General features: G+C 71.4%; 105 protein-coding genes and 1 tRNA gene (2 of these 106 running past the window's edge). 80 read left to right on the top strand and 26 right to left on the bottom strand.

Going from position 1 to position 113,777, the window contains the following annotated elements:
• Window positions 1–6 carry the start of an oxygenase MpaB family protein gene (locus FY030_RS09920; RefSeq protein ID WP_238348224.1) on the bottom strand. 906 nt of this gene lie to the left of the window's left edge, so only the first 6 of its 912 coding nucleotides appear in the window; its start codon is at window positions 4–6; the stop codon falls past the left edge of the window.
• A 22-nt stretch (window positions 7–28) separates the two neighbouring features.
• Between FY030_RS09920 and ffh the strand changes: the two genes are divergently transcribed.
• The 3 genes from ffh to FY030_RS09905 all read left to right on the top strand — a co-directional run bounded on the left by ffh (window position 29) and on the right by FY030_RS09905 (window position 3,940).
• Complete coding sequence (gene ffh, locus FY030_RS09915; protein WP_158061364.1) at window positions 29–1,678, top strand: signal recognition particle protein; 1,650 nt, start codon at window positions 29–31, stop codon at window positions 1,676–1,678.
• 428 nt (window positions 1,679–2,106) lie between these two features.
• Complete coding sequence (locus FY030_RS09910) at window positions 2,107–3,303, top strand: M4 family metallopeptidase (protein WP_158061363.1); 1,197 nt, start codon at window positions 2,107–2,109, stop codon at window positions 3,301–3,303.
• A gap of 49 nt (window positions 3,304–3,352) precedes the next feature.
• The gene (locus FY030_RS09905) at window positions 3,353–3,940 is read left to right on the top strand and encodes a mismatch-specific DNA-glycosylase (RefSeq protein WP_238348223.1); all 588 of its coding nucleotides are present in this window, start codon (window positions 3,353–3,355) and stop codon (window positions 3,938–3,940) included.
• A 12-nt stretch (window positions 3,941–3,952) separates the two neighbouring features.
• Here the strand turns inward: FY030_RS09905 and FY030_RS09900 are convergent, their stop codons facing one another.
• The gene (locus tag FY030_RS09900; RefSeq protein WP_158061361.1) at window positions 3,953–4,657 is read right to left on the bottom strand and encodes an N-acetyltransferase; all 705 of its coding nucleotides are present in this window, start codon (window positions 4,655–4,657) and stop codon (window positions 3,953–3,955) included.
• A gap of 60 nt (window positions 4,658–4,717) precedes the next feature.
• Here FY030_RS09900 and FY030_RS09895 point away from each other — a divergent pair, with 60 nt between their 5' ends.
• On the top strand, window positions 4,718–5,800 hold the full coding sequence (locus FY030_RS09895; RefSeq protein WP_158061360.1) for an amidohydrolase family protein: 1,083 nt from the start codon (window positions 4,718–4,720) through the stop codon (window positions 5,798–5,800).
• A 54-nt stretch (window positions 5,801–5,854) separates the two neighbouring features.
• Here FY030_RS09895 and FY030_RS09890 read toward each other — a convergent pair whose 3' ends face one another.
• A complete protein-coding gene (locus tag FY030_RS09890; RefSeq protein ID WP_158061359.1) occupies window positions 5,855–7,519 on the bottom strand; it encodes an aldolase/citrate lyase family protein in 1,665 nt (554 codons plus the stop codon).
• Window positions 7,520–7,604: 85 nt separating this feature from the next.
• Window positions 7,605–8,909 (bottom strand): isocitrate lyase, encoded by a 1,305-nt coding sequence (gene aceA, locus FY030_RS09885; RefSeq protein ID WP_158061358.1) that lies wholly within the window; start codon window positions 8,907–8,909, stop codon window positions 7,605–7,607.
• A 118-nt stretch (window positions 8,910–9,027) separates the two neighbouring features.
• Between aceA and FY030_RS09880 the strand changes: the two genes are divergently transcribed.
• The 14 genes from FY030_RS09880 to FY030_RS09815 all read left to right on the top strand — a co-directional run bounded on the left by FY030_RS09880 (window position 9,028) and on the right by FY030_RS09815 (window position 20,600).
• Window positions 9,028–10,554: an XRE family transcriptional regulator gene (locus FY030_RS09880; protein WP_158061357.1), complete on the top strand. Its 1,527-nt coding sequence runs from the start codon at window positions 9,028–9,030 to the stop codon at window positions 10,552–10,554.
• A 130-nt stretch (window positions 10,555–10,684) separates the two neighbouring features.
• A complete protein-coding gene (rpsP, locus tag FY030_RS09875; RefSeq protein WP_158061356.1) occupies window positions 10,685–11,245 on the top strand; it encodes a 30S ribosomal protein S16 in 561 nt (186 codons plus the stop codon).
• Between the two features lie 2 nt (window positions 11,246–11,247).
• Window positions 11,248–11,490: an RNA-binding protein gene (locus FY030_RS09870; RefSeq protein WP_158061355.1), complete on the top strand. Its 243-nt coding sequence runs from the start codon at window positions 11,248–11,250 to the stop codon at window positions 11,488–11,490.
• Between the two features lie 107 nt (window positions 11,491–11,597).
• Window positions 11,598–12,122, top strand: coding sequence for a ribosome maturation factor RimM (gene rimM, locus FY030_RS09865; RefSeq protein ID WP_158061354.1), 525 nt, complete (start codon window positions 11,598–11,600; stop codon window positions 12,120–12,122).
• Entirely contained in the window at window positions 12,119–12,862 is a 744-nt protein-coding gene (gene trmD / locus FY030_RS09860) for a tRNA (guanosine(37)-N1)-methyltransferase TrmD (protein ID WP_238348222.1), read from the top strand. The genes rimM and trmD overlap by 4 nt, the downstream gene beginning before the upstream one ends.
• 54 nt (window positions 12,863–12,916) lie before the next feature.
• Entirely contained in the window at window positions 12,917–13,798 is an 882-nt protein-coding gene (serB, locus tag FY030_RS09855; RefSeq protein ID WP_158061353.1) for a phosphoserine phosphatase SerB, read from the top strand.
• A 246-nt stretch (window positions 13,799–14,044) separates the two neighbouring features.
• Window positions 14,045–14,470, top strand: a complete 426-nt coding sequence (gene rplS, locus FY030_RS09850) for a 50S ribosomal protein L19 (protein ID WP_158061352.1) — start codon at window positions 14,045–14,047, stop codon at window positions 14,468–14,470.
• 192 nt (window positions 14,471–14,662) lie between these two features.
• A complete protein-coding gene (lepB, locus tag FY030_RS09845; protein WP_238348221.1) occupies window positions 14,663–15,448 on the top strand; it encodes a signal peptidase I in 786 nt (261 codons plus the stop codon).
• Complete coding sequence (locus FY030_RS09840; RefSeq protein ID WP_192498559.1) at window positions 15,445–16,233, top strand: ribonuclease HII; 789 nt, start codon at window positions 15,445–15,447, stop codon at window positions 16,231–16,233. The genes lepB and FY030_RS09840 overlap by 4 nt, the downstream gene beginning before the upstream one ends.
• A complete protein-coding gene (locus tag FY030_RS09835; RefSeq protein WP_158061351.1) occupies window positions 16,230–16,556 on the top strand; it encodes a DUF2469 domain-containing protein in 327 nt (108 codons plus the stop codon). Before FY030_RS09840 ends, FY030_RS09835 begins: the two co-directional genes overlap by 4 nt.
• A 354-nt stretch (window positions 16,557–16,910) precedes the next feature.
• Complete coding sequence (locus FY030_RS09830) at window positions 16,911–17,288, top strand: YraN family protein (RefSeq protein ID WP_238348220.1); 378 nt, start codon at window positions 16,911–16,913, stop codon at window positions 17,286–17,288.
• Complete coding sequence (locus FY030_RS09825; RefSeq protein ID WP_158061349.1) at window positions 17,288–18,817, top strand: YifB family Mg chelatase-like AAA ATPase; 1,530 nt, start codon at window positions 17,288–17,290, stop codon at window positions 18,815–18,817. The genes FY030_RS09830 and FY030_RS09825 overlap by 1 nt, the downstream gene beginning before the upstream one ends.
• Window positions 18,814–19,947 (top strand): DNA-processing protein DprA, encoded by a 1,134-nt coding sequence (gene dprA, locus FY030_RS09820; RefSeq protein ID WP_158061348.1) that lies wholly within the window; start codon window positions 18,814–18,816, stop codon window positions 19,945–19,947. Before FY030_RS09825 ends, dprA begins: the two co-directional genes overlap by 4 nt.
• Entirely contained in the window at window positions 19,944–20,600 is a 657-nt protein-coding gene (locus FY030_RS09815; RefSeq protein WP_158061347.1) for a M23 family metallopeptidase, read from the top strand. Before dprA ends, FY030_RS09815 begins: the two co-directional genes overlap by 4 nt.
• 95 nt (window positions 20,601–20,695) lie before the next feature.
• Here the strand turns inward: FY030_RS09815 and FY030_RS09810 are convergent, their stop codons facing one another.
• Genes FY030_RS09810 through FY030_RS09800 form a run of 3 tightly spaced genes read right to left on the bottom strand, consistent with a single transcriptional unit; the run spans window position 20,696 to window position 23,395 of the window.
• Window positions 20,696–21,643, bottom strand: a complete 948-nt coding sequence (locus tag FY030_RS09810) for a tyrosine recombinase XerC (RefSeq protein WP_158061346.1) — start codon at window positions 21,641–21,643, stop codon at window positions 20,696–20,698.
• On the bottom strand, window positions 21,640–22,215 hold the full coding sequence (locus FY030_RS09805) for an RDD family protein (protein ID WP_158061345.1): 576 nt from the start codon (window positions 22,213–22,215) through the stop codon (window positions 21,640–21,642). The genes FY030_RS09810 and FY030_RS09805 overlap by 4 nt, the downstream gene beginning before the upstream one ends.
• 13 nt (window positions 22,216–22,228) lie before the next feature.
• Window positions 22,229–23,395 carry a pyridoxal phosphate-dependent aminotransferase gene (locus FY030_RS09800; RefSeq protein ID WP_158061344.1) on the bottom strand — a complete coding sequence of 389 codons (1,167 nt, stop codon included), beginning with the start codon at window positions 23,393–23,395 and terminating at the stop codon, window positions 22,229–22,231.
• Window positions 23,396–23,711: 316 nt separating this feature from the next.
• Between FY030_RS09800 and rpsB the strand changes: the two genes are divergently transcribed.
• The 9 genes from rpsB to FY030_RS09755 all read left to right on the top strand — a co-directional run bounded on the left by rpsB (window position 23,712) and on the right by FY030_RS09755 (window position 31,743).
• Window positions 23,712–24,743 (top strand): 30S ribosomal protein S2, encoded by a 1,032-nt coding sequence (rpsB, locus tag FY030_RS09795; RefSeq protein ID WP_158061343.1) that lies wholly within the window; start codon window positions 23,712–23,714, stop codon window positions 24,741–24,743.
• Between the two features lie 36 nt (window positions 24,744–24,779).
• Complete coding sequence (gene tsf, locus FY030_RS09790) at window positions 24,780–25,610, top strand: translation elongation factor Ts (RefSeq protein WP_158061342.1); 831 nt, start codon at window positions 24,780–24,782, stop codon at window positions 25,608–25,610.
• Window positions 25,611–25,788: 178 nt separating this feature from the next.
• Entirely contained in the window at window positions 25,789–26,568 is a 780-nt protein-coding gene (gene pyrH, locus FY030_RS09785) for a UMP kinase (protein ID WP_238348219.1), read from the top strand.
• 114 nt (window positions 26,569–26,682) lie between these two features.
• Window positions 26,683–27,249, top strand: a complete 567-nt coding sequence (gene frr, locus FY030_RS09780) for a ribosome recycling factor (RefSeq protein WP_158061341.1) — start codon at window positions 26,683–26,685, stop codon at window positions 27,247–27,249.
• 30 nt (window positions 27,250–27,279) lie between these two features.
• Entirely contained in the window at window positions 27,280–28,191 is a 912-nt protein-coding gene (locus FY030_RS09775) for a phosphatidate cytidylyltransferase (RefSeq protein ID WP_158061340.1), read from the top strand.
• Window positions 28,192–28,205: 14 nt separating this feature from the next.
• A complete protein-coding gene (rlmN, locus tag FY030_RS09770) occupies window positions 28,206–29,438 on the top strand; it encodes a 23S rRNA (adenine(2503)-C(2))-methyltransferase RlmN (RefSeq protein ID WP_158061339.1) in 1,233 nt (410 codons plus the stop codon).
• Between the two features lie 54 nt (window positions 29,439–29,492).
• Window positions 29,493–29,777, top strand: a complete 285-nt coding sequence (locus FY030_RS09765; protein WP_158061338.1) for an efflux RND transporter permease subunit — start codon at window positions 29,493–29,495, stop codon at window positions 29,775–29,777.
• Entirely contained in the window at window positions 29,732–31,228 is a 1,497-nt protein-coding gene (locus tag FY030_RS09760) for a hypothetical protein (RefSeq protein WP_192498558.1), read from the top strand. Before FY030_RS09765 ends, FY030_RS09760 begins: the two co-directional genes overlap by 46 nt.
• Window positions 31,219–31,743 (top strand): hypothetical protein, encoded by a 525-nt coding sequence (locus tag FY030_RS09755; protein ID WP_158061336.1) that lies wholly within the window; start codon window positions 31,219–31,221, stop codon window positions 31,741–31,743. Before FY030_RS09760 ends, FY030_RS09755 begins: the two co-directional genes overlap by 10 nt.
• Window positions 31,744–31,767: 24 nt before the next feature.
• Here FY030_RS09755 and FY030_RS09750 read toward each other — a convergent pair whose 3' ends face one another.
• Window positions 31,768–32,352, bottom strand: coding sequence for a mycothiol transferase (locus tag FY030_RS09750; RefSeq protein ID WP_158061335.1), 585 nt, complete (start codon window positions 32,350–32,352; stop codon window positions 31,768–31,770).
• A 107-nt stretch (window positions 32,353–32,459) separates the two neighbouring features.
• Complete coding sequence (locus tag FY030_RS09745; protein ID WP_158061334.1) at window positions 32,460–33,680, bottom strand: SLOG cluster 4 domain-containing protein; 1,221 nt, start codon at window positions 33,678–33,680, stop codon at window positions 32,460–32,462.
• Between the two features lie 109 nt (window positions 33,681–33,789).
• On the opposite strand from FY030_RS09745, the gene FY030_RS09740 reads away from it, so the two are divergent.
• The 10 genes from FY030_RS09740 to FY030_RS09695 all read left to right on the top strand — a co-directional run bounded on the left by FY030_RS09740 (window position 33,790) and on the right by FY030_RS09695 (window position 44,287).
• Window positions 33,790–35,703 carry a propionyl-CoA synthetase gene (locus FY030_RS09740; RefSeq protein WP_158061333.1) on the top strand — a complete coding sequence of 638 codons (1,914 nt, stop codon included), beginning with the start codon at window positions 33,790–33,792 and terminating at the stop codon, window positions 35,701–35,703.
• 101 nt (window positions 35,704–35,804) lie between these two features.
• Complete coding sequence (locus FY030_RS09735) at window positions 35,805–36,122, top strand: hypothetical protein (protein WP_158061332.1); 318 nt, start codon at window positions 35,805–35,807, stop codon at window positions 36,120–36,122.
• On the top strand, window positions 36,119–37,513 hold the full coding sequence (locus tag FY030_RS09730; RefSeq protein ID WP_158061331.1) for a hypothetical protein: 1,395 nt from the start codon (window positions 36,119–36,121) through the stop codon (window positions 37,511–37,513). Before FY030_RS09735 ends, FY030_RS09730 begins: the two co-directional genes overlap by 4 nt.
• On the top strand, window positions 37,510–38,382 hold the full coding sequence (locus tag FY030_RS09725; protein WP_158061330.1) for a hypothetical protein: 873 nt from the start codon (window positions 37,510–37,512) through the stop codon (window positions 38,380–38,382). The genes FY030_RS09730 and FY030_RS09725 overlap by 4 nt, the downstream gene beginning before the upstream one ends.
• Window positions 38,379–39,587: a 1-deoxy-D-xylulose-5-phosphate reductoisomerase gene (gene dxr / locus FY030_RS09720; RefSeq protein WP_158061329.1), complete on the top strand. Its 1,209-nt coding sequence runs from the start codon at window positions 38,379–38,381 to the stop codon at window positions 39,585–39,587. The genes FY030_RS09725 and dxr overlap by 4 nt, the downstream gene beginning before the upstream one ends.
• Window positions 39,588–39,600: 13 nt before the next feature.
• Window positions 39,601–40,917 (top strand): M50 family metallopeptidase, encoded by a 1,317-nt coding sequence (locus FY030_RS09715; RefSeq protein WP_158061328.1) that lies wholly within the window; start codon window positions 39,601–39,603, stop codon window positions 40,915–40,917.
• A gap of 71 nt (window positions 40,918–40,988) precedes the next feature.
• Window positions 40,989–42,161 carry a flavodoxin-dependent (E)-4-hydroxy-3-methylbut-2-enyl-diphosphate synthase gene (ispG, locus tag FY030_RS09710; protein ID WP_158061327.1) on the top strand — a complete coding sequence of 391 codons (1,173 nt, stop codon included), beginning with the start codon at window positions 40,989–40,991 and terminating at the stop codon, window positions 42,159–42,161.
• A gap of 16 nt (window positions 42,162–42,177) precedes the next feature.
• Window positions 42,178–43,041, top strand: a complete 864-nt coding sequence (locus tag FY030_RS09705; protein ID WP_158061326.1) for a GNAT family N-acetyltransferase — start codon at window positions 42,178–42,180, stop codon at window positions 43,039–43,041.
• The gene (locus tag FY030_RS09700; protein WP_238348218.1) at window positions 43,038–43,742 is read left to right on the top strand and encodes a nucleoside/nucleotide kinase family protein; all 705 of its coding nucleotides are present in this window, start codon (window positions 43,038–43,040) and stop codon (window positions 43,740–43,742) included. The genes FY030_RS09705 and FY030_RS09700 overlap by 4 nt, the downstream gene beginning before the upstream one ends.
• A 56-nt stretch (window positions 43,743–43,798) precedes the next feature.
• The gene (locus FY030_RS09695; protein ID WP_238348217.1) at window positions 43,799–44,287 is read left to right on the top strand and encodes an SRPBCC family protein; all 489 of its coding nucleotides are present in this window, start codon (window positions 43,799–43,801) and stop codon (window positions 44,285–44,287) included.
• Here FY030_RS09695 and glpK read toward each other — a convergent pair.
• Window positions 44,284–45,882 carry a glycerol kinase GlpK gene (glpK, locus tag FY030_RS09690; protein ID WP_158061324.1) on the bottom strand — a complete coding sequence of 533 codons (1,599 nt, stop codon included), beginning with the start codon at window positions 45,880–45,882 and terminating at the stop codon, window positions 44,284–44,286. The genes FY030_RS09695 and glpK overlap by 4 nt on opposite strands.
• A 10-nt stretch (window positions 45,883–45,892) precedes the next feature.
• A complete protein-coding gene (locus FY030_RS09685) occupies window positions 45,893–47,701 on the bottom strand; it encodes a glycerol-3-phosphate dehydrogenase/oxidase (RefSeq protein WP_158061323.1) in 1,809 nt (602 codons plus the stop codon).
• 212 nt (window positions 47,702–47,913) lie between these two features.
• Between FY030_RS09685 and FY030_RS09680 the strand changes: the two genes are divergently transcribed.
• Window positions 47,914–48,756 (top strand): GNAT family N-acetyltransferase, encoded by an 843-nt coding sequence (locus FY030_RS09680; RefSeq protein ID WP_158061322.1) that lies wholly within the window; start codon window positions 47,914–47,916, stop codon window positions 48,754–48,756.
• Between the two features lie 67 nt (window positions 48,757–48,823).
• Here FY030_RS09680 and FY030_RS09675 read toward each other — a convergent pair whose 3' ends face one another.
• Both FY030_RS09675 and FY030_RS09670 read right to left on the bottom strand, forming a co-directional pair.
• On the bottom strand, window positions 48,824–50,929 hold the full coding sequence (locus FY030_RS09675; protein ID WP_158061321.1) for a prolyl oligopeptidase family serine peptidase: 2,106 nt from the start codon (window positions 50,927–50,929) through the stop codon (window positions 48,824–48,826).
• 184 nt (window positions 50,930–51,113) lie between these two features.
• A complete protein-coding gene (locus FY030_RS09670) occupies window positions 51,114–51,989 on the bottom strand; it encodes an alpha/beta hydrolase (protein ID WP_158061320.1) in 876 nt (291 codons plus the stop codon).
• 43 nt (window positions 51,990–52,032) lie between these two features.
• On the opposite strand from FY030_RS09670, the gene FY030_RS09665 reads away from it, so the two are divergent.
• The 3 genes from FY030_RS09665 to FY030_RS09655 all read left to right on the top strand — a co-directional run bounded on the left by FY030_RS09665 (window position 52,033) and on the right by FY030_RS09655 (window position 56,087).
• Window positions 52,033–53,301, top strand: coding sequence for a cysteine desulfurase-like protein (locus tag FY030_RS09665; protein ID WP_192498557.1), 1,269 nt, complete (start codon window positions 52,033–52,035; stop codon window positions 53,299–53,301).
• A gap of 135 nt (window positions 53,302–53,436) precedes the next feature.
• Window positions 53,437–55,272 (top strand): proline--tRNA ligase, encoded by a 1,836-nt coding sequence (locus FY030_RS09660; protein ID WP_202879688.1) that lies wholly within the window; start codon window positions 53,437–53,439, stop codon window positions 55,270–55,272.
• Between the two features lie 26 nt (window positions 55,273–55,298).
• A complete protein-coding gene (locus FY030_RS09655) occupies window positions 55,299–56,087 on the top strand; it encodes a TSUP family transporter (protein ID WP_158061319.1) in 789 nt (262 codons plus the stop codon).
• Window positions 56,088–56,146: 59 nt separating this feature from the next.
• Here the strand turns inward: FY030_RS09655 and FY030_RS09650 are convergent, their stop codons facing one another.
• The 4 genes from FY030_RS09650 to FY030_RS09635 are packed head-to-tail and all read right to left on the bottom strand — an operon-like array spanning window position 56,147 to window position 61,706.
• Window positions 56,147–57,457: a CapA family protein gene (locus FY030_RS09650; RefSeq protein WP_158061318.1), complete on the bottom strand. Its 1,311-nt coding sequence runs from the start codon at window positions 57,455–57,457 to the stop codon at window positions 56,147–56,149.
• 49 nt (window positions 57,458–57,506) lie between these two features.
• The gene (locus FY030_RS09645; RefSeq protein ID WP_158061317.1) at window positions 57,507–59,582 is read right to left on the bottom strand and encodes a thioredoxin domain-containing protein; all 2,076 of its coding nucleotides are present in this window, start codon (window positions 59,580–59,582) and stop codon (window positions 57,507–57,509) included.
• Window positions 59,583–59,622: 40 nt separating this feature from the next.
• Complete coding sequence (locus FY030_RS09640) at window positions 59,623–60,666, bottom strand: aminoglycoside phosphotransferase family protein (protein WP_158061316.1); 1,044 nt, start codon at window positions 60,664–60,666, stop codon at window positions 59,623–59,625.
• 5 nt (window positions 60,667–60,671) lie between these two features.
• Window positions 60,672–61,706: a ferritin family protein gene (locus FY030_RS09635; protein WP_158061315.1), complete on the bottom strand. Its 1,035-nt coding sequence runs from the start codon at window positions 61,704–61,706 to the stop codon at window positions 60,672–60,674.
• A gap of 88 nt (window positions 61,707–61,794) precedes the next feature.
• On the opposite strand from FY030_RS09635, the gene FY030_RS09630 reads away from it, so the two are divergent.
• From FY030_RS09630 to FY030_RS09580, 12 genes are all read left to right on the top strand, one after another.
• Window positions 61,795–62,319, top strand: coding sequence for a ribosome maturation factor RimP (locus tag FY030_RS09630; RefSeq protein WP_158061314.1), 525 nt, complete (start codon window positions 61,795–61,797; stop codon window positions 62,317–62,319).
• On the top strand, window positions 62,319–63,338 hold the full coding sequence (nusA, locus tag FY030_RS09625; protein WP_158061313.1) for a transcription termination factor NusA: 1,020 nt from the start codon (window positions 62,319–62,321) through the stop codon (window positions 63,336–63,338). The genes FY030_RS09630 and nusA overlap by 1 nt, the downstream gene beginning before the upstream one ends.
• A 1-nt stretch (window position 63,339) precedes the next feature.
• Entirely contained in the window at window positions 63,340–63,663 is a 324-nt protein-coding gene (locus tag FY030_RS09620; protein WP_158061312.1) for a YlxR family protein, read from the top strand.
• 203 nt (window positions 63,664–63,866) lie between these two features.
• Window positions 63,867–66,845 carry a translation initiation factor IF-2 gene (gene infB, locus FY030_RS09615; protein WP_158061311.1) on the top strand — a complete coding sequence of 993 codons (2,979 nt, stop codon included), beginning with the start codon at window positions 63,867–63,869 and terminating at the stop codon, window positions 66,843–66,845.
• Window positions 66,846–66,957: 112 nt separating this feature from the next.
• Complete coding sequence (gene rbfA, locus FY030_RS09610; RefSeq protein WP_158061310.1) at window positions 66,958–67,452, top strand: 30S ribosome-binding factor RbfA; 495 nt, start codon at window positions 66,958–66,960, stop codon at window positions 67,450–67,452.
• Window positions 67,442–68,377 carry a tRNA pseudouridine(55) synthase TruB gene (gene truB, locus FY030_RS09605; RefSeq protein ID WP_158061309.1) on the top strand — a complete coding sequence of 312 codons (936 nt, stop codon included), beginning with the start codon at window positions 67,442–67,444 and terminating at the stop codon, window positions 68,375–68,377. The genes rbfA and truB overlap by 11 nt, the downstream gene beginning before the upstream one ends.
• Before the next feature lie 10 nt (window positions 68,378–68,387).
• On the top strand, window positions 68,388–69,347 hold the full coding sequence (locus tag FY030_RS09600; protein WP_158061308.1) for a bifunctional riboflavin kinase/FAD synthetase: 960 nt from the start codon (window positions 68,388–68,390) through the stop codon (window positions 69,345–69,347).
• A gap of 11 nt (window positions 69,348–69,358) precedes the next feature.
• Window positions 69,359–70,504 carry a rod shape-determining protein RodA gene (gene rodA, locus FY030_RS09595; protein WP_158061307.1) on the top strand — a complete coding sequence of 382 codons (1,146 nt, stop codon included), beginning with the start codon at window positions 69,359–69,361 and terminating at the stop codon, window positions 70,502–70,504.
• Window positions 70,505–70,559: 55 nt separating this feature from the next.
• Complete coding sequence (locus FY030_RS17220) at window positions 70,560–71,042, top strand: AMP-binding protein (RefSeq protein ID WP_337692443.1); 483 nt, start codon at window positions 70,560–70,562, stop codon at window positions 71,040–71,042.
• Window positions 71,039–72,403 carry an AMP-dependent synthetase/ligase gene (locus FY030_RS09590; protein ID WP_337692442.1) on the top strand — a complete coding sequence of 455 codons (1,365 nt, stop codon included), beginning with the start codon at window positions 71,039–71,041 and terminating at the stop codon, window positions 72,401–72,403. Before FY030_RS17220 ends, FY030_RS09590 begins: the two co-directional genes overlap by 4 nt.
• A gap of 74 nt (window positions 72,404–72,477) precedes the next feature.
• Window positions 72,478–74,451: a TIGR03960 family B12-binding radical SAM protein gene (locus FY030_RS09585; protein WP_158061306.1), complete on the top strand. Its 1,974-nt coding sequence runs from the start codon at window positions 72,478–72,480 to the stop codon at window positions 74,449–74,451.
• Window positions 74,452–74,487: 36 nt separating this feature from the next.
• Window positions 74,488–74,958, top strand: coding sequence for an SRPBCC family protein (locus tag FY030_RS09580; RefSeq protein WP_158061305.1), 471 nt, complete (start codon window positions 74,488–74,490; stop codon window positions 74,956–74,958).
• Window positions 74,959–74,970: 12 nt separating this feature from the next.
• Here FY030_RS09580 and FY030_RS09575 read toward each other — a convergent pair whose 3' ends face one another.
• Entirely contained in the window at window positions 74,971–76,161 is a 1,191-nt protein-coding gene (locus FY030_RS09575) for a phosphoglycerate dehydrogenase (RefSeq protein ID WP_158061304.1), read from the bottom strand.
• A gap of 3 nt (window positions 76,162–76,164) precedes the next feature.
• Window positions 76,165–77,244 (bottom strand): 3-phosphoserine/phosphohydroxythreonine transaminase, encoded by a 1,080-nt coding sequence (gene serC / locus FY030_RS09570; protein ID WP_158061303.1) that lies wholly within the window; start codon window positions 77,242–77,244, stop codon window positions 76,165–76,167.
• Window positions 77,245–77,389: 145 nt separating this feature from the next.
• Here serC and FY030_RS09565 point away from each other — a divergent pair, with 145 nt between their 5' ends.
• The 13 genes from FY030_RS09565 (at window position 77,390) to FY030_RS09505 (ending at window position 90,314) form a co-directional block, all read left to right on the top strand.
• Window positions 77,390–78,064 (top strand): TIGR03936 family radical SAM-associated protein, encoded by a 675-nt coding sequence (locus FY030_RS09565; RefSeq protein WP_238348216.1) that lies wholly within the window; start codon window positions 77,390–77,392, stop codon window positions 78,062–78,064.
• A gap of 293 nt (window positions 78,065–78,357) precedes the next feature.
• Window positions 78,358–81,333: an Rne/Rng family ribonuclease gene (locus tag FY030_RS09560; protein ID WP_238348215.1), complete on the top strand. Its 2,976-nt coding sequence runs from the start codon at window positions 78,358–78,360 to the stop codon at window positions 81,331–81,333.
• Between the two features lie 184 nt (window positions 81,334–81,517).
• Window positions 81,518–81,826 carry a 50S ribosomal protein L21 gene (gene rplU, locus FY030_RS09555; RefSeq protein ID WP_158061300.1) on the top strand — a complete coding sequence of 103 codons (309 nt, stop codon included), beginning with the start codon at window positions 81,518–81,520 and terminating at the stop codon, window positions 81,824–81,826.
• A gap of 39 nt (window positions 81,827–81,865) precedes the next feature.
• Window positions 81,866–82,135: a 50S ribosomal protein L27 gene (gene rpmA, locus FY030_RS09550; protein WP_158061299.1), complete on the top strand. Its 270-nt coding sequence runs from the start codon at window positions 81,866–81,868 to the stop codon at window positions 82,133–82,135.
• Window positions 82,136–82,272: 137 nt separating this feature from the next.
• Window positions 82,273–83,778 carry a GTPase ObgE gene (obgE, locus tag FY030_RS09545; RefSeq protein WP_158061298.1) on the top strand — a complete coding sequence of 502 codons (1,506 nt, stop codon included), beginning with the start codon at window positions 82,273–82,275 and terminating at the stop codon, window positions 83,776–83,778.
• 57 nt (window positions 83,779–83,835) lie between these two features.
• A complete protein-coding gene (gene proB / locus FY030_RS09540; protein WP_158061297.1) occupies window positions 83,836–84,954 on the top strand; it encodes a glutamate 5-kinase in 1,119 nt (372 codons plus the stop codon).
• A gap of 105 nt (window positions 84,955–85,059) precedes the next feature.
• Entirely contained in the window at window positions 85,060–86,340 is a 1,281-nt protein-coding gene (locus tag FY030_RS09535) for a glutamate-5-semialdehyde dehydrogenase (RefSeq protein WP_158061296.1), read from the top strand.
• Between the two features lie 20 nt (window positions 86,341–86,360).
• Complete coding sequence (locus FY030_RS09530) at window positions 86,361–86,579, top strand: hypothetical protein (RefSeq protein ID WP_158061295.1); 219 nt, start codon at window positions 86,361–86,363, stop codon at window positions 86,577–86,579.
• Window positions 86,579–87,166 (top strand): nicotinate-nucleotide adenylyltransferase, encoded by a 588-nt coding sequence (gene nadD, locus FY030_RS09525; protein ID WP_158061294.1) that lies wholly within the window; start codon window positions 86,579–86,581, stop codon window positions 87,164–87,166. Before FY030_RS09530 ends, nadD begins: the two co-directional genes overlap by 1 nt.
• Window positions 87,138–87,554 carry a ribosome silencing factor gene (rsfS, locus tag FY030_RS09520; RefSeq protein WP_158062757.1) on the top strand — a complete coding sequence of 139 codons (417 nt, stop codon included), beginning with the start codon at window positions 87,138–87,140 and terminating at the stop codon, window positions 87,552–87,554. The genes nadD and rsfS overlap by 29 nt, the downstream gene beginning before the upstream one ends.
• Window positions 87,555–87,568: 14 nt before the next feature.
• The gene (locus tag FY030_RS09515; RefSeq protein ID WP_158061293.1) at window positions 87,569–88,204 is read left to right on the top strand and encodes a histidine phosphatase family protein; all 636 of its coding nucleotides are present in this window, start codon (window positions 87,569–87,571) and stop codon (window positions 88,202–88,204) included.
• A 62-nt stretch (window positions 88,205–88,266) separates the two neighbouring features.
• Window positions 88,267–88,339: transfer RNA gene (locus FY030_RS09510), tRNA-Ala, on the top strand.
• A 166-nt stretch (window positions 88,340–88,505) separates the two neighbouring features.
• Window positions 88,506–90,314 (top strand): L-lactate permease, encoded by a 1,809-nt coding sequence (locus FY030_RS09505; protein WP_158061292.1) that lies wholly within the window; start codon window positions 88,506–88,508, stop codon window positions 90,312–90,314.
• Window positions 90,315–90,335: 21 nt separating this feature from the next.
• Here the strand turns inward: FY030_RS09505 and FY030_RS09500 are convergent, their stop codons facing one another.
• The 4 genes from FY030_RS09500 to aceB all read right to left on the bottom strand — a co-directional run bounded on the left by FY030_RS09500 (window position 90,336) and on the right by aceB (window position 96,213).
• On the bottom strand, window positions 90,336–91,703 hold the full coding sequence (locus tag FY030_RS09500) for a (Fe-S)-binding protein (RefSeq protein ID WP_192498556.1): 1,368 nt from the start codon (window positions 91,701–91,703) through the stop codon (window positions 90,336–90,338).
• A 1-nt stretch (window position 91,704) separates the two neighbouring features.
• Window positions 91,705–92,961 carry an FAD-binding oxidoreductase gene (locus tag FY030_RS09495; RefSeq protein WP_158061291.1) on the bottom strand — a complete coding sequence of 419 codons (1,257 nt, stop codon included), beginning with the start codon at window positions 92,959–92,961 and terminating at the stop codon, window positions 91,705–91,707.
• Window positions 92,961–94,520 (bottom strand): FAD-linked oxidase C-terminal domain-containing protein, encoded by a 1,560-nt coding sequence (locus FY030_RS09490; RefSeq protein ID WP_238348214.1) that lies wholly within the window; start codon window positions 94,518–94,520, stop codon window positions 92,961–92,963. The genes FY030_RS09495 and FY030_RS09490 overlap by 1 nt, the downstream gene beginning before the upstream one ends.
• 73 nt (window positions 94,521–94,593) lie before the next feature.
• The gene (aceB, locus tag FY030_RS09485; protein ID WP_158061290.1) at window positions 94,594–96,213 is read right to left on the bottom strand and encodes a malate synthase A; all 1,620 of its coding nucleotides are present in this window, start codon (window positions 96,211–96,213) and stop codon (window positions 94,594–94,596) included.
• Window positions 96,214–96,295: 82 nt separating this feature from the next.
• On the opposite strand from aceB, the gene FY030_RS09480 reads away from it, so the two are divergent.
• From FY030_RS09480 to trmB, 3 genes are all read left to right on the top strand, one after another.
• A complete protein-coding gene (locus tag FY030_RS09480) occupies window positions 96,296–96,727 on the top strand; it encodes a GNAT family N-acetyltransferase (RefSeq protein ID WP_238348213.1) in 432 nt (143 codons plus the stop codon).
• Window positions 96,728–96,818: 91 nt separating this feature from the next.
• Window positions 96,819–98,693: a translation elongation factor 4 gene (lepA, locus tag FY030_RS09475; protein ID WP_158061288.1), complete on the top strand. Its 1,875-nt coding sequence runs from the start codon at window positions 96,819–96,821 to the stop codon at window positions 98,691–98,693.
• 214 nt (window positions 98,694–98,907) lie between these two features.
• On the top strand, window positions 98,908–99,570 hold the full coding sequence (gene trmB / locus FY030_RS09470) for a tRNA (guanosine(46)-N7)-methyltransferase TrmB (protein ID WP_192498555.1): 663 nt from the start codon (window positions 98,908–98,910) through the stop codon (window positions 99,568–99,570).
• Between the two features lie 4 nt (window positions 99,571–99,574).
• Here the strand turns inward: trmB and ppk2 are convergent, their stop codons facing one another.
• Window positions 99,575–100,465: a polyphosphate kinase 2 gene (gene ppk2 / locus FY030_RS09465; protein WP_158061286.1), complete on the bottom strand. Its 891-nt coding sequence runs from the start codon at window positions 100,463–100,465 to the stop codon at window positions 99,575–99,577.
• A gap of 77 nt (window positions 100,466–100,542) precedes the next feature.
• On the opposite strand from ppk2, the gene hemW reads away from it, so the two are divergent.
• From hemW to FY030_RS09440, 5 genes are all read left to right on the top strand, one after another.
• On the top strand, window positions 100,543–101,796 hold the full coding sequence (hemW, locus tag FY030_RS09460; RefSeq protein WP_158061285.1) for a radical SAM family heme chaperone HemW: 1,254 nt from the start codon (window positions 100,543–100,545) through the stop codon (window positions 101,794–101,796).
• A 164-nt stretch (window positions 101,797–101,960) separates the two neighbouring features.
• A complete protein-coding gene (locus FY030_RS09455) occupies window positions 101,961–102,242 on the top strand; it encodes a hypothetical protein (protein WP_158061284.1) in 282 nt (93 codons plus the stop codon).
• Window positions 102,239–103,606, top strand: coding sequence for a hypothetical protein (locus FY030_RS09450; protein ID WP_158061283.1), 1,368 nt, complete (start codon window positions 102,239–102,241; stop codon window positions 103,604–103,606). Before FY030_RS09455 ends, FY030_RS09450 begins: the two co-directional genes overlap by 4 nt.
• A 72-nt stretch (window positions 103,607–103,678) precedes the next feature.
• Window positions 103,679–104,488: a hypothetical protein gene (locus tag FY030_RS09445; RefSeq protein ID WP_158061282.1), complete on the top strand. Its 810-nt coding sequence runs from the start codon at window positions 103,679–103,681 to the stop codon at window positions 104,486–104,488.
• A complete protein-coding gene (locus FY030_RS09440) occupies window positions 104,488–105,201 on the top strand; it encodes a hypothetical protein (RefSeq protein ID WP_158061281.1) in 714 nt (237 codons plus the stop codon). Before FY030_RS09445 ends, FY030_RS09440 begins: the two co-directional genes overlap by 1 nt.
• A gap of 416 nt (window positions 105,202–105,617) precedes the next feature.
• On the opposite strand, the gene FY030_RS09435 is transcribed toward FY030_RS09440, so the two are convergent.
• Together FY030_RS09435 and FY030_RS09430 are read right to left on the bottom strand one after the other, a co-directional pair.
• The gene (locus FY030_RS09435; RefSeq protein WP_420371853.1) at window positions 105,618–106,070 is read right to left on the bottom strand and encodes a DUF4870 domain-containing protein; all 453 of its coding nucleotides are present in this window, start codon (window positions 106,068–106,070) and stop codon (window positions 105,618–105,620) included.
• A 6-nt stretch (window positions 106,071–106,076) separates the two neighbouring features.
• Entirely contained in the window at window positions 106,077–106,940 is an 864-nt protein-coding gene (locus tag FY030_RS09430; protein WP_158061280.1) for a DUF3097 domain-containing protein, read from the bottom strand.
• 108 nt (window positions 106,941–107,048) lie between these two features.
• Between FY030_RS09430 and fumC the strand changes: the two genes are divergently transcribed.
• From fumC to FY030_RS09400, 6 genes are all read left to right on the top strand, one after another.
• The gene (gene fumC / locus FY030_RS09425; protein WP_158061279.1) at window positions 107,049–108,455 is read left to right on the top strand and encodes a class II fumarate hydratase; all 1,407 of its coding nucleotides are present in this window, start codon (window positions 107,049–107,051) and stop codon (window positions 108,453–108,455) included.
• 160 nt (window positions 108,456–108,615) lie between these two features.
• Window positions 108,616–109,641 carry a heat-inducible transcriptional repressor HrcA gene (gene hrcA, locus FY030_RS09420; RefSeq protein ID WP_158061278.1) on the top strand — a complete coding sequence of 342 codons (1,026 nt, stop codon included), beginning with the start codon at window positions 108,616–108,618 and terminating at the stop codon, window positions 109,639–109,641.
• A gap of 128 nt (window positions 109,642–109,769) precedes the next feature.
• Window positions 109,770–110,897, top strand: coding sequence for a molecular chaperone DnaJ (gene dnaJ, locus FY030_RS09415; RefSeq protein ID WP_158061277.1), 1,128 nt, complete (start codon window positions 109,770–109,772; stop codon window positions 110,895–110,897).
• Window positions 110,897–111,646, top strand: a complete 750-nt coding sequence (locus tag FY030_RS09410) for a 16S rRNA (uracil(1498)-N(3))-methyltransferase (RefSeq protein WP_158061276.1) — start codon at window positions 110,897–110,899, stop codon at window positions 111,644–111,646. Before dnaJ ends, FY030_RS09410 begins: the two co-directional genes overlap by 1 nt.
• Complete coding sequence (locus FY030_RS09405; protein ID WP_238348211.1) at window positions 111,643–112,998, top strand: MFS transporter; 1,356 nt, start codon at window positions 111,643–111,645, stop codon at window positions 112,996–112,998. Before FY030_RS09410 ends, FY030_RS09405 begins: the two co-directional genes overlap by 4 nt.
• A 45-nt stretch (window positions 112,999–113,043) precedes the next feature.
• A protein-coding gene (locus FY030_RS09400) for a PhoH family protein (RefSeq protein WP_238348210.1) crosses the window boundary here: on the top strand, window positions 113,044–113,777 show its 5' portion. The gene runs 340 nt beyond the window's last position; 734 of the gene's 1,074 nt are visible here — the first part of the coding sequence; the start codon lies at window positions 113,044–113,046; the stop codon falls past the right edge of the window.

The following is a 113,777-nucleotide window of genomic DNA, read 5'->3' as shown; positions in this document are numbered from 1 at the left end:
GGCCACGGGTCCAACGTATCCTTGCGGGGTGTTCAACTCCCTCTCCGACCGTCTCGCGCTGACCTTCAAGAACCTCAAGCGCAAGGGCACCGTCACCGAATCCGACCTCAACGCGACCATCCGCGACATCCGGATGGCGTTGCTGGACGCCGACGTCGCGCTGCCGGTGGTCAAGGAGTTCACCGGTGCCGTGCGGGAGCGGGGCCTCGGCGCCGAGGTGCACCAGGCGCTGAACCCCGCGCAGCAGATCGTCAAGATCGTCAACGAGGAGTTGGTCTCGATCCTGGGCGGGCAGACCCGCCGGATCACGCTGGCCAAGACCCCGCCGACGGTCATCATGCTCGCGGGCCTGCAGGGGTCGGGAAAGACCACCTTCGCCGGCAAGCTGGGCCGGTGGCTGGCCGACCAGGGGCATACTCCCCTCCTGGTCGCGGCAGACCTGCAGCGGCCCAACGCCGTCACCCAGCTCGAGGTGGTCGGGCAGCGTGCCGGGGTCGCAGTGTTCGCGCCCGAGCGTGGCAACGTCTTCGGCCACGACGCCGCCCTGGAGTCTGGGGAGGGCACCCGCTCCTTCGGTGACCCCGTCGACGTCGCCGTCGACGGTGTCGAGGATGCTCGCCGTAAGGGCCACGACGTCGTCATCATCGACACCGCCGGCCGGCTGGCCGTGGATGTCAACCTCATGCGCCAGGCCCACGACATCCGGCTGGAGACCAACGCCCACGAGGTCCTCTTCGTCATCGACGCGATGATCGGGCAGGCGGCGGTGGAGACCGCCAAGGCCTTCGCAGACGGCGTGGGGATTACCGGCTCGGTGCTGACCAAGCTGGACGGTGACGCCCGCGGTGGTGCGGCCCTGTCGGTCGCGACGGTGACCGGACAGCCGATCATGTTCGCCTCCACCGGCGAGGGCGTGAAGGACATCGAGCTCTTCCACCCCGACCGGATGGCCTCTCGCATCCTGGACATGGGTGACGTGCTGACCTTGATTGAGCAGGCCGAGAAGGCCTTCGACCGGGTGCAGGCACAGGAGATGACCCGCAAGTTCCTCTCCGAGGAGGACTTCACCTTCGACGACTTCCTTGAGCAGATGTCGGCGATCAAGCGGATGGGCTCGCTGAAGCAGATGCTCGGGATGATGCCCGGGATGCAGCAGATGCGGGCCCAGCTGGACTCCCTGGACGAGAAGGAGTTCGACCGGGTCGAGGCGATGGTGCGCTCGATGACTCCCTTCGAGCGCAACCACCCCAAGCAGATCAACGGCTCGCGCCGGGCCCGCATCGCCCGGGGTTCGGGTGTCTCGGTCTCAGAGGTCAACCAGCTGCTCGAGCGTTTCGCCGAGGCGCAGAAGATGATGCGCCAGCTGAAGAAGGGCGGGATGCCGGGGATGCCCGGGATGCCGGGGATGCCCGGGATGGGTGGCGCCGGCGGCAAGCGCAGCAAGACCCCGCAGAAGAAAAAGGGCAAGTCGGGCAACCCGGCCAAGCGCGCGCAGCAGGAGCGGGAGGCAGTGCAGAAGGCCCAGGCCGCCCGGGAGGCCTCACTGGAGAGCGCCTTCGGCGCGGGAGCCCTGGGGCAGGACGAGGCCGGTACGCCTTCCGGCCAGGGCGGCGATCTCGCCGGCCTCAAGCTGCCGGCGGGCTTCGAGAAGTTCCTGGGGGACCAGGACAAGAAGTAGTCCCCGACCGGCGACGCGGTTCGCCCCGACCGGCGACGCGGTTTGCCCCCGACCGGCGACACGGTTTGCCCCGACCGGCGACGCGGTTCGCCCCCGACCGGCGACACGGCCCGCGCCGTGATCCCGTGTCCCGGGCAGACCGTGTCGCCGGTGGAGACAAAGCATGTCGCCGGTGCGAGGCTAGAGCCGGGGGAATGGGGCGCCTTTAGGTTGGCTCCCTGGAGACCCTCGCGCAAAAGATCGCCGCGACCGCCCGGGCGCTGAAGCTGGCCGCTGTGGCCTCAAGTGCCGGCAGCCGGCCGATGCGGCACAGCCAGCTCACGCAGTCCCCCATCGAGCTCTATGGCACCCGGGTCATCCCGCCGGTCTGCGAGCTGCTCGGCGACTGATCCGAGAGGTATGTCGGCCGGGCGTGGCAGAGTCTGGTCATGGAGGGCACCCACAGCACCCATCGACCCCACGCACGCTGCGGCATCGTGCCCGGCTACCTGCTGCGCCGGATCGCCCAGGCCGAGCCCGAGCTTGCCCCGGCCCTGGAGTTCGCGCTGCGGGACGGCGAGGCCACCCGTGGGCGCAGGGAGCTGCTCGGCACTCGCTGGCCGGGCGGCCACGCACCCCTGCAGGGGCGGCTCATGGTGCCGCCCGTGCGGCTGGCCAACACCCCGGCCGGGGAGGTGCTCTCCCTGCCCGATCACGTCCCCCTGCCCGAGGATGCCGCGCCGGACCGGCAGGTGCACGACGCCGAGCACGGCACACTGCTCCCCGGGCGGCTGGTGCGCACCGAGACCGGCGACGGTCCCTGGGAGCCGGCCGTCGAGGAGGCCTTCGACGGGCTCGGCGCGACCTGGGAGGTGCTGGCCCGGGTCTACGGCTGGGACTCGCTGGACGGCCAGGGGATGCCGTTGGTCGCTACCGTCCACTACGCCCGCAACTACGCCAACGCCTTCTGGGACGGGCGGCAGATGGTCTTCGGCGACGGCGACGGGGTCTACTTCCACCGCTTCACCGCCAGCATCGACGTCATCGCGCACGAGCTGGCGCACGGGATGACCCAGTACACCGCTGGTCTGACCTACGTCGGCCAGTCCGGGGCGCTCAACGAATCGGCCTCGGACGTCTGGGGCGCCCTGGTGCGCCAGTGGGTCCGGGACGAGACGGTCGCCGAGGCCGACTGGCTGATCGGTGCCGACCTGTTCACCGACCGAGTGCAGGGCGTGGCGCTGCGCTCCATGGCCGCGCCGGGAACGGCCTATGACGACCCCGTACTCGGCGCCGACCCACAGCCGGGGCACATGGACGACTACGTCGTCCTCCCGCACGATGCCGACCACGACAACGGCGGCGTGCACATCAACTCCGGCATCCCCAACAGGGCCTTCCACCTCTTCGCCACCGCCCTGGGCGGCCGGTCGTGGGAGCGGGCCGGGACGGTGTGGTTCGACACCATGGCCACGCGGGGGCTGATCCCCCGCGACTGCGACTTCGCGACCTTCGCCCGGGTCACCCTGCAGGTGGCAGCCGGCCGGTATGGCGTGGGCTCGGAGGAGGAGCAGGCGCTGCTGTCGGCCTGGGACCAGGTGGGGCTGCGGCCGGGGGAAGCCGACCCCGTGGCGCTGTCCACCTGAGCTCTGCCACGCTGCGCTGCCCTGCTACTCGGACCGTAGGCTCGGCCGGGTGGCGACCCGACGATTCACCAAAACCGAGCTGGAGTCCTTCCGGGACAGGGAGGTGCCTGACCTGCTGCCCGCCGACGGGTCGGCGGTGCGTCTGCTCTTCGTCGGCATCAACCCAGGGCTGTGGACCGCAGCCACCCAGACCCACTTCGCGCACCCGGTCAACCGGTTCTACCCCGCGCTGCTGCGCGCCGGCATCATCGAGCACGCCATCGACCCCGCCGCCGGCATGACCGACGAGGACCGGGCCCACCTGCTCGGGCGGGGGATCGGGATCACCAACCTGGCGCCGCGTGCCACGGCGCGGGCCGACGAGCTGTCGAAGGAGGAACTGCGCCAGGGCGGGCAGCGGCTGCGCGAGACCGTGCGAAGGGTGCGACCCCGGGTGGTCGCGGTGGCCGGCATCACCGCATACCGCAGCGCCTTCGGGGTGCGCACGGCCGTGGCCGGTCGCCAGGCCGACCCGCTGGAGGAGGCGGTGCTCTGGGTGGTGCCGAACCCTAGCGGGCTCAACGCGCACGAGACCGTGGACTCCCTGGCGGCCTCCTACGCCCACCCGGCCCGCGAGGCGAGGGTGCTCGCGCGCTGACCTGCGGCCTGGTCAGCCTGTCGCGTCGTCCACAGGTCGGACGCGGCGAGGCCGCCATTGCTGCACCGAGCCGACCGGCACGAAACCGCGGCGGAGGAAGAACCGCAACGAGCGGGCGTTGCCGGGCGTCACGGAGGCCAGCACCAACTCACCGCGGGGCACCCGGGCCAAGGCTCCGGCCAGGAGTTGTCCAGCCTCCCCGTCCTCCGCCTGGATGCCGACCTCCGTCAGACCCGCAATGCCGCGCGACAGGGTGGCCAGCCCAGTGGTCTCATGGTCGGGCAGGCCGAGGACCCGCACGTCGTCGCGCCAGAGGTGTGCATGGCGGGCCCGTTCCGCGCAGGCCAGGTCGGGCCGGGTCACGAGCGGCGCGACGGGCACGTCGCTGTCCGGACGGGTCTCGGGGCCCGGAGCCTGAGCGGTCGGTTCGGTGGCCGGGGCGACCAGCAGCACGTCGAGCACCCCGATCTCGCCCTGACCCGCCAGCGCCGCCACCAGGCGGGGGTCGTGGACGCCGCCGTAGCCGTGCACCCCGAGCCGCAGCAGCGCCTCATCGCTCACCTCGGCGGCGACGGCCAGGACCGCGTGCCCGGTGAAGGCCACCGCGGCCTCCACCCCCGCTCGCCAGGGCCGCGCCCGGGAGACCCCGCCGTCGACCGGCGGGAACCGCCCTCCCGCCGCCCCGCGGAGCAGCGCGGTGAGGTCGACCCGGTCCATGAGCACATGGCCGAACCTACTCGCTAACCTGAGCGCACGGCATACCCGCAAGGAGGCGAGATGAGCGCACCGGCGCTGCACATCCAGGGCTCGGTCCTGGTCGGTCCCGGGGAGGTCCTGGACGAGGTCTGGGTGATCGAGGGGGTGGTCAGCCTCACCCCGCCGATGTCGGGGGAGGTGCAGACCGTCCACGGGTATGCCGTGCCGGGGCTGGTCGATGCCCACTGCCACGTCGGGCTGGAGGCGCACGGCGCGGTCGACGACGCCCGTGCCGAGGAGCATGCCCTGGCCGACCGGGACGCGGGCGCGCTATTGCTGCGAGACGCCGGGAGCCCGGCCGACACCCGGTGGGTGCAGGAGCGCGAAGACCTGCCGCGGCTGATCCGCGCCGGGCGGCACATCGCCCGGACGAAGCGCTATCTGCGCAACTTCGCCTGGGAGATCGAGCCCGAGGACCTGGTGGAGTACGTGCGTCAGGAGGCGCGCAACGGGGACGGGTGGGTGAAGCTGGTCGGTGACTGGGTGGACCGGGAGAGCGGGGACCTGGGGGTGTGCTGGCCGGTCGACATCCTCACCGAGGCGATCACCGCCGCGCACGAGGAGGGGGCGCGGGTGACGGCGCACTGCTTCGGGGAGCAGTCGCTGGCCGACTTCGCCGCGGCCGGGACGGACTGCATCGAGCACGCGACGGGGTTGACCGATGAGACGATCGACACCTTCGCCGCCCAGCGGATCGCGATCGTGCCCACGCTGGTCAACATCGACAACTTCCCCAAGTTCGCCGAGGCGGGGCGGGGCAAGTTCCCTACCTACGCCGACCACATGATGGACCTGTACGAGCGCCGCTACGAGACGGTGGCCAAGGCACGGGAGGCCGGCGTGCCGGTCTACGTGGGCACCGATGCCGGTGGCCAGCTGCCGCACGGGCTGGTCGCCCGTGAGGTGGAGGCGCTGACCCGGACCGGGATGTCCAACCTGGAGGCGATCGGGGCAGCCACCTGGGCGGCGCGGGAGTGGCTGGGCAGACCGGGCATCGCCGAGGGGGAGGCGGCCGACATCGTGGTCTACCGGGACGACCCGCGCGAGGACGTGCGGACCATGGCCGACCCGCACCGGGTGATCCTGCGCGGCCACCTCTACTAGAGGGGGCCCTCCCGAAGCTGCCCTCCCGGAGCGGGCCCCACTAGAGCGGATCGGTCAGGCCACCGCGGCGTCGCCGTCCCCCGTCCTCTCCACGGACAGCAGCGCTTCGTAGGCCTGTTGGTACAGGAAGGCCGGCGGCTCCTCGGCAACCATCGACTCACGAAGGAGGGTGACGGCCAGCTGCAGCAGGTCCTCCCGGCCACCGCGTCGCCGCAGCAGGGAGACCTCGTCCTCCAGCATCCGGTCCAGCAGCCGCTCCGACATCGTCGGTCCCTCCGCCAGGCGGGTGCCGTGGAAGAGCCACTGCCACAGCTGCATCCGGTTCAGCTCCACGGTGCCGAAGTCCTCGACGTGCCCGGCCAGGGTGATGGTGCCCTCGCCAGCCAGCCAGCCGGTCAGGTAGGTCAGCGAGGAGCGCAGCGCGGTGCGGACCCCGGTCAGGGTGGCCGAGCCGGCCAGGGAACTCACGTCGCGCAGCGCCCCAGGGTCGATCGCGCCGGAGGGTCGGGCCGGTTCGGGCAGGTCACCCTCCTCGCGGTGACGGTCGCGCTCCTCGAAGGGTGCCCGGGCGACAGGCACCAGGGCAGGGTGCAGCACCCAGGCGCCGTCGAAGCCCTCGGCGGCCTCCCGAGCCTTGTCCCGGTGCACCCGGGCGTGCGTCATCGACACCGACTCGTCGAACGGGCCGCCGGCGGCCAGCGCGATCGGACCGCCGATGGCCTGGACCCCGCGGCGGCGGCAGACCCGCACGATCGCGTCGGAGTAGGTGCGCAGGAAGCGGGTGTTCATGGTGAAGGCGTCCCGGTCGGGCAGCACGTGGTCGGGCCGGGCGCCGTAGGTGCGCAGGTGGGAGAAGACGTAGTCCCACCGGCCTGCGGCGAGCCCGGTCACCCGCTCCCGCAGCTCGTGCACGATGTCTTCCAGCTCGTAGACGGCCTGAACCGTCTCGACGAGCACGCTGACGCGGGTGCAGCCCTGGGGCAGTCCCAGCAGCTCCTCCATCCGCGCCAGCGTCCGGTCCCACCAGCGGGCCTCGGCCGCCGTCTCCAGCTTGGGCAGGTAGACGTAGGGGCCGGTGCCGTTGTCCTGCAGGGTGGCCCCGCACCGGGCCAGGAAGGTGAAGGTGTCGGTGAGCGCGGCGCTTGCCGGCGCGTCGTCGACGAGGAAGTGAGCCTCGTCCAGGTGCAGCCCGCGAGGGCGGACCATGAGTGTGGGGACCCCCGGCTCGGGGTCGCCGCTCCGGGTGGTCGCGACCTCCTGGATCACCCGTTGGGCGGCGAAGAGCCGCGCCTGGGTGGGGACCAGCATGTCCTCCAGGTCGGCCACCCACACATCGGCCCCGGAGGCCAGGGCACCTTTGGCGTGCTCGGGGGTGGCCGGCGTGGCCAGCTCCACGAGCCGGTAGGTCAGGTCGGCCGGGTGCGGGCGCACCCGCCAGGCGTCGTCGTCGCGGGTGTGCCGGGCCGCGGCCGGCACCTCGAGCTCGGCGCCTTCACGGATCGTCCGGGAGAGGTCCTTGCGGGCCTCGATGAGCGCATGCAACTCGGTACGCGTCTCCCGCTCCAGCGTGCGCAGCGCCTGGAGCCTGGTCTCGTCGAGCAGTCCGGTGGGGTACTGGTCCTGGTCCATCGTGTCCTCGTCCTGGGTGCGGCGGGTGTGGTGCGGGTACGGGGCGTGGGGGTGGGAAACCGGGTTGGCAGCCAGGGTATGCCGAGGCACCCAGCACAGGTGGCGGGCCGGTCCCGGGTGCCTCGTCAGACCTGCTGCCCGATCGATGGAGTCGATCGGTCAGCAGGGCCGCCGATCAGTGGAACTGCTCGGACTCGGTGGAGCCGGACAGTGCCGTGGTGGAGGACTCCGGGTTGACCGCGGTGCTCACGGCGTCGAAGTAGCCGGTGCCGACCTCGGCCTGGTGGCGCACCGCGGTGTAGCCGCGCTCGGCGTCGGCGAACTCGGCCTCCTGCAGCTCGACGTAGGCGCTCATGCCCTGGCGGGCGTAGCTGTGCGCCAGGTGGAACATGCCGTGGTTGAGGGAGTGGAAGCCGGCCAGGGTGATGAACTGGAAGGCGTAGCCCAGCTCGCCCAGCTTGTCCTGGAACTCGGCGACCTCGGCGTCGGACAGCGCCGACCTCCAGTTGAAGGAGGGGCTGCAGTTGTAAGCCAGCTTCTGGTCGGGGAAGTCCTTGTGCAGCTCCTCGGCGAACTCCCGCGCCAGACCGAGGTCGGGGGTGCCGGTCTCGACCCAGATGAGGTCGGCGTACGGGGCGTAGGCCTTGGCCCGCGCCAGCACGGGCTCGATGCCGCTGCGGACCCGGAAGAAGCCCTCGGAGGTGCGCTCGCCGGTGGTGAACTCCCGGTCGATCTCGTCGACATCGCTGGTCAGCAGGTCTGCGGCCAGGGCGTCGGTGCGGGCAATGACCAGCGAGGGGACCCCGAGGACGTCGGCAGCGAGCCGGGCTGAGTTCAGGGTGCGCACGTGCTGGCTGGTCGGGACCAGCACCTTGCCACCGAGGTGACCGCACTTCTTCTCCGAGGCCAGCTGGTCCTCCCAGTGCACGCCGGCGGCGCCGGCGGCGATCATCGACTTCATCAGCTCGAAGACGTTGAGCGGACCGCCGAAGCCCGCCTCCGCGTCGGCGACGATCGGGGCGAAGTAGTTGACGTCGGTCTCGCCGTTCATCCAGGCGACCTGGTCGGCACGCTTGAGCGCGTTGTTGATTCGGCGGACCACCGCCGGGACCGAGTTGGCGGGGTAGAGGCTCTGGTCGGGGTAGGTCTCGCCGGCCAGGTTGGCGTCGGCGGCCACCTGCCAGCCGGAGAGGTAGATGGCCTCCAGCCCGCCCTTGACCATCTGCACCGCTTGGTTGCCGGTCAGGGCGCCCAGGGCGCGGGTGAACGGTGTGGTCTCCAGGGCCTCCCAGAGGCGCTCGGCGCCCCGGCGGGCCAGGGTGTGCTCCTCGACGACGGAGCCGCGCAGCCGCACGACGTCCTCGGCGGAGTAGCGGCGCTCGACATCCTTCCAGCGGGGGTTGCTTGCCCAGTCGTGCTCGATCTCCTGGGCCTGCTGCGCGAAGGGCGTCCGCTCGGTGGAGGGGGTGGTGGTCGTCATCATCGGCTCCCGTGTGGTGAGGGTAAAGCGGGCTGTTCTCACGAGTCTGCCCCGCTCCGATCCCTATCAGACGTCCAGATCCTGTCAAGAACATCGGTTTTTTCGTTAAGGTGGAGGTATGCGGACTTCTCACGCCCGGGTGCTTCCGTTCCGCCCGTCGACCCGGCTGGACGGGGTCGAGGACGAGGTCCGGGCGGGTCAGGCCGACCCCGTCGCGGTCGGTCGCCGGATCCGGCACTACCGCCGGCGCTGCCGCCTGACCCTGGCTGACGTGGCGACCGAGGTCGGGATGTCGCCGTCCGCGCTCTCCCTCATCGAGAACGGCCACCGGGAGCCGCGCGTCTCTACCCTGGCGGCCCTGGCCGCGACGCTGCAGGTGGACACCGCCGCACTGCTGTCCGGGGGTGCGCCGACCCGCCGCGACGCGCTGGAGGTGCGGTGGCAGCGGGCCCAGCGCTCTGAGGGCTTCGAGACCCTCGGCATACCCACGGTCCGCACGGGGGCGGGCCTGCCGGATGACGCGCTGGAGGCTCTCGTGGGGCTCTACGAGACGGTGGTAGGGCTGCAGCAGCAGCGCGCGGCCACGCCCGAGTTCGCCCGCCTGGCCAATGCGGAGCTGCGGGCGTTGATGCGTGAAGCGGACAACTACTTCCCGGAGATCGAGGCGCGGGCAGCCGAGTTGGTGCGGGTGGTCGACCACAGCCATGGACCGGTCACCCGGGAGGCGGTCAGCCGGATGGCGCGGCACGTCGGCTTCGAGCTCGAGGTCGTCCCGGACGTCCCGGCCTCGACCCGGACGGTGACCGATTTGGACCACCGGCGGATCTACCTGCCGGCCCGCGGCGCGCACGACATCCGGGCGGCCGCGCTGCAGGCCTTGGGGCACGTCGTCCTGGAGCACGAACCACCGCGTGACTACGCCGAGTTCCTTGCCCAACGGGTGGAGATCAACTACTTCGCCGCCGCCGTGCTCGTCCCCGAGCTGACCGCGGTGCCCTTCCTGCAACGAGCCAAGGCTCAGCGGGACATCGCCCTAGAGGACCTGCGCGACGCCTACGGGGTGTCCTACGAGACAGCCGCCCACCGGTTCTGCAACTTGGCCACGCGCCATCTTGACCTGCGCGTGCACTTCATGCGCACCAGCGCCGACGGCGTGATCTACAAGGCCTACGAGAACGACGGCGTGCGCTTCCCGATGGACGCCTCCGGGGCCATCGAGGGTGCCCGGGTGTGTCGCGCCTGGACGGCCCGTGTCGTCTTCGGAGAGCCGGTGGGGTCGGCCTACGCGCAGTACACCGACACCGGCCGCGGCACCTTCTGGTGCACCGCCGTGGCCGAGCAGACCCCCGCCGGGGTGTTCTCGGTCAGCCTCGGGGTGCCGTTCGACCAGGTGCGCTGGATGCGCGGCCGGGAGACCACGCAGCGCCGGGTCTCCGGCTGCCCCGACCCACGGTGCTGCACCCAGCCGCCGGCGGAGCTGGCCCGGCAGTGGGCGGGCAAGGTCTGGCCCAGCGCTCGCGCCCACTCCCACCTGCTGGCCGTCATGCCACCCGGAGTGTTCCCGGGTGTGGACGACACCGAAGTGCTGCGGTTCGTCGCCGATCATGCGCCCGGTTGGGAGGGCGCCGAGGATCTGGCACAATGATCCGGTACCCATCTGCGGTCGGTCCCTCTCACCTGCCCAGATGTGTCCACGCAGCTCGTCACCGCGCGTGTTCCCCACGCGGACCGCAGGGCTGCACACACCAGACCAAGAATGAGGAGACACCGCACACGTGGCTGTCAAGATTCGCCTGAAGCGCATGGGCAAGATCCGTGCACCGTACTACCGCGTCGTCGTCATGGACTCCCGCACCAAGCGGGACGGCCGGGCGATCGAGGAGATCGGCAAGTACCACCCGACCGAGGAGCCCTCGCTCATCGACATCGACTCCGAGCGGGCGCAGTACTGGCTCGGCGTCGGCGCCCAGCCCACCGAGCAGGTCGCTGCCCTGCTCAAGGTCACCGGTGACTGGCAGAAGCACAAGGGTGAGCCGGGTGCCGAGGGCACGCTGAAGCACAAGGAGCCCAAGCCGGACAAGCGGGCTCTCTACGAGGCCGCCCTCGCCGCCGCTGACAAGGAGGACGGGGGCAACTCGCCCGACACCCGTCGCCGCAAGGCCAAGGCCGAGGAGCCCAAGGCTGAGGACGCTCCGGCTGAAGAGCCCAAGACCGAAGAGCCCAAGACTGAAGAGCCCAAGACTGAAGAGCCCAAGGCCGAGGAGGCCTCGGTTGAAGAGGCCGCGAGCGACGCCGCGGCTGCCGAGGACACCCAGGCTGACAAGGCCGAGGCCTGATCGTGATCGAGGAGGCCCTGGAGCACCTGGTCAAGGGCATCGTCGACCACGACGGTGACGTCTCCGTGCGCACCAAGAGCTCGCGCTACGGCGACATCCTTGAGGTCCGGGTCCACCCCGAGGACCTGGGCCGGGTCATCGGTCGCCGGGGCCGCACCGCCAGCGCGCTGCGCACCGTGGTCGGTGCCCTGGCCGGCGGTCAGAAGGTCAGGGTCGACATCGTCGACACTGACCGTGTTCGCTGACTGTCCGCTGACCGGCGCCTGCACCTCCCGACGGCCCGCCCCGCGCACCCGCGCCGGGCGGGCCATCGTCGTCTCACGCTGCATACCCCCCACCCCAAGGAAGCCAGATGAGCCAGCCTGAGACCTTCATCGTCGCCCGCGTGGGCAAGCCGCACGGGCTGCGTGGCGAGGTCACCGTCCAGGTGCACACTGACGATCCCGAGCGCCGGTTCGTGACCGGGGCCGTCTTCACCACCGAGCCCGAAGGCGTCGGGCCACTGGAGCTGGCCACGGTGCGGGTGCACCAGGGGGTCTACCTGCTGGGTTTCGGCGGCCACACCGACCGCAGCGCCGCCGAGACGCTGCGCGGCACCCGACTGTTGGTGCCAGACGCGGACGAGCCCGAGGATGAGGACGGGTGGCGCGAGGAGGACCTGCAGGGGATGGAGGCGGTCCTCACCGACGGCAGCAGCGTCGGCGAGGTCGTCGCGCTGCACCTGCGTGAGGTCCAGGACCTCCTGGAAATCCGCACCCCCGACGGCCGCGACCTGCTGGTGCCGTTCGTGGAAGAGTTGGTGCCCGAGATCGACGAGGACGCCCACCGTGTGGTCCTGGACCCGCCGCCCGGGCTGTTGGAGCTGGGGGAGAAGTGACCCTGCGGATCGACGTCATCACGATCTTCCCGGACTACCTGACGCCCTTGGAGCTGTCCCTGCTGGGCCGCGCCCGGGAGCGTGGACTGCTGGAGGTACGGGTCCACGACCTGCGGGACTGGACGCACGACCGGCACCGCACCGTCGACGACACCCCCTATGGCGGCGGCGCCGGCATGGTGATGCGGCCCGAGCCGTGGGGCAAGGCGCTGGACGACGTGCTCGGTTCAGGTCCGGACGGGGCGAGCCCGCACCTGATCCTGCCGGGGCCGGGCGGCACGCCCTTCACCCAGGCCCGGGCCCGGGAGCTGGCCCACGAGGACTGGCTGGTCTTCGCCTGCGGCCGCTACGAGGGGATCGACGAGCGGGTCTACGAGGAGTATGCCGAGCGACTGCCGGTGAGCGTCCTGTCCCTGGGCGACTACGTGCTCAACGGGGGCGAGGTCGCCGTCCTCGCGATGACCGAAGCGATCGGGCGGCTCGTGCCCGGGGTGGTCGGCAACGCCGAGTCCCTCGTCGAGGAGTCGCACGAGGACGGCCTGCTCGAGTACCCCGTCTACACCAAGCCTGCGCTCTGGCGCGGCCGCGAGGTGCCACCGGTCCTGCTCTCCGGCGACCACGGCAAGGTCGCCGGGTGGCGGCAAGAGAAGCGGCTGGAGCGCACCGCGGCCAGGCGGCCGGACCTCATCGAGGCCTACCGACGGAGCCAGGCCGAGCCGCCCGCGGGGGACGCGCGGTAGAGCCCCTCGCGGTCGGCTTCCAGCGGGCGCGGCCCGACGGCCTACCATCCAGTCGTGCCAGTCCTGACCCTCCTCGCCCCACCGACCCGTCCCGACCTCACTGACGCAGCCGTACGCCAGGCGGCGGCCGGCCGGACCCTCGCCGAGGTCCGGTGGCTGGCCGCCGGGTCAGCGGTCGTAGCCCGCGTGGGCGGCCCGGACGCCGTCGATGAGGAGGCCTGGGCTCGGTGGCAGGAGCAGGGTGTCGACCTGGTCGTCCAGCCGGACGGACCACGGCGACGGCGGGTCCTGGTCGCCGACATGGACTCCACGATGATCGAGCAGGAGTGCATCGACGAGCTGGCCGCGTACGCCGGGGTGGGGGACCGGGTGGCCCACATCACCGCCCGGGCGATGAACGGCGAGCTGGACTTCGCCGCCGCCCTGCACGAGCGGGTCGCGCTGCTCCGGGACCTGCCAGAGTCGCTGATCGCGACGGTGATCGAGGAGCGGGTGACCTTCACCCCCGGCGGCGAGGTGCTGGTGGCGACAATGCGGGCACAGGGCGCCTACACCGCGCTCGTCTCCGGCGGGTTCACCCAGTTCACCCAGGCGGTGGCGGCGCGGCTGGGTTTCCAGGAGCACCGCGCCAACACGCTGCAGACCCGCGACGGACGGCTCACCGGAGAGGTCATGCCCCCCGTGCTGGGCAAGGAGGCCAAGGTGGCGACCCTGGAGCAGATCGTGGCCCGGCTGGGGCTGCACACCCGCGACGTGCTTGCGGTCGGCGACGGGGCCAACGACCTGCCCATGCTGCAGAGGGCCGGGACCGGCCTGGCCCTGCACGCCAAACCGGTGGTCGCCACCCAGGTGCCGGTCCGGGTCAACCACGCCGACCTGACCGCCGCGCTCTTCCTGCAGGGGTATGCCGAGCAGGAGTTCGTGCGTCCGGCGTGAGCTCGGACGCCGGCCCCGCCGGTGCGGTCGAGCAGCGGGTGGAAGTTGGTGCCGGGCCACCGCCTCTGGCACACTTGACCCTTGCGTCCCGGCTGACCGACCACGGCTCGCGCCCCTGCCACAGGGGGACCGCGCGAGGGGCCGACACCAGGGACCGCACCCCACGACGACCGTGCCGGTGGCAGCCCTGCCGCCGGCACCCAAGCGCCGAGGGTGACCTGTGGCACCACCGGTAGGAGAAGCATCATGCACAAGCTCGACGAGCTCGACGCTGCCAGCCTGCGGAGCGACATCCCGGACTTCCGCGCCGGTGACACCGTCGACGTCCACGTGAAGGTCATCGAGGGCACCCGCTCGCGTATCCAGATCTTCAAGGGTGTCGTCATTCGCCGCCACGGTGGTGGCATCGGCGAGACCTACACCGTCCGCAAGGTCTCCTTCGGCGTCGGTGTGGAGCGCACCTTCCCGCTGCACTCCCCGAACGTGGAGAAGATCGAGGTCGTCTCCCGCGGCATCGTCCGTCGCGCCAAGCTGTACTACCTGCGCGACCTGCGCGGCAAGGCCGCCAAGATCCGCGAGCGTCGCGACAGCACCCCCTCGGCCAAGGCCGCCTCCGCGGCCAAGTCCGCTCCCGCAGCTGCGGCCACCGAAGGTGCCCCGCAGGACGCCTGAGCAGACCCGTTTACAGTGCATACCCGCGCATCGGCGCGGACCGATCCCCCGCCCGGGACATCCGGCGGGGGATCGGCGTCTGTCCAGCCGGCCGGGTTAGGGTCGGCAGGGCCAGACCGACCCCGAACGGACCAGCCCTGACCGGGCGAGCCCGTATCGCAGGCCCCATCGAACGAGCAAGGACGGCAGCAGGTGAGCGACCGGACCCGCGAGGACCCCACGGGCGGCGAGGTGCCCGACGAGGACGCCACGCACGTTGCGCACGAGCCTGACCCGGGGCGTGACCGGCGTCGCGGCGGCGGGTTCTGGCGCGGCGTGCGCGAGCTGGCCGTGATCGCCCTCACCGCGCTGCTCATCTCCTTCCTCATCAAGACCTTCGTCATGCAGGCCTTCTGGATCCCCTCCGGCAGCATGGAGGACACGCTGGTCTACGGCGACCGGGTGATGGTGAGCAAGATCCAGGCCGGGCCCATGTCCATCGAGCGGGGCGACGTCGTCGTCTTCGAGGACCCGGGCGGCTGGTTGCCCGCCGTGCAGGGTCCTGACCGGGGGCCGTTGATGAATGGCGTCTTCGCCGGGCTGGAGTTCGTCGGGGTGGTGCCGTCCTCGCAGGGCAACCACCTGATCAAGCGGATCGTGGGGATGCCCGGGGACACCGTGGTGTGCTGCGACGAGGACGACCGACTCAGCGTCAACGGGCAGCCGCTGGACGAGAGCTCCTACCTCTACCCCGGCGACTCCCCCAGCACGGTGCCCTTCGAGATCATCGTGCCCGAGGACCACGTGTGGTTGCTCGGCGACCACCGCTCCAACTCCCGCGACTCCCGGGCCAACGACGACGGCACCGGCAGCGCGGGCTCGGTCCCCACCGACAACATCGTGGGCAAGGCGTTCGTGCTGATCTACCCCTTCAGCAACTTCACCTGGTTCACCACTCCCGACACCTACGACAGCGTCCCGGAGAGCACCACGTCGTGACCGCCACTACCCGCCCTACGAGCGCCCGCCGTGGCGCCGGCCCCCGCCGGCCGAGCCTGCGGGTCGAGCGGACCCTGCAGCGCGAGGGGTATGCCGTGCTGGTGGGCATGGACGAGGTCGGCCGGGGGGCGCTGGCTGGCCCAGTCTCGGTCGGCGTGGTGGCCATCGACGCCGACTGCCGCAGCGCGCCGCAGGGGGTCAAGGACTCCAAGCTGCTCACGCCCGCAGCCCGGGAGCGCTTGGTGCCGCGGATCCGCCGGTGGTGCCTGGGCCACGGGGTCGGCCATGCCTGGCCCGAGGAGATCGATGCGATCGGCATCATGGCAGCGCTGCGCCTGGCGGGCGAGCGGGCCCTCACCCAGTTGGAGGGGATCACGCCGCACCTGGTGCTACTCGACGGCAACCATGACTGGCTCACCGACCCGCGTCGGGTGGGGCTGCTGGGGCTCCTGGAAGAAGCGCCACCCCCGCCGCCCGTGCGCACCATGGTCAAGGCCGACCTGCGCTGCTCCTCGGTCGCCGCGGCGTCCGTCCTGGCCAAGGTCTCGCGCGACACACTGATGGTGCAGGCTGCGGGTGAGGAACGGCACACGCCCTACCGGTGGGAGCAGAACAAAGGGTATGCCGCAGCCGAGCACCTGGACGCGCTGCGCGAGCTGGGCCCGAGCGACTGGCACCGGCGCAGCTGGCGGCTGACGGGGCAGGCGCACCTGGATGGGGAGGCCCACATCGACGAGGCCCACAGCGACGAGACCCACAGCAACGAGGAAGGGAGCGCAGGATGAGCGCGGAGGATCTGGAACGCTACGAGACCGACATGGAGCTGGCGCTCTACCGGGAGTACCGCGACGTCGTCGGTCTGTTCAGCCACGTCGTCGAGACCGAGCGTCGGTTCTACCTGGCCAACGAGGTCGAGGTGCAGGTGCGGACCGGTGGCGGCGAGACCTGGTTCGAGGTGACGATGGCCGATGCCTGGGTATGGGATGTCTACCGTCCTGCGCGGTTCATCAAGAAGGCCCGGGTCATCACCTTCAAGGACGTCAACGTCGAGGAGCTGGCCAAGAGCGACCTGCAGGTCCCGGACGGCGATAGTCCCTTCGGCAAGTGAGCAGCACCGAGGTCCGCAGGTGAAGGGCGGCGCCTCCGGCCGCAGGGGGAGTGGCCGGAGGCGCCTTCGCGAGAAGGAGATCCCTCTCGCGGTGTGGGTGGGTCAGGGGCCCCACCCGGGCGACACCCGTGACGAGTCGCCGAGTTCCAGTATGACCCAGACACATGAAAGAACGATGAGAAGCACGACGTGTCTGGAGGGCACCGGACACCGGCCGTCGGGAGGCCGGTTGTCCACATCCTTGCGCGCGACCCTTGCTTGTCCACAGTCTGCGTCCAGCTGCTTGCCCCCGCCCTACCTTGCGGGATGCCATGGGGGTGCTGCTGCGGTGGCGGAGCGAGCCGAGGAGGGGACATGGGTGGACCGGGAATGCCGTGGGCACGAGCCAGGGCGGTGGGTGACCGCGGGGAGGACCTGGCGTGCGCGCACTTGGAGGGGCTGGGCTGGCAGGTGGTGGCACGCAACTGGCGCTGTCCCCAGGGTGAGCTTGACGTGGTCGCCGACGAGGAGGGGCTGCTGGTCTTCTGCGAGGTCAAGACCCGCAGGTCGACCCGGTTCGGCACTCCGCTCGAGGCTGTGGACGAGCAGAAGGCGCGCCGTCTGCGGCGGCTGGCCTGGACCTGGCTCGCCGAGCACGGGCGCAGCGGTGAGACCTTTCGCATCGACGTCGTCGGGGTGCTCTGCCTCGCCGGCGCGCCTGCGCAGATCCAGCATCTGCAGGGGGTGGCGTGATGGGTTTGGCCAGGACGCATGCCGTCACCCTGACCGGCGTCGAGGGGCACCTGGTGACGGTGGAGGCGCAGGGCGCTGACGGGCTGCCGGCCACCGTGATGACCGGACTGGCCGACAAGGCCTGCAAGCAGGCACCGGACCGGGTCCGCCCGGCGTTGGCCAACTGCGGCATGCCGATCCCGCCGGCCAGATGGACGATCAACCTCTCCCCGGCTGGGGTGCCCAAAACCGGGTCCGGGCTGGACCTCGGCATCGCCGTGGCGATGATGGCTGCACAGGGTCACGTGGCCGCCGCGGCGGTCCGCGGCCCCGCCCACATCGGGGAGATCGGGCTGGCCGGAGAGGTGCGCACGGTCGCGGGCGTGCTGCCGATGGTGGTGGCCGCTGCGGCGGACGGCGTGCGCGAGGTGCTCGTCGCGGCTGACGCCGCGCGGGAGGCGGCGCTGGTCGCGGGGGTGACGGTGCACCCGGTGCGTCACCTGGGGCAGGTCCAGGAGTTCTACCAGGCCAGAGCCGCCGGGGTCGCCCACCTGCTGCCACCGCCCCCAGAGGTGCCTGCCCGCACCGTGCGCCGGCTTGACCTGGCCGACGTGGTGGGACAGGCGACCGCCAGGGCGGCGCTGGAGATCTGCGCCGCCGGTGGTCACCACCTGCTGCTGGTCGGTCCGCCCGGAGCGGGCAAGACCATGCTGGCCGAGCGGCTGCCGGGGATCCTGCCCCCACTGACCGAGGAGCAGGCGCTCGCCGTCACCGCGATTCACTCGGTGCTGGGGGTGCTGCCCGACGGGGGAGAACTCGTCGACCACCCACCTTTCGTCGCACCGCATCACAGCGCGTCGACGGCGGCAGTCATCGGCGGTGGCTCCAGGGCCATCCATCCCGGTGCGGTCTCACGGGCGCACCACGGGGTGCTCTTTCTGGACGAAGCGCCCGAGTTCCGCCGGGACGTCCTGGACGCCCTGCGACAACCTCTGGAGTCGGGAGAGGTGGTCATCGCCCGCGCTGACCGGCATGTGCGCCTGCCCGCCCGGTTCCAGTTGGTCCTGGCCGCCAACCCCTGCCCGTGCGGGGGCCTAGGCGCGCACTGCGTATGTCCGCCGTTCCGTCGCCGCGGCTACCTGTCCCGGCTCTCCGGGCCACTTCTGGACCGCGTCGACCTCAAGCTCTCGGTCAGCGCGGTCACCCGGGCGGACCTCACCCTGCCCCGCGGTGAGCCCTCTGAGGTGGTCGCGGCCAGGGTGTTGGAGGCCAGGGAACGACAGCGCGAGCGCTGGGCCGGCACGCCATATCTGCTCAACAGCCAGGTGCCCGGGGCCGCGCTCCGGCGAGAGCCCTGGCAGCTGCCGACCGCGGACCGTCAGCCGCTGGACCGGGCGATGGACCGGGGCACCCTCACCCTGCGCGGGATGGACCGGGCCCTGCGGGTGGCGTGGACCATCGCCGATCTGCAGGGCTTGGACCGGCCGCGACGGGCGCAGGTGCAGCTGGCGCTCGACCTGCGCACCCCTTCGGAGGCGAAGGTCGCATGAGCGGGTGGAGCGCAGGGCTGTGCGCGCCGCGGCTGGACGAGCGCGCCGCTCGGCTGCTGCTGTCGCGCATGGGGGAGCCCTACGACGAGTTCGTCCAGGAACTGGTTGCGGAGTATGGCGTGCTCGACCTGGTCGGCTACGCACTGCGGGACGGGCACACCCCGGACGGCACCGGGCTGGGGCGGCTGCTGGGGCGCCGGGAGCGGGCGCTCGCCGCCGACGACGGCCACATCTGCCGCGCGCTCGGGCTGCGGGTCCTGGTCCCCGGCGACGAGGAGTGGCCGGGCGTCCTTGACGAGCTGCCGTGGGCGCCCTGGTGCCTGTGGGTGCGTGGATCAGTGCGCCTGGAGGAGGTGCCGGAGCGCAGCGTCGCCGTGGTCGGGGCCCGTGCCAGCACCGCCTACGGCGAACACCAGGCGGCGCGGCTGTGCATGGACCTCGCCGAGCGCGGTTTCGCCATCGTCTCCGGGGCGGCCTACGGTATCGACGCTGCGGCGCACCGGGCCGCGCTGGCCGCGGGCGGGACGACGCTGGCCGTGCTGGCCGGGGGAGTAGACGTGCCCTACCCCCGCACCAATGCTGACCTCATCGCCCGGATCGGGCAGGTGGGTGCGCTGGTCAGCGAGACGCCGCCGGGCGGGGCCCCTGCCCGGATGCGCTTCCTGGCCCGTAACCGGATTATCGCGGCGCTGGCGACGGGCACCCTCGTCGTCGAGGCCGGCCTGCGCTCGGGGGCCCGCTCCACCGCCAAGAACGCCCGTGACCTGGGCCGTCACCTCATGGCCGTGCCCGGCCCGGTGGAGAGCGGCATGTCCGCCGGGTGTCACGCCGAGATCCGGATGGGCGCCACCCTGGTGACCGACGCCGCAGAGGTGATTGAGCTGGTGGGCCGGATCGGTCTGGACCTGGCGCCGGTCAAGCAGGGTGGCGTCCGGGAGGAGGACGTCCTCGACGACGGGCTGCGGCGCATCTGGCAGTGGTTGCGCCCACGCCGGTCGTCGTCCGTCGATGAGGTCATGGTCCGTTCAGGGTTGACGATGGCGGAAGTCCTGGCGGGACTGGGTGAGCTGGAAGAGCTGGGTCTGGCCGAGCACCTGCTCGACGGCTGGCGGCGCAGGTCGGCCCGATGAGCAGGGGCGGTGGGTCCAGGCGGGTGCTCGTCCCGTTGCCGGCGAAGGTTCTGGCGGCAGTCGTGATGATGGTCCTGGTGGCAGTGCCCGGTGTCGCGGCCTTGGTCGACGACCGGGACGCCGTGTTCGCCCCGCGTGCGCCGGAGGTGACGGGCCTGGTGGTCTCGCAGGTGCTGGGGGTCCGGGACGCACCCGGCCGGGGCACACCCGGCGCCGCGGGTGACCGCGCCCGCACCGCACAGTGGGGCTGGCCTCTGGTGGGCGCCCCGCCCGTCGCCCGGGCCTTCGACCTGCCGGCTCAGCGTTGGCTGCCCGGCCATCGCGGCGTCGACCTGGTCGGGGTCGCGGGCGAGCAGGTGTTTGCTGTCGACGCCGGTGTGGTCACCTTCAGCGGCACGATCGCCGGGGTGGGGATGGTCAGCGTGACCCACGAGGACGGGCTGCGCAGCACCTACCAACCGGTGGAGGACAGGCAGGATCGCGGGGAGCGGGTCGGCCGGGGGCAGCGCCTCGGTGTGCTGGGCACCACCGGCAGCCACTGCGCCCTTCACGACTGCCTGCACCTGGGCGCCGTGCGGGGACGGGACGCCTACGTCGACCCGCTGCCCCTGCTGCTCGGCGCCGAGCTTGCCCTGCTGCCAGTGGCGCCGTGAGACCGGCAATGACCGGATCCGCTCAGGGTGAGGGCGCGCCGCCCCCGCCCCCAGCTCGCCGCGCGCGTCAGGCCGACGGTGTCGGCCAGGGAGCGTCAGGCGCGGGGGTGGGCCTGCTGGTAGGCAGCCCGCAGCCGGTCGACCGAGATGTGGGTGTAGATCTGGGTGGTGGCCAGGCTGGCGTGCCCGAGCAGCTCCTGGACCGTACGCAGGTCGGCCCCACCCTCCAACAGGTGGGTGGCGGCGCTGTGCCGCAGGCCGTGCGGGCCCATGACCGGGGTGTCGGGCAGGTGGCGCAGCAGCTCCTGCAGCGAAGAACGCACCTGCCGTTGGTCGACCCGGCGGCCGCGCCGACCCAGGAACAGCGCTGGGCCCGAGGAGGCGGTCGCCAGCCGGGGCCGCCCTGTGGCCAGCCAGGCCTGCAGCGCCTCGGCGGCGGGGGCGCCGAACGGCACGATCCGCTCCTTGGCCCCCTTGCCCAGCACCCGGGCGGTGCCTGCCTGCAGGTCGACGTTGTCCACGTCGAGACCGGTCAGCTCACCGACCCGCATGCCCGAGGCGTAGAGCAGCTCCAGCATGGCCCGGTTGCGCTGGTGCACGGGATCGTCGTCGTCCGCCGCGACCCCGGCTAGGTCCATCAGCTCCCCGGCCTGGGGCGCCCGCAGCACGGCAGGCAGGTGCTTGTCCTTGCCTGGAGCGAGGAGACGCAGGGAGGGGTCCTGGCTGACCCGGCCGTGGCGGTGGGCCCAACGGAAGAAGGTCTTGGCGGCCGCGGCCCGGCGGGAGAGTGTGGACCGTGCCGCACCTTCGGCTCCCATCCGGCCCAACCAGGACCGCAGATCGGGCAGGCCCACGTCGCCGAGGTCGGTGACACCCTGCTCGCTCAGGTGGGTGCCCAGGTCGCGCAGGTCCCCCAGATAGGCGCGCACGGTGTGCTCCGAGCGTCCCTTCTCCACCCGCAGGTGCTGCTCGAACGCGTCGAACAGCTCCTGGGCGGGGAGGGCGGACGCGGCGACGGGAGTGGACCCGGTTGCAGGGGTCATGAGCCGCTCCGGCGGGCGGTGGCCGCCCCGCGCTCGACCCGTGTCCCGGCGATCCGATCGTGGATGCCGCGGCCGCCCACCAGCGCCGGGACGGCGCAGGCCAGCCCGAGCAGGGTGCCAGCGACGGCGAGCCCGATGCCGAGGCCGACCTGGGTCTCGAGCATGCCCCGGGTGAAGCCCAGGTGGCCCAGCTGCCAGGCCAGGACCTTGATCAGGTTGCGCACCCAGACCGAGCCGGTCACCGGCGACGAGCCGTCGGCTGCGGCGACCCGGAGGCCGGCCCAGCGCTTGCCCAGGGTCGCCCGCCGGGGGGAGGACTCGGTGAGGACGAGGTAGAGCAGGTAGGGCAGCACCGTAGCCACGGTGATGAGCACGTCGGCTGTGAGCAGGGCGCGCAGCGTCGTCGCCCCCGCCTCGCCCGAGGGCAGCAGTGGCCGGGCGGCCAGACCCACCACGGCGAGGACGCCCAACCAGGCGCCCACCACCAGCCAGTCGAGGAGCCAGGACCGCACCCGCGCAAGGGGCCGGGGCCGCAAGCTCGGGGGAGCCGTAGCGTCGGGGGTGGACGGCATACCGGCCAGACTGTCAGGGACGGGACAGCCGGTGCAGGCGGCGCGCCGCCTCGCGCAGCACGTCCTCGCGCTTGCAGAAGGCGAACCGCACCAGGGACGCCACCGGGGCAGGGTCGTCGCAGAAGACCGAGACCGGGACGCCGACCACGCCCAACTCCTCGGGCATCCGTCGGCAGAAGTCGACTGCGTCCTCGACACCGTGCCCGGCGAAGTCGGCGATGACGAAGTAGGTCCCCTGACACGGGCTGACCGGCACGCCGACCTCGGTCAGCGCGGCCACCACCAGGTCGCGCTTGGCCTGCAGCTGGGCGGCGAAACCGGTGAAGAACTGATCGGGCATCGACAGGCCGTGGGCGACCGCCGGCTGCAGGTGGGTCGCACCGACGAAGGTGAGAAACTGCTTGACCGCCGCGACCGCGTCGATGAGGTTGGCGGGCCCGGTGACCCAGCCCGTCTTCCAGCCGGTGAAGGAGAAGGTCTTGCCGACCGAGGAGATGGTCAGCGTGCGCTCTGCCATCCCGGGCAGCGTCGCGATCGGCACGTGCACCAGCCCGTCGAAGACCAGGTGCTCGTAGACCTCGTCGGAGACGACCACCAGGTCGTGCTCGATGGCGAGGCTCGCCACCGCCTCCAGCTCCTCACGAGAGAAGACCTTGCCGGATGGGTTGTGCGGGCTGTTGAGCAGGAGCACCCTGCTCCGGTCGGTCACCGCTGCGCGTAACGCCTCGACGTCCAGGGTGAGGTCGGGGAAGCGCAGCTGGACCGTCCGCCGGACCCCGCCGGCCATTCCCACGCACGCGGCGTAGGAGTCGTAGTAGGGCTCGACCATCAGCACCTCATCACCCGGCTCGACCAGCGCGATGAGTGTCGCCGCGATCGCCTCCGTGGCGCCGACGGTGACCAGGACCTGCTGGTCCGGGTCCAGGGGTATGCCGTAGAACCGGTCCTGGTGCGTGGCCACGGCCTCGCGCAGGACGGGCAGGCCCCGGGCCGGGGCGTACTGGTTCAGACCGCCCAGCAGCGACTCCTGAGCCACCTGCACCATCTCGGGCGGTCCCTCGGTGTCGGGGAAGCCCTGGCCGAGGTTGACCGCGTCGAACTGCAGGGCGCGTTGGGTCATCTCCGCGAAGACCGACGTGCCGAAGGGGCGCAGGCGATGGACGAGCCGGTCCGAGGTCATGCACCCACCGTAACGAGTGGCCAGGCTGACGGTCCGGGGCGCCGGCGGCCGGCGCCAGCGGCGCCTGAGCGGCTACTGGTTCGCGAGGTCGGGACCATCGCCGCGGCTCCGGTAAGATGAAAGGCACGTGCGGTGTGCCTTACGCCGCATGAATTCGCGCCCGGGCGCGGTCGACACACCCCTGAGCTTGACTCGGACCAGGTCACTGACGACGGCGCACCCCGCGGTCCCGCACGGCATACCCATCTGCCGCACGGGTGGGGAGCGTCCCCGGGCCAGGACCAACTGCACCTCGAGAAGAAAGCGAGACCTCGGCATGGCCGTCGTCACCATGCGCCAGCTCCTAGAGAGCGGCGTCCACTTCGGGCACCAGACCCGTCGATGGAACCCCAAGATGAAGCGCTTCATCATGACCGAGCGCAACGGCATCTACATCATCGACCTGCAGCAGTCGCTGACCTACCTCAACGAGGCCTACGACTTCGTCAAGCAGACCGTCGCCCACGGCGGCAGCATCCTCTTCGTCGGCACCAAGAAGCAGGCCCAGGAGGCCATCGCGGAGCAGGCGACCCGGGTGGGGATGCCCTACGTCAACCACCGTTGGCTCGGTGGCATGCTCACCAACTTCCAGACCGTCTCCAAGCGCCTGACACGCATGAAGGAGCTGGAGGAGATCGACTTCGACGACGTGGCCGGCAGCATCCACACCAAGAAGGAGCTGCTGATGATGCGTCGCGAGTTCGACAAGCTCAGCAAGACGCTTGGCGGCATCCGCGACATGCAGAGGGTGCCCTCGGCCGTCTGGGTCGTCGACACCAAGAAGGAGCACCTCGCCGTCACCGAGGCCCGCAAGCTGGGGCTGCCGGTGATCGCGATCCTGGACACCAACTGCGACCCGGACGAGGTCGACTACAAGATCCCGGGCAACGACGACGCGATCCGCTCGGTCAGCCTGCTGACCCGCGTCGTCGCCGACGGCGTCGCCGAGGGCCTGATGGCCCGTGCCGGCGGCAGTTCCGAGGCCGGCGCCGAGGGCGCCGCGGCTGAGCCGATGGCCGAGTGGGAGCGTGAGCTGCTCGCCGGTGCCGAGCCGGAGCAGAGCGGTGCCGCCACTGAGTCGGACGCGACGGCCGAGGACGCGAACGCCGAGGTCGCTGCCGAGGTCGCTCCGACCGAGGACGCGGCGGGCGACCAGCCGGCTGCGGAGGCCCTCGAGTCTGTCGTCGAGGCCCCGGTCGAGGCGCCCGCCGAGGGCCCGGCCGAGGGTGCCGTCACTCCCGGTGCCGACGCCGCCCCGGCGCTCGACGCCGACGGTGACACACAGGTCGCCGAGCCGACCCAGTCCTGACCATTAGCCTCACCCCCAAGGAGCGAGACACCACACATGGCTGCGAACTACACCGCTGCTGACATCAAGACCCTGCGCGAGGCCACTGGCGCCGGGATGATGGACGTCAAGAAGGCTCTCGACGAGGCCGAGGGCGACCTGGCCAAGGCCACCGAGATCCTGCGCGTCAAGGGCCTCAAGGGCGTCACCAAGCGTGAGGGCCGCTCGGCCTCCAACGGCCTGGTCCGGGCGCACATCGACGGTGGCGCCGGCACCCTGGTCGAGGTCAACTGCGAGACCGACTTCGTGGCCAAGAGCCCGAAGTTCGGCGAGCTGGCCGACCAGCTGCTGGCCCAGGCCGTCCAGGCCGAGGCTACCGACGCCGACTCCCTGCTGGCCTCGCAGATCGACGGCACGTCGGTCAAGGACGTCATCGACGAGGCCAACGCCGGGCTCGGCGAGAAGATCGAGATCCGCCGGGTCGCCCGCGTCACCGGCGACCAGGTCGTGTCCTACCTGCACAAGACCAACCCCGACCTGCCCGCGCAGATCGGCGTCCTGGTGGCTACCACCGGTGGCGACGAGCAGGTGGCCCGCGACATCGCGATGCACGTGGCGGCCTTCGCCCCCACCGTGCTGAGCCGCGACGACATCGACGCCGAGACCGTCGCGAACGAGCGGCGCATCGCCGAGGAGACCGCCCGCGAGGAAGGCAAGCCCGAGCAGGCGCTGTCCAAGATCGTCGAGGGCCGAGTCAACGGCTTCTTCAAGGAGAACGTGCTGCTGGACCAGGCGTTCGCCAAGGACGCCAAGAAGTCCGTCGGCCAGGTCGCCAAGGAGGCCGGCACCCAGGTGACCGGGTTCGCCCGGTTCAAGGTCGGCGTCTGAGCGCACCGCACCTTCGATAGCAGGGCCGGCAGGGCCCGTCGCAGCCTCGGCTGGGGCGGGCCCTGCCGCATGCCGGTGGGCGGTCCCGACCCCGCACCCGAGCGGTCCTGCGATGACCGTCCGCGGCGCGGTGTGTGGCAGGATCGAAGGACCGCACCCCCACCTGGAGGCCCCCAGCATGACCTCGACCGCGCCCGCGCCCGCCGCCCTGCACTCCCCGACCTCACCCCCGGCCAAGGACACGCCGCACTCCCGGCGCCGGGTGCTGCTCAAGCTGTCGGGTGAGGCCTTCGGCGGTGGCAAGGTGGGGGTGGACCCGGACGTCGTCAAGGGGATTGCCCACCAGATCGCCCAGGCGCACCGGGAAGGGGTCCAGGTGGCTGTCGTCATGGGCGGCGGCAATTTCTTCCGCGGCGCCCAGCTGCAGCAGCGGGGCATGGAGCGCTCGCGCGCCGACTACATGGGCATGCTGGGCACCGTGATGAACTGCCTGGCGTTGCAGGACTTCCTGGAGAAGGAGGGCGTGGACACCCGCGTCCAGACCGCTATCACCATGGGTCAGGTCGCCGAGCCCTACATCCCGCGCAAGGCGATCCGGCACCTGGAGAAGGGGAGAGTGGTCATCTTCGGCGCCGGCGCCGGTATGCCGTACTTCTCCACCGACACCGTCTCGGCCCAGCGTGCCCTGGAGATCAAGTGCAATGCGGTCCTGATGAGCAAGCACGGGGTGGATGGTGTGTACACCGGCGACCCGCGCACCGACCCGCAGGCGGTGAAGCTCGACAAGCTCACCTTCAGCGAGGCGCTGACCAGCAATCTGCGCGTGGTGGACGCCGCGGCCTTCAGCCTGTGCATGGACAACGAACTGCCCATGCTGGTCTTCGGCATCGACGGCGAGGACTCGATCACCCAGGCGATCAAGGGTGAGAAGATCGGAACGTTGGTCACCGCCAACTGATCAGCCGGCGTCCAGGACGCAGACCCGGCGGGCGACACGGACCCACCACCGGTCTCGACCGGCGCCCAGCACGCAGACCCTGCAGGACCGCATACCCACGAAGGAGCACCACCCATGTCCGAGGTCGTCGAGATGGCCCTCATGGAGGCCGAGGAGAAGATGGACAAGGCGCTGGAGGTGGCGCGCGACGACATGTCCTCGATCCGCACCGGCCGCGCCCACCCCGGCATGTTCAGCAGGCTCGAGGTCGACTATTACGGTGCGGCCACCCCGCTGCAGCAACTGGCCAGCTTCACCGTCCAGGACGCGCGCACCCTGCTCATCACGCCCTACGACAAGGGCTCGCTGCGCGAGATCGAGAAGACGCTGCGCGACTCCGACCTGGGTGCCAACCCCAGCAATGACGGCAACGCGATCCGGATCGTGATGCCGCAGCTGACCGAGGAACGGCGCAGGGAGTACATCAAGCTCGCACACAGCAAGGGGGAGGACGCCAAGATCTCGGTGCGGCACGTGCGCCGGCACGCCAAGGACCAGATCGACAAGGCGGTCAAGGACGGCGAGATCGGCGAGGACGAGGGCACCCGCGCGGAGAAGGAGCTCGAGGCGCTGACCAAGAGCCGCGTGGACACGATCGATGAGATCCTCAAGAGCAAGGAGACCGAGCTGCTCGAGGTCTGAGCAGCTCCTCCCGGTGGCGAGGGTCCGGGCATGACGGACGACCAGACCCAGGGGCCGGTGGCGCACGTGCCACCGGCCTCCCGTCCTGCCCCCGCGGTCTCCAGTCCGGCCACCGTGGCCGCCGACCCACCCCCCGCCCGAACCCCCCGTGCCGGGCGCAACCTGCCGGCGGCGATCGGAGTCGCGGTGGTGCTGCTGCTCCTCATCGGGGCCAGCCTGGTCTTCTGGAAGCCGGCCTTTGTCCTGGTGGTGACCGCCGCCTCCCTCATCGGGGTCTGGGAACTGGCCGCCGCGATCCGCAACGGCCGTGTGCACCCGCCCCTGCCGCCGCTGCTGCTGTCGGTGGCGCTGGTGCCGCTCGCGTTCTGGGGCGGTGCGGACGCGCTTGGCCTAGGCTTCGTGACGGCAGCTGCGCTGGTGCTGGTGTGGCGCGCGGTCGGCCCGCCCGAAGGTGCTGTGCGCGACATCGCCGGCGGAGTCTTCATCATCGCCTACGTGCCCCTGCTCGCGGCGATCACCTCGCTCATGCTCGCCGAACCCGACGGCGTCGGGCGCATCGTCACCTTCATCCTGGTCACCGTCGCCTCCGACACCGGCGGGTATGCCGTGGGGGTGTTCAAGGGCCGGACCCCCATGGCGCCGTCGTTGTCGCCGAAGAAGTCCTGGGAGGGTTTCGCCGGGTCCGTGGGCACCAGCGCGGTGGTCGGCGCCGTCTGCGTCGTGCTGCTGCTGGACGGTGCCTGGTGGGCCGGGTTGAGCGTGGGGGCGTTCGCCGCCGTCTTCGCCACCATCGGTGACTTGTCGGAGTCGGCGATCAAGCGCGACCTGGGCATCAAGGACATGGGCAGCCTGCTGCCCGGCCACGGCGGGATCATGGACCGGCTGGACTCCCTGCTCATCACCGCCACCGTCTGCTGGGCACTGCTGCACGTGCTGGTCTGAGAGAATGGGCGGTGATGACTACCGACCTGCCGACCCCCAGCAGCGCCCGTCCCGCGCCCGGCGCGCTGACTTTCACCGCGCCCCGGCGGGGCAAGGCGCCCCAGCACCTGGCCGACCTGGACCTCGCCGGACGCAAGGCCTGGGCCCAGGAGCTGGGCATCCCCGGCTTCCGGGCCGACCAGGTCAGCCGGCACTACTTCGAGCGCCTCGTCTCTGACCCCGCCCAGATGACCGACCTGCCCAAGGCCGGGCGCGAGGAGCTGGTCTCCGGGCTGCTGCCCAGCCTGCTGACCCCGGTACGCACCCTGACCGCGGACGACGGGGCCACCCTGAAGCAGGTGCACCGGCTGCACGACGGCGCGATGGTGGAGTCGGTGCTGATGCGCTACCCCGGCCGGGTGACGATGTGCATCTCCAGCCAGGCCGGCTGCGGGATGAACTGCCCCTTCTGCGCGACCGGCCAGGCTGGGCTGACCCGCAACCTGTCCACCGCCGAGATCGTCGAGCAGGTCGTCGCCGCCGCCCGGGCGCTGCGGCACGGTGACCTGGCCGCCGCGCCCGGCGAGGACACGGACCCGGCAGGGGAGCTGGGCGCCCCTCCCGAGCAGCAGGACGGGCAGCTGGACGGCGCGGGTGACGCCCGCGAGGCCCTTCGGGTCTCCAACGTGGTCTTCATGGGGATGGGTGAGGCGCTGGCCAACTACAAGGCGGCCATCGGCGCTATCCGCCGCCTGGTCGATCCCTCGCCTGAGGGCCTGGGCATGTCGGCGCGCGGCGTGACGATGTCCACCGTCGGGCTGGTCCCGGCGATCGACAAGCTGGGTCAGGAGGGCGTCCCGGTCACCCTGGCGCTGTCCCTGCACGCCCCCGACGACGAGCTGCGCGATGAGTTGGTGCCGATCAACACCCGGTGGAAGGTCGACGAGGCGCTGGACGCCGCGCGCCGCTACTTCGACACCACCGGTCGGCGCGTGTCCATCGAGTACGCCCTCATCCGGGACATCAACGACCACGCCTGGCGGGCCGACCTGCTGGGGGAGAAGCTCAACGCCCGCGGCCGGGGCTGGGTGCACGTCAACCCGATCCCGCTCAACCCCACGCCGGGGTCGAAGTGGACGGCCTCGAGGCGCGGCGTGGAGCAGCAGTTCGTCGAGCGGCTGCTCGCGCACGGCATACCCACGACCGTCCGCGACACCCGAGGCTCGGAGATCGACGGCGCCTGCGGTCAGCTCGCGGCGACCGTGTGACGTTGGCTCCTCGGAGCATGAGCCGCTAGCCTGACGGACACCTGAGGGGGAGGAGTGACCACCATGTCCGGTCCGGAGATCGTCAATCCGCGCAAGGCGGAGCTGCGCGCGTTGGCCGACCGGGCGGGCGAGGTGGAGTCTGCGGTCGCGACCGTGCTGGAGGCCGCCCGATCGGCGCTCGAGGGCGGCGCGTGGGTGTCGAGCACCGCGCGCACCTTCGAAGAAGGGATCACCCTGGCGCGGCAAGACATCCAGAGAGCGGCAAGCGGCACGGTGGCCGCGATCGAGGCCGAGTGGGCCTCGACGCCTGCCCGGATCCCGGCGAACGGGCCGATCTGATGGGGCTGGTGCAGATCGACATCCCCGCCATGCGCCGGTTGATCTCCGACGTGGACGGGACCATGACGTCCGCGTTCACCAATCATCAGACCCTCACCGGGCTGCTCAGCCAGGCCTCCGCCTCGGCCTCCGTGGCCACCCCCATGCTGTCGGCAGCCACCTGGTTGGAGGAGCAGGGTCCGGACCTGCGGCGACGGCTGGCGCTCGCCGAGCAGGTCGCGGCGAGCAGTCCGGGCGCCTCGCTCATGGTCGAGATCGACGAGTCGCTGCTCTCGGACCTGACACCGGAGGAGGCCCGGCTGCTGGCCCGCGAGCTGGCCGAGGAGCTGCGGGAGGGGCCGCACACGGAGGGCCTGGTCGAAAGGCTCGCCGAGAACGCCTCGGACCCCTACTTCGCCGAGGCGCTCCTGGCCGAGCTGTCCCCGGAGGAGCTCGCCACCTATCTGGAGAGCGTGGACTTCAGCGTCCAGCGCCCGGGCCAGGCGGAGATCGACTACGCCCGGCGACACGGGGTGATCATCACCAGCTTGCGGACGGCGTTGCAGACGGCGGCCCGTGCCGACCGGCTCCCGGACGGCTACGCGGAGCAGCTCTCCGAGTTCATCTGGACGGGGGACGGGGCCGGGGCGGTCGCCCTGGCCGACTTCCTCAACGACACCGAGGACCTGCACCCCAGCCTCGCCGCCCCCACCAGCGAGGCCCGGGAGATGGTCACCGGCTATCACGACCTCGTGGAGGCCGGTGTGCTCACCGCGCCCCCGACGGCCTACCTGCGGGAGTGGATCGGCAACGTCCAGGGGCGGGACCTGGTGGCCCTGGCCCAGCAGGAAGGGGTCCAGGACGACACCTTCGACCTCCTCATGGAGCTGGAGGTCATCCGGGATCCCGAGGGTCGTGCCTTCTTCCAGTTCGGGCTCGACCATGCCGATGACGCCCGGCGGATCGCCGAGCTCACCGAGCTGCTCGACGGTCGAGAACCGTCGACCAACGCCTGGCGCCGGGATGCGAACTCGTGGACCTTCGACACCCTCCTCGGCCAGGGTGACATCCGCCTCGTGCTCAATGACGGGGGTGCGCTGGCGGCGACCCCGGAGGGCATCTTCATGGCTGTGGGCGACAGTTCGCGGCTGGTCACCTCGACGGATCTGTTCGCCCACTCCGGCGGCACCATGTGGGGGGAGATCTTCATGATCAATCAGGAGGACGAGGATCCGGGCCAAAGGTTGCGGGACATCATCGAGATTGGTTCGCTCAGCAGGCGGGAGGACGGTCACCCGCTGGCCGACATCCTGCGGCACGAAGCGGTGCATGGACAGCAGTGGGCACGCGAGGGCCACGCGCTGTTCATAGCCAAGTATGGATTCTGGGCAGTCCGGTTCGGAGGCGACATGTGCAAGCACCCCTTCGAGATCGAGGCGGGCCTCGAGGACGGGAACTACTCATGTCCCTGACCAGGCTGGGCGTCACCACCGCAGCGGTACTGTCGGCCGGTCTGCTGGCGGGCTGCTGGAGCAGCCCTGCCGAGCCCATGGTCGTGGCCGGTCTGCGGATGGCCGGGGAGCAGCTGGAGTACTGGGCCGGGACGCAGTGCCCCGGCGTTGGTCAGGTCACCGTCGAGGTGCCAGGCAAGTCCGGTGCGGACGCCGAGCACACCTGGACGATGACCGCCCAGGAGGGATCATCGTCGTTGGAGACCTTCGTGGTCGGCGATCCCCCCAGCGGTTTCGTCGCCGACGCCCCGGCGCCGGACTGGCCGCCGGAGGGCACGGTCCGGGTTCAGGTCCGGGACGACGACGGGGGTGTCCTCGGAAGTCACCTGTGGTCGCTGGGTTCCCTCGCCGAGTCGGGGGACCACCCGGGCGAGTGGTATGCGGAGGGCCACGGCTGGGTGGACGAGGAGGGTTTTGCCGAGCTCGCCGACGAGGGGGCCGGTTCTCACCCGTTCTGCGAGGTGCCGCAGAGGTGACACGGTGATCGGCCGCTGCCAGCGTCAGGGCAGCATCGGCCAGTCCGACGGCGGGTCCTCGCCCACGTGACCGTCGATGGCCTCGCGCAGCAGGTCCATGTGGCCGGTGTGCCGGCCGTACTCCTCGATGAGGTCGTGCAGGTGGCGCCGGATGCTGGGCCGCACCCCGTCGAACTCGAGGTGACCGGGCCGGTCCAGACCGCCCTCGGCCACGAGTTCCTGCTGCCGGGTCCGTGACCGGCCGACGGCCGCGGCCCATAATTGGTAGACCTGCTCGGCGCTCTCGTCCGGGCCCACGGTGAACTGCCAGCGCTCGACCTCGTCCTCCGGCACCGACAGCCAGGTGACGGGCGGCCGGCCCGAGGTCCGCCAGCAGAAGACGTCGTCCTCGCACACGGCCAGGTGCTTGAGCAGGCCACCCACGGTCAGCTCGGAGGTCGGCACGGCTCTGGCCCGCAGCTGGTCGAGATCCAGACCGTCCGCCTTCCACCGGAAGGTTGCGCGCAGACGCTCAAGCGTCGCGAAGACGTGCTCGGTGTCCGTGCCGGCCAGCGGCGGCTCCCACGCAGGTGGTCCGGTGCGTTCGGTGCTCGCCGCGTCGGTGCTCATGGTGTCTCCTGGGAGGGGGGTACGGCCTGGTGGTCCCCACCGACGCTAGTGCCGCCCCCGGCTCGGTGTCTGCCCGCTGACGAAGAGTCGCGGACAGGTGGCGTCCGCTAGCACCCCAGAAGCGCGGCCGCCTCGTCGACGGTGTCGACCAGGTGCAGCGCTCCGGCCATCCGGCGTCCCTGCCCCAGTGCCTGCAGCAGCGGCCAGACCGGCAACCGCTCCGTCCAGTGCTCGCGGCCGACAAGGACCATCGGTGCCAGGGGCTGCCCCGTGGCGGAGTCCACCTCGTAGTAGAGCCGGGTGGCCATCTGGAAGACCTCCTGCACCGTGCCGGCCGCGCCGGGGAGCACCACCAGCCCGTCCCGCGAGTGTGCGAGCAGCAGGTCTTCGCGTAGCGCGTTGGAGAAGAACTTGGCGACCAGCTGGGCGAAGGCGTTGGGCGGCTCGTGACCGTAGTACCAGGTCGGGATGCCCAGGCTGCGTGCCCGGCGAGGTCCGGCCGGTCGGCCCTCACCCGTGCGCAGCTCCAGGACGGGCTGCACCCAGGCCGCGATGTCCGGCGCGAAGTCGGGGACCTCTGCGACGGCAGCCAGAGCCTCCTCGAGGACGCCCTCGTCCGGGGCCCACGCGCCCAGGTTGGCCGCCTCCATCGCCCCGGGGCCGCCGCCAGTGGCGACCAGGAAGCCGGCCTCGGCCAGCCGGTGACCCAGCACCGCGGCCGCGGCGAACTCGTCGGTCCCGCGGCGCAACGCGTGCCCGCCCATGACGCCCACGACCCGTCGGTCCTGCACGGTGGCGGTCAACGCGTCGGACATCGCGTCGTCGTGGATCGCGCGCAGCACGGTCACGTAGGCGTCGTGTTGGATCGCCGCGTCCTCGAACCAGGTGTAGGCGCGGGCGTCGGGGGTGGCGGCATATCCCTCCTCGGCCAGTCCGAGATAGAGCTCCTGGGCGGTGTAGAGCCGGGCCCGGTAGGGGTCGACGGGGGCCTGCGGCGCGGCAGGGAAGACGATCGCGCCGTGTCGACGCAGATGGTCCTCGACCTCGTGATCCAGCACCCCGCCGAGGACGACGATGTCGGTGAGGTCGGCCCTGGCCAGCAGCAGCTCCTTGTCACGGGTCAGGTCCAGGCCCTGCAGCCGCAGGTTGTGCAGCGGTTCGGGGGAGTCGAGCAGGCGTCGCCAGGTCGTGCGGTCCTCCACCTCGCGGCCCGGGGCCGGGCCAGTGGCCTCGACCCGGTGGTAGCGGACCTCCGGGCCGAGCTCGGGGGCAGACCCGCCGGGAACGCAGGAGGAGCGGGCGGACACGGGGTGCTCAGCATGCGGCATACCGCCGACCCTAATCACCCGCGTCCCCGCCCGATGTGCGGCGCTGCCGTCCGGCGAGCTTGGCCGGACCCCTCTTCCGCAGCGTCGGGACCGGGTGTTGGATGGTGCCATGAGCACCGACGCCCAGGAGAACTACCGCGACACCGTGGCCCAGTCGCTGGCCGACCCGAGGGCGTTCTGGGGGGAGGCGGCAGGCCTCATCGACTGGATCACCCCTCCGACGCAGGTGCTGGACGAGACGAACCCACCGTTCTACCGGTGGTTCACCGGGGGACGGCTCAACGTCTGCTACAACGCCCTCGACCGGCACGTCGTGCACGGCCGCGCGGACCAGGTCGCGCTCATCTACGACAGCCCCGTCGCCGGCAGCAAGGCGCGCTACACCTACGCACAACTGCTCGACCTCGTCGCGCGGTTCGCCGGCGTGCTGCGTGACCTGGGCGTGACCCAGGGCGACCGGGTGGTCATCTACATGCCGATGGTGCCCGAGGCGGTCATCGCCATGCTCGCCTGCGCTCGGATCGGCGCGGTCCACTCGGTGGTCTTCGGCGGCTTTGCCCCGGCCGAGCTGGCTGCCCGCATCGAGGACGCGGCCCCCAGGGTCGTGGTCTGCGCCAGCTGCGGCGTCGAGCCCAGCCGGGTGGTGCCGTACAAGCCGATGCTGGACGAGGCGATCGAGCGCTCGGCGCACAAGCCGGAGCACTGCGTGGTCCTGCAGCGCGAGCAGCTGACCGCCGAGCTGGGCGAACGCGACCTGGACTGGAAGCAGGTCATGCACCCCGACGCCGTCGCACCCGCTGAGGTGGTGCCGGTCGAGGCGACCCACCCCCTCTACGTCCTCTACACCTCCGGCACGACCGGGAAGCCCAAGGGGATCGTCCGCGACAGTGCTGGCTACGCCGTGGCTCTGCGCTGGTCGATGACCAACCTCTACGGCGTGCAGCCGGGTGAGACCTGGCTGTGCGGCTCGGACGTCGGCTGGGTGGTGGGCCACTCCTACATCGTCTACGCGCCGCTGCTGGCCGGCGCCACCACGATCCTGTTCGAGGGCAAGCCGGTCGGAACCCCCGACGCCGGGGTCTACTGGCGGATGATCCAGGAGCACGGCGTGGTGGCGGCGTTCACCGCGCCCACCGCGATCCGGGCGATCAAGAAGCAGGACCCGCGCGGGGAGCTCATCGGCGACTACGACCTGGCCCCCCTGCGGGCGCTCTTCCTGGCGGGTGAGCGCCTTGACCCGGACACCTGGCGGTGGGCGACCGAGCACCTGGGGGTGCCGGTGATCGACAACTGGTGGCAGACCGAGACGGGCTGGCCGATCGCGATCAACCCGCTCGGTCCGGACGGGGCGACCTTCGAGATCAAACCGGGCAGCCCGACTCTGCCCACGGCGGGATATGACGTGCAGGTGCTGGACGAGAAGGGTGAGCCGGTGCCGGCCGGCACCGAGGGTGCGATCTGCCTGCGGCTGCCCCTGCCCCCGGGCACGCTGCCCACGCTGTGGCAGGACGACGAGCGCTACGTCTCCTCCTACCTGTCGACCTTCGAGGGCTACTACCTGTCCGGTGACGGCGGCTTCGTTGACGAGGACGGCTATGTCTACGTCATGGGCCGCACCGACGATGTCCTCAACGTGGCCGGGCACCGCCTGTCCACCGGCTCGCTGGAGGAGGCGCTGGCCGGGCACCCCTCGGTCGCCGAGTGCGCCGTGATCGGGGTCAGCGACGCCCTCAAGGGGCAGGTGCCGCGGGCGCTGGTCGTGCTCAAGGCTGGGATCGAGCTCGATGACGCCGGCCGGGAACAGCTGCAGGCTGAGCTGGTCCAACGGGTCCGGGCCGAGGTCGGTGCCGTCGCGGCGCTGCGCCAGGTGGACGTCGTCGACGCCCTGCCCAAGACCCGCTCGGGCAAGATCCTGCGCAAGACGATGCGGCAGCTGGCCGACGGCCAGGAGGCGATGGTGCCGTCCACCATCGAGGACCGGTCGGTGCTCGACGCGCTGGAACAGGTGCTGCGCGGGCGCTGACGCCCGCCTCCTGTGGATAACCTCAGCACGGCCCCGTCCGGGTGCCTACTGTCGGAGTCAGCCGGGCGCGTGCTGCGCCCGGCCCAACCGAGGGGGATCCGATGGGGTATGCCGTGCGCGTGGACGCCGACCGGGTGTCCGCCGCCGCGACGCAGCTGACCGCTCTGCACGACGACCTGGAGCGGGCTGGCGGCGCCCTGGCGCAGGCGCTGCGCGCCGCGGCCGGCGCGGCGGGGCGGGGGACGTTGGCAGCCACCGCTGAGGCGGTCGCAGGTCAGTGGCAGGGCGGGATGGCCGAGGTGGCCCTGCACGGGCGTGACCTGGCGCGGGCGACCATGGAAGCCGCTGAGCTCTACCGGACGGCCGAGCTGCTGGCGGCCCGGGCGTTCCGCCTGCCGGTGCCCGGGGGCGCGCCGTGAGCCTGCACCCCGGCGGTGGCTCGGCCGCCGCCGGGGCCGCGTCCGCTGGGGGTGCGCTCGCAGCAGGGAGCGTGAGCCCGGTGCTGCTCGTGCGTCCCGACGAGCTGCGCCAGGCCGGTCGGTTGCTGCGGGGCGTGGGGGAGCAGGTGGAGGAGCTCGCCGACCGGGCACGGCAGGAAGTGGTCGACCTGGGGCAGGCGTGGACCGGTCTGGCCGCGCTTGAGCAGCAGGCCCGGGCCGCCGCGGTGCGCGAGCTGATGCGGGTGACCGCGCGCCCCGGACGCGCGGCGGCCGACGCGCTGGACCGCGCGGCGGAGGTGGCCGCGTCGGCGGGTGACCGGGTGCGTGCCTGGTCACGGAGGGTGGACGACTGCCGGGCGGAGCTGACCACGTTGCAGGCCATGGGCCCCCCGCCAGAGCCACTCCTGGAGCAGCTGTGGCGGCGGCATCTGCAGGAGGCTGAGCAGGAGCTGGTCCTCGCCCAGTGCCTGGTGGGGAAGGCCGAGCGGGAGTGGAGGGCGGTCGAGCAGGACGTCGCGGCCGTGGTCTCGACGGCGTGGTCGGTGGTCACCGAGCTCAACCGCACCCGGCAGGTGCTGCAGCCGGTCCTGACGTCGGCCACGAAGGCCTGGACGACGGTCCGTTCCGCCGGGCTCACCACCGCGACCGCGATCGCCTTGGCGCGGGCCCGGTGGCAGCGCTCGGCACCGATGCGGGACCTGGCGCTGCGGCGGGCGCGGGTCTGGTTCCGTCAGCTGACGACAGGCAAGCCCGGCCGCGGCAAGGACTGGACCCTGGTGCGCAAGGCCAAGTTTGTCCCGGGCCCGGTCGGGTGGGTATTCACCTACCTGGGGGCGCTGGATGATGTGCGCACCGGCGGCGGGTACCCAGGCTGGCGCGGCGACGTCACCCGGTTCCTCGCAGCCGGCGCCCTGGCCGGTGGCCCGCTCATGCTGGCCGGTGTGGCCCTGCCACCGCTGGGTATCGCTGGTGTGGCGGCAGTCTCGGCCTACCAGGCGTGGACCGCCGGCAACCTGGTCTGGGACAACCGGGGGGCGCTGGTCCGCTACGCCCATCAGGCTGCGGAGGGGGTGGTTCTGGTCGACCGCAAGCTGGACGAGCTGCGGATCCGCGCCTACGCCCGTCTGGCCGAGCACATCAGCACGCTGCGCGACCCGCGGACCTGGCAGGTGACCCCGGCCGGCCCCCGGCCCCGGATCGACGTCAGCGACGCACTGGGCCCCGTCCTGGCTCGGCTGCCGGATACCCAGTGGCTGCGGGAGCGGTGGCGGCAGGTCGGTGAGCCGCTCCGGCTGCCCGCGGTGCCTCTGCCCCCGGTCCTGCCGCCGTTGCGGGTGGGCACCTGGCCCCGGCTCCCGGGGATGCCATGAGCGAGGACGTCGGGGGCTACAAGGGTGTCGAGGGCGAGCAGCAGCACCATCGCCCGTTCGGGCCTGCGCTGGTCCTCACCGCCGAGGAGCTGGCGGTGCTCGAGGAGGCCCACACCCGGGGCCTGGCCGCGCTGCCGGGCCAGCCTGAGCTGTCGGGCCAGCCTGAGCTGGCAGAGAGCCAGGAGACCCAGCTTGACCAGGTGGCGACCCGGACCGGCGCGGCTGACCGCTCGAGCCCGGGCCTGGTCCGGGATGCCGGATCCGCCCAGGCGCGGTGGTCCCTCATCGCCCGCGGCCTGCTCACCCCGGACGGCCAGCTGCCCGAGGACACCGATGTCGGGCTGCTCCTGCAGACCCTCCTGGACGTCCGCCTGGCCGCCGAGGCACTGGTGGTCGTCGAACGGCTCCTGGGGGAGGGCCGCCGAGACGTGCGCCTGCTGCACCTGGTGCCGCAGGGTGGGGTGGTCGAAGATGTGCACCCCGAGGGCCTGCACGGGCTCGACCTAGGGCTGGACGTCAGAGGACTAGTCACGTCCGTGACCGAGATGGTGGTGCCAGCCGACGCCAGGGGCGGGGACGGCCCGGAGGTCACCGCCGACCTGGAAGACGTCGCCGGCGTGTCCTCGCTGCTGCCGACGCTGCTGCACCGGCCGACGGTCCTGGCCGAGCTGACGATGGCGCGGCCGCAGCAGGAGGCGACGGGCCACCTGGTCGCGCTCGGCCCGCGGGGGTGCTGGGCCGGGCCGACGCCGGCCGGGCAAGGACTGCTGCGGCTCTCCCCGGTCGAGCCGGGATGGGTGGGTGAGCTGGTGACCTCCTGGGTGCAGGGCGTGGTAGGCATTCCGGGAGGGGGCACAATGTCGGGGTGAGCGTCCGCACCCTGACCCTGCTTGGCTCGACCGGCTCTATCGGCACCCAGGCCATCGAGGTGATCGAGAACCATCCGGACCGGTTCGTCGTGCGCGCCCTGGCCGCCGGGGGCGGTGACCTCGGGCTGCTGGCCCACCAGGCGGTGCGGCTGCAGGTCGAGACCGTCGCGGTGGCCCGGGACGGTGCTGGGGAGGAGCTGAGCGCGGCGATCGCCGAGGCGGCCCGGGAGGCAGGACGCACGGCATACCGCCCGGAGGTGCGCAGCGGCCCGGACGCGGTGTCGGAGGTCGCCGGCAACGGCGCGGACGTCGTGCTCAACGGCATCACCGGCAGCATCGGGCTGCGCCCGACCCTGGCGGCCCTGGCCGCGGGCAGCACTCTGGCGTTGGCCAACAAGGAGTCCCTCATCGTGGGGGGCCCGATCGTGCGCGCCGCCGCGGCACCGGATCAGATCGTGCCCGTCGACTCCGAGCACAGCGCGATCGCGCAGAGCCTGCGCGGTGGTCGACCCGAGGAGGTGCGCCGCCTGGTCGTCACCGCCAGTGGCGGGCCCTTCAGGGGGATGACTCGCGAGCAGCTGCACGACGTCACGCCCCAGCAGGCGCTGGCCCACCCGACGTGGGACATGGGCCGGGTCGTCACCACCAACTCCGCGACCCTGGTCAACAAGGGACTGGAGGTGATCGAGGCCCACCTGCTCTTCGACGTTCCCTTCGAGGCCATCGACGTGGTCGTCCACCCGCAGTCGGTCGTGCACTCCATGGTCGAGTTCCACGACGGCTCGACGATTCTGCAGGCTTCCCCGCCGACCATGCACATCCCCATCGGGCTGGGTCTGTCCTGGCCCGACCGGCTCACCGACGTCGCCCCGGCCTGCGACTGGACCCAGGCCTCGACCTGGGAGTTCTTCCCTCTCGACGACGAGGCGTTCCCGGCGGTGCGCCTGGCCGCGCAGGTCGGGCAGGAGGGCGGCACCTACCCGGCCGTCTACAACGCGGCCAACGAGGTCTGCGTGGACGCCTTCCACGAGGGGCGCCTGCCCTTCACCGGCATCGTCGACACCGTCTTCGCCGTGGTCGAGGAGCATGCCGGGAACCCCACGTCGTCCTCGGCGGTTGATCTGGACGTGGAGCAGGTGCTCGCGGCCGACGCCTGGGCCCGCGAGGCCGCGGCCTCACGCATCACCCACGCGCGCAGGACCTGACCAGGAGGGGCCCATGCTCTACCTCATCGGTGTGCTCATCATGGTGTTCGGCATCGCCGTCTCCATCGCGCTGCACGAGATCGGTCACCTGCTGCCGGCCAAGGCCTTCCGCGTCCGGTGCACCCAGTACATGGTCGGCTTCGGCTCGACCCTGTGGTCCACCCGCCGCGGGGAGACGGAGTACGGCATCAAGGCCGTCCCCCTGGGTGGCTACGTCCGGATGATCGGGATGTTCCCGCCCGGCAAGGACGGGCGGGTCCGGGCCAGCAGCTCCAACCCCTTCCACCAGATGGTCGAGCAGGCGCGGACGGACTCCCTGGAGGAAGTCGGCCCCGACGACGACGACCGGGTCTTCTACCGCCTGCCGGTGTGGAAGCGGCTGATCATCATGGCCGGTGGGCCGCTGATGAACCTCGCCCTCGCCGCCGGCCTCATGGGTCTGGTCATCACTGCGCACGGCGTGCCCTCGGACCTGACCCCCACCCTGAGCAACGTGCAGGCGTGCGTCAACGACGACATCACTGACGTCACCTGCGAGGGCCAGCCACCCTCGCCAGCGCTGGCCGCCGGCCTGCAGGTCGGGGACCGCATCCTGTCCGTCAACGGCGAGGAGGTCACCACCTGGTCGCAGGCCAGCTACGCGATCCAGAACGCCGGGGCCCAGGCCACGTTCGTCGTCGACCGGGACGGGCAGCAGGAGACGCTGACCGCCGACCTGGTCGTCCGGGAGCGCCCCGTCATCGGCACCGACGGCCGGGTCCAGCTGGACGAGAAGGAGGAGCCGGTGATGCGCGAGGTGTCCTTCCTGGGCGCCTCCGGCTCGGTCCTCTACGAGCGGCAGCCGATCAGCGAGGTCCCCGGCGTGGTGAACGAGATGTTCAAGGGCACGGCGGGCATCGTCCTGACCCTCCCGGCGCACCTCGTCAACGTGGCCAACGCGGCCTTCGGCCCCGACGAGCGCGACATCGAGGGCCCGATGTCGGTCGTCGGTGCCGGTCGGGTCGCCGGCGACGTGAGCCAGTCCGGCCTGATGCCCGGCGACACCACCACCGACAAGCTGTGGTGGCTGGTCTCGATCATCGCCTCGCTGAACATGGCCCTGTTCGTCTTCAACCTGATCCCGCTGCTGCCGCTGGACGGCGGCCACATCGCCGGCGCCCTGTGGGAGGGCCTCAAGCGCACCGTGGCCCGGGTTTTCGGCCGGCCCGACCCCGGGCCGGTCGACACTGCCAAGGCCCTTCCGGTGGCGTACGCGGTGGCTATCGGGCTGCTGGCGATGAGCGCCCTGCTCATCTACGCCGACATCGTCAAGCCGATCCGCCTCACCTGACCCTCGTCGCGACTACCCTGCAGACCCGCTCCTGCAGGTCGCACCCAGACCCGGGTGCGACAATGGCAGGCATGACTGCTGGTGTCCCCATCTCGCTCGGTATGCCGTCCGCCCCGCCGCCGGTGCTGGCGCCGAGGCGGCAGAGCCGCAAGATCCGCGTCGGCAAGGTCGAGGTCGGCGGCGACGCCCCGGTCTCGGTGCAGTCGATGACCACGACCCAGACCACCGACATCAACGCCACGCTGCAGCAGATCGCCGAGCTGACCGCCACCGGGTGCGACATCGTCCGGGTCGCCTGCCCCACCCAGGACGACGCCGACGCCCTGCCGATCATCGCCAGGAAGTCGCAGATCCCGGTCATCGCCGACATCCACTTCCAGCCCAAGTACGTCTTCGCCGCGATCGACGCCGGCTGCGCCGCGGTCCGGGTCAACCCGGGCAACATCAAGAGGTTCGACGACAAGGTCGGGGAGATCGCCAAGGCGGCCAAGGACGCCGGCGTCTCCCTGCGCATCGGCGTCAACGCCGGGTCGCTGGACAAGCGGCTGCTGGCGAAGTACGGCAAGCCCACCGCCGAGGCCCTGGTCGAGTCAGCCGTCTGGGAGGCCAGCCTCTTCGAGGAGCACGACTTCCACGACTTCAAGATCTCGGTCAAGCACAACGACCCGGTGGTCATGGTCAAGGCCTACGAGCTGCTCGCCGAGCGCGGCGACTGGCCGCTGCACCTGGGCGTGACCGAGGCCGGGCCCGCCTTCCAGGGCACGATCAAGTCTTCGGTCGCCTTCGGTGCCCTGCTGGCCAAGGGCATCGGCGACACCATCCGCGTCTCGCTCTCCGCCCCGCCCGTGGAGGAGATCAAGGTCGGCAACCAGATCCTGCAGAGCCTCAACCTCAAGCCCCGCAAGCTGGAGATCGTCTCCTGCCCCTCCTGTGGCCGGGCCCAGGTCGATGTCTACACCCTCGCTGACGAGGTCACCGCCGGGCTTGAGGGCCTGGAGGTCCCGCTGCGCGTGGCCGTCATGGGTTGCGTGGTCAACGGACCGGGGGAGGCCCGCGAGGCCGACCTCGGCGTCGCCTCCGGCAACGGCAAGGGGCAGATCTTCGTCAAGGGTGAGGTGATCAAGACCGTCCCCGAGAGCCAGATCGTCGAGACCCTCATCGAGGAGGCCATGCGGATCGCCGAGGAGATGGGCGAGCCGGTCGACGGCCAGCCGGCCGGAAGCCCGAGCGTCACGGTGGGCTGACCGGTAGCGTGCGCCCATGAGTCCGGACCCGATCAGCCGCGGGACGGCCCGGCACGCCGTCTGGGACGACGTCTGCGACGCCTACCACCTGGTGGACCGCACCGACCTGGGTGTGGTCGAGGAGGCCGTGCCTTCGGGGGCCCAGGGACGCCCGCACCAGCACGCCCGTTCCCGGGAGTTCTTCTACGTCCTGGCCGGGGAGGCGACCATCGCGCTGGGTCCTCAGGAGGTCAGGGTCGAGGAGGGCAGCGGGGTGGAGGTCCCCGCGGGCACCTGGCACCAGGTGCGCAACGAGGGTGAGGATGAGCTGCGCCTGCTCGTGGTCAGCTCCCCGCGGGTGGCCGACTCGGGGCCTCGCCAGAGCCCACGCCCGTTCGCCCGCGACCGGTCCGGCCTCGTCGTCGGCAGCCACCTCCGACGCACCCGCCGCGGTGATCTGAAGGACGTGCTCTCCTTCGAGCAGGAGCCAGAGACCCAGCCCTTCCTCGGTCAGGGCGGCCGGGAATGGCACGAACGGGCCCTGGCCGACCCCGACATGGAGCACTGGGTGCTCGTCGACCGGCTCGACCGGGTGGTGGCCTTCGGCATCCTGGCCGGCCTCTTCCGGCCTGACATCGTGGAGATCCGGCGCATGGTCGTGGCGCCGGAAGGGCGTGGCCAGGGGCTGGGCCGGTTGCTGCTGCGTCAGCTGCTGGAGCAAGCCCTGGCCAGCTCAGAGGTCAGTCGGGTCTGGCTGGACGTGAGTGCGGACAACACCGGGGCCCGCAGCCTTTACCGGTCCATGGGTTTTCAGGAGAGGCCCACACCGGCCGAGGTGACCCTGCTCGAGGACGGGGTCTACATGGAGTGGTCGGGGCAGGCACCTACCCTGGCCCGATGAACGCCGGATTTCTGCCCGTCCGCCAGCTGGTGCTGGTCGACCTCCTCGCCCTCATGGTCGCGGTGCACCCGGGGGAGCGGGCGGTGATCGCCGTCGACGGACCCGACGGGGTGGGCAAGACCCGGCTCGTGGGCGAGCTGCTCGCGCTGGCGCCGCACGTCGCCGGCCGCACCGTGCACGCGGTGTCAGTGGACGGGTTCCACCACCCGCGGGCCGTGCGCCACGCCCGCGGGAGCACGGGGGAGTCCTTCTACGCCGACTCCTACGACTACGAGGCGCTGCGCCGCAAGGTGCTGCGCCCCTTCCGCGCGGGGCGCGAGATCTTCCCCGCCGTGCACGACGTCGACACCGACCGGCCGGTACACCCCGACCCCGTCGAGCTGCCCGAGGACGCGTTGCTGCTGGTGGAGGGCATTTTCCTGCGCCGCCCGGAGTTGCGGGGGGAGTGGGACGCGACCTGCCTGATCACCGCCCCCCTGCAGGTGACGGTGCCTCGCGGTAACGCGCGCCACCCCGAGCGACGGGTGGCTGGGGATGATGACCCGCAGCATCCCGCCAACGCCCGGTATGTCGAGGGGCAGCGGCTCTACCGCCTCCAGGCCCGCACCTGGGCCCCGACCTGGATCGTGGACAACACCGACCTGTCCCGGCCCGAACTCATCGAGCCTGACCCGGACGAGCCGCAGTGGTTCGACCAGTGAGCTGACCTCGTCGTGGCGGGGTCGTCCCGGCCGGTGCCGGTGGAAGAATGAGCCACGTGTCCACGTCATACCGTGTCTCCCGCACCATCCGGATCGAGGCACCACCTGCCGCGGTCCACCCCCACGTCGCCGACCTGCGCCGCTGGGCGGGTTGGTCCCCCTGGGAGGGCAGCGAGGACGACCACCACCTGGAGCGCAGCTACACCGGCCCGGACCGCGGGGTCGGTGCCGGCTACGCGTGGTCGGGCAACAAGGACTCAGGTGCGGGCAGCGTGGCTCTGGTGCTGGACCAGGGAGCACGCATCGAACTGGACCTGCACTTCCAGGAACCCTTCCCCGCCGAGAACCACCTGCGCTTCGACCTGGACCCCGAGAGCGAGGGTCGGGCCTGCGTGGTGACCTGGACGGTGACTGGGGCGCCCACGGGCCTCATGCGGGCGCTGGCCCGGGTGCTGCCGATGGACCGACTCGTCGGCATGGAGCTGCGGAAGGGGTTGCGCCGGCTCAAGGCGCAGGTCGAGTCGGGGCGGAGCGGGGCTCGCTAGGCGTCGGCGTCGGCGTCGTCCTTGTCCTTGCCCTTGTCCGCGGACGGCGCCTGCTCGGCCAACGCCTGCTCGGCCACCTCCTCCTCGGCGGCAGCGGTGTCCTCGTCGACCCAGTCGAAGGTGCGGGTGACCGCCTTCTTCCAGGTCCGGTAGAGCCGCTCGCGCTCCTGCGACCGCATCCTCGGGCTCCAGCGACGGTCCACGGACCAGTGTCCGGCCAGCTCCTCCTGCCCCTCCCAGAAACCGACGGCGATCCCGGCGGCGTAGGCCGCCCCGAGGGCCGTGGTCTCCGCAACCTCCGGGCGCACGACGTCGAGGTCGAGGATGTCGGCCTGGAACTGCATGAGCAGCTCGTTGGCCACCATGCCGCCGTCGACCCGCAGCTCGCTGATCTGCACACCGGAGTCGGCCTGCATCGCGTCCAGAACCTCCCGGGTCTGGTAGGCCGTGGCCTCCAGGGCGGCGCGGGCGATGTGGTGCTTGGTGACGTAGCGGGTCAGCCCGACCACCGCGCCGCGTGCGTCGTCGCGCCAGTAGGGCGCGAACAGCCCGGAGAAGGCGGGGACGATGTAGCAGCCGCCGTTGTCGTCGACCTGCGCGGCCAGCTCCTCGATCTCGGCGGCGTCGGAGATCAGGCCGAGGTTGTCCCGCAGCCACTGCACGAGGGAGCCGGTGACGGCGATCGAGCCTTCCAGGGCGTAGACGGGGTCCTGGTCACCGAGCTGGTAGCACACGGTGGTGATCAGCCCGTTCTCGCTGGGCACGATCTCGGTGCCAGTGTTCAGCAGCATGAAGTTGCCGGTGCCGTAGGTGTTCTTGGACATTCCGCGCTCGAAGCAGGCCTGGCCGAAGGTGGCGGCGTGCTGGTCGCCGAGCATCCCGGCGATCGGCACGTCCAGCTTGTCGCTGCGGCCGTAGACCTCCGAGCTGGAGCGGATCTCGGGCAGCATGGCCTGCGGCACCCCGATCGCCTCGCAGAGCTCCGGTGACCAGGACAGGGTGCGCAGGTCCATGAGCATGGTCCGGGAGGCGTTGGTGACGTCGGTGACGTGGATGCCGCCGTCGGGGCCCCCGGTGAGGTTCCACACCAACCAGGAGTCGATGGTGCCGAAGAGCAGCTCCCCGGCCTCGGCCTGCTCCCGGGCACCGTCGACGTGGTCCAGGATCCAGCGGACCTTGGGACCGGCGAAGTAGGTGGCGAGTGGCAGACCGCAGATCTGCTTGAACCGGTCCGGCCCATGCTCCCCGCCCAACTGCGCGACCAGGTCGGCGGTGCGAGTGTCCTGCCAGACGATGGCGTGGTGCACCGGCTCCCCGGTGCTGCGATCCCAGACCACCGTGGTCTCACGCTGGTTGGTGATGCCGATCGCGGCCAGGCCGCCGCCTGGGACGTTGGCCCGGCCCAGGGCCAGGCCGATGACCTCCCGGGTGTTGTCCCAGATCTCGACGGGGTCGTGCTCGACCCAGCCGGCCTGCGGGAAGATCTGCTCGTGCTCCCGCTGGCCCACGGAGCGGATCCGCCCCCGGCGGTCGAAGACGATCGCCCGGGTGCTGGTGGTGCCCTGGTCGATGGCCAGGATGTGCTGCTCGCTCACCTTCTCCTCCTCATCGTCCCTCCGGTCCGCCGACGCGTTCGTCGGCCCGTCCGCTGGAGTCTTCGCCGGCGCGGTCGCGCGCCCGGCCGACCGGCACGGTCGCGTGCTGTTCGGCGTGGAAGGCCGCGAGCGCGGCCTCGTCGCTGTCCTCCTCGGCTGCGGCGCACACCCCGCGCACCCACGCGGTGTAGGCCTCGATCTCCTCGGTGAGCCGGTCGTGGCCCCAGCCCAGCCACTGCTCGGCGATCTCGGCGATCTCCGGCAGGGCCGAGCGGCCCTGGTCGGGGGACTCGTAGACCAGCCGGGTGCGGCGCATGAGCAGGTCCTCCAGGTGCAGTACGCCCTCGCTGATGCAGGCGTAGGCGATCTCGGCGCGCAGGTAGGCCGGCGCGCGCTCCAGCGGGCGGGCCAGCGAGGGGTCCTCCTCGATGAGCTGGAGCAGCTCCTCGATCAGGGAGCCGTAGCGGTGCAGCAGGTGGTTGGTCAGCTGCTCGCTCCAGCCGAACTGGCGACGCAGCGCCGGCATCCGTCGGCGCATCGCCGCCTCCCCGACCGCGCCCACCAGCGGGATCTGCTCGGTGATGCTGCCCAGCGCCTCGGGCTCATCGGCCAGCGCGAAGTCCACTGCGTCCTTGGCCATGACCCGGTAGGTGGTGAGCTTGCCGCCGCCGATGATGGTCAGCCCCGGCGCGGGGCTGGCCACGGTGTGCTCCCGGCTCACCCTGGCCGAGTCGGTGCCCTCCCTGGTGCCCGGCTGCAGCAGGGGACGGAGCCCGGCATACCAGCCGACCAGGTCCTCCCGGGTCAGCCGGGTGGTCAGCACGGCGTTGGCCTGCTCGAGCAGGTAGTCGACGTCCGCCGCGGTCGCGACGGGGCTGCGGCGCTCCAGGCTCCACGGGGTGTCGGTGGTGCCGATGATCCAGTAGCGGGCCCAGGGGATGAAGAACAGCACCGAGCGTTCGGTCTGCAGGAACAGCCCGCTGGAGCCTTCGATCTTCTCCCGCGGCACCACGAGGTGGACGCCTTTGGAGGCCAGCACCCGCAGCCCGCCGTCGGCGTCCGCGAGCTGCGGGACGTCGTCGGTCCAGACCCCGGTGGCGGCGACGACGTGCCGGGCCCGGCACTCCAGCTCCTCACCCGACTCCCGGTCCAGCAACCGGGCACCCACGACCCGGCCGTCGTCGTCCTTGAGCAGCCGCGTCACCCGGGTGCGGCTGGCGGGGTGGGCACCGTAGGAGTGGGCGGTCCGCACGAGTGTGGAGACCAGACGGGCGTCGTCGACGGTGGCGTCCCAGTACTTCACCGCCCCGATCGCGGTGCGGTGGCGTAGCGCCGGGAACTCGCGCTGCAGCCCGGCCCGGGTGCGGTGCTGGTGGATGGGCAGGGCGCGGCGGCCCGGCATGAGGTTGGCCAGCACGTCGTAGAGGGTGACGCCGGCGCCGTAGTAGGCCCGCTGCCACAGCCGGTGCTCCAGCGGGATGAGGAAGGGCATCGGCTTGACCAGGTGCGGGGCCAGGGTGTTGAGCAGCAGGCCACGCTCGGTCAGCGCCTCGTGGACCAGCTTGAAGTCGAGCATCTGCAGGTAGCGCAGGCCCCCGTGCACCAACTTGGTGGACCACTGCGAGGTGCCCGCGCCCCAGTCCTCCGCCTCGACCACCACGGTGGTCAGGCCCCGCGTCGTGGCGTCCAGCGCCACGCCGGCGCCGGTCACCCCGCCGCCGACGACCAGCACGTCGACAGGCTCTCCACCCGCCGCGCTCTGGCGCAGGATGCGCAGGGCCTCGTCCCGGCTGCGCCCGGTCAGCGCGCGTGGCTGCATGGCCACCCCTTCCTGTTGCTCCCCACATCCTTGTGCATGCCAAGCCGGCGTGCGCGAGCAGGGGCGGCGCGAGGTATGCCGTGCCTCCGCGTCAAGGCGGGCTGCGGTGGGTGGCGTGCGAGCTGAGTGGGCTGCCGACGGTTGCCGCCAAGAACGGGCAGGGGGGACGTCCCGGTGTGGCCGCACTGCGGAGAGTGCGGCAGGCTGGGCACATGCTGCGCAGCCTGGGCCCGGTGCGGGCCTGCGGTCCGGTGGACGTGGAGCGTGCCCTGGAGATCTGTGCCGAGGACCCCGTCAACAACGTCTTCGTGGCCGCCCGGATCCTGGAGTCGGGCCTGGTCGGCACCCGCGGCCCACTCTTCGCCTACGCCTCAGGTGAGGACCGGGCGCTGGTCTGGTGCTCGGCCAATGTGGTGCCGGTCCAGGCCGGTCCCCGGGCCCTGGGTGCGCTCGCCGCCAAGGTGGTCAAGCGACGGGCGACCGCCAGCTCGCTGTTCGGCCCGGCCGACCAGGTGCTGGATCTGTGGGGCCGGCTGGAGCGGCACTGGGGTCAGGCACGTGAGATCCGGGCCCGGCAGCTGGTGCTGACCACCCGGACCGCGCCCTCGACGCTGGGCATCCCCGTGGATCCCGCGGTGCGGCTGGCGAGGATGGACGACCTGGACCTGCTGGTGCCTGCGGCGGCCGCGATGTTCACCGAGGAGATCGGCTACCCGCCCTACCGCGGCAACGGCATGGCCTACCGTCGAGGGGTCGCCGGGCTGATCGAGCAGGGCCGCTCGCTGGTGCGGGTCGAGGACGGCCAGGTCGTCTTCAAGGCCGACCTTGGCTCCGTCGCCCTCGGCGTCGCCCAGGTGCAGGGCGTGTGGGTACATCCTGACCGCCGGGGGAAGGGCCTAGCGGCCCCGGCCATGGCGGCCGTGATCGAGCACGCCATCGCCCATGTCGCGCCGGTGGTGACGCTCTACGTCAACGACTTCAATGAGCGCGCGGTCGCCACCTACCACCGGGTGGGTATGGAGCAGACCGGCACCTTCGCCACCGTCCTGCTCTAGGAGCGAGCAGAAGGCACGCGCCTGGATCTCGGCGCCCGGCACGACGCCGCATACCTGTCAGCGAGCCTCAGGTCAGCCGGTCGTGCAGGAACGCCCAGGCCAGCGCGTGCCAGGTGGCCCATTGCTGTGGCGTCGAGGCGCCGCCGTGGCCGCCCTCGGTGTTCTCCCAGTAGGTGACGTCGCGACCGTGCTCGGCCAGCAGCGCGGCCATCTTTCGGGCGTGGCCGGGGTGCACTCGGTCGTCCCTGGTCGAGGTGGCCAGGTAGACCGCGGGCGTGGGCCGGGCGGGGTCGAAGCGCTGGTAGGGGGAGAAGGTCTGGAGGAACTCCCACTGCTCAGGGTCGTCGGGGTCGCCGTACTCGGCCATCCACGAGGCCCCGGCCAGCAGCAGGTGGTAGCGCTGCATGTCCAGCAGCGGCACCTGGCACACGACGGCCGCGAAGTCCTCGGGGTAGCCGGTGATCATGTTGCCGACGAGCAGGCCGCCGTTGGACCGGCCGGTGCAGCCCAGGCGGGGCACCGAGGTCACGCCCCTGGCGACCAGGTCGCGCGCCACGGCCGCGAAGTCCTCGTAGGCCCGGTGCCGCCCCTGCTGCAGCGCAGCCTGGTGCCAACCCGGCCCGAACTCGCCGCCACCGCGGATGCCGGCGACCACGTGCACGTGCCGGTGCGCCAGCCAGGAACGACCAACGATGGGGTCGTAGGCGGGGGTCAGGGCCTGCTCGAAGCCGCCATAGCCGTGGACGACGGTGGGGGTGGAGCCGTCCATGGGCAGGTCGGCCGGGCCGACCTGCCAGTAGGGCACCCGGGTGCCGTCGGTGGAGACCGCCCACTGCTGGGTGACCTCCAGCCCCTCGGCGTCGAAGCGCGAGGGCGCCGCCTTGAGCGTCTCGACCTCGACCCCGCCCCCGTCGGTGAGCCGGGCGACGGACAGGGTCATCGGGTCGAGGTAGCCGGTGGTCACCAGCCACAGGTCGTCGTTCTCGTCGTCGTCGACCGCCGAGACGCTCACCGTGCGCAGGCCCACATCCAGCAGCTCGGTCAGGTCACGGCTGACCCAGCCCGTGCTGCCCGGAGCCTGCTCGTGCACCCGCACGGTATGCCGCACGTCGACCAGCTCGGTGGTCACCAACCGGTCCTTGGTCCAGGTGAGGTCGACCAGCGCGGAACGGTCGTCCGGGGTGAACAGGGCCGTCCAGCCGGCGCTCGCCGGATCCTCGAGCACAGCGGCCAGCGGCGCGACGAGCAGGCTGCCGGCCGGGTGGTGCGGGCCGTCGGAAGAGCGGGACGGCGCCCACGAGTGCCGCAGGCGGACGGCGACGTGGTCGCGGTGGACGCTGGTCTGCGCAGACACCGGCAGGTCCAGGGCCCGAACCGTCCCGGGCTGGCCCGCCCCGTCCGAGCCGTGCCCGTCCCCGCCCGCGTCGTCTAGGACCAGGGTCTGCTCACGGTAGAAGGCCAGCCCTCGGTGCAGCACCGTCCGGCCACTGCGCTGGTCGTGGCCGACGAAGAGCCCGAGGTCATCCTCGGGGATCGTGTGCACCACCACCGCCTCGGCGAGCGGGGTGCCGCGACGCCAGAGCCGGGCCGTGCGGGGGTAGCCGGACCGGGTCGCGCCGGTGGCGTCGTCGGCGGTGGTGAGGTAGACGCTGTCGCGGTCGCGCCAGACCAGCCGACCCTTGGCCTCCGGTTTGGCGAAGCCCTCGGGGGCGGCCACCCACTGCCCGGTGGTCAGGTCCAGCTCCCGCGTGGTGCCGGCGTCAGCGCCGCCCCGGGACAGGTGCACCAGTGCCCGGTCCAGATCGGGACGCAGCAGCTGGGCCCCCTGCCACACCCACGGCACGTCCTCCTCCCGGGCGAGGGCGTCCACGTCGACCAGCACCTCCCACTCCGGCTCCTGCGTGCGGTAGGACGCCCAGGTGGTGCGACGCCATACCCCCCGCGGGTGCTCGGCGTCGGTCCAGAAGCCGTAGAGGTGCTCGCCGGCCTGCCCGACCAGCGGGATCCGGTCCGGGGCCTCCAGCGCGTCCTGGATCCCGGAGTGCAGGTCGGGGTACAACGAGTGTGCGGTGAGGGTTTCCTCGGCCCCCTCGCTGCGCTCGCGGACCCACCCCATCGCCCGCTCACCCTCGACGTCCTCCAGCCAGATCCACGGGTCCACATCGGTGCTCATGGGGTCCACTCCATCACGGGCAAGGTCAGCGTCGGTCACGACCCGGCGTCGACGCGAGGTGTGGAGGCGATGCGGGCCTCGCTGCGCTTGCTGGCAGAGGGGCTTGCGAGCTCCTTCGACGAGCTCGGCTACGCCCGGACCTGCTCGGCCAGCAGCTGACCGCTGTCACCTTTTCCAGGGTGCCTCACCCGTCACCCTGGTGGGCGGGGTCGGCGAAGAAGGGGGGCGAGGCGGCATACCCCTGCAGGAGCCAGGCGGCGGCTGCCGGGAACCGGTCGGCCCACGCCGTCTCGAAGTGGTAGGCGGTGGAGTCGTAGACGTAGCGCACCGGGACCTGAGCCCCGCGCAGGGCGCGCAGCAGGCGCTCGGCGTCCTCCACGTAGGCCCGCTCGATGTCCGGCTGGTCGGGCTGCTCGTGGCCCCCGGCGTCAAGGTGGACGCGGCCGCGCAGGCGGCCGGTGGCCAGCGCCTGCTCCAGGTCGGTCAGCGCCTGCTCACCCGGCCACCAGAAGGCGGGGGAGAACAACCCGGCGCCGCCGAAGACGTCCTGGTGCTCCAGCCACAGGTAGGCGCTGATGACTCCGCCCAGGGAGCTGCCGGCGACCACCGTGTGCTCGGGCCCGGGCAGGGTGGGCAAGGCGGCGTCCACGGCCGGCTTGAGGTGCTCGACGAGGAAGGTGGCGTAGTCGGTGGCGCGTCCGCCGCCGCGCTCGGGGTGGGGGTACTGGGTGTACTCCTCGCTGCGCTGCTCCGGGTGGCAGGGGATGCCGACGACGATCCCGCGGATGCCGTCGGCTGCCAGGTCGGTCATCGCCCGGCCGACGTCCCACGAGGCGCCCTCGAAGGTGCGGGAGCGCAGGAAGAGGTTGTGCCCGTCGTGCAGGTAGAGGACGGGGTAGCGCTCCTCCGGCCGCTCCTGGTAGCCGGGCGGGAGCCAGGCATAGATCTCGGCCGAGCGGCCTAAGCCGGGCAGCTCGACGTCGCGCCAGGAGCGCAGATCACCGTGGTCATCGCCGTCCGGGCAGTGGACGGGCAGCAGGTCGGCAGGGTCCAGCAGCATAGGCCCAGGGTAGGTCGTTGGACCGGCTCGCTAGTCTCCGGTCATGACGATGCCGTCCCCGCACCCCGCCCTTGACGTCGCTGCGGTCCGTGCTCACTTCCCCGCGCTCACGACCGGCACCGCCCACTTCGACGGGCCGGGCGGCTCCCAGACCCCGGCGGTGCTGGCGGAGGCGGTCGCCGCGACGCTGACCAGCTCGATCGCCAACCGCGGCGCAGTCACCGCCGCCGAGCAGCGGGCAGAGACGATCGTGCAGGGGGCCCGGGCCGCGATGGGCGACCTGTTGGGCACCGACCCCGCCACGGTCATCTTCGGCCGCAGCATGACCGCCCTGACCATGGACCTGGCCCGCACTCTGGCCCGGTGCCGGGACTGGGGCCCCGGTGACGAGGTCGTGGTCACCTCCCTCGACCACGACGCCAACATCCGGCCCTGGATCATCGCCGCGGAGACGGTCGGGGCGAGCGTGCGGTGGGCCGAGCTGGACCCGGAGACCGGTGAGCTGCCGCCGGGCGCGGTGGAGGCAGTGCTGACCGAACGCACCCGGCTCGTGGCGGTCACCGGTGCGAGCAACCTCATCGGCACCCGGCCCGACCTGCCGGCCATCATCTCCGCCGCGCACGCCGTCGGCGCGCTCGTGCACGTGGACGGCGTGCACCTGGCCGCCCACGCCGCGGTCTCGCGCGAGCAGCTGGGGGCGGACCTGCTGTCCTGCTCGCCCTACAAGTTCTTCGGCCCGCACCTGGGCGTGCTGTCCGGGCGGGCCGACCTGCTGGAGGAGCTGCGCCCGGACAAGCTGCTGCCCTCACCCGAGGCGGTCCCGGAACGGTTCGAGATGGGGACCCTGCCCTATGAGCTGCTCGCCGGGACCACCGCCACGGTCGACTTCATCGCCGGCCTGGCCGGGCTCTCCGGTTCCGCAGTGTCTGCCGGATCGGGTGCCACGTCGGCTCCGCAGACCCGACGTGAGCGGCTGGAGGCCTCGTTCGCCGCCGTGGAGGCGCACGAGGATGCCCTGCGGGCCCGGGCTGAGGACGGCCTGGCCGCCATCGACGGAGTCCACCTGCACTCCCGCGCCCGGCACCGCACGCCCACCCTGCTGTTCACCATCGACGGGGTGGAGCCGGCCGCCGTGCACCGTCACCTGGCTGCCCGCGGGATCAACGCCCCGGCCTCGCACTTCTACGCCTGGGACTGCAGCCACCGACTGGGGCTGGGCCCCAGTGGAGGGGTGCGGGTCGGGATGGCGCCCTACACGACCCAGGAGGAGGTCGACCGCCTGCTCGAGGGGGTCTCCGAGCTCGGCTGTTAACTCGGTCGAGCCCTCGCTGGGCGACGGGTAGGCTGCGACGGTCACCCCGCGGCGGGGCAGGCGTGCCTCTGCATACCTGTGCGTGCCCCTGCCACGTGCCGCGGGACCATTGCACGGTAGAAGGAGTGCCCCCTCGTGTCGCGGACCACGCGCCTGTCGAACCTGTTCCTGCGGACCCTGCGCGAGGACCCGGCCGAGGCCGAGCTGCCCGGCCACAAGCTGCTGGTGCGCGCTGGCTACATCCGGCGCGCCGCCCCGGGTGTCTACACCTGGCTGCCGCTGGGGCTGAAGGTGCTGCGCAAGGTCGAGGAGGTCGTCCGCGAGGAGATGGACGCGATCGGTGGCCAGGAGCTGAGCTTCCCGGCGCTGCTGCCCCGCGAACCCTACGAGGCGACCGGCCGCTGGACCGAGTACGGCGACAACCTCTTCCGGCTCCAGGACCGCAAGGGCGCGGACATGCTGCTCGGGCCCACCCACGAGGAGATGTTCACCCTCGCCGTCAAGGACATGTTCAGCTCCTACAAGGAGCTGCCGCTGACGCTCTACCAGATCCAGACCAAGTACCGCGACGAGGCGCGTCCGCGCGCCGGGCTGCTGCGCGGGCGCGAGTTCGTGATGAAGGACTCCTACTCCTTCGACGTCGACGACGCCGGGCTGGAGGCCGCCTACCAGCGGCACCGTGACGCCTACCTGCGCATCTTCGACCGCCTCGGGTTCGACTACGTCGTGGTGCACGCCGACTCCGGTGCGATGGGTGGCTCGGCCAGCGAGGAGTTCCTCGCCGTCAGCCCGGTCGGCGAGGACACCTTCGTGCGGTGCGAGGCCTCCGGGTATGCCGCGAACGTCGAGGCGGTCGTGGTGCCTCAGGCGCCGCCCCTGAGCCAGGAGGTCGTCGACGCGACCCCGGCCGCGCGCGTGGAGGACACCCCGGACAGCCCGACCATCGAGACGCTGGTGGCCCAGTCCAACGCGCTGCACCCGCGCACCGACGGCCGGGCGTGGAAGGCCGCCGACACGCTCAAGAACGTCGTCGTCATGCTCACCTACCCCGACGGCACCCGCGAGCCGCTGGCCGTCGGGCTGCCGGGCGACCGCGAGGTGGATGCCAAACGGCTCGAGGCGCAGGTCGCCCCGGCGACGTGGACGCCCTTTGAGGAGAAGGACTTCGCGGCCTACCCAATGCTGGTCAAGGGTTATATCGGTCCGGCGATGCTCGGGGAGACCTCGGCGGAGCGCGGCGGCAGCGGCATCCGCTACCTGCTCGACCCCTCGGTCGCGCACGGCTCGGCCTGGGTGACCGGCGCCGACGAGCACGGCAAGCACGTCTACGACCTGGTCAACGGCCGCGACTTCACCGCTGACGGCACCATCCAGGCCGCCGAGATCCGCGAGGGCGACCCGAGCCCGGACGGCGCCGGCACGCTGACCCTGGCCCGCGGCATCGAGATGGGCCACATCTTCCAGCTCGGCCGCAAGTACGCCGAGGCGCTGGACCTGAAGGTGCTGGACGAGAACGGAAAGCTGGTCACGGTGACCATGGGCTCCTACGGCGTCGGGGTCTCCCGCGCCGTCGCCGCGGTTGCCGAGGCCAGCCACGACGAGCTCGGTCTGGTCTGGCCGCGGGCGTTGGCCCCGGCCGACGTGCACGTGCTCGCCACCGGCAAGGACCAGGCGATTTTCGAGCACGCCGAGGGGCTGGTGGCCCAGCTGACGGGGGCTGGTCTGGAGGTCGTCTACGACGACCGGCCCAAGGTCAGCCCCGGCGTGAAGTTCAAGGATGCCGAGCTGCTCGGGGTGCCCACGATCGTGGTCATCGGCCGCGGCCTGGCCGACGGTGTGCTGGAGATCAAGGACCGTCGCACCGGTGAGCGCCGGGAGGTCGCCGTCGACGAGGCGGTGACCCAGGTGCTGGCCGAGGTCCGCGGCGAGCAGGCGGTGGCCGAGGCCGCCGCTGCGCGGCCTCAGGCCTGACGGCATACCGGCCGGGCGTCTGAGGCGTGGAGGGCATCGAACCAGGCATCCTGGTCCTCCTGGCCCTCGCCGGGCTGGCGGCAGGGTTCGTCGACGCGGTCGTCGGGGGCGGCGGGCTGATCCAGCTGCCTGCTCTTCTCCTCGGCCTGCCCGGCGCCAGCCCGGTGCAGCTGCTGGCGACCAACAAGCTGGGGTCCATCTGCGGCACGACGGTGAGCTCGATTACCTACTTCCGCCGAGTCAGACCCGACCTGCGCACCGCCTTCCCCCTCGCCGGCGCGGCCTTCATCGGCAGCCTCGGCGGGGCCAGCGTGGCCTTCTGGTTCTCCAAGGAGATGTTCAACCCGATCATCCTCGCGGTGCTGCTCGTGGTCGGTGGCTACACGCTGGCCAGGCCCACGATGGGCCAACTGCAGCGGCTGCGCTTCGGCCGCGTCGGCAAGCGGCACCTCGCGGTCGCGGTCGTGATCGGGCTGCTCGTCGGCAGCTACGACGGGGCGCTGGGGCCCGGCACCGGCTCGTTCTTCGTCTTCGCTCTGGTCAGCGCGTTGGGCTATGGCTTCCTCGAGGCCAGCGCCAAGGCCAAGATCGCCAACCTGGCCACGAACCTTGCCGCCCTGGTGGTCTTCGTGCCGGCCGGGGCGGTCCTGTGGGAGGTAGGGCTGGTCATGGGCGCCTGCAACATCGTCGGCGGCTACCTGGGGGCGCGGGTCGCGGTCGCCCGCGGCAGCCGCTTCGTCCGCCTCTTCTTCGTGCTCGTGGTGAGCGCCTTCGTCCTCGTCATCGGCTGGGAGACCCTGCAGCAGTTCAGCTGAGGTGTCCGCCCGTCGGGCCTGGCGAGGTCCGCCCGGCGTACTGCCCCCGTCCCTGGGTCCTAGGGGGCCGGCTGGATCGGCTCGGCGTCGCACCCGCCGAGCAGGTCTACGGAGGCGACCGTGCGCTCCCAGGACTCGGGGTAGGTGTCCGGGGAGACCAACCGGATGACGTGGCCGGGGGCGACCTCCGGTGGGATCTCCACGCGGGTCGGCTGATAGGCCATCGACGAGCTCACCGTGCCCTGCTCGTCACGGGACAGGGTCAGCAGGGCGACCATGCCCTCCTGGGTCTCCGGGCGCAGCGAGGACGCGGTCGTCGGCGACTGGTTGGACAAGAAGTTGCCCAAGCCGTAGATGACGTGCTTACCGTTGATCTGCTCGCACGGCTGGATGACGTGCACGTGCGTGCCCAAGACGAGGTCCACGGTGTCCGAGCCCAGCAGCTCCTGCGCGACCTGGCGCTGCTGCGGGGTCGGCTGGGCCTGGTACTCCTCGCCCCAGTGCATGGAGACCACGACGAAGTCGGCGCCCTTGTCCCGGGCGGTCTGTGCCTGCTCAAGGATGCCGGCGCTGCCGATGTTCGGCCAGTGGGCCTGCTCCAACCAGGGGGCCTGCTCGGGGATGTAGGTCGTGGGCTCGCCGGAGTTGGGGTAGGTGTAGGTGTAGGCCAGGTGCGCCAGCTGCACCGTCCCGGCATCCGTGCCCACCTCGTAGACCTCGGCCTGCCCTGCGCGGCCCTCGTGGGCGGTGGGCCCGGCATAGCCCATCCCCACTTCGCGCAGCACCTGCTCGGTGTCGGCCAGGCCCCGGATTCCGCGGTCCATGGTGTGGTTGGAGGCGAAGTCGCAGCCGTCGAACCCGGCACCGGCCAGCGCGTCAGCCATCTCGCGGGGGGTGTTGAAGGACAGGGTGTTGGGATAGGACAGGTCCGTGCCGTCCGGCGAGAGCGGGGTCTCCAGGTGACACAGGGCCAGGTCCGCGCCGGAGATCAGGTCCGTAACATCGGCGAACATCGGTGTGTAGTCGTAGGTGTCGCCGTCCCTCGGGTACATCGAGCGATCTCCGGACCCGGCGTAGAGGCGCGCGCTGACGTTGACCCAGGAGTGGGGCAGGATGTCCCCGCTGGCGACGATGGTGAGCTTTACCGCCTCGCCCGTAGCCGGGTCGGCAGGGCCGGCGGTCTGCTGGGCCTCGTCATCGGCCGTGTCCCCCGTGCCGCCGGCGTCGTCCGCGCCGTCCGGCGCTGCGGTGACCGGCGGCGTCCCCGACGGGCCACCGGTCGTCTGTTCGTCCCCGGAGCAGGCGACGAGGACGAACAGGGGCACGAGGGTCAGCGCGCCCAGGCGGGCGCAGCGGGTCGAGAACGGCATGGTCACAGCGTAGGCAGCGGCGCACCCTCGCGGTCCACGGGTGACGGGGTCAGCCGTGCGCCAACCGGGACAGCTGTGCCGGGTCGGTCCGGGGTAACCCGCAGGTCGTGCCGTGGCAGACGACCGCGGCCCGTGCTCCGTCCGTCAAAGAGATCGAGGCGTCCCCGTCCACCACTAGCGTTCCTACCGGGGTATGCCGTGCCGCCCGCCCCAGCTCATCCGATGCCGGTGCCCGCTCGTCAGGGCCGGTGCTCCGCGCGGGACGTCGATGGGAACGGGCAGGGGACAGGCGCACCAGTGCCGGGCCGGTTGCTAGCTCCTCGGCCGCGGTCAGCGCCCAGCCGGCGAAGCGGGGTGCCCGACGCAGCAGGGCGCTGCTGGCGTCCAGAGCTTCTCCGGCCCGGGCCAGGTGGTCCACCCGCCCGGCCTGCACGCCGTGCCGCACCAGCGCCAGTGAGATGGCCGAGAGCCCGCCGGGCTCGGCGTTGTCCCCCTGGAACTGGGGGGTCAGCACGAGCTGCTCCGCGTCATGGCCGGTGGCGGCGAACGAGCCGTCCGGCTCGCCGAACAGCTCCACCGCTTGATCGAGCAGGACACCGGCCTGCTCCATCCAGATCGTCTCCCCGGTCGCCCGGTGTAGGGCAAGCAGACCGTCGGCGAGGTTGCCGTAGTCCTCGGCGACCCCGAGCGCGGCACCGACCTGCCCGTCGCGGGAGCTGCGGCGAAGCCGGCCGTCGACGAGGTGCTCGGACAGCAGGAACCGGGCGCAGCGCGCGGCCACGTCCACCCAGTCCGGCTCCTCCAGCAGCCAGCCGGCGTGGGCGAGGGAGGCGATGGCCAGACCGTTCCAGGCGGTGACCACCTTGTCGTCGCGGGCCGGCTGGGGGCGCAGGGTGCGGCGCAGCAGGAGCCGTTCGCGGACCGAGGCCCACCAGGCGGGATCCTCCGGGTCGGCGCGCAGTTGCAGGGTGGAGGCCCCGTGCTCGAAGGTGCCCTCCTCCGTGACCCCCAGCAGAGCCGCGGCCCGGGCCCCGTCCTCCTCGCCGAGGCTCTGGCGCAGCTCCTCCGGTGTCCACACGTACGTCAGCCCCTCGACGCCGTCGGTGTCGGCGTCCAAGGAGCTGGCGAAGGCGGCCTGCTCGGTCCACATCTCATCCAGCAGCCAGGCCACGGTCTCGCGCACCACCCGCTCCGCCCACGGTCGCGAAGTGGCGTCCGCTCGGGCCAGGTCGGCATACACCCCGAGCAGCAGGGCGTTGTCGTAGAGCATCTTCTCAAAGTGCGGCACGACCCACTGGCGGTCGACGCCGTAGCGGGCGAAGCCTCCACCGAGCTGGTCGTAGGTGCCCGATCGGGCCATCGCCTCGCAGGTCCCCCGGACCATCTGCAGCGCCGAGGGGTCACCCGTGCGGCCGTGGTGGCGCAGCAGGAAGGCCAGGACCATGGACGGCGGGAACTTCGGTGCCCTGCCGAACCCGCCGTGCTGGTGGTCGTAGTCGTCGGCGAGGGAGCGGGTGGCGTGGGTCAGCAGCTCGAGGTCCACAGCGGGCGGATCGGTGTCCTCCGGCGCACCCAGCCCGGCGAGCGTCGGGACGACACTGGCGCCGTCCGCCGGCCCGTCCGGTCGCCCGGCGACTCTCGTCTCCGCCTCCTGCAAGGCGGTGACGATCTGCCGCGCCCCCTGCTCCAGCCGCTCGCGGTCGGTGCGCCACTGCTGGGTCACCGCGGTGAGCAGCTGCAGGAAGTTCTCCCGCGGCAGGTAGGTGCCGGCCCAGAACGGCTCTGCTTCGGGGGTGAGCACGCAGGTCATCGGCCAGCCGCCGTGCCCGGTGAGTGCCGTGGTCGCCGTCATGTAGACCGCGTCCACATCGGGGCGCTCTTCACGGTCGACCTTGATCGCCACGTAGTCCTGCGAGAGCACCCGCCCAACCTCCTGGTCCTGGAAGGACTCGTGGGCCATGACATGGCACCAGTGGCAGGCGGCATACCCGATGGACAACAGGACCGGCACGCCACGGCGGCGCGCCTCGGCGAACGCCTCGTCGCCCCACTCCCACCAGGCGACCGGGTTGTCGGCGTGCTGTTGCAGGTAGGGCGAGGTGCTGCTGGCGAGACGGTTGGCCATCACCCCACCGTATGCGGCCGGCCCGGCACTCGCGAGCCTCTCAGCCGGGCTGGGCGGCCTTGACGATGGTCACCGCCTTGTCCGCCCACTCGGCGGCGTCGGGGCCGCCGGTGCGGGCTGCGTGGACGGCGCTGTGCACCAGTCGCAGGATCGTCATCGCGCGGGCCCGATCCTCGTCCAGGCCTGCGGCGTCGCACAGGAGCCCGATCCGCAGCTGCAGGTGGGCACGGGCGTCGTGGGCCGCCAGCACGTCCTCCCACCGGTCCCACAGTGCCGGGGCCAGCGCCCAGTGCGGGTCGGCGGCCATCGCCTTGGGGTCGATCGCCACCCACTCACCGGGATCGGGACGCCACAGGGCGTTGCCCTGGTGCAGGTCGGTGTGGACCAGTCGCGCGTCCAGCGGGTGAGGGCCTTCGCCGGCCGCGGATCCGCCGCCCTCGGAAAGCAGGTCGCGGGCGATCGAGGTGGCCTGCTGCACCATCCGGCGGGGGAAAGCTCTGGCCGATCCGGGGTCGGCGGCGAACCGGTCCAACTGCGCGACTAGGCCAGCCAGGTGCACGCTCAACCGCGGAGCCCAGGGCGGGGCGGGGCGATCCAGGAGCCGGGCGAGGTGCCCCAGCGTCTCGGTTGTGCCCAGCACCGAGCCCGAGGTCAGGTCTCGGTCGGCCTCGAGACGTTCGAGCAGCAGCGTCGCCGAGGCGGGGTCAGCCGCCAACAGCTGGACGGCACCGGCACCGGCCCAGGCCCGCAGGGCGAGGTGTTCGTGGTCGGCCTCGGGGTGCGGCCAGCCGACCTTGAGCACCCCTGCGTCACCCCTGGGCCGCCACACCGGGATCACCACAGCGGTGTAGCCGGAGCGCAGCGGTGTGGCGGGGTCGGGGGTCAGCTGCCAGCGGTCCATCGCGTCGGCCACCGTCCGGGGCAGCTGGGCGAGCCAGGTGTCACCGTCCACGCGCGCTGCCCTGGTCACCCGCGAACCTCGGCCTGTGCTCGGGGCGACGTCCTGCTCTGCGTCGACAGGGCGGCCGGTGAGGTCGCGCACGAGCTGGGCGGGCAGGTCTGCTGGGGTCAAGGACCAGGCCATGGCGGTCAGGGCAGGGTCATGCCAGGGAAGGGGTCAGGGTCGACGTCGAGCTCGTCGGCCCACTGCTGGGTCTGCGCCAGAAGACGCACGAGTGAGCGCAGCTGCTCCACGTCGCTGCCCGCCCGGGCAACCACGGACAGGACGGCCGGCTCGATGTCGCGCACCAAGGCCCGGGCCAGCGTGAGCCGCCCGGGCTCGTCGTCGAGGGGCTCGGGGAGGTCGTAGCCCAAGGGCGGCAGGGGAGCCGCGTCACCGGCCAGGGTAGTGAGCGCGCGGGTGGTGGACCGGACCGCGGCCAGGACCGACTCGTAGCGAAGCCGTTCCTCGCCGCGGGAACGGGCGGCGACCACCTCGAGGCCGAAGACGGTTGGCCGGGTGCGGGCCAGCACAGGCACGGCGGCGGCGCCCACGGGTCCCTCGAGCGGCGGCCACTCGGCAGGCGCCCCGAACAGCCGCGCAGACTCCACGTGCTGGGCGGCCAACGAGACGAGCATGGCCCTGTTCAGCGCGCTGGAGCGGCTGAGGTCCTCCAGGACCTGGGGGAGGCCCCCGCGCAACTGTTCACCGACGGTCTGCGCAGATGGGCCGGTCGCGGAATGCCGCGCATCGTCGGGTCCCGGCCCCGTCGTGGCGGCCTCGTCGTCTGTCTCGTCGTCCGCCTCAGGCAGCGTGCGGATCTCTGCGTCCAGCTCAGGCAGGGGGATCCCGCCCAGGAGGATCAGCTGCTCCAACCGCTCCTGCTGGGTCTGCCACAGCTCTGCCACGGTCCGGACCTGGGCTCGGCCCTCAGGAGTGTCCGCGTGCGCCCGTGACAGGGCCGCGCGGTGGCCGGCCAGGCGCTCCCGGGCCCGCAGCAGCAGGTCACCGTCGGGCGTTCGCCGAGCGGCCGCAGCCTCGTCAGCCGTCGGCTCCGGGGACCACGGTGTGCGGGCCCGGTCGCCGCTGCACCCGGCCAGCAGCCCCACTGAGGCGATCCCGGCCAGCCCGGCGCGCAGCAGGGCACGGCGGCTTGGTCCAGTCGAAGGCATGACGGGGATCATCTCATTCGGTAGGGTAGATGCCCCGACCGAGGTGGCCGGCATCTCGCGGTGCCCGCCCACGGTCCACAGCAGAAGATTGGAGCACCGCATGGACGCCCGGGCCACTACCGAGTCGATCACGCAGTTGGCTGCCGACGCGCTCACCGGGACGAAGGTGGTCATCGACGCCACCGAGGTGCACCAGGCGGGTCGTCGGCGCCTCGTCCGCATCTTCCTCGCCCGCGACGTCAGCGACCTGCCCGAGGACGACACCACCTCCGCGGTGGAGCCGCTGACCCTGGACGAGGTGGCCGAGGCCACCCGTTCGGTCTCTGACGCGCTCGACTCCTCCGACGTCATGGGGCAGAGCCCCTACACCCTCGAGGTGAGTTCCGCCGGCCTCGACCGGCCCCTGACCACCCGTGACCAGTTCCGTCGCAATGTCGGCCGCCTGGTCAAGATCACCACCACCGCCGGCACGACCACGACCGACCGCCTGACCTCCGTCGAGACCGACGGGGAGGCGGACCTGCTCACTCTGGCCAAGACACCGCACACCCCGATCGCGCTCACCGAGGTGGCCACGGCGCTGGTGCAGGTCGAGTTCAACCGGCGCGACGGAAAGGACGACTGATGGACATCGATATGGCCGCACTGCGGCTGCTGGAACGCGAGCGCGAGATCCCCATGAATGTCATCGTGGAGGCCATCGAGCAGGCCCTGCTCTCCGCCTACCAGCGGGTCGAGGGTCACGCCCGGCAGGCGCGGGTCGAGCTGGACCGCAGCACCGGCCACGTGACCGTGTGGGCCCGCGAGGACGCACCGGTGCTGGAGGACGGCACCCGGGGTGAGCCAGGTCCGGAGTATGACGACACCCCTCAGGGCTTCGGGCGGGTCGCCGCCGCCACCGCGCGGCAGGTCATCACCCAGCGAATGCGCGAGCTGGAGGACGACGCCGTGCTGGGCGACTTTCGCGCCCGCGAGGGCGACGTCGTCTCCGGGATCATCCAGCAGAGCAGTGACCCTCGGATGGTGCTTGTCGACTTCGGCACCGTCGAGGGCGAGTTGCCCTCGGCCGAGCAGGTGCCGGGGGAGTCTTACCCGCATGGGCAGCGGCTGCGGTGCTACGTGGTCAGCGCCAAGCGCGGACCCCGTGGGCCGCAGATCACCCTGTCCCGGACCCACCCCAACCTGGTCCGCCGGCTCTTCGCCCTGGAGGTGCCCGAGATCGCCGACGGCACCGTGCAGATCGCCGGGCTGGCCCGCGAAGCCGGCCACCGCACCAAGATCGCGGTCCACTCCGAGGTGTCGGGGGTCAACGCGAAGGGGGCCTGCATCGGCCCCATGGGTCAGCGGGTGCGGGCCGTGATGAGCGAGCTGCAGGGCGAGAAGATCGACATCGTCGACTACGACGAGGACCCGGCCCGCTACGTCGCCTCGGCACTGTCGCCGGCCAAGGTCCAGTCCGCCCGTGTCGTCGACCCCCGCACCAAGCAGGTCCGGGTCGTCGTGCCGGACTACCAGCTGTCGCTGGCGATCGGCCGAGAGGGGCAGAACGCGCGCCTGGCCAACCGCCTCACTGGCTGGAAGATCGACATCCGGGCCGACACCGAGGAGCAGGAGGAGCACGGGGCAGACGCCCAAGGAGTGTAAGATGGTAAACGCTGTCCGGACCGACCCCACCCCTCCACGTGCACGGCACACGCCCGTGCGTACCTGCGTGGGGTGTCGGGGGCGGGACGAACAGACTGTTTTGCTGCGTGTCGTCGCGCGCCGGGACGGGACCACCAGCCGGTGGACCATCGAGCCCGACGAGAGACGGCGTGGGCAGGGCCGAGGAGCCTATGTGCACCCCGACCCAGCCTGCCTGCAGACCGCGATCGCGCGCCGAGCCTTTGGTCGGGCGCTCCGCCTTCCGGCGGGGAGCCAGCCCGAGACGCACGCCGTGCAGGAGCGGTTGGCGCAGCAGCGCGCGTGACAACAACAAGACCGGGTCGCCCGACCCGGTCGGTCAGCACAGGGCGGGTCCTGACGTGGGACCTGTCATCGAGGAACCGGAAGCGGGTTTGACGCTGATGAGCACCCGATGAGTACTCAGCAATGAGCACCCAGCAGCACTAGTCACGGCTGTGCCCTGAGCGGGCCCCGGTCGTGGCGCAACCTTCAAGGAGACACCACACCGTGGCAAAACTCAGGGTCTACGAGCTCGCCAAAGAGCTCGGGGTCGAGAGCAAGCAGCTGCTCGCCCACCTGAAGGAGCAGGGAGAGTTCGTCCGGTCGGCATCGTCGACCATCGAGCCCCCTGTCGTCCGCAAGATTCGCGAGAACCCTCCGGCCGACGCCAAGGGCAAGAGCAGGGCGGCCAACGACAAGGGTTCCGCCCCCCGTCCCGCGGCCAGGAGCGGCCAGGGCAAGCCCGGCCCCGCAGCGCCCAAGCCGGGTGCCGCAGCGCCGAAGCCGGGAGCCACAACCCCGGCGCCGGCCCCTGATGCGCCCAAGCCGGGTGCGGCCGCGCAGCAGCCGGCCCAGGCGACGCCCGAGCCCTCGGCACCGGCGGAGCCCTCGATCCCGGCGGAGCCCTCGGCCCCGGCGGAGCCCAGCCGTGCCGCCGAGCCGACCGCAGAGCCGGCCCGCCCCACCCCGGGCGTCAAGCCGGGACCCCGCCAGCCGGAGCGTCCGGCCACGGAGCGTCCCGCGACGGAACGTCGGTCGACCGGTCGTCAGGGCACCGAACGCCCCGGTGGTGAGCGTCCGTCCGACGGCGGTCGTTCCGGTGGCGGTCCCCGTCCGGGCCGTCCCGGCGTCAAGCCGGGCCCCCGTCCGGGCAACAACCCGTTCGCGCCCAGCCAGGGCATGGGTCAGGCGCGGGAGCGTCGCCCCGCCCCTGGTGGTGAGCGCGGTGGTGAGCGCGGTGGTGAGCGGGGTGGCCCCCCGCGGCCGGGCAACAACCCGTTCGCGCCCAGCCAGGGCATGCCCCGTCCGGGCGGGAGCCGCGGTGGCCAGGCCGGCGCCGGCGGTCCACGCCCGGGCGGCCCCCGTCCCAACCCCGGCATGATGCCGGAGCGGGCTGCCGTGCCCCGTCCCGGTGACCGCCCAGCTCGCCCCGGTGGGCGAGGACGTCCGGGTGGACCCGGTGGACCCGGTGGGGCTCCCGGCGGTGGCCCCGGTGGCCCCGGTGGCTTCCGCGGCGGTCCTGGCGGCCGTGGTGGTGGCCCGAGGGGTCGTGGCGGTACGGCCGGAGCATTCGGTCGTGGCGGCGGGAAGGTCCGCGGACGCAAGTCCAAGAGGGCCAAGCGCGCAGAGTTCGAGGCGATGCAGGCGCCCGCCATCGGCGGCGTCAACGTCCCCCGCGGTGGTGGCAAGGTCATCCAGGTCCGCCGCGGTGCGTCGCTGAGCGACTTCGCCGACAAGATCAACGTCGACCCCGCGGCGCTGGTGACCGTGCTCTTCCACCTGGGCGAGATGGCCACCGCGACCCAGTCCCTGGACGAGGACACCTTCGCGGTCCTGGGCTCAGAGCTGGGGTACGACATCCGTGTCGTCTCCCCGGAGGAGGAGGAGCGCGAGCTCTTCACGGCCTTCAACATCGACCTGGAGGCCGAGACCGAGGCCGAGTCCGACGAGGACCTCGAGCCGCGTCCGCCGGTCGTGACCGTCATGGGTCACGTGGACCACGGAAAGACTCGCCTGCTGGACGCGATCCGCGAGTCCGAGGTCGGGGCCGACGAGGCCGGCGGCATCACCCAGCACATCGGTGCCTACCAGGTGCGGACCAAGCACGACGGCGCGGAGCGGGCGATCACCTTCATCGACACCCCGGGCCACGAGGCGTTCACCGCCATGCGTGCCCGTGGTGCCAAGGTGACCGACATCGCGATCCTCGTGGTCGCCGCCGACGACGGCGTCATGCCGCAGACGATCGAGGCGCTCAACCACGCCCAGGCGGCCGACGTGCCGATCGTCGTCGCGGTCAACAAGATCGATGTCGAGGGCGCCAACCCGGCCAAGATCCGCCAGCAGCTGACCGAGTACAACCTGATCGCCGAGGAGTACGGCGGCGAGACCATGTTCGTCGACGTCTCGGCCAAGCAGGGCCAGAACATCGAAGAGCTGCTCGACGCCGTGCTCCTGACCGCGGACGCCGCGTTGGACCTGCGGGCCAACCCCGACAAGGACGCGCGCGGTGTCGCGATCGAGGCCAACCTGGACAAGGGCCGCGGCGCCGTCGCGACCGTGCTGGTCCAGCAGGGCACCCTGCGGGTCGGCGACGCGATCGTCACCGGTTCCAGCCACGGCCGCGTCCGGGCGATGCTCGACGAGCACGGCACCAACGTGGACGTGGCGACCCCGTCGCGTCCCGTGCAGGTGCTGGGTCTGGACACCGTGGCCCGCGCCGGCGACACCTTCCTGGTGGCGCCGGACGACCGGACCGCCCGGCAGATCGCCGAGCGTCGCGAGGCTGCCGACCGGCAGGCCGCGCTGGCCAAGTCCCGCAAGCGGATCAGCCTGGAGGACCTCAACCAGGCCCTGGCCCAGGGCAAGGTGGAGACCCTCAACCTCATCCTCAAGGGCGATGTGTCCGGTTCGGTCGAGGCGCTGGAGGACGCCCTTCTGCAGATCGACGTCGGCGACGAGGTCGAGCTGCGGATCATCGACCGCGGCGTCGGCGCGATCACGATGAACAACATCAACCTCGCCGTCGCCTCCGATGCCATCATCCTGGGCTTCAACGTCCGGGCCGAGGGCCAGAACGCCGACTACGCCGAGAAGGAAGGCGTGGAGATCCGGTACTACTCGGTGATCTACCAAGCCATCGAGGACATCGAGAACGCCCTGAAGGGCATGCTCAAGCCGGAGTACGAGGAGCACCAGACGGGCTCGGCGGAGATCCGCGAGATCTTCCGCAGCTCCAAGTTCGGCAACGTTGCCGGTGCGCTGGTGCGCAGCGGCACGATCAACCGGGGCGCCAAGGCACGCATCACGCGTCAGGGCGTCGTCATCACCGAGGGTCTGGAGATCGCCGGTCTGCGGCGGTTCAAGGACGACGTGACCGAGGTCCGCGAGGGCTTCGAGTGCGGCATCAACCTGGGGTCGTTCAACGACCTGCAGATGGATGACCTCATCACGACCTACGAGATGCGCGAGATCCCCCGCAGCTGATCTAGGTATGACGTCCGGCCGGCCCCACCTGCGAAGGTGGGGCCGGCCGCGTCGTCCGTAAGATGGTCGCGCTCCCCGATGGGAGCGCCGCCGACGACAACAGGAGGACCTCATGGCCGACCAGGCACGCGGACGCAGGATCGCCGAGCGGATCAAGCAGCTGGTGACACAAGGCCTGTCCCAGGTGGTCAAGGACGAGCGCAAGGGGTTCATCACCATCACCGACGTGCGCGTCACGGGTGACACCCAGCACGCCAGCGTCTTCTACACCGTCCTGGGCACCGAGGAGGACCGCGCGACCGCCGCGGAGATTCTGGAGAACTACCGCGGCCGGCTGCGCTCCTTCGTCGGCAAGGGTCTGGGCATCCGGCTCACCCCCAGCCTGGAGTTCATCCTGGACGCGCTGCCGGAGGACGCCCAGCACCTGGACGAGCTGCTGGCCCAGGTCGCCGCCCGGGACGCCGAGCTCGCCGCCGCCCGCGCGGAGCAGGCGTATGCCGGCGAGCCCGACCCCTACCGCAAGCCACGCACCGAGGCCGAGCAGGCCCAGGACGAGCTGGATGCGCAGGCCGACTCCGTCAGGGAGACCGACACGGATGACCGCTGAGCCGCCCGTCGGCGACGGCCTGATCGTCGTCGACAAGCCGGCGGGCTGGACCAGCCACGACGTGGTCGGGCGGGCACGCCGCCTGTGTCGCACGCGCAAGATCGGCCACGCCGGCACCCTGGACCCGATGGCGACCGGGGTGCTGGTGCTGGGGGTGAACCGTGGCACCAAGCTGCTCACCTTCCTCGTCGGCCACGACAAGGGGTATGCCGCCACCGTCCGGCTCGGCCAGGCGACCCTGACCGACGACGCCGAGGGTGAGACCACGTCGACCGCGGAGGCGGGACATCTCACGCAGGGGCAGATCGCCGAGGCGGTGGCCGCCCTGACCGGGCCCCTCGAGCAGGTCCCGAGTGCTGTCAGCGCGATCAAGGTCGACGGCCGCCGTTCCTACGCCCGTGTGCGCGGCGGGGAGCAGGTCACCCTGGCCGCCCGGCCGGTGACCGTCTCCCGGTTCACCGTGCTCCGGCGGCGTGCTGAGCAGCTGCCGGACGGGACGTCGGTGGTCGACCTGGACGTCGAGGTCGAGGTGTCCTCAGGGACCTATGTGCGGGCCTTGGCCCGCGACCTCGGCTCGAGCCTCGGGGTCGGCGGCCACCTGACGGCGCTGCGCCGTACCCGGGTCGGTGACCTGGGCCTGGAGCACGCCGTCACCCTGGACCAGCTGGACCCCGAGCACGGGCCGGGCCCGGCGGCATACCTCGTCGACCTGGCCAGCGCCGCCCGCGCCGCCCTGCCGGTGCGTGAGCTCACCGAGCCGGAGGCGCGCGCGCTGGGTTACGGCCAGCGGATCCCCGCCGAGCAGCCGGGTCGGGCCGGCCCCGTGGCCGCGATCGGTCCCGACGGTCGGCTGGTGGCCGTGCTGGACGAGTCGCGGGGGCAGGCCAGGGCGCACGTGGTCCTGGCGCCCGCCGACGGCGGTTAGAGTGACGCCCGTGCATCGCTGGAGCAGCCTGGACGACGTCCCCGCCGACCTTGGTCCCACCGTGGCCACCCTCGGCAACTTCGACGGCGTCCACCGAGGGCACCAGGCCGTGCTGGGCACCGTGGTGGACCTGGCGGCAGGCCGCGGTCTGGCAGCCGTCGCGGTGACCTTCAACCCCCACCCCGTGGCGGTCCTGCACCCCGAGCGGGCCCCGGAGGCGATCGTGGGGCTGGAGCACCGGCTGGCGCTGCTGGAGAAGCTCGGTCTCGACGGCGTGGTGGTCATCGAGTTCACCCGGGAGTACGCCCAGCTCTCTCCTGAGGACTTCGTGGTGCAGACCTTCGTGGAAGGGCTGCGCGCGCAGGTCGTGGTCGTCGGCCAGGACACCCGCTTCGGCCTGCACAACACCGGTGACGTCGGGACGATGACCGAGCTGGGGGAGCGGCACGGCTTCGAGGTCGTGGTGCAGCAGACGGAAGGGGAGTTCGAGCGGGGCCGGCGGACGTGGTCCTCGACCGCCCTGCGGGAGGCCTTGGCCTCGGGGGACATGGCCACCGCCACCGAGATCCTCGACCGCGAGCACCGCGTCTCCGGCGAGGTCGTGCACGGGCACCACCGGGGTCGTGAGCTGGGCTACCCGACGGCCAACCTGTCCACCCGCAGCGAGGGGATGATCCCCGCCGACGGGGTGTATGCAGGCTGGCTGGAGCGGCCCGCACTGCCGGTCGAGCACCCCGACCGCCGGCTGCCCGCCGCGATCTCGGTCGGCACCAACCCCACCTTCGACGACGTCGTGCGGCGCACCGTGGAGGCCTACGTGCTGGACCGGCTCGACCTCGACCTCTACGGCGAGCTGGTCTGGGTCGACTTCGTCGAGCGGTTGCGCGGCAACGTGCGCTTCGAGTCGGTCGAGACCCTGATGGAGCAGATGGCGCAGGACGTGGACCGCACCCGCGCCCTGCTGGCCTGAGCAGGGGCGGTATGGCGAGCGTGACCGCCACCGGTGCCAGCACCGTCGGCGCGCGCTACGCCCGCACCGACTGGGCACCGTTCGTGGCGGGGCTCGGCCTCACCGTGGTGGGCGCCCTGCTCATCTGGTCCTCGACCAAGGGCTGGGCCGGCAGCGCGCTGGCCGTGCGCCACCTGGTCAACGCCGCCGTCGGGATCGTCCTGGCCCTGGCGGTGGTCGCGGTCGACGTGCGCTGGCTGCGTGCGGTCGCCCCCTGGGTCTACCTCACCGGGCTGCTCGGGCTGCTGCTGGTGCTCTCTCCGCTGGGGGAGACCGTCAACGGCTCCCGGTCCTGGCTGTTCCTGCCGGGCGGCTTCTCCCTGCAACCCTCCGAGCTGGCCAAGATCGGCCTCGTCGTGGGGCTGGCGATGATCCTGGCCGAGGGTCGTGATCCTGACCGGCCCCCGACGTGGCGGGAGGTGCTCCTGGCATGGGTGCTGGCGGCGCTGCCGATCGCGTTGATCATGCTGCAGCCCGACCTGGGCAGCGCGCTGGTCTTCGGGGTGCTGACGATCGGGGTGGTCGCCACCTCCGGGGCGTCATGGCGATGGACGGCCGCAGCGGTGGGCGGCACGGTCGTCGCCGTGGTGGCTGCCCTGAGGGTGCCCCTGCTGGACCCGTATCAGGTCAATCGCCTCCTCGCCTTCCAGGACCCGGCGCTAGACCCGGAAGGCATCGGTTACCAGACCACCCAGGTGCGTCTGGCGATCGGCTCCGGCGGGTGGTCCGGGACCGGTCTGGGTCAGGGGCCACAGACCCAGGGCGGGTTCATCCCCTTCCAGCACACCGACTTCATCTTCTCGGTCGCGGGGGAGGAACTGGGGCTGCTCGGCAGCCTGGGCCTGGTCGGCCTGCTCGGCTTCCTCGTGGTGCGGGCCCTGCTCGTCGGGCTGCGCGGCGAGGATCCGTTCGGCCGGCTGGTCGCGGTCGGCGTCGCCTGCTGGTTCGCCTTCCAGACCTTCCAGAACGTCGGGATGAATCTCGGGCTGATGCCCGTGACCGGGCTGCCGCTGCCGTTCCTGTCCTACGGCGGGTCCTCGATGCTGGCCTGCTGGCTTGCGTTGGGGCTGCTCGCCTGCGCCCAGCAGCCCACGTTGCGAGGGCGTGGCGCTTGGTAACGCGCCCTTGGACCTGAGAGGATGCACGAAGGACCTGCCGACGAAGGAGTTGACGATGGCCCGACTGGCCGACGAAACCTACGACCAGACGATTCTGGATGATCGCGCCCCGAGCGTAGGTCACCTGTTCCGTGACCGTGTGGCCAAGAGCCCGGACCGGGACGCCTTCCTCTACCCCGACGGTGAGAGTTGGCCGTCCCTGTCCTGGGCGCAGACCAAGGACAGGGCCTACGCGCTGGCCGCCGGTCTGATCGAGCTGGGCGTGCAGCCTGAGGAGCGGGTCGCGCTGGCCTCCGCCACCCGCCTGGAGTGGGTGCTCTCCGACCTGGCCGTGATGTGCGCCGGCGCGGCCACCACCACCATCTACCCCACGACGCTGTCCGAGGACGTCAGCTTCATCATCACCGACTCCGACAGCCGGGTGGTCATCGCCGAGGACCAGGTCCAGGTCGACAAGGTTCTCGAGCACCGGGACCAGCTCGGCGGCGTGCTCAAGATCGTCGTCATCGATGGCAGCTCGGGGAGAGCGAGGACGTGATCACCTTCGCCGAGCTGGAGGAGCTGGGCCGGTCCCGGCTGCAGTCCGAGCCCGGGGTCGTGGACGCCCGGATCGACCTGCTCACCCCCGAGCACCTGGCGACGATCATCTACACCTCCGGCACCACCGGCCGGCCCAAGGGCGTGCGGCTCTCGCACTCGGCGTGGACCTACGAGGCCGCCGCGGTGGACGCCGTGAAGATCCTGTCCGAGGAGGACCTTCAGTACCTCTGGCTGCCCCTGGCCCACGTCTTCGGCAAGCTGCTGCTCATGCTCCCCCTGCAGATGGGCTTCGCCACCGCGGTCGACGGCCGGGTGGACAGGATCGTGCCGAACCTTGCGGTCGTCAAGCCCACCTTCATGGGCGCCGCACCGCGGATCTTCGAGAAGGCCTACGGCCGCATCACCACGATGATGGCCGACGAGGGCGGGGTGAAGGCCAAACTGTTCGGCTGGGCCAGCCGGGTCGGCAAGGAGGTCTCCGAGGTCCGGGCCAGCGGCGCCGAGCCCGGTGGCGTGCTCGCAGCCAAGCACCGGGTGGCCGACAAGCTGGTGCTGTCCAAGATCCGCGACCGGTTCGGTGGGCGCATCCGCTTCTTCATCTCCGGCTCGGCCGCCCTGAACCACGAGATCGGCCGCTGGTTCGACGCGATGGGCCTGATGATCATCGAGGGCTACGGCCTCACCGAGTCCAGCGCCGCCTCGCTGGTCAACCGTCCCGAGCACGCCAAGAACCGGATCGGCACCATCGGCTGGCCACTGCCCGGCACCGAGGTCAAGGTGGCCGAGGACGGCGAGCTGCTGATGCGGGGCCCGGGCATCATGACCGGCTACCACGGCAACGACGAGGCCACCGCGCAGGCGCTCCAGGACGGATGGCTGCACACTGGCGACATCGGCGAGATCGACGATGACGGATACGTCCGGATCACCGACCGCAAGAAGGACCTGTTCAAGACCTCCGGCGGCAAGTACGTCGCCCCCTCGCACATCGAGTCGCTGTTCAAGGGCGTCTGCCCCTACGCCAGCCAGCTCATCGTGGAGGGCGAGCACCGCAACTTCGTCTCGGCCCTGATCACCCTGGACCCTGACTCGATCACCGGCTGGGCGGCCAAGAACGACATGGCCGGTGACTCCTACGCCCAGATCGTGACCTCCGACAAGGCCCGGAAGATGGTTCAGGGGTACGTCGACGAGTTGAACACCAAGTTGGCCCGGCACGAGCAGGTGAAGAAGTTCCACATCCTGGACCACGACCTGTCCGTTGAGGAGGGTGACCTGACCCCGAGCATGAAGCTCAAGCGCAAGAAGGTCGCCGAGAAGTACAGGGACACGCTCGACGGGTTCTACGCCGACGCCTGAGGCGCGCTGAGTCGACCCAGCCGTGCCGGGCGGCACGGTTGGGTCGGCGGCGGCGCACTGCATACCCTGGGGGCATGTCCGCCGCACCCCTCACCCCCGCCCGCGCGCCCGGCCAGTCGCTGCTCGCCGACCTCGAGCCGCTGCTGGAGGAGGTCAGCAAGCCGGTGCAGTACATCGGCGGTGAGTTGAACTCCCAGGTCAAGGACTGGGACTGCGGGGGAGTGAGCACCGCGCGCTGGGCGCTGATGTACCCCGACGCCTACGAGATCGGTCTGCCCAACCAGGGCGTGATGATCCTGTATGAGGTGCTCAACGAGCAGCCGGACGTGCTCGCCGAGCGCACCTACGCGGTGTGGCCCGATCTGGAAGAGCTCATGCGCCAGCGCGAGGTGCCGCAGTTCACCGTGGACGCGCACCGGGCGGTCGGTGACTTCGACGTGCTGGGGGTCAGCTTCTCCACCGAGCTGGGCTACACCAACCTCCTCACGGCCCTGGACCTGGCCGGGATCCCGCTGCACAGCAAGGACCGCGGCGAGGAGCACCCGATCGTGCTGGCCGGCGGGCACGCCAGCTTCAACCCCGAGCCGGTCGCGGACTTCATCGACGCCGCGATCGTGGGCGACGGTGAGGAGGCGGTGCTGCAGACCTCCCGGATCATCAACGCCTGGAAGCGGGCCGGCCGCCCCGACGGTCGTCAGGGCCTCCTGCTGGAGCTGGCCCGCACCGGGGGTGTTTACGTCCCTGCCTTCTACGAGGTGTCCTACCTTCCCGACGGGCGGATCCAGCGGGTCGCGCCACGCGCGGACCTGCACGGCGTGCCGTGGCGGGTCTCCAAGCACACCGTGATGGACCTTGACGCCTGGCCCTACCCCAAGACACCGCTGGTGCCGGTCACCGAGTCGGTGCACGAGCGGATGAGCGTGGAGATCTTCCGCGGCTGCACCCGTGGCTGCCGGTTCTGCCAGGCCGGGATGATCACCCGCCCCGTGCGCGAGCGCTCGATCACCGGGATCGGCGAGATGGTCGAGCAGGGGCTGTGCTCGACCGGCCTGGATGAGGTCGGGCTGCTCTCGCTGTCCTCGGCCGACCACTCCGAGATCGCCGAGCTCACCAAGGGGCTCGCCGACCGCTACGAGGGGACCCAGACCGGGCTGTCGCTGCCCTCGACCCGGGTCGACGCCTTCAACATCGAACTGGCCAACGAGCTGACCCGCAACGGTCGACGTTCGGGCCTGACCTTCGCGCCCGAGGGCGGGAGCGAGCGGCTGCGCAAGGTGATCAACAAGATGGTCACCGAGGAAGACCTCATCCGCACCGTCGCGGCCGCGTACGCGGCCGGTTGGCGCCAGGTCAAGCTCTACTTCATGTGCGGACTTCCGACCGAGACCGACGAGGACGTGCTGGCGATCGCCGACCTGGCCAAGAAGGTGATCGACACCGGACGCGAGGTCTCCGGGCGACGAGATATCCGCTGCACGGTGTCGATCGGCGGGTTCGTGCCCAAGCCGCATACCCCCTTCCAGTGGGCCGCACAGCTGGGGTCGGAGGAAACCGACGCGCGGCTGGCCAAGCTGCGCGAGGCGCTGCGCTCGGACCGGCGCTACGGCTCGGCGATCGGCTTCCGCTACCACGACGGCCAGCCGGGGATCGTCGAGGGCCTGCTCTCCCGCGGCGACCGCCGCCTGGGCGCGGTGATCGAGGGGGTATGGCGTGCCGGTGGACGGTTCGACGGCTGGAGCGAGCACTTCTCCTACGAGCGGTGGATGTCAGCCGCCGAGCGCGGGCTGGCCGGGACCGGCGTGGACGTCGACTGGTTCACCACCCGCGAGCGCGGTGAGCACGAGGTGCTTCCCTGGGACCACATCGACTCCGGGCTGGACAAGGAGTGGCTGTGGGAGGACTGGCTGGACGCCCTCGACGAGCGCGAGGTCGAGGACTGCCGCTGGACCCCGTGCTTTGACTGCGGCGTGTGCCCGCAGCTGAACACCGAGATCCAGATCGGCCCCACGGGCAAGACGCTGCTGCCCCTGACCGTGCTCCACCCCTGACCTCCGGCGAGCGGCACCGTGTGCTGAGATGAGCCTATGAACGCAGACCAGGACGGAACGACCCAGGTCGTCCGAGCGAGCCGTGACGTCAAGGCACCCCCGGAGACGATCTTCGAGCTGATCGCCGACCCTGCCCGACAGCCGGAGTGGGACGGCAACGACAACCTCGTCGAGGCGCCGGGCGGGCAGCGGGTGCGGCAGCTCGGCGATGTCTTCACGATGACGCTGACCAACGGGAAGGTGCGGGAGAACCACGTCGTCGAGTTCGAGGAGAGCCGGCGCCTGGCCTGGAAGCCTGCCTCGCCCGGCGAGCCGCCGGCCGGGCACCTGTGGCGGTGGACGCTCGAGCCCCGGCCGGACGGTGCGACCCGGGTGACGCACACCTATGACTGGAGCGAGCTCACCGACGCTGCCCGAATGGACCGGGCGCGCGCCACCACAGCCGGGATGCTCCAGTCGTCCGTCGACCGGCTCGCGGCGCGCGCGGAGGCCGACGGGTCGACCTGATGACCTCTGGGGTCAGAGCTTGCGTGCGCGGATGACGCCGTCGATGGCCAGAATCTGCTCCTTGAGCTCGTCGCGGACCTCGCCCTCGACATCGACGAGGGTGTAGGCGTAGTCACCCCTGGACTTGTTGGTGAACTCCGCGACGTTGAGACCGGCCTCGGCGAGCACGGCGGTGATCTGGCCGATCATGTTGGGCTTGTTCGCGTTGAAGATCCCCAGACGGGTGGTGCCCGGCGTCCGGGCCATGATGACCTCGGGGTAGTTCACCGCATTGCGAATGTTGCCGTTGAGCAGGAAGTCCTGCAGCTGGTCGACCGCCATCACCGCGCAGTTGTCCTCGGCCTCGCCGGTGGAGGCGCCAAGGTGGGGCAGGGTGATGACCCGCGAGTGGACGGCCCCGGCCTCGGTGGGGAAGTCGTTGACGTAGGCGTGCAGGTGACCTGAGTCAAGGGCCTGGAGGACGGCGGTCTCGTCGACCACGCCACCGCGGGCGAAGTTGAGCACCACTGCACCTCGGGGCATGCTCGCGATCCGCTCGGTGTTGACCAGCCCCCTGGTGCTGTCGATGAGCGGCACGTGCAGCGTGATCAGCTCCGAGCGGGCGAACAGCTCCTCCACGCTTTCGACCTGCTCGACGTTGGGGGAGAGCTGCCAGGCGTTCTTGATCGTCACCGCCGGGTCATAGCCGAGCACCTTCATCCCCAGCGACTGGGCGGCGTTGGCGACGAGGACGCCGATCGAGCCCAGCCCGATCACGCCCAACGTTTTCCCGGGCAGCTCGAAACCGGCAAACTGCTTCTTGCCCGCCTCGACCTGCTCGTTGAGGGCCTGACCAGACAACCCCTGCTCGGCGACCAGGTTCCGGGTGTAGTCGGCCGCGTGGTAAAGGCTGCGGGCGGCGAGGAGCATGCCGGCGATCACCAGCTCCTTGACCGCGTTGGCGTTGGCGCCGGGGGTGTTGAAGACCGGTATGCCCAGGGCGGCCAGCTTGTCGACCGGGATGTTGTTGGTGCCGGCACCGGCCCGGGCCACGGCATACAGGCTCTGCGGGACCGGTCGGTCGTGCAGGTCAGCCGAGCGCACGAGGATGCCCCGCGGCTCGGCGATGTCGGTGCCGAGGTCGAAGATGTCGCGATCGAGCCGCTGCAGACCCACGGGGGAGATCGCGTTGACGGTCTGGATCGGGAACCTGCCGTTGCTCATGGGTCAGCCGTTCTGCTTCTCGAAGTCGGTCATGAAGTCGACGAGGGCCTGCACGCCCTCGATCGGCATGGCGTTGTAGATGGAGGCGCGCATCCCGCCCACGCTGCGGTGGCCGCCCAGCCCCGAGAGCCCGGCGGCCTCGGCGGCCGCGACAAACGGCTTTTCCAGGGCAGGGTCCGGCACGAGGAAGGGCACGTTCATCCACGACCGCGCGGCCGGCTGGACCGGGTTGGAGTAGAAGTCGGAGCGGTCTATCGTGCCGTAGATCAGCTCGGCCTTGGCCCGGTTGCGCTCAGCCATGGCGGTGAGCCCGCCCTGCTCCTCCACCCACTCCAGCACCAGCCCGACCAGGTACCAGGCCAGCGTCGGCGGCGTGTTGAGCATCGAGTCGGCCTCGGCCATCGCCGTCCAGTCCATCGCGGCGGGCACCTCAGGCCGGGCCCGGCCCATTAGGTCGCGCCGGACGATGATGACCACGAGCCCGGAGGGACCCAGGTTCTTCTGCGCCCCGGCGTAGATCACCCCGAACCTCGAGACGTCCACCGGGCGCGACAGCATCGTGGAGCTGGCGTCGGTGACGAGCGGGATCTCTCCGGCGTCCGGGAGGTAGGGGAACTCCACCCCACCGATGGTCTCGTTGAGGGTGAGGTGCAGGTATGCCGCGTCGCCCGGGACCTCCAGGCTGCCCTCGGCGGGCACGGTGGTGTAGTTGGAGTCCTTCTCGTCCGCGACGACGTGCACGTCGACGTACTTCCGGGCCTCGTCGATGGCCTTGGCACTCCAGGAGCCGGTGTTCACGTAAGCCGCTGCTGCGCCGGGAGCCGTGAGATTCAACGGGACCCCGGCGAACTGTCCGGTCGCGCCGCCCTGCAGGAAGAGCACGGCATACTCCTCGGGCACCGCGAGCAGAGCACGCAGCCGGGCCTCGGCCTGCGCCGCGACGGTGACGAACTCCTTGCTGCGGTGGGACATCTCCATCACCGACATGCCGCTGCCGCGCCAGTCGATCAGCTCGGCCTGGGCTCGTTCGAGGACCTCGAGGGGCATGGTGGCTGGGCCGGCGGAGAAGTTGTAGACGCGCACGACTCCTTAACCTACCGTCAAGGACGAGGTGCTCCGGACCCAGGTTAGGGTGCCGACCATGGCCGGATCTCGACGTGTGCCCGAGGGGCCTGCACCCGACCCTGCGGTCCAGAAGCTGCGCATCCGCTATGCCAAGCGTGGGCGGATGCGGTTCACCTCCACCCGCGACTTCCAGCGGGCGCTGGAACGAGCGGTGCGCAAGGCCGGGCTGCCGATGGCCTACTCGGCCGGTTTCCACCCCCACCCCAAGATCTCTTACGCCAACGCCGCCCCCACCGGGGCGGCGTCCGAGGCGGAGTTTGTGGAGATCTCGCTGACCAGATCCTTGGAGCCTGGGTCGGTGCGGGCCGGGTTGGACGCCGCGCTGCCCGAAGGGCTCGACGTCCTTGAGGTGTCTGACGCGGCCGACCTGCCCGGGGCCCTGGCCGATCACCTGCAGGGCAGCCTGTGGGCGTTGCGGTTTAGGGCCGCGGAGGACGTGCCGGGCCGGGAGGCTGTGGGGTCGGCGGTCGAGGCCTTCCGGGCCATCGAGGAGCTGCATGTGACGCGGATGATGAAGAAGGGCCCGCGCGAGCTGGACGTGCGCGCCGCGGTCGTCACCCTGGCGGTGGCCGACGACACGCCGGTCGAGGTGCCCGCCGCGACCGGTGATGTGGTCGTCCTGGCCACGGTGCGGCACACCACTCCCACCGTGCGACCCGAGGAGATCTGGGGTGCGTTGCGCCAGGTCGGCGGGCTAGGGCTGCCCCGACCGGTCAGCACCCGCCTGCGCCAGGGGCCCCTCCGGGGGAACGAGGTCGCCGCGTCGCTGACTGGGTGAGCGCCCGGGCGTGTGCGATACTGCGTGGTGGTCGGACAGAACGCCACACCGCTGCCCGACCCGGTGCGAGTCCCACGCTGTGCGGCCACCAGCCGGCACGCGCGACGCCCACGTTGAGCGTCGAGCCCGCTCCACCGCACCCCCGGTGCCGCGCGACGCGCGAACCGACCCGGGTGACAGGACGACTTCCGTCCCGGCCGACCGGTCCGGACGACGCACCCGCGCCAGGCGGGTAGCGGATCCCCAGCGGATTCCGTGGTGTGGGCTACCCGTAGGGCATGGAAGGACACCACGTGTCTGACGACAGCATCACCACTGACGAGGCGCAGGAGCGCGCAGCACGGGCCGCACAGCTCGCCGCCGATGCCCAGGCCCTGTTCGGCTCGCACCAGGACGGCGCGGACGCCGTGGACCCCGACAGCACAGCGTCCGACGCCGCCGATGCCGGCGTCGGGACCAGCAGCGACGAGGGTGACGACACCGACGAGAGCGACGAAACCGAAGGCACTCGCGGGGCAGACCATGGCGCCGACCCCGACGAGGGTGGCGAAGACGAGAACCCCGACGACACCGACGAGCTGGGCGGAGTGCCCGTCGTCGCTGTCGTGGACGACAGCGTCGCGGACACCGCACCCGAGGACGACGATGGCAACGGGGGCGATGCGGCCCAGGAGGCGGCGCCGGCGCTGCCGTCCTTCGGACTGGTCTTCCAGGCTCCCGACCTGAGCGACTTGCCCCGTCGCCGGAGCCGTCGGGTCACCTCCGCGCCGGTCACGCCGGTGGAGCGACCGACCGACGAGGACCTCCCGCTCGACCGGCAGGCCAGCGAAGGTGACGACACGGACGAGGCTGACGGCAGGACCGGTCAAGGTGAGGACGACGGCGACGGCACCCGCGGCCGTCGCCGCCGCCGCGGTGGCAAGGGCCGCCGCACGCGGGCAGGGGCCGACTCCGACCAGACCGAGGACGACGCCCAGCAGACCAGCGAGGACGACACCCCGGCGCAGGACGGTGTCGATGGCGCAGGTACGCAGGTCGAGGGCGGCCAGGCTGCCTCGTCCGCGGGCACCCGGACCCGCACCCGTAGCCGCCGAGGCCGCGGCAGCAGCAATGGGAGCGGCAGCCAAGGCTCCGGCCAGGCGCAGGGGGAGCGCGCCGACGGCAACGGGCAGGACAGCAACGACCAGGCCACGGACGAGCAGGACGATGCGTCCTCGACGCGACGGCGGCGCCGTCGCAGCCGCAACGGCCAGGCGGAGCGGTCGGCCCAGGACGAGGTGACCTCGATCAAGGGCTCGACCCGGCTGGAGGCCAAGCGCCAGCGCCGGCGGGAGGGGCGCGAGGCGGGGCGCCGCCGCACGATCATCAGCGAGGCGGAGTTCTTGGCCCGGCGCGAGAGCGTGGAGCGGGTCATGGTCGTGCGCGGCCTCGAGGACCACACTCAGATCGCGGTGCTCGAGGACGGGGTGCCCGTTGAGCACTACGTCTCCCGCTCAGCCCAGAGCACGATGGCCGGCAACGTCTACCTCGGCCGCGTGCAGAACGTCCTGCCCTCGATGGAGGCCGCCTTCGTCGACATCGGCAAGGGCCGCAACGCCGTTCTCTACGCCGGTGAGGTGAACTGGGACGTGGCGGGCCTGGTCGGCAACGAGCCCCGTCGCATCGAGAACGCGCTGAAGTCCGGCGAGTCGGTCCTGGTGCAGGTCACCAAGGACCCGATCGGGCACAAGGGAGCCCGGCTGACCTCCCAGATCTCGCTGCCGGGTCGCTACCTGGTCTATGTGCCGAGCAGCTCGATGACTGGCATCTCGCGCAAACTGCCGGAGAACGAGCGGTCCCGCCTGAAGAAGATCCTCAAGGAGGTCGTCCCGGCCGACGCGGGCGTCATCGTGCGCACCGCCGCCGAGGGCGCCTCCGAGGCCGAGCTGCGGGCGGACGTGGAGCGGCTGACGAAGACCTGGGAGCGGATCCAGACCAGGAGCCGCACCGCCAACGCCCCGGCGCTGCTGCACGGCGAGCCGGACATGACCGTCCGGGTCATCCGCGACGTCTTCAACGAGGACTTCGCCAAGCTCATCGTCTCTGGTGAGGAGGCCTGGACAGAGGTCAAGCGCTACATCGACGAGGTGGCGCCGGACCTGGCCGAGCGGGTCGAGAAGTACACCGGCACCACCGACGTCTTCACCGTCCACCGGGTCCACGAGGCGATCGCCAAGGCGATGGACCGCAAGGTCTGGTTGCCGTCCGGAGGCTCGCTGGTCATCGACCGCACCGAGGCGATGACCGTGGTCGATGTCAACACCGGCAAGTTCACCGGCTCCGGCGGGAACCTGGAGGAGACGGTCACCAAGAACAACATCGAGGCGGCCGAGGAGATCGTCCGCCAGCTGCGGCTGCGGGACATCGGCGGCATCATCGTCATCGACTTCATCGACATGGTGCTGGAGAGCAACCGGGACCTGGTCGTCCGACGTCTGCTGGAGTGCCTGGGGCGCGACCGCACCAAGCACCAGGTCGCTGAGGTCACCTCGCTGGGACTGGTCCAGATGACCCGCAAGCGGGTCGGGTCGGGTCTGATCGAGGTCTTCTCCGAGACCTGCGCCCACTGCTCCGGACGGGGGATCACCGTCCAGTCCGAGCCGGTCGGCAAGGGCGGGAGTTTCGAGGAGTCCAACGGAGGCGGCAACGGCGGCTCCCGCCGCGGGCGTGGCCGCACCCAGAACGGCCGCGGCAACGGCAGCTCCAGCTCGTCGTCCTCGATGGAGGGCAAGAACGTCCTGCCGACCCCGAACCCGAACGGTCCCACGCCGGCCCAGATCGCCGCGGCCGCCCACGCCGCCGCGCTCAACGCGGGCGCGAGCTCCGACACCGCCAAGGCGGTCGCCGACGAGGTGGCCGAGGACGTGGTGACCACCGCTGCCATCGACTCGGACGGCGACGCGTCGGGAACCACGGACCAGGGGACGGGCAATGACACCGACACCGCACAGTCAACGGCAGCTCCGCAGCCGGAATCCGCGCAGCCCGAGCCAGAGCCCACGAAGCGGGCTCGGCGCCGCAGCAGCAAGGCCGCCGTCACCGCCCCGGTGACGCAGCCGGAGCCGGCCCCCGTCTCACAGGACGCTCCCGACCCCGCCCGGCAGGAAGCTCCCGCGCCCGCCCCGCAGGACGCTCCCGCGCCCGTCGCACAGGAGGAGTCGGCGCCCGCACCCAAGCGCCGCCGCCGGGGCCGGGTCGTGGCCCCTGCCGGGCCGCCGACCGGCGAGTAGCCACACCCTCGGCACCGGCCGCGCCGGGTTTGGTGCCAGGGCGGTCGGCACGCTAGGCTAGTGCGTCGGTTCGCCCTGGTTCCGCAGGCGGGTCTCGCAGACGGCGCACAACGCGTCGGCTCGACCCCAACCTGGCCGGCCAGGTGCTGCATACCCCACCCAGACCGTAGGAAGTGAGTTCAACGTGTACGCGATCGTCCGTGCTGGCGGCCGCCAGGAGAAGGTCTCCGTCGGCGACGTGCTGACCATCGACAAGGTCGAGGTTCAGGCTGGCGACACCCTCGAGCTCGCCCCGGTCCTCCTGGTCGACGGCTCGTCCGTGACCACCGACGCCGCCGCGCTCGACAAGGTCAAGGTCACCGCCGAGGTCCTGGGCGCCACCAAGGGTCCCAAGATCATCATCCAGAAGTACAAGAACAAGACGGGTTACAAGAAGCGGCAGGGCCACCGCCAGCCGCTCACCCAGGTCAAGATCACCGCGATCGACGCCTGAGCGTCGACGTACCGAGACTGAGCCCAGGAGGCATGTGAGATGGCAACCAAGAAGGGTGCGTCCTCGACCAAGAACGGTCGCGACTCGAACGCACAGCGCCTCGGCGTCAAGCGGTTCGGCGGCCAGGTCGTCGGCACCGGCGAAATCCTGATCCGCCAGCGCGGCACCAAGTTCCACCCCGGCGAGGGCGTGGGCCGTGGCAAGGACGACACGCTGTTCGCCCTGGTCCCAGGCGTTGTGGAGTTCGGCTCCAAGCGCGGCCGCAAGACCGTGAACATCGTCGGGGCGGACGCGACCGTCGACGCCTGAGACACGGCACCGCACTGACAGGCACGACGCCGGTGGGGCTTGGCCCCACCGGCGTCGTCGTCTTCCCCCGCCGCTGCGCAGCGTCTGGCCCGGCCCACCGCCGGGCACGCACCGCATACCCCTGAGAGGATCACCCCATGGCCAACTTCGTCGACCGCGTCGTGCTGCACCTGCGCGCTGGCAACGGCGGCCACGGCGTCGCCTCGGTGCACCGGGAGAAGTTCAAGCCGCTCGGCGGTCCCGACGGCGGCAACGGTGGCCGCGGCGGTGACGTCATCCTGCGTGTCGACGCGCAGGTCACCACGCTGGTGGACTACCACCACGGGCCCCACCGCAGCGCGCCCAACGGCAAGCCCGGCGAGGGTGGCGAGCGGCACGGGGCGCAGGGCGAGGACCTGACCCTGTTTGTCCCCAGCGGCACCGTGGTCACCACGCGTGCTGGCGAGGTGCTGGCGGACCTGGTCGGCGACGGCACGGAGTATGTCGTGGCCCGCGGCGGTCGCGGTGGGCTGGGCAACAAGGCCCTGGCCAGCACCCGGCGCAAGGCGCCCGGTTTCGCGCTGCTGGGCGAGCCCGGCGAGGAGACCGAGGTCGTCCTTGAGCTGAAGACCCTCGCCGACGTCGCCCTCATCGGCTTCCCGTCCGCGGGCAAGTCGTCCTTGGTCAGTGTCATGTCGGCGGCCAAGCCGAAGATCGCCGACTACCCGTTCACCACGCTGGTGCCCAACCTGGGGGTGGTGACCGCCGGCGGCAACCGCTTCACGATGGCCGACGTGCCCGGGCTCATCCCCGGCGCCAGCGAGGGCAAGGGGCTGGGCCTGCAGTTCCTGCGGCACGTGGAGCGCTGCCACGTGCTGGTGCACGTCATCGACTGCGCCACCCTGGAGCCCGGGCGGGACCCGCTCACCGACCTGGAGGTCATCGAGCACGAGCTGGCCGAGTACGTCCCCCACGGCCAGCTGGGCGGCATCCCGCTTGCCGAGCGGGTGCGGGTGGTCGTGCTGAACAAGGCCGACGTGCCCGAGGCACGGGAGCTGGCCGAGATGGTGCGCCCGGACCTGCAGGAGCAGGGATATGAGGTGCACATCGTCTCGGCGGTGGCGCACCAGGGGCTGAAAGACCTGGGCTACGCCCTGGCCGCGCACGTGCGCAAGGCCCGCGAGGAGCAAATCGTCGTCGAGCCGGCCCGGGTGATCGTGCGACCCCAGGCGTTGGACGACCAGGGCTTCCGGGTGGTGCGCGAGAACACCTCCGACGGCGAGGTCTTTCGCGTCGTGGGGGAGCGGCCCACCCGCTGGGTCCGGCAGACCGACTTCGCCAACGACGAGGCCGTGGGCTACCTCGCCGACCGGCTCAACCGGCTCGGCGTCGAGGACGAGCTGCTCAAGGCGGGCGCCGTCGCCGGCTCGACCGTGCTCATCGGCCCCCAGGACGACGCCGTCGTCTTCGACTGGGAGCCGACCATGGCCGGCGGCGCGGAGCTGCTGGGATCGCGGGGGAGCGACCTGCGGCTCGACGAGCGGACCCGGCCCACCCGTGGCGAGAAGCGCGAGGCCTTCCACGACAAGATGAGCGCCGCCGAGCGGGCGCGTCAGGAGCTGGTGGCCGAGCGGCGCGCAGGCAAGTGGACCGAGCCGGAGTAGGACCGTGGCGCCGCCGGCGATGCATGACTATGCGCGCAGGTGGAATAGTATTCGTCCATGTCCATTGACCGTTCCGCGATCCGCGATGCCCACCGCATCGTGGTCAAGGTGGGCTCCTCGTCGTTGACCAGGCCGGCGGGTGGCCTGGACGGGTACCAGCTTCAGGCGCTGGCCAACAACCTGGCCAAGAAGGCTCTGCGCGGGACCCAGGTGGTGCTCGTCTCCTCGGGGGCGATCGCCGCGGGCTTGGTCCCGCTCGGGCTGACCCGCCGACCCAAGGACCTGGCCACCCAGCAGGCGGCCGCCAGCACCGGCATGGGGGCGCTGATGACGGCATACACCCGGGTGTTCACCATGCACGGGGTGCAGGTGGGGCAGGTGCTGCTGACCGCCGACGACATGCACCGGCGCAGCCACTACGTCAACGCCTCCCGCACCCTGGAGCGGCTGCTGGAGCTGGAGGTGGTGCCGATCATCAACGAGAACGACACGGTCGCCACCGACGAGATCCGCTTCGGCGACAACGACCGGCTCGCGGCCCTCGTCGCCCACCTGGTCGACGCCGACGCCATGGTCCTGCTCTCCGACGTGGACGCGCTCTACACTGGACACCCTTCCGCGCCGGACAGCCGGCGCATCCCGGTGGTCCGCGGGCCGGGCGACCTCACCGGGGTCGACGTGTCCCGGGTGGGATCCGCCGTGGGGACCGGGGGTATGCAGACCAAGCTGGAGGCGGCGCGGATGGCGGTCGCCGAGGGCATCCCGGTGCTGCTCACCAGCGCCGCCCAGGCCGGCGCCGCGCTGGCCGGTGAGGACGTCGGCACGCTGTTCACCCCGATCGGGACCAAGAGCCCGGCCCGCCGCCGGTGGCTGGCGCACGCCAGCCACTCCTCGGGCCGGGTGGTCCTGGACGACGGCGCGGTCGAGGCCGTCGTGCGCCGGCAGACCTCTCTGCTCCCGGTGGGCATCACCGGGGTGGAGGGCCGGTTCACGGCCGGGGACACCGTGGAGCTGGTCGACCGACGCGGCACGGTGGTGGCCCGCGGGCTGGTCGGTTACGACGCGGAGGAGCTGCGGCCGCTCGTTGGCCAACGCCTCAAGCGGGGCGCCGGGCTGCGCGCCGCGGCGCCCGCCTCCCGGCCCGTCGTGCGGCGCGACGACCTGGTGGTCCTGTGACCCAGACCCCGTCCCGGAGCTGACCCCGATGCGGCCGTGCCCCCGGCCCCAGCCAGGTGTGCGGCCTACCCTGAGACCACGAGCTCAAACGAGGAGAGAGCGCTGATGAGCACCATCACCCCCGATGTCGTCGAACAGGTCCACGCGGTCGCCCGCCGCGCCCGCGTCGCCGCCCGCGAGCTGGCGCTGCTGACCCGGGCGCAGAAGGACGCGGCGCTGCACGCCCTGGCCGACGCGATCGACGACGCCACTGCCGCCGTCGTCGCCGCCAACGGCGAGGACATCGACCGGGGGCAGGGCAACGGTCTGCCCGCCAACCTGGTGGACCGGCTGCGTCTGGACGAGGACCGGGTGCACTCGGCCGCCGACGCGCTGCGCCAGGTCGCCGCGCTGCCGGACCCGGTGGGGGAGGTGGTGCGCGGCTCGACCCTGGCCAACGGTCTGCAGCTACGCCAGGTGCGGGTGCCCATGGGGGTCGTGGGGATGATCTACGAGGCCCGCCCCAATGTCACCGTCGACGCCGCCGGCCTCGGGTTGAAGAGCGGCAACGCGGTGATCCTCCGTGGGGGCTCTGCCGCGGCGTCGACCAACGCCGCGCTGGTCGAGGTCATGCGAGGCGGGCTGGCCGCACAGGGTCTCAACCCGGACGCGGTGAACCTGCTGGGCGAGGGCGGGCACGACGCTGCTCGTGCGCTGATGACCGCCCGCGGGCTGGTGGACCTGGTGATCCCCCGCGGGGGAGCAGGGCTGATCCACACCGTCGTCACCGAGTCAACGGTGCCCGTCATCGAGACCGGCACCGGCAACTGCCACGTCTACGTCGACGCCAGCGCGGAGACCGGAATGGCGGTGGAGATCGTCACCAACTCCAAGACCCACCGCACCTCGGTGTGCAACGCGGCGGAGTCGCTCCTGGTGCACCGCGGGGCCGCCGAGCGAGTCCTGCCGGCAGTCATGGAGCAGTTTGCCGCGGCAGGGGTCACGGTGCACGGTGACGCCGAGATGCAGCGCTACGCGGAGGCTGCCGGTGCCGTGCACGTGCCGGTGACCGATGAGGACGACGACACCGAGTTCTTGTCCTTGGACATTTCGGCTCGCGTGGTCGAGGACCTAGACGCGGCGATCGCGCACGTCCAGGAACACACCAGCGGGCACACCGAGGCCATCGTCACCGCAGACCGGTCCGCAGCACGGCGGTTCACCACCGAGGTGGACGCGGCCGCGGTCCTCGTCAACGCCTCGACCCGGTTCACCGACGGCGCAGAGTTCGGCTTCGGCGCCGAGATCGGCATCTCCACCCAGAAGCTGCACGCCCGCGGACCGATGGCACTGCCGGAGCTGACCACCACGAAATGGGTGGTGGAGGGCGACGGGCAGATCCGCTGAGGGCGGGTAGAGTGGCCTCCATGACGTCTGAGCTGAGCCTGTTCGCCGCCGAGGGCGGCCACGCGATCGTCAACGAGCTGCCGTTCCCCCCGATCATGTTCGGGGTCATCGCTCTGGTGCTCGCCCTGGCCGCGTTGGGTGTGCTCTGGTCCTTCCGCAACAGCCTGGCCCTCGACCCGCACGGGATCGCCGAGGGTGTGCCCGACCCGGACGTGTCCCGGGGCTCCAGCCAGCACTGATGCGCCTAGGAGTGATGGGTGGGACCTTCGACCCCATCCACCACGGTCACCTAGTGGCCGCGAGCGAGGCGTCGCACCTGCTCGACCTCGACGAGGTCGTCTTCGTGCCGACCGGGCAGCCCTACAAAAAGAACGTCGCCCAGGTCAGCCCGGCCGAGCACCGCTACCTCATGACGGTGGTCGCCACGGCGTCCAACCCGCGCTTCACAGTGAGCCGGGTGGATATCGAGCGTGAGGGACCCACCTTCACCCTCGACACCCTGCGTGATCTGCACGCGCAGCGCCCCGACGACGAGCTCTTCTTCATCACCGGCGCTGACGCGCTGGCCGAGATCCTGTGCTGGAAGGGCGCCGATGAGCTGTTCCGGCTGGCCCACTTCGTCGGGGTCACCCGGCCCGGGCACGAGCTGTCCGGTGCCGGGCTGCCGCAGAACCGGGTGACCCTGCTCGAGGTCCCGGCCATGGCGATCAGCTCCACTGACTGTCGCGACCGGGTCAACGACGGCGAGCCCGTGTGGTACCTCGTGCCTGACGGTGTCGTCCAGTACATCGGCAAACATCACCTCTACCGGGAGAACACCACGTGAGCGCCACCCCCGCGCCGTCGAGCTGGCCCAGGCGGCCGCTGCCGCGGCCCACGACAAACTCGCCTCCGACGTCGTCGGCCTCGACGTCTCCGGACAGCTGGCCCTGACCGACGTCTTCGTCATCGCCTCCGCACCTAACGAGCGGCAGGTTGGCGCGATCGTGGAGGCCGTAGAGGAGCGGCTGCTCCAGCTCGGGACCAAAGCCCTGCGCCGCGAGGGCCAGCGCGAGGGTCGGTGGGTGCTGCTGGACTTCAGCGACATCGTCGTGCACGTCATGCACAGCGAGGACCGCGAGTTCTACGCCCTGGAGCGGTTGTGGAAGGACTGCCCGCCCGTGGTGCTGCCGGACGGCGGTGCTCCGGGCGCCGGGGCACCGGGCGCCGGCTGAGCGGGCCCAGGGGTATGCGGCGCGTCATCGTCTGGCGGCACGGGGAGACCGACCAGAACGCGGCCGGGGTCTACCAGGGACACCTGGACTCCCGGCTCTCCGCCCGTGGGCAGCAGCAGGCTGAGCAGGCCGCCGCGTTGCTCGCGCAGCGCCGTCCTGCGCGGCTGGTCAGCAGTGACCTTGCCCGGGCCGCCGGCACCGCCGAGGCGCTCGCCGAGGTGAGCGGGCTGCGGGTGGAGACCGACCCGCGGTGGCGGGAGATCGACGTCGGGCAGTGGCAGGGAATGCGGCACGCCGACGTGGTGGCGGTCCACCCGGACGTGATGGACGCCCTGGACCGCGGTGAGGACGTGAGACGCGGCGTGGACGGCGAGACCGTGGCGGACCTGCAGCGTCGCGCCCGCGCCGCCTTCGACGACCTGGTCGCCACTCTGCAGGAGGGGGAGACGGCCGTGGTGGGCACCCATGGGCTGGCCAGCCGGGCGCTCGTCGCCGATGTCGTGGGGCTGAGCTACCGCCAGGCGTGGCTGTCGCTGGTGGGCCTGCACAACGCCCACTGGGCCGAGCTGGTCGAGCACCGGACAGGGTGGCGGCTGGAGGTCTGGAACGCCGGGGTGGGTCCCAGCGTCGGCAGCGTCACAGACCGCTGACCTGCGACGGAAACCGATTTGGTGAAAGACCTGAGGCCTGGGTAAAGTAATCCAGTCCTCACGGGGCTGTAGCGCAGTTGGTAGCGCACCTCCATGGCATGGAGGGGGTCAGGGGTTCGAATCCCCTCAGCTCCACAGGGTAGAAGGCCGGGCACCATCTGGTGCCCGGCCTTCTTGCTGCCCCGTCTTCCTCGCCGCGCAGGGCCGGTGCTTGACGGGGTGGGGGAGGGCGGGCATAGTGCAACGGTCGATTGGTCAGGACGGCGTCGTTCGGGCCGACTAGCCCGAGAGAGGTGTCATTGTGGACAACCTTGCAGTGCTCAGCCTGATGGCCATTGCTCCCATCGTGGTCGTCGGCGTGCTCCTGGCAGGCTTCCGCTGGCCGGCGAAATACGCTATGCCCGTCGGTTACGTCATCACCGTCATCATTGCGATGACGGTCTGGCAGATGAACCCCAGCGCTGTCGCCGCCGCGACGATCGAGGGGCTCATCATCGCCGTCACCCTCCTCTATATCGTCTTCGGCGCCCTGCTGCTCCTGGCAACCGTGATCGCCAGCGGCGCGATGAGCACCATCCGCGCCGGCTTCACCGCCATCTCACCCGACCGGCGCGTCCAGGCGATCATCATCGGCTGGCTCTTCGGCTCCTTCATCGAGGGCGCCTCCGGCTTCGGCACACCGGCCGCCGTGGTCGCCCCCCTGCTGCTCGCGCTAGGTTTCCCGGCCATGGCCGCGGTCATGGTGGGTCTGATCATCCAATCCACACCGGTGTCCTTCGGTGCCGTCGGCACACCGATGATCGTCGGCGTGGGCCAGGGGCTCGCAGGCGACCCAGGTGTTGAGGCGCGGGAGAGTGAGCTGGGGCTGTCGCACCTGGAGTTCGTCGCGCGGATCGCCCAGGACGTCTCGATCATCCATGCGATCGTCGGCCTGCTGCTGCCGCTGATCCTCTCCGTCTTCCTCACCGGATTCTTCGGTGAGCGTAAGAGCTTTGCCGAGGGGCTGAAGATCTGGCCCTTCGCCATCTACGCCTCGCTGGCGATGACCGTGCCGTTCGTGGCCGTCGCCTTCCTGGCCGGCCCCGAGTTCCCCGCCCTCATCGGTGGCCTGATCGGCCTGTCCCTGGTGATGTTCACCTCCAGCAAGGGCTTCCTCATGCCCAAGGACACGTTCGACTTCGGCCCGCGCGCCTCCTGGGAAGAGCGTTGGATGGGGTCGGTCAACCCCGACCACCTGGAGGACGTCAACCGGCCCAAGATGGGTCTACTGTCCGCGTGGAGCCCTTACGTCGTGATCGCGGTGCTGCTGCTGGCCACGCGCCTGATCGACCCGCTCACCAACGCCCTGCGCTCGGACAACCCCTTCGTCACCATCCCGTTCAACGACATCCTCGGGGTGACCGGCATCTCCACCACGTGGCAGTGGATCTACAGTCCCGGCACCGTCTTCATCGTGACCTGCCTCATCACCTACGCGTTGCACCGGATGACCGGGAGCCAGATCAAGAAGACGTGGGGGGTCGCGGGCCGGCAGATCCTCGGCACGGCCGTGGCGCTGCTCTTCGCCGTGCCGTTGGTGCGGATCCTCATCCGTTCCGGTGCCGACTTCACCGACTCGGGCCTGGCGTCGATGCCGGTGACCCTGGCCGAGGGCGCAGCGGCGGTGGCGGGCGCCAACTGGCCGTTGCTCAGCCCGTGGATCGGCGCGCTTGGTGCCTTCGTCGCTGGTTCCAACACGGTGTCCAACCTGACCTTCGCGCTCTTCCAGTTCTCCACGGGTGCGGAGATCGGGGTGCAGCCGGAGACGGTCGTGGCGACCCAGGCGGTCGGTGGCGCGGGCGGCAACCCGGTGGCGATCCACAACATCGTCGCCGCCTCGGCCACGGTCGGTCTGCTCGGCCGGGAGGGCGACCTCATCCGCAAGACGGCCCTGGTGACGGCCTACTACTGTCTGGTCGCCGGTGGTGTCGGCTACCTGATGATCTACGGCTTCACGCTGACCGGCATCATCTACGCGGTCGTCGTGGTGGCCCTGCTCGTCGCGGCGCTGTTCTGGATGCTCAATCGCGAGAAGAGCCTGCGGCAGCTGGAGACCTCGGCCCGCGACTGATGGCGCACCGTGGGGGGGTCCTCAGACCAGCGGGCGTCCCGAGATCGAGGCATCGAGCACCACCGCGGTGTGCACGAACGGGACCGGGCGGCCAGCACGCTCGAGCGCCTGGCTGATCTGCATCAGGCAACCCGGGTTGGCGGTCACGAGCAGCTCGGCGCCCGTGGAGGCGATGTTGGCCGCCTTGCGGTCGCCCAGCTCCGTGGCCGGCTCGGGGTGCAGGATGTTGTAGACCCCGGCCGAGCCGCAGCAGATCTCCGCATCCGGGATCTCGGTGATCGTGACGCCCGGTATGCCGCGCAGCAGCTGCCGCGGCTGGCTCACCACCTGCTGCGCGTGCCGCAGGTGGCAGGCGTCGTGGTAGGCCAGGACGACGTCTCGGCCGTCGGTCGTGACCGGGTGGCGCGGCGCGACCGGGCCCAACTCGACGAGGATCTCGGAGAGGTCGGCGACCCGCTCGGAGAAGACCTGGGCGCGCTCGGCATACTCCGGGTCGTCCGCCAGCAGGTGGACGTAGTCCTTCATCGTCGACCCGCACCCGGCGGAGTTGACGACGATCCGCTCGACGCCGGCCTCCTCGAAGGTGTCGATGAGGCGCCGGGCGAACTTCTGCCCCTCGTCCTCCCGGCCGGTGTGCACGGACAGCGCTCCGCAGCAGCCCTGCCGCTGCGGAGCCACGACCTCGCAGCCCTCTGCGGCCAGAACGCGGGCGGTCGCGACGTTGACGTCGCCGAAGAACTCCCGCTGCACGCACCCGGTGAGCATGCCGACCACGGCGCGCCGCTCGCCGACCGCCGGCGTCCGCTCCGGCACCGTGGCCCGGGGGCCCAGCGGCGGTGCGAGCGTCTGCATCACGTCCAGCTCCCGGCTGACCATCCGCACCAGCCCGGTCTTGCGGACCAGCCCCAGGGCGCCGGTGCGCTGCGCCAGGCGCAGCGGCCCGCGCAGCGCGCGCAGCCGCGAGGGATAGGGAAAGAGGTTGAAGATGAGCGTGCGCAGCGCCCGGTCCTTGGGGGTGCGCTCGGCCCGGCGCTCGACCTGCGCGCGGGTCTGCTCCAGCAGGCGGTCGTACTGTACGCCTGACGGGCAGGCCGTCACGCAGGCCATGCAGCCGAGGCAAGCGTCCCAGTGCTGGACCATCGAGGTGGTCAGCGGCGCGCCCTCGACCCCCGCGCGCATGAGGTCGATCCGGCCGCGGGGGGAGTCCATCTCCTCACCCCACAGGCTGTAGGTGGGACAGGTGGTCAAGCAGAAGCCGCAGTGGACGCAGTCGTCGAGCAGCTCCGCGCTCGGGGGCCGGTGAGCGTCGAACGCCGGCTCGGCCAGCACCTTCGCCCGCTCGCCGCGCACGGCGGGCATCCCCAGCTCGACCTTGTGGGTATCAGACATGTCACAGTCCTCCAACGAAACGTCCGGGCGCCAGCACCCGGGTGGGGTCAAACTCGTCCTTGACCCGACGCATCAGGTCGATGGCGGGCACCGGACCCCAGACATCGAGGTCCGCCTTCAGCTCCGGCGGCGCGTCCAACACCACGGCGGAGCCGCCCAGCTGGGTGGCCGTGCCGCGAAGCACCTCGACCTTGGCCCCGGCCCGCTCGTCCGCCGGGAGGGTGACGTAGAGGACCCCCGCCCCGGCCGAACCGTTGCCGGTGCCCTCCACCCCGGCGACCTGCGCCAAGAGCTCGGGTACGCCGCTCAGCCGGGCGCTGACCTTGAGCAGCACCGGACGCGAGCCCTCGGGGCGCTGCGTCCCGCCGACCTGGCCCGGGTGCAGCAGCACGCCCCACCACGGTGGAGCGACGTCGTGGACCTTGGCCTCACACCCGAGGGCGGCGAGCTGCCCGCGTAGCGCCTCCGCCCGCGCGGACACTCCCGCCTCGGTGCCGGAGAGCATGGTCACCACGGCCGGGGGCGCCCCGGGCCGGACCCGGACCTCGACCGCGTGCGGCACCTCCTGGCTGTGCACGACCTCCGTCAGCACGGCGGCGAGCCGTTCCGGCTCCACCGAGGTGCCGACCCAGCGGTCAGCCTCGGGCACCGGGTGCAGGCGAACCGTCACCTCCGTGATGACGGCGAGCGTGCCGAAGGAGCCGGTCATCAGCTTGGACAGGTCGTAGCCAGCGACGTTCTTGACGACCTTGCCGCCCGCCTTGGCCACGGTGCCGTCGGCGCGCACGAGGCGCACGCCGATGACCAGGTCGCGCACCGCTCCGGTCCACATCCGGCGCGGGCCGGACAGGTTGACGGCCACTGCGCCACCCAGCGTGGACCCCGGGCCGCCGCCGACGAGGTCGTCGACGACCAGCTGGTGGCCGCCCTCGGCGAGTCGCTCCTGCAGCCGGGCCAGGGGCATCCCGGCTCCGGCGGTCGCGATGAGGTCACCGCGGGAGTGCTCGACCAGTGCGTCCATGCCGGTGGTGTCGAGCACGACGTCCAGCCGCTCCGGCGGCCGACCCCAGGCCAGCTTGGACCCGTGACCGCGCACGACGACGGCCAGCCCTGCGTCGTGGCAGGCGCGCAGCAGGGCCGAGGTCTCCTCCGTGGAGCGCGGCCGGGCCACGACCTGGGGCAGCGTCCCGTCGACGGCGTCGGCGGGCCCCGCCTCGCTCACCTCGCACGCGCTCGACAACAACTCCTGCGCCGTCATCAGAAGACCTCCACCCCGTCACCGGTCATCGGGTGCGCACCCTGGCGCACCCGGGGACGCTCGCCGCACAACCGCGGGGTGGGATAGATCTTGCCCGGGTTGGCGATGCCGTCTGGGTCGAAGGCGCACCGCACCAGCTGCATCGTGTCGAGGTCGTCGTCGGTGAACATCCGGGGCATGTACCGGGCCTTGTCGGAGCCGACCCCGTGCTCGCCGGTGATCGAACCGCCATGCTCGATGCACAGGTCGAGAATCATCCCCGAGACCTCCTCAGCACGCTTCGTCGCGCCCTCCTCGGACGCGTCGAACAGCACGAGGGGGTGCAGGTTGCCGTCACCGGCGTGGAAGACGTTGGCCACCCGTACGCCGCGCTCGGCGCTGATCTCGCTCATCCGCCGCAGCACCGCCGGCAGCGAGGTGCGGGGCACCACGCCGTCTTGCACGATGTAGTCCGGGCTGATCCGGCCCACGGCGGCGAAGGCAGACTTGCGGCCCTTCCAGATCTCGGCCCGCTCCGTCGCGTCGGTGGCCATCCGGAACTCAAAGCAGCCCTCCTGCTGGCAGATCGCCTCCACCGCGGCATACTCGTGCGCCACTTCCTGGGCCGCCCCGTCCAGCTCGACCACGAGCACCGCGCCGGCACCCTGCGGATAGCCGCAGGACACCGCCGCCTCCGCGGCCTCGATGGCCAGGGCGTCCATGATCTCGATGGCCGCCGGCACGATGCCGGCGGCGATGATGGCCGATGTCGCCGCGCCCGCCTGGTCGGTCGTCTCGAATCCGGCCAGGACGGTCCGCACCTCCTCGGGCAGCCGCGTCAGCCGCACCACGGCGCGGGTGGCTATCCCGAGGGTTCCCTCCGAGCCGACGAAGGCTCCGACCAGGTCGTAGCCAGGCGCGTCCGGCGCCTCGGTGCCGATGGTGACCTCCGCGCCGGTCGGCGTGACCAGGTCGAGGGAGAGCACGTGGCCGGAGGTGAAGCCGTACTTGAGGCAGTGCGCCCCGCCGGAGTTCTCCGCCACGTTGCCCCCGACCGAGCAGATCTGCTGGCTGCTGGGGTCGGGGGCGAAGTAGTAGCCGACGGGGCCCGCAGCTTTGCTCACCTGCAGATTGATCACCCCGGTGTCGACAACGGCCCGCTGGTCCTGCGGGCGGACCTCGTGCAGGGTGCGCAGCCGGCTGGTGACGACGAGGACGCCCTCGGCGTGCGGCAGCGCACCCCCGGACAGGCCGGTCCCGGACCCGCGCGCCACGAACGGCACGCGGTGGGTGGCGCAGGAGCGGACCGTGGCCGCCACCTGCTCGGCCGTGTCGGCCAGCACCACGAGGGCGGGGGTGACGCGGTATGCGGCCAGCCCGTCGCACTCATAGGTGGTGAGCTGCGCCGGGTCGGTCAGCAGCAGATGCTCGGGTATGGAGCCGCGCAGGTCCTCCAGCACCTGCCGCGCGGTGCCACGCGGCTGCCCGTCGGCAGAGGGGGTCTGCTGAGCGATTCGCTCCGCCTCCCCCTCGGGCGCCATGCCGAGCACCTCGGGGCCGACCTCGGGTCGTGTCGCCATGCCGGGACCTCCTCGTCAACGCTTCTCACAGTAATGGTCCGACTCACCCTGCGCGCCGTTGAGGCGGCGCGGGTCAGGGCATCGTCTCGTAGGCCGGGACGGTAAGGAAGTCCGCATAGTCGTCGGCCACGGCGACCTGCAGGAAGAGGTGCTTGGCCTCCGCATACTGCTCGGCGCCGCCCGGCAGTTCGGTGACGACCTCCTCGACCAGGCGCTCGACGAGCTCGGCGGACACCGTCTCACCGGTGTCGGCCAGGGTGATGTCGTTGTGGATCCACTGCCAGATCTGGCTGCGGGAGATCTCGGCGGTGGCAGCGTCCTCCATCAGGTTGTGGATCCCGACGGCGCCGCGTCCGGTGAGCCAGGCCGCGAGGTACTGGACGCCCACGTCGATGTTCGCGCGCAGCCCCTGCTCGGTGACCTCACCGGGCGTCGCCCTGACGTCGAGCAGGTCGGCCGCGGTGACCTGCACGTCCTCGCGCAGGTTGTCCACCTGGTTCGGCTGATCGCCCAGGACACGGTCGAAGACGTCCAGGCAGGTCTGCACCATGCCGGGGTGGGCGACCCAGGAGCCGTCGAAGCCGTCGTCGGCCTCCCGCTGCTTGTCGGCGGTGACCTTCTCGAAGGCGGCCTTGTTGACCTCCTCGTCCCTGGAGGGGATGAAGGCAGACATCCCGCCGATCGCGTGCGCCCCGCGCTTGTGGCAGGTGCGCACCAGCAGCTCGGTGTAGGCCCGCATCATCGGGGCTGTCATCGTCACGGCGTTCCGGTCGGGCAGCACGTAGTCGGCCCCGCGCGTGCGGTAGGTCTTGATGATGCTGAACAGGTAGTCCCAGCGGCCGGCGTTGAGGCCCGCGGAGTGCTCGCGCAGCTCGTAGAGGATCTCCTCCATCTGAAAGGCGGCAGGGAGGGTCTCGATGAGGCAGGTCGCCCGGATCGTGCCGCGGGGGATGCCGAGGAAGTCTTGGGCCAGCACGAAGGCGTCGTTCCACAGTCGCGCCTCCAGGTGGTGCTCCATCTTGGGCAGGTAGAAGTACGGGCCCTTGCCGGCCTCGATCTGCAGGCGGGCGCTGGCAGCCATGGAGAGCGCGAAGTCGACCAGGCCGCCAGCGGTTCGCTGCCCGTCAACGGTGACGTGCTTCTCGTCCAGGTGCCAGCCGCGCGGACGCATGACGATCGTCGGCAGCTGCGCCTGGTCGGTGGTCGTCAGCGCATACTCCTTGCCCTGGGGCGAGGTGAAGGAGATGGTGCCGGCGATGGCGTCGCGCAGGTTCATCGGACCCTCGACGACGTTGGCCCACATCGGCGTGTTGGCATCCTCCTGGTCGGCAAGCCACACCCGGGCGCCGGAGTTCATCGCGTTGATGGTCATCTTGCGGTCGGTGGGGCCGGTCATCTCGACGCGGCGGTCGACCAGGCCCGGCGCGTGCTCGGCCACCCGCCACGAGGGGTCCTGACGGACGTGCGCGGTCTCGGGCAGGAAGTCCAGGTCCTGACCCTCCGCCACCGCCCGCACGACCTCGGCCCGGGCGGTGAGCCGCTCCTGCCGCCGCGGCTCCAGGGCCCGGTGCAGGACGGCCACGAGCTCCAGCGCCTGCCGGCTGAGGATCTGCTCGTAACCGGGCCTGAGGTCACCGGTGACCGCGACGCCGTCGGGCAGGTCGAGGGTGGGGGTCTGAGACGAGTTGGTCATGACACTCCTTGGGGTTGATTCCACACTGCGGAAAGAAATCACCGTTGTGTGGACATCCTACGGGATGGTCTATCGTGGCGGTGTGGCCTCCCATGAGATCGTCATCACCGCTGATGACCGCCCCAGCCGAGAAGAGCTCATCGGGCTCTATGACGCCGTGGGTTGGACCACCTACACCACCGACCCCGAGGTGCTCGAGGCGGCGGTCGACGGGTCCACCCACGTCGTGACCGCCCGCTACAGCGAGGACCTGCTCGGCCTGGCCCGGGTCATCTCCGATGGAGCCACCATCGCCTACCTGCAGGACGTGCTGGTCCGTCCCGAGCTGCAGCGCGAGGGGGTCGGCAAGGCCCTGGTCGACGCCGCGATGGCGCCGTTCGCGCACGTGCGCCAGCAGGTGCTGCTCACCGACGATGAGCCGGGCCAACGGGCTTTCTACGAGTCGCTGGGGTATGCCGAGATCCGCGACCACGGGGAAGGTCGGCTGCGCGCGTTCGTCCGGTTCGTGGGCTGATCCCTCGCGCCGGGGCGAGCCCTGGCCACGGTCCGTGGGACACTGGGGAAACTGCCCAGACTCACCGCATACCCCGAGGTCGTAACCCAGCGTGTCTCCCCTTGCCCGCCCGCATACGGTGCCCCCGCCGGCATCCACCCCGCCGGAGCGCATCCGCAACTTTTGCATCATCGCCCACATCGACCATGGCAAGTCGACGCTGGCCGACCGGATGTTGCAGGAGACCGGTGTCGTCGACCAGCGGCATGCGCGGGCGCAGTATCTGGACCGGATGGACATCGAGCGTGAGCGGGGGATCACGATCAAGAGCCAGGCCGTCCGGATGCCCTGGGCCGTGCAGGGGGAGGCGGGCGATTCGACCTACATCCTCAACATGATTGACACCCCCGGTCACGTCGACTTCACCTACGAGGTCAGCCGGAGCCTCGCTGCCGGCGAGGGGGCCGTGCTGCTCGTCGACGCGGCCCAAGGGATCGAGGCTCAGACTCTGGCCAACCTCTACCTGGCCATGGAGAACGACCTGACCATCATCCCGGTGCTGAACAAGATTGACCTGCCCGCCGCCCAGCCGGAGAAGTATGCCGAGGAGCTGGCCGGGCTCATCGGCTGCGACCCGGCCGAGGTGCTCCAGGTCTCGGGCAAGACCGGTGTGGGTGTCCCGGCGCTGCTCGACACCATCGTGGAGCTGGTCCCGCAGCCGGTCGGCGACCCCGACGCACCCGCGCGGGCGATGATCTTCGACTCGGTCTACGACACCTACCGCGGCGTGGTCACCTACGTCCGGGTCGTCGACGGCGAGCTCTCACCGCGTGAGCGGATCACCATGATGTCGACCAGGGCCACCCACGAGCTGCTCGAGATCGGCGTCATCAGCCCCGAGCCGGTCCCGTCCAAGGGACTGGGCGTGGGCGAGGTGGGTTACCTGATCACCGGGGTCAAGGACGTGCGGCAGTCGAAGGTCGGGGACACCGTCACGGGGGAGCGCAACCAGGCGGCCCAGGCGTTGGGTGGTTACAAGGAGCCCCGCCCGATGGTCTTCTCCGGGCTTTACCCCATCGACGGCTCGGACTACCCGATCCTGCGCGATGCCCTGGACAGGCTCAAGCTCAACGACGCGGCGCTGGTCTACGAGCCCGAGACCTCGGCGGCCCTCGGCTTCGGCTTCCGGGTTGGCTTCCTCGGCATGCTGCACCTGGAGATCGTCCGGGAGCGGCTGGAGCGAGAGTTCGACCTCGACCTGATCTCGACCCTGCCCAACGTGGAATACGACGTGGTGCTGGACGACGGGTCCACCTTCGAGGTCACCAACCCCAGTGAGTTCCCCTCCGGGCGGGTCGCGTCGATCACCGAGCCCATCGTGCGGGCCACGATCCTGGCGCCCAGCGAGTTCATCGGGGCGATCATGGAGCTGTGCCAGAACCGACGGGGCACGCTGCGGGGGATGGACTACCTGTCCCCGGAGCGGGTGGAGATGCGCTACACCTTGCCGCTGGCCGAGATCGTCTTCGACTTCTTCGACGCGCTGAAGTCCCGCACCCGCGGCTACGCCTCGCTGGACTACGAGCCGGACGGGTCCCAGGAGGCCGACCTGGTCAAGGTGGACATCCTGCTCCAGGGCGACACCGTGGACGCCTTCAGCGCGATCGTGCACAGGGACAAGGCCTACGCCTACGGCGTGCAGATGGCCACCAAACTCAAGGAGCTGATCCCGCGCCAGCAGTTCGAGGTCCCGGTGCAGGCGGCGATCGGCTCCCGGGTGATCGCCCGGGAGACCATCCGCGCCATCCGCAAGGACGTCCTGGCCAAGTGCTACGGCGGTGACATCAGCCGCAAGCGCAAGCTGCTGGAGAAGCAGAAGGAGGGCAAGAAGCGGATGAAGATGGTGGGCTCCGTCGAGGTGCCGCAGGAGGCCTTCATCGCCGCGCTCTCCCAGGATGGCGCTGTCGCCGAGAAGACCAAGAAGTGAGCGGTGGGTGCGAGGGGTGAGCGACGGACCCCACCCCCGACAGAACACGTCAAAGAGCCCGACAGAACACGCGACAACGCCCGACAGGACACGGGAGAAGCCGCCACCGAACACGCGGACGCAGCCGCCGGCCGGCCACTACGCCCTCGGCCACCCGTTCATCGGCCCGCGGCCCTTGGCGCGGACCCGCTCATTCACCCGCCGCGGGGGACGCATGCCGCGCACGCACCAGGCTGCCTGGGACCGGCTCGCCGACCAGGTGGTGCTCGAGGTGCCCCGGCCGATGGGCGCGACCTCGACCGTGGTGGACCCCGCCTACTGCCTCGACCCACGGGACGTCTTTGGCCGCCTGGCGCCCCTCGTCGTCGAGGTCGGCTCCGGGTCGGGGGACGCCCTGGTCGCCGGCGCTGCCCAGCGACCAGGGTGGGACTTCATCGCCTTGGAGGTCTGGAAGCCCGGCATCGGGCACGCCCTGGCCAAGATGGAAGCCCAGACCGGCGCTGGGGCGCAGCCCAATGTGCGCATCGTGGAGGTCGACGCGGTGGTCGCCCTGCAGACCATGTTCGCGCCGGGCTCGGTGCACGAGGTGTGGACGTTCTTCCCCGATCCTTGGCCCAAGGCCAAGCACCACAAGCGGCGGATCGTCACCCCGGACTTCGTCGACGCCGTGGTCCGGCTGCTCGCACCCGACGGGGTATGGCGTCTGGCTACCGACTGGGACCACTACGCCGAGTCCATGCGTGAGGTGGTCGGGGCGGAGCCGCGGCTGGAGCTCGCCTCGACCGACCGGGCCCCCTTGCGCCCGGTGACCCGCTTCGAGCGCCGGGGCACCGAGGCCGGTCGGCAGATCACCGACTTGGCCTACCGGCTGCGCTGAAAACTCAGTCGCCGACCGTGTCCCGGGCCCGCTTGACCAGCCGGGGGTCTGGGCGCAGCACCACGTCGTGGTCCTTGCCCTCGTACTCGAACTGGCTGAGGAAGTGCCGCATCGCGTTGATCCGGGCGCGCTTCTTGTCGTTGGACTTGATCGTGGTCCACGGCGCCCAGTCGGTGTCTGTCCGGCGGAACATCTCCTCCTTGGCCGCGGTGTAGTCGTCCCAGCGGTCCAGGCTCTCCAGGTCCATTGGCGACAGCTTCCACTGACGCACCGGGTCCAGCTGCCGGATCGCGAACCGGGTCCGCTGCTCGGACTGGGTCACCGAGAACCAGAACTTGGTGATCGAGATGCCCGAATCGACCAGCATCCGCTCGAACAGCGGCGCCTGCTCCATGAAGATCTCGTACTCCGCCCGCGAGCAGAACCCCATGACCCGCTCGACCCCGGCCCGGTTGTACCAGGACCGGTCGAAGAGCACGACTTCCCCGGAGGTCGGCAGGTTCTCCACGTAGCGCTGGAAGTACCACTGCCCCGCCTCGACCTCGGTCGGCTTGTTGAGCGCCACCACCCGGGCGCCGCGGGGGTTGAGGTGCTCCATGAAGCGCTTGATCGAGCCACCCTTGCCGGCGGCGTCCCGACCTTCGAAGACGAGCAGGTGCCGGGTGCCGTTGTCCTTGGCCCAGTACTGGAACTTCAGCAGCTCCACCTGCAGCAGCCATTTCTCGACCTCGTAGTAGTCGCGGGTCATCCGCTCGCTGTAGGGGTAGTCCTCGCGCCAGGTGTCGACGGCGCTCCCGTCCGGGGTGATCAGGTCCGGGTCTGAGCCCTGGTCATCCCGGACGGTGTAGCCCTGGTCCCGCAGGCTGTCGATGTACTCACGGAGGCGCTGCTGCACCCTGCGAGGTTAGCGTGGCCCGGTTGGCCGCACGCGCCGAGCCAGGACGCCGTGTCCGGTCTGGGACACTGGAGGGTATGCCGTCCGCGTTCCCCCCTGGTGAACCCGCGCCGCGGGACGGCTCCCTCCCGGAGTCCGCCCTGGCCAGCGTGGGCGCGGGCCCCTTCTCGGTCTACCTGCACGTCCCCTTCTGCCGGGTCCGCTGCGGCTACTGCGACTTCAATACCTACACGCTGCCCGAGCTGGGCCAGCCCGGACCCGAAGGGGAGCTGCGGTCGGGGGAGGCCCGGTCCCTGACCGACGCCTTCGTCGAGGCGGCCCACCGCGAGCTCGAGCTCGCCGGCCGGGTGCTCGGCGACCGACCCGGCCCCGTCGAAACCGTTTTCGTCGGTGGCGGCACGCCGACGATGCTCGACCCCCACCAGCTCGGCGGACTGCTGGAGCGGGTGCGGCATACCTGGGGCCTGGCGCCCGACGCCGAGGTGAGCACCGAGGCCAACCCGGACACGGTGACCCCCGAGGTGGCGCAGCGGCTGGCGGCGCACGGCTTCACCCGGGTCAGCATCGGCATGCAGTCCGCCGTCCCGCAGGTGCTGCGCACCCTGGACCGTACCCACGATCCCGCCAACGTGGTGCGGGCGGTGCGTGCGGTGCGCGAAGCCGGTATGCAGGTCAGCCTGGACCTCATCTACGGCACGCCGGGGGAGTCGCTGCAGGACTGGCGCAGGAGCCTGGAGCTGGTGACCGCTCTGGAGCCGGACCACGTCTCGGCCTACGCCCTGGTGGTCGAGGAGGGCACCAAGCTGCACGGGCAGGTCCGCCGAGGTCTCGTGCCGGCGCCCGACGACGACGACGAGGCGGACAAGTACGAGCTGGCCGACGAGCTGCTCGGTGCCGCCGGCTACGAATGGTACGAGATCTCCAACTGGGCCGGCTCCCCGGAGCGCCGCTGCCGGCACAACATCGCCTACTGGCAGGGCAACGACTGGTGGGGCGTCGGCCCCGGAGCGCACAGCCATGTCGGGGGGGTGCGTTGGTGGAACGTCAAGCACCCGCGTGCCTACGCCGACCGGCTAGACCAGGGGAACAGCCCGGCCCACGCGCGCGAGCTGCTCGGGGAGAGTGAGCGCTATGACGAGCAGGTGCTGCTCGGCGTCCGGCTGGCCGACGGGCTGCCCGTCGGCCAGCTCCGTCCTGAAGGGCGGCACGCCGTCGCGGGGCTGGTCGCGGAGGGTCTGCTCGACGGGCGGGCAGCAGTGCGGGGGCGGGTCGGGCTGAGCCTGCGCGGCCGGCTCCTCGCGGACACCGTGGTGCACCGGCTGCTGGGTTGACTCCAGCCGGGAGCGGCGACCCAGTCAGGGCGTGGGGACCGGGGTGTCGCCAGGTGCAGGTCAGGGGCCGTCTGTGCATAGACTAGGGCTGCTCAGTCGGGCTGGCCGGAGGGGATCTGCGCTGAGCCCGCTACAGGACCAAGGCGTGGGAGGCGTGGCTGGCTATGGGCTTTTCCGGAGGTGACCCGTCGGCCTTGCGCGAGGCGGCGCGAAGCTTGGACAACCTGGGGTCGGACCTGGCGGACGACTCCTTGGAGTGCCGGGGGCCGGGCAGTGACATCGCGGGGGCCGCGACCGGGGAGATCGGGGTGCTCGCCCAGAACGCCGTCCTGGCAGCAGGTGGCGCCGTGGCGGCAGCCGCCGTCCTGGTGTCCGCGATGGGCACCGGCAGCGACACCGCCGGAGAGCAGCTCGACCTCGCGACCGGCGGGCAGGTGGCCAGGTGAGCGTCTTCGCCCGGCCTCAGGGCAACCCCGGTGGCATCCGTGACGGCGCGAGCCGGCTGACGGGGCTGGCCGAACGCGTGGGCGGCGGCCGGTTGGACACTCTCTTCAGCGCGGCTGGGTCCGCCGAGGCTGCGCTGCCCACCCGGCGCGTGGCGGATTTCCAAGGCCTCTACCACGATGGTGCGGCGGCCATGGAGGAGGCGGCCCAGGTCTTCGCCGACGTGGCCGGAGCGCTCGCCGACTACGCCGACGCACTGGAAACTGCCCAGTCGGCGGTCGACACCGCCTCCGACGGGTATGCCGAGGCGCAGCGGCTCCTCACCCTGGCCCGCAACACGGGAGAGACGCAGGCGGAGTCGCAGGCCCGCACCGACATGTCCCGGCACCGCAGCAACGCCGACTCCGCACAGCTCACCTTCGAGGAGGCGCAGTCCCGGGCCCGCTCGAACCTGTCCGGCCTCGCGACGACCTGGTCGCCGGACGGGGCCAGCACCTCCGCCGTCGACGCCTGGGCGGCGTCGACGGCCGCGATCCTGCCGCAGCAGGTCCGGCTGGACCGCGAGCAGATCGAGGCGATCGTGCGGGGCGAGACGAGTCCGCAGGTGCTCCTGGACACGGGCAAGAACGTCCAGAAGGCGCTCATCAACGGCTGGTACTCCTGGCAGGCGGTCACCATCGGCCGGGAGAGCGCCGCATACCAGCGCACCGTGCAGGCCATCATCGACAGCCGGGGCCAGGGCCGAGGGGCCCGGTCGCATCTCATCGCCGCCCGGCGGGAGCAGGGGCTGGCCGGGTCGCACCGCTACTACAAGAACATGCGGCGGTTGCAGGCTGACCGCACCGCGTTGGGCCATGCCCAGCGCCGCTATCCCCGGGCGGGCGGGTCGCACCACCGCTACGGCGAGATCCGGGACGGTGTCCCGCGCAACAGCGCCGCTCGGCCGGGCGCGTTGACCCGCTTCAGCAACAGCCGGGTCATGTCGGGCGCCCGGGCCGGCGGTCGACTCCTCGCCCCGCTCGGGGCGGTCACCGGGGGTTACGACGTCTACCGGGCAGTCCGCGGTGGAGACGGGATGTCTGCCACGGACCGGCTTGTCGTCGGCGCAGGTGGCTTCGGGGGCGCGGCGGCGGGGTCCGTCGCGACCTACGCACTGCTCGCCGGTGCCGCGCTGGGCCCGGTGGGTCTGGGCGTCATCGCCGTCGGTGGAGCCGTGGCGGCCGGGGCCTGGATCTACGAGAACCGAGAGGCGATCGGGGAGGCTGCCGCACGGGCGTGGGACTTCGGCAAGGACGTCGGCTCGAGAGCGGTCGACGGCGTCAAGAACGTGGGCAAGAAGGTCTGGAAGGGACTCTTCGGCGGTTAGCCCAGCTCACTCGTCCCCGCCCATCTCTCTGCTGACCTGTCAGACACCCCCCCACCACGACGGAGACCCGCTGTGCCCGATGATGACGCCAACCCGACCCCGGACCAGGACGACCCGTTCCTCAACCCTGACGTCATCTCCCTGCACGGGGAGTTGATCGAGGAGTCCGCCGAGGAGGCGCTCAACCTCGGGGCGTACAGCGATGAGGAGATCGCCGCTCTTGTCTTCGAGGGGGTGGACCGTCCGGTCCCGTTGCCCTGGCTGGACTCGCTGGAGCCTTCGGAACGTGAGCTCGCCGTCGCGATGGGGATGCGCTCGCTGACCGTGCGAGGACTCGTCGAGGCGCTGCCCCTCGACGACGTCCAGGGCACCCTCCAGCAGACCTCGCCCCCAGAAGTCTGGACCCTGCTGGGGATGCGGCGGCACGCGCCGTCCATGGTGGTCGCCGAGCGCACCACCACGATGGGGACCGACTGGATCGTCTTCTACGAGCAGGAGCAGGAGCGGTGGTTGGCCGAGTTCATCACCGCACAGGGTTTTCACGAGTTCGTGCTCGCTCCCACGGAGGACACGGCGCTGGCCCTGATGGCCTGGTCGGGCGTGGACCCCCAGACGCAGGTCCCCGAGTTCGACCTGCGCCTCACCGTTGACGAGGTCCAGGGGCATGACCCCCGGCTCGAGCCGGTCGGTCAGGCCCTCGTCGCCGTGACCCTGAGCCGGACCGATCCCGCAGTGCCCGACGAGACCACCTTCGCAGGCCTCTACTCCGGTCCGGAGGGCAGCTACCTGTCCCAGCGTGAGGCGGACGGGCTCATCCGGTTCCGCGGGGAAGGCTTCGACGCGATCGAGGAGTTCGTCCACTCGCTGCTGCAGGAGAGCTGATGGCGCAGCCCCAGGAGCCCCTGCGAGGCACGGACATGGGTCGCGTCCTGTCGACCTTCCGGTGTTGGCCCGGGCCCCTCTCGGGCACGGTCATGCTGCTCCTCACCGTGGCCTTCGTCGCCTGGCACTGGATCACCGTCCCGGACGACCCGCTCTGGTTCCGCCTCGCCATGCTCTCCCTGCTGCTCCTGTTCTGGTCGGCCTTCGCGCTGCCGGGGATCCTGGAGCGGCACCGCGTCTGCGAGCACGGTCTGGTGCTGGGCTACGGACCCACCCGGACGGCCCGGTATGTCGTGCCCTGGACAAGCGTCGACCCGAACCGGGTGCGGGTGCTGCGCCGCAGCCAGCTGATCTCGCGGCACCGGGGGATGCCGCAGGTCAGTCCGCTCTACCGGATCGGGACGGGACCGCTGGCCTACCGGTCGTTGGCGGTGAACGGTCTGGACAGCGCCACCGACGCGGGCACGTGGCTGCACATCCCGGGCCTGCTGGAGACGCCCAACACGGTGTCGTCTGGCCGCGCCCGCAGCAGGACCCCCTACGCGTGGTGGATCCTGGGGACGCCACGGCCGGAGAAGCTGGCCCGGGCGATCGAGGAGGCGATGGTGTCCGCCGGACACCGGGCCGAAGGGCTGGCTGTCCGGGCCGCGGAACAGGAGATCGTCGTGCCGTGGACACCCGGGCCCTCGCCGCTCAGGCCCCGCAAGAAGTAGCGCGGATCGTCGGCGCGGGGAGGCGGGTTCACCGACACGCCACCTGTGCTCTGTCGATCCGTCGGGTAGGCGCCCCACAATGACGTCAGTCCCTGTCGGGTATGAGCCAGCAGGGCCTGAGCCAAGAGATGGATGTGGCCCGGTTCGCAGAGTATGAGTCTGCCAACCGGGCCACGACCAGTGGTGATGCACCGGACGATCGCGAAGGTGCCCGAGGCTCTCCCCTGCATCACCAGAGGGGTCACCGGCGGGGTGCAGGCACCCGGCCGGATCATCGAATCCTCGACGAGTCTTGCGATCCGCTCTCCGTGAGGAGTGCGTAGGAGAGTTCTACTCCTGCCCGGCACCGGGCGCAAGGGGTTGGTGCGGGCGGGGCCGCGTCCCTCAGCGTGTCGGGGGTGACACGCCGAGAGGCGTCAGCTGAGCAGGCGGATCTGGAGGGGATAGGAGTAGACCTCGCCGCGGGAGGCGGCCAGCGCGCCACGCACGTGGACCCAGATCTGGACGATGAACAGCACGACCCAGATGGGAACCGCCCAGATGAGGCCGATGCCGAACGTGACGAAGACGCTGATCCAGGTCAGCACCGAGGCGATGGTCATCGTCAGGTTGAAGTTGAACGCGCCGGCAGCGGCCGTCCGTACGGCCGCGCTGCGCTCGCGGTAGAACAGCCAGACCAGCAGCGGGCCGAGGAAGGGCAGCCAGCCCACGCTGAGCAGCATGGCCGCCGGGGCGGACAGGTGGGCGACGAGCATCATCGTGCGCTCCTCGCTGTTCGCCGGGTTCGGGGCGGCGGCGTAGCCGCGTGGGTCGCCGGGTTGCGGGAGAGGGGGTTGCTGGGGGTAGGGATTGTGCGTCAAGACACTCACTCCTTGTCAGGGAACCGTCACGAAGTCGATCAACTCTTCGACGCTGGCGAGCAGCGTAGGTTCCAGGTCACTGTAGGAACGCACGGAGGACAGGATCTTCTTCCACCCCAGGGCGACATCGGTCTGCGAGGTATGCGGCCAGCCCAGCTCGGCCAGCACCCCGTGCTTCCATGAGCGACCCTTCTCGATGACCGGCCACGACTGCAGGCCCAGCCGGGCCGGTTTGACCGACTGCCAGACGTCGACGTAAGGATGACCGAGGATCCGCACGTGCTGGCTGACCTTCTCCGCCGCTGCGACGATCCGGCTCTCCTTGGTGCCCGGGACGAGGTGGTCGACGAGCACCCCGAGGCGCCGTTGCGCCGTGGGCGCGAACCGGCGGATCTCGCCCGCCAGATCATCGACACCGTCGAGCATCTCCACCACGACGCCCTCCACCCGGAGGTCGTCGCCCCAGACCTTCTCCACCAGCTCGGCGTCGTGCCGGCCCTCGACCCAGATCCGTGAGCCGCTGGCCACCCGGGCGGGCTGACCGTTGACCCGGACCGACCCGCTCGCGGTCCGGCGGGCCGCCTGCTTCGCCGCCGCGACCTGGGCCCGGCGCTCGGCGGTGGGGGCGGTGAGCACGACAGGGGAGCCCTCGAGGAGGAAGCCGGGCCCGAGCGGGAAGCCCTTGACCTTGCCGCGGCGGTCCTCCAGGTGCACCACCTGCATCCCGCCCGCCTTCTCCACCCGTACCACGGCTCCGCACCAGCCGGTGTCGACGTCCTCGACCACCAGCCCGGTCTGCGCCTCGACCTGCTGGGCCCGTCCGCGCCTCGGCGCGCGCCAGTCACCGGTCAGCACGTCTGCTCCATACCTGTCCGTCACGCCGTCCGACGCTAGGTGGTGTGACGGTTGCGACGGGTGAGGCGCGCGGAGGGCGATGACGGCGGGCGCGGCCACAGACCTGCAGCCAGGCCCTCCTACGATGAGGCCATGAGCCAGACACGCATCGAGACGGACAGCATGGGGCAGGTCGAGGTCGCCGCCGACCGCTACTGGGGCGCGCAGACGCAGCGCAGCATCCACAACTTCCCCATCGGCCGGGACACCTTCGTCTGGGGCCGCCCGGTGATCAAGGCCCTGGGCATCCTGAAGAAGGGGGCCGCGCAGGCCAACGCCGAGCTCGGCGAGCTGCCTTCGGACGTCGCCGACCTCATCGTCCGCGCCGCGGACGAGGTCATCGCCGGGGAGCTGGACGACCACTTCCCGCTGGTCGTCTTCCAGACCGGCTCGGGCACCCAGAGCAACATGAACAGCAACGAGGTCATCTCCAACCGGGCCATCGAGCTGGCCGGCGGCCAGCTGGGCAGCAAGGTGCCCGTGCATCCCAACGACCACGTCAACCGGGGACAGAGCAGCAACGACACCTTCCCCACGGCCATGCACATCGCCGTGCTGCTGGAGCTGCGGGACCGGCTCGAGGGTGACGTGGCCCTGCTGCGCGACACCCTGGCCGCCAAGGGGGAGGAGTTCGCCGACGTGGTGAAGGTCGGCCGCACCCACCTGCAGGACGCCACCCCGATCACCCTGGGGCAGGAGATCGGTGGCTGGGTGGCCCAGATCGACTACGCGATGCGCGAGGTGCGCCACGCCGGGGACGGGCTGCACGAGCTGGCGATCGGCGGCACCGCGGTGGGCACCGGACTCAATGCCCACCCGCGGTTCGGGGACCTGGCCGCGCGGAAGATGGGCGAGGAGGCCGGGTTCGAGCTGGTCTCCGCCAAGAACAAGTTCGCCGCGCTGTCGGCCCACGACGCCCTGGTGCAGACCTCGGCGGCCTTGCGCACGCTGGCCGGCGCGCTGATGAAGATGGCCAACGACGTGCGCTGGCTGGCCTCTGGCCCCCGCAACGGCATCGGCGAGCTCGTCATCCCCGAGAACGAACCGGGCTCCAGCATCATGCCGGGCAAGGTCAACCCGACCCAGCCCGAGGCGCTGACCATGGTCGCCACCCGCGTCTTCGGCAACGACGCCACCGTCGCCTTCGCCGGCACACAGGGCAACTTCCAGCTCAACGTCTACAAGCCGGTCATGGTCCACGCCGTCCTGGAGAGCATCCGCCTGCTCGGCGATGGCTGCCGCGCCTTCAACGACGGCTGCGCAGTAGGGCTGGAGCCGCACACCGAACGGATCGAAGCCAACCTGGCCAGCAACCTCATGCAGGTCACTGCGCTCAACCCGCACATCGGGTATGACGCAGCCGCGGCCATCGCCAAGCAGGCCCACAAGGAGGGTCTGACGCTGCGCGAGGCGGCCATCGCCTCCGGCCAGGTCACCGAGGAGGAGTTCGACGCCTGGGTCGTGCCGATCGACATGACCCGCCCCCGTCACGTCGACTGAGGCCGCGTCTGGGCGGCGGGCGAGTTGCGCCTCCGGGGTAGACTTAGCACTCGGGAGCATCGAGTGCCAAGCAATCGAGTGCCAGCCTGGCCGTGCCTCGGACCGCGCCGCCGTCCGTCGCGCCTGGTCCGGGCCGGCCGCCGACGTGGGAGGAGGAGCCATGAGCCAGGAGCGCCGACTAGAGGTGCTGCGCGCCATCGTGCAGGACTACGTGCGCACCTCCGAGCCGGTCGGGTCCAAGGCGTTGCTGGACCGCCACCAGCTCGGGGTCTCGGCCGCCACCGTGCGCAACGACATGGCGGCGCTGGAGGACGAGGGGTTGATCATTGCGCCGCACACCAGCGCCGGACGGATCCCGACCGACGCTGGCTACCGGATCTTCGTGGACCGGCTGCAGCAGGTCAAGCCGATGAGCAAGGCCGAGCGTGCGGCGATCGAGCGCTTCCTGGCGGGGGCGGTGGACCTGGACGACGTCGTCGCCCGGACCACCCGGCTCCTGGCCGGCCTGACCCAGCAGGTCGCGGTCATGCAGTACCCGAGCCTGACCAGGTCCAGCGTGCGGCACATCGAGCTGGTCCCGGTCGGCGGCGCCCGGCTGATGGTCGTGCTCATCGTCAACACCGGGCGCGTCGAGCAGCGCATGGTGGAGACCGGCCGTGACCTGAGCAGCGAGGCCGAGCTGGTCGCGGGGCTGCGTAACCTGGTCAACGAGCAGGCCGTCGGCCAGCCGCTGACCGCCGTCCCGGGTCGGCTGGCCACGGTGAGTGAGCGGATGGCCCCCGAAGACCGGCCACTCGTCGAGGCTGTGGCCAGAGCCCTCGCCGACGCCACCGAGGAGAGCACCGAGGAGCGGGTCGTGCTGGCCGGCACCGCCAACCTGGCCCGGGTCGGCAGCGACTTTCCGACCACCCTGTCCCAGGTCCTGGAGGCCCTGGAGGAGCACGTGGTGCTGCTGCGGCTGCTGCAGGCCGTGCCCACGATCACCGAGGGAGACGGCGATAGCGTCACCGTCTCGATCGGCGCGGAGAACCCTTACGCGCCGCTGCGCACCACTTCCGTCGTCGCCACCGCCTACGGTGGTGCCGGCAACCTGGGGGTCGTCGGACCGACCCGCATGGACTACGGCCAGGCCATGGTCGCCGTCCGCGCGGTGGCGCACTACGTCACCGAGATCCTGGACGAGTGAGGGATCTCACGGCATACCTGCCGTGCCCCCGTCGTTAGCCCCACGTCACCTGCACACGCTCGACCACCCGCGAAACCACCACCTGCCGAAGCCCTTCCGACCGCGACCAGCTGAGGACGCCCCACGCCGTGAACGACTACTACGCCGATCTTGGAGTGCCCCGCGAGGCCACCCCCGAAGAGATCAAGAAGGCCTACCGCCGCAAGGCCCGCCAGCTGCACCCGGACGTCAACCCCGGCGCGGACGCCGAGGCCGAGTTCAAACGGGTCAGCCAGGCCTACGACGTCCTCGGCGACCCGGCCAAGCGGGCCTCCTACGACCGGGGCCAGGACCCCTACGGCGGCTCCACCGGTGGGTTCGGCCAGGGCTTCACCTTCAGCGACATCATGGACGCCTTCTTCGGCGGCACCGCCGCCGGCACCCGCGGACCCCGCACTCGGGTGCAGCGCGGCCATGACGCGCTCGTCCGGCTGGACATCGACCTGGCCACCGCCGTCTTCGGTGGCGAGGAGACCCTGCACATCGACACGGCCGTGCTGTGCCAGACCTGCACCGGCTCCGGCGCGCAGCCAGACTCCCGCACCCGCAGCTGCCAGGTATGCGGTGGCCGCGGCGAGGTGCAGCAGGTCCAGCGCTCTTTCCTGGGCCAGGTGATGACCTCCCGTCCGTGCCAGGCCTGCCGCGGCTACGGCGACGTCATCGAGCACCCGTGCTTCGACTGCTCCGGGGAGGGCCGGGTCCGCACCCGCCGCGACCTCACCCTGAGGGTGCCGGCCGGGGTGGACAGCGGCACCCGGATCCAGCTCACCGGTGAGGGCGAGGTCGGGCCCTTCGGTGGGGAGCCGGGGGACCTCTACGTCGAGATCGCCGTCGAGCCGCACGAGACCTACCAGCGGCGGGGTGACGACCTGCACGGCTCCCTGGAGGTGCCGATGACCGCGGCGGCGCTCGGTGCCACCCTGCCCGTGGAGACCCTCGACGGCCTCGAGGAGATCGAGCTGGCATCGGGCACCCAGCCGGGCGAGACCATCACCCTGCCCGGGCTCGGGGTCACCCACCTGCGTGGGCAGGGCCGCGGAGACCTCGTCCTGCACGTGGACGTCAAGGTCCCCACCCGGCTCACCGACGAGCAGCGCGAGCTGCTCACCCGGCTGGCCGAGAGCCGGGAGGAGACCCGCCCGACCGGTCGCATGGGCGCCAACGGGCCCGGTCACGGACGCAAGAGCAAGCTCTGGGAAGCCCTGAGGGGCAGGTGATGACCGCGCCCCTGTTCCTCGTGCCGGTCGGCAGCCTCGACGCCGACGACGAGGGCGGGCCGCGCGCCCTACGGCTGGACGGCCCCGAGGGTCGGCACGCCGCCGACGTGCAGCGACTCGGCGTCGGTGAGGAGATCCTTGTGGCCGACGGTCAGGGCCGGGCCGCGTCCTGCACCGTGACCGCGGCCGACCGCGCAGCCCTGCAGCTGCGCGTCGACTCGCTGTGGACGGTCGAGGAGTCGCAGCCCCGCCTCGTCCTGGTCCAGGCCCTGGCTAAGGGCGAGCGCGACCTGATGGCGGTCGAGGCCGCGACCGAGCTGGACGTCGACGAGGTGGTTCCGTGGCAGGCTGACCGCTCGATCGTGCGCTGGCGGGCCGAGCGGGCGCAGAAGGCTCACCGCAAGTGGCAGCAGACCGTGCTGGCCGCCACCAAGCAGTCCCGCCGCGTCCGGGTCCCTGTCGTCGCCGACCTGGTGACCAGGGGTGAGCTGGTCCGACGCGTCGCCGAGTCCGCGCTCACCGTGGTGCTGCACGAGGAGGCCGAGGAGCCACTGGCCCAGGTGTCCTTGCCCGAGCAGGGGGAGGTGCTGGTGGTCGTCGGCCCCGAAGGCGGGATCGCGGCGCAGGAGCTGACCGCGCTCACCGCGGCGGGCGCCCAGCCGGTCCGGCTGGGCAGGACCGTCCTGCGCTCCTCCAGCGCCGGGCCCGCCGCCCTCGCCGTCCTCAACGCCCGGAGCAGGTGGCGGTGACCACCGACACCGCCCCCGCGCCCTCCCTCTTCAGCCCGCAGCTGCGCTCCGCCTCCATCGGGGCAACCGCGCTGATCGCCCTCTTCGCGCTGGAGTACATCGCCGTCGGCGCCGCCATGCCGACGATCGCCGAGGCGCTGCAGGGCTACCACCTGTACAGCATGGCCTTCGGGGCCACCGTGGCCGCCAGCATCGTCGGGATGATCATCAGCGGCTGGTGGTCGGACCGTAGCGGGCCCCGGCCGGTCGTCCTCGCCGGCACCCTGACCTTCGCCCTCGGGCTGCTCGTCGCCGGCCTGGCCCCCACGATGGAGCTGTTCAGCGTCGGCCGTGGGCTGCAGGGGCTGGGCAGCGGGCTGTCCACGGTCGCGCTCTACGTCGTCATCGCCCAGCGGGTCCCCGACGTCTCCCGCCCCGCCGTCTTCTCCCTGCTCGCCGCCGCGTGGGTGGTGCCCGGCCTGGTCGGCCCTCTCCTCACCGGCTCCTTGGTCCACTACCTGTCCTGGCGCTGGGTCTTCCTCGGTGTCGCCCCGCTGGTGGCGGTGGCGCTGCTCGTGCTGCGGCCCGCGCTGCGCGGCACCTACCCCAGCGACGAGGCTCCGTTCCTGCGGCCGGCGACGATCGGCTGGGCCGTGGTGGCCGCTGCAGCAGTTGGTGTGCTCAACCTCGCCGGTGAGTCGGTGGATGGCCGCGAGTGGGTCATCGGCGCGGTCGCCCTGCTGCTGCTGGGGCTGGCCAGCTGGCGGCTGCTGCCGCGCGGTGCGCTGCGGCTGGCACGGGGCCTGCCCTCCGTCATCGGGGTCCGCGCCGCCCTGGGTGGGTCCCTGGTGGCCGCTGAGGCCTACCTGCCGTTGATGCTGCGGGACGAGCACGGCTACTCCCCGGCGAGGGCCGGGGCCATCCTGGCCGTGGCCTCCATCGCCTGGGCCCTCGGCTCGTTCTTCCAGGGCCGGCTGGGCCCGGCCACCGACCGCTACCGCGTGATGGTGGCGGGAGCGAGCATCTACGCCACCCTCATGGTGGTGATGGCGCTTGCGGTCTGGGCCGCGTGGCCCGGTTGGGCCGTGATCGTGATCTACGGCCTGGCCACCCTCGGCCTGGGCGCCGCCTACCCGACCACCTCGTTGCTCACCATGCGCTTGTCGCCCCCGGGCGAGATCGGTCGCAACTCCTCGGCCCTGCAGGTCGGTGAGGCGTTGACCAGCGCCTTCGCCCTGGCGATCACGGGCGTGGTGTTCGGGCTCACGTATGCCGCAGCACCCCATGCGGCGTTCGTCGGCACCCTCGTGGTCTCGTGCGTCGTCGGTGCCGTCTCCGTCGTGGCGGCGGGCCGGTCGCGTCCCCCGATCTGAGGTCGCAGGGCTGTTGCAGCCCTGAGCACTAGACTGGGCCCTGATATGACCGATGTCGAGCATCCTGAACCCCTCGGACAGACCGGCCTCCCCGGGCCTGCCGCCCACCACGCCCCGGCCACGCATACCGTGGTCATCCCCGACGAGGTCCCGATGGTGGCCCTCCTCGGCCCTCGCGATGAGCTGCTGCGCACCATCGAACGGGCCTTCCCGCGCATCGACGTGCACGTGCGCGGCAACGAGTTCCGGCTGACGGGGGACTCGGCCGAGCTCGCCCTGGCCGAACGGCTCATCGACGAGCTGCTGTCCATCGTCCGCCGCGGGCAGCCACTGAACCGCGACGCTGTGGAGCGCAGCATCGGGATGCTGCGGGCGGCCACCTCCGACCGTCCGGCGGACGTGCTGACGATGAACATCGTCTCCAGCCGAGGGCGCACGATCCGGCCCAAGACGCTGAACCAGAAGCACTACGTCGACGCCATCGACTCGCACACCATCGTCTTCGGGCTGGGCCCGGCCGGCACCGGCAAGACCTACCTGGCGATGGCCAAGGCGGTCGCGGCCCTGCAGGCCAAGGAGGTCAACCGGATCATCCTGACCCGGCCCGCGGTCGAGGCGGGGGAGCGGCTGGGTTTCCTGCCCGGCACCCTGACCGACAAGATCGACCCCTACCTGCGCCCGCTCTACGACGCCCTGCACGACATGGTTGACCCCGAGTCGATGTCCAAGTTGATGGCGGCCGGCACCATCGAGGTGGCGCCTCTGGCCTACATGCGGGG

Origin of the sequence: Ornithinimicrobium pratense (assembly GCF_008843165.1) — a bacterium.
Taxonomy (GTDB): domain Bacteria; phylum Actinomycetota; class Actinomycetes; order Actinomycetales; family Dermatophilaceae; genus Ornithinicoccus; species Ornithinicoccus pratensis.
The sequence above is the reverse complement of the archived record's forward strand: the minus strand, read 5'-3'. Positions and strand labels throughout refer to the sequence as shown.

Excerpts from the sequence above, each read along its gene's own strand:
- rimM (WP_158061354.1), top strand. The coding sequence starts at position 11,598 with ATGAGCCAGCCTGAGACCTTCATCGTCGCCCGCGTGGGCAAGCCGCAC.
- FY030_RS09410 (WP_158061276.1), top strand. The coding sequence starts at position 110,897 with ATGACCGCGCCCCTGTTCCTCGTGCCGGTCGGCAGCCTCGACGCCGAC.
- FY030_RS09740 (WP_158061333.1), top strand. The coding sequence starts at position 33,790 with ATGAGCACCGACGCCCAGGAGAACTACCGCGACACCGTGGCCCAGTCG.
- tsf (WP_158061342.1), top strand. The coding sequence starts at position 24,780 with ATGGCTGCGAACTACACCGCTGCTGACATCAAGACCCTGCGCGAGGCC.
- FY030_RS09700 (WP_238348218.1), top strand. The coding sequence starts at position 43,038 with ATGAACGCCGGATTTCTGCCCGTCCGCCAGCTGGTGCTGGTCGACCTC.
- FY030_RS09640 (WP_158061316.1), bottom strand. The coding sequence starts at position 60,666 with ATGGCCTGGTCCTTGACCCCAGCAGACCTGCCCGCCCAGCTCGTGCGC.
- FY030_RS09810 (WP_158061346.1), bottom strand. The coding sequence starts at position 21,643 with ATGACCCCTGCAACCGGGTCCACTCCCGTCGCCGCGTCCGCCCTCCCC.
- FY030_RS09680 (WP_158061322.1), top strand. The coding sequence starts at position 47,914 with ATGCTGCGCAGCCTGGGCCCGGTGCGGGCCTGCGGTCCGGTGGACGTG.
- FY030_RS09455 (WP_158061284.1), top strand. The coding sequence starts at position 101,961 with ATGGGCTTTTCCGGAGGTGACCCGTCGGCCTTGCGCGAGGCGGCGCGA.
- FY030_RS09575 (WP_158061304.1), bottom strand. The coding sequence starts at position 76,161 with ATGAGCAACGGCAGGTTCCCGATCCAGACCGTCAACGCGATCTCCCCC.
- FY030_RS09830 (WP_238348220.1), top strand. The coding sequence starts at position 16,911 with ATGGGTGGACCGGGAATGCCGTGGGCACGAGCCAGGGCGGTGGGTGAC.
- pyrH (WP_238348219.1), top strand. The coding sequence starts at position 25,789 with ATGACCTCGACCGCGCCCGCGCCCGCCGCCCTGCACTCCCCGACCTCA.
- FY030_RS09650 (WP_158061318.1), bottom strand. The coding sequence starts at position 57,457 with ATGCCGTTCTCGACCCGCTGCGCCCGCCTGGGCGCGCTGACCCTCGTG.
- FY030_RS09735 (WP_158061332.1), top strand. The coding sequence starts at position 35,805 with ATGGGGTATGCCGTGCGCGTGGACGCCGACCGGGTGTCCGCCGCCGCG.
- FY030_RS09800 (WP_158061344.1), bottom strand. The coding sequence starts at position 23,395 with ATGACCTCGGACCGGCTCGTCCATCGCCTGCGCCCCTTCGGCACGTCG.
- rpmA (WP_158061299.1), top strand. The coding sequence starts at position 81,866 with ATGGCAACCAAGAAGGGTGCGTCCTCGACCAAGAACGGTCGCGACTCG.
- FY030_RS09620 (WP_158061312.1), top strand. The coding sequence starts at position 63,340 with ATGGTAAACGCTGTCCGGACCGACCCCACCCCTCCACGTGCACGGCAC.
- FY030_RS09825 (WP_158061349.1), top strand. The coding sequence starts at position 17,288 with ATGGGTTTGGCCAGGACGCATGCCGTCACCCTGACCGGCGTCGAGGGG.
- obgE (WP_158061298.1), top strand. The coding sequence starts at position 82,273 with ATGGCCAACTTCGTCGACCGCGTCGTGCTGCACCTGCGCGCTGGCAAC.
- FY030_RS09775 (WP_158061340.1), top strand. The coding sequence starts at position 27,280 with ATGACGGACGACCAGACCCAGGGGCCGGTGGCGCACGTGCCACCGGCC.
- FY030_RS09715 (WP_158061328.1), top strand. The coding sequence starts at position 39,601 with ATGCTCTACCTCATCGGTGTGCTCATCATGGTGTTCGGCATCGCCGTC.
- FY030_RS09910 (WP_158061363.1), top strand. The coding sequence starts at position 2,107 with ATGGAGGGCACCCACAGCACCCATCGACCCCACGCACGCTGCGGCATC.
- FY030_RS09675 (WP_158061321.1), bottom strand. The coding sequence starts at position 50,929 with ATGAGCACCGATGTGGACCCGTGGATCTGGCTGGAGGACGTCGAGGGT.
- FY030_RS09725 (WP_158061330.1), top strand. The coding sequence starts at position 37,510 with ATGAGCGAGGACGTCGGGGGCTACAAGGGTGTCGAGGGCGAGCAGCAG.
- FY030_RS09815 (WP_158061347.1), top strand. The coding sequence starts at position 19,944 with ATGAGCAGGGGCGGTGGGTCCAGGCGGGTGCTCGTCCCGTTGCCGGCG.
- ispG (WP_158061327.1), top strand. The coding sequence starts at position 40,989 with ATGACTGCTGGTGTCCCCATCTCGCTCGGTATGCCGTCCGCCCCGCCG.
- FY030_RS09805 (WP_158061345.1), bottom strand. The coding sequence starts at position 22,215 with ATGCCGTCCACCCCCGACGCTACGGCTCCCCCGAGCTTGCGGCCCCGG.
- rlmN (WP_158061339.1), top strand. The coding sequence starts at position 28,206 with ATGACTACCGACCTGCCGACCCCCAGCAGCGCCCGTCCCGCGCCCGGC.
- FY030_RS09745 (WP_158061334.1), bottom strand. The coding sequence starts at position 33,680 with ATGCCGCATGCTGAGCACCCCGTGTCCGCCCGCTCCTCCTGCGTTCCC.
- FY030_RS09670 (WP_158061320.1), bottom strand. The coding sequence starts at position 51,989 with ATGCTGCTGGACCCTGCCGACCTGCTGCCCGTCCACTGCCCGGACGGC.
- FY030_RS09440 (WP_158061281.1), top strand. The coding sequence starts at position 104,488 with ATGGCGCAGCCCCAGGAGCCCCTGCGAGGCACGGACATGGGTCGCGTC.
- FY030_RS09530 (WP_158061295.1), top strand. The coding sequence starts at position 86,361 with ATGACGTCTGAGCTGAGCCTGTTCGCCGCCGAGGGCGGCCACGCGATC.
- FY030_RS09565 (WP_238348216.1), top strand. The coding sequence starts at position 77,390 with ATGCGGTTCACCTCCACCCGCGACTTCCAGCGGGCGCTGGAACGAGCG.
- rpsB (WP_158061343.1), top strand. The coding sequence starts at position 23,712 with ATGGCCGTCGTCACCATGCGCCAGCTCCTAGAGAGCGGCGTCCACTTC.
- dprA (WP_158061348.1), top strand. The coding sequence starts at position 18,814 with ATGAGCGGGTGGAGCGCAGGGCTGTGCGCGCCGCGGCTGGACGAGCGC.
- FY030_RS09835 (WP_158061351.1), top strand. The coding sequence starts at position 16,230 with ATGAGCGCGGAGGATCTGGAACGCTACGAGACCGACATGGAGCTGGCG.
- FY030_RS09490 (WP_238348214.1), bottom strand. The coding sequence starts at position 94,520 with ATGGCGACACGACCCGAGGTCGGCCCCGAGGTGCTCGGCATGGCGCCC.
- FY030_RS09635 (WP_158061315.1), bottom strand. The coding sequence starts at position 61,706 with ATGATCCCCGTCATGCCTTCGACTGGACCAAGCCGCCGTGCCCTGCTG.
- aceA (WP_158061358.1), bottom strand. The coding sequence starts at position 8,909 with ATGACGACCACCACCCCCTCCACCGAGCGGACGCCCTTCGCGCAGCAG.
- rplS (WP_158061352.1), top strand. The coding sequence starts at position 14,045 with ATGCACAAGCTCGACGAGCTCGACGCTGCCAGCCTGCGGAGCGACATC.
- hemW (WP_158061285.1), top strand. The coding sequence starts at position 100,543 with ATGCCGTCCGCGTTCCCCCCTGGTGAACCCGCGCCGCGGGACGGCTCC.
- FY030_RS17220 (WP_337692443.1), top strand. The coding sequence starts at position 70,560 with ATGGCCCGACTGGCCGACGAAACCTACGACCAGACGATTCTGGATGAT.
- FY030_RS09500 (WP_192498556.1), bottom strand. The coding sequence starts at position 91,703 with ATGTCTGATACCCACAAGGTCGAGCTGGGGATGCCCGCCGTGCGCGGC.
- FY030_RS09535 (WP_158061296.1), top strand. The coding sequence starts at position 85,060 with ATGAGCACCATCACCCCCGATGTCGTCGAACAGGTCCACGCGGTCGCC.
- rbfA (WP_158061310.1), top strand. The coding sequence starts at position 66,958 with ATGGCCGACCAGGCACGCGGACGCAGGATCGCCGAGCGGATCAAGCAG.
- FY030_RS09585 (WP_158061306.1), top strand. The coding sequence starts at position 72,478 with ATGTCCGCCGCACCCCTCACCCCCGCCCGCGCGCCCGGCCAGTCGCTG.
- FY030_RS09755 (WP_158061336.1), top strand. The coding sequence starts at position 31,219 with ATGTCCCTGACCAGGCTGGGCGTCACCACCGCAGCGGTACTGTCGGCC.
- hrcA (WP_158061278.1), top strand. The coding sequence starts at position 108,616 with ATGAGCCAGGAGCGCCGACTAGAGGTGCTGCGCGCCATCGTGCAGGAC.
- fumC (WP_158061279.1), top strand. The coding sequence starts at position 107,049 with ATGAGCCAGACACGCATCGAGACGGACAGCATGGGGCAGGTCGAGGTC.
- FY030_RS09495 (WP_158061291.1), bottom strand. The coding sequence starts at position 92,961 with ATGACGGCGCAGGAGTTGTTGTCGAGCGCGTGCGAGGTGAGCGAGGCG.
- proB (WP_158061297.1), top strand. The coding sequence starts at position 83,836 with ATGTCCATTGACCGTTCCGCGATCCGCGATGCCCACCGCATCGTGGTC.
- frr (WP_158061341.1), top strand. The coding sequence starts at position 26,683 with ATGTCCGAGGTCGTCGAGATGGCCCTCATGGAGGCCGAGGAGAAGATG.
- FY030_RS09880 (WP_158061357.1), top strand. The coding sequence starts at position 9,028 with ATGCGGACTTCTCACGCCCGGGTGCTTCCGTTCCGCCCGTCGACCCGG.
- rodA (WP_158061307.1), top strand. The coding sequence starts at position 69,359 with ATGGCGAGCGTGACCGCCACCGGTGCCAGCACCGTCGGCGCGCGCTAC.
- FY030_RS09750 (WP_158061335.1), bottom strand. The coding sequence starts at position 32,352 with ATGAGCACCGACGCGGCGAGCACCGAACGCACCGGACCACCTGCGTGG.
- FY030_RS09900 (WP_158061361.1), bottom strand. The coding sequence starts at position 4,657 with ATGGACCGGGTCGACCTCACCGCGCTGCTCCGCGGGGCGGCGGGAGGG.
- trmB (WP_192498555.1), top strand. The coding sequence starts at position 98,908 with ATGCCGCGCACGCACCAGGCTGCCTGGGACCGGCTCGCCGACCAGGTG.
- FY030_RS09515 (WP_158061293.1), top strand. The coding sequence starts at position 87,569 with ATGCGGCGCGTCATCGTCTGGCGGCACGGGGAGACCGACCAGAACGCG.
- nusA (WP_158061313.1), top strand. The coding sequence starts at position 62,319 with ATGGACATCGATATGGCCGCACTGCGGCTGCTGGAACGCGAGCGCGAG.
- FY030_RS09645 (WP_158061317.1), bottom strand. The coding sequence starts at position 59,582 with ATGGCCAACCGTCTCGCCAGCAGCACCTCGCCCTACCTGCAACAGCAC.
- FY030_RS09630 (WP_158061314.1), top strand. The coding sequence starts at position 61,795 with ATGGACGCCCGGGCCACTACCGAGTCGATCACGCAGTTGGCTGCCGAC.
- FY030_RS09580 (WP_158061305.1), top strand. The coding sequence starts at position 74,488 with ATGAACGCAGACCAGGACGGAACGACCCAGGTCGTCCGAGCGAGCCGT.
- FY030_RS09665 (WP_192498557.1), top strand. The coding sequence starts at position 52,033 with ATGACGATGCCGTCCCCGCACCCCGCCCTTGACGTCGCTGCGGTCCGT.
- FY030_RS09895 (WP_158061360.1), top strand. The coding sequence starts at position 4,718 with ATGAGCGCACCGGCGCTGCACATCCAGGGCTCGGTCCTGGTCGGTCCC.
- nadD (WP_158061294.1), top strand. The coding sequence starts at position 86,579 with ATGCGCCTAGGAGTGATGGGTGGGACCTTCGACCCCATCCACCACGGT.
- FY030_RS09685 (WP_158061323.1), bottom strand. The coding sequence starts at position 47,701 with ATGCAGCCACGCGCGCTGACCGGGCGCAGCCGGGACGAGGCCCTGCGC.
- aceB (WP_158061290.1), bottom strand. The coding sequence starts at position 96,213 with ATGACCAACTCGTCTCAGACCCCCACCCTCGACCTGCCCGACGGCGTC.
- FY030_RS09705 (WP_158061326.1), top strand. The coding sequence starts at position 42,178 with ATGAGTCCGGACCCGATCAGCCGCGGGACGGCCCGGCACGCCGTCTGG.
- truB (WP_158061309.1), top strand. The coding sequence starts at position 67,442 with ATGACCGCTGAGCCGCCCGTCGGCGACGGCCTGATCGTCGTCGACAAG.